This is a genomic window from Bradyrhizobium sp. URHD0069 (assembly GCF_000701345.1).
In the GTDB taxonomy this organism is placed as follows: Bacteria; Pseudomonadota; Alphaproteobacteria; order Rhizobiales; family Xanthobacteraceae; genus Bradyrhizobium.
On record NZ_KL370776.1, the window covers coordinates 175,526 to 290,868 of the forward strand.

The following is a 115,343-nucleotide window of genomic DNA, read 5'->3' on the forward strand; positions in this document are numbered from 1 at the left end:
AGTGCCAATCGCGCCCGCAATTTCGGAAAAACGGCGGCGGTGCCGACAATCGCGGCGCCGGCGAGAGAGAGAATCGGAAGAGGCGAATCCATGTCCACAAGCGCTAACCAGTCCCGCTGACAGATTCATGACAATTCGAGGCCTCATCGCGGTCCTGTCGCAACAGGAAGACCTGAACTTTTTGCTGACCAACCGCATCCCGCGCGCAGCCGTGACGCGCTTCATGGGGTGGTTCAGCAAGATCGAACAACCCCTGATCCGCGATCTCTCGATCGCCTGCTGGCGGCTGTTTTCCGATCTCGATCTTTCTGAGGCGCGCAAGACGAGCTTCAAGAGCCTGCACGATTGCTTCACGCGCGAACTCCGCCCCGGCCTGCGCCCGCCCGATCCGGACTCGTCGATCGTGGTCAGTCCGTGCGATGCCATCGTCGGCGCATTCGGCGCGATCCGCGATGCCGAACTGTTTCAGATCAAGGGCGCCGCCTATTCGCTTTTTGACCTGCTCGGCGACCCCGCGCTGGTCGATGCGCACCGCAACGGACGGTTCATCACGCTGCGGCTGACCTCAAGCATGTATCACCGCTTTCACGCTCCGCAGGATGGCCGGATCGAGCAGGTCACGTTCATCAGTGGCGACACCTGGAACGTCAATCCGATCGCGCTGAAGCGAATCGAACGGCTGTTTTGCAAGAACGAGCGCGCCGTTATCCGCACCCGGCTGGAAAGCGGCGAAATCCTTACCCTGGTGCCGGTCGCAGCCATTCTGGTTGCAAGTATCCGGCTGCATTTTCTCGATATCGTCCTCAATGCCCAAAGCCGCGGGCCGGCCGTCTTCCCTTGCGATGTCAGCGTGCGCAAAGGCGATGAGCTTGGCTGGTTCGAGCACGGATCGACGATTATCGTACTGGCGCCGGACCATTTCGAATTTGGCGACAACGTGCAGGAATCCGCACGGATTTATGCCGGCCAGCCGTTGATGCGAAAACCCGCCTCTGCAAACGCGGTGTAACCGCGTTAGCGAGCGAGCCCGCGCCAATCTCGATTTCGCCACGGCACGTCTTTAGGGTGCGGTCGAACGGGATTCAAATCGACGGGACGTGAGATGGTGCGAGTGCCTGTTCTGGCGGCAGGAGGTATTGTGCTGCGGGGGGAAGAAACTCCCCTGATCGCGGTGGTGCGGCTGCGCAAGCGCAGCGAATGGGTTCTTCCCAAGGGCAAGCTCGATGACGGCGAAACGCCGCGCGACGCCGCCGTGCGCGAGGTGTGCGAAGAAACGGGGCATGACGTTTCCGTGCACGAATTTTTGGGAACGCTGGTCTATGAGTCCGGCGGACGGTCCAAAGTCGTTCACTACTGGCGCATGGAGGCCGGTGGCGAACAGATTTACCAGCTGATGCATGACGCGAAGGCCGTCGAATGGCTGCCGCTCGATGTCGCCGTCGAGCAGCTCTCTCGCGCATACGAGCGCGCGTTTCTGGCTGTTGTGGGTCCGCTCGCGCTCGAGGCGGCTGCGCTCGCGACCCGGCGGCAAAAGGCGACGCTGCCTCCGCCCGCGATACCGGTTTCCGCGCCGCCGCAAGCCGATTTGCCTTCCGCGCCGACCGCAGAGCATGAGCGCCCATTTGCCGCGAGCGATGTCGTTGGGGCCGAGATGTCCGCGGGTGCAACGGAGTTCGGGACGGCGCCGCAATTTGTGGAAGCAGACGCCGCGGCGGCGGCGGCGCAGCCCGAAGCTAACCATACCGCGGCAGCGGCGCGAAGCCGGCGCAGAAACCTGATGCAGAAGATGCGGGACTGGCTACGGCGCGCCGCCTGATCCGGCGTTCTGCTCTGGTATTTGCCGATTACCTTGCGTCAGCGAAGCTCGCCCTAGCGCAAATTCCAGGTGGACTGGATCGCGGATCGAATGGCGTCGTGGTTCGGGAGGCGCGGCGTTGCCGCGCTCCTCAGCATGAAGGTTTAGAACCTCATCCTGATGAGGAGGCGCCAGCGGGTCCGCGCGAAGCGCGGCCCGATGATAAACTCCGCGCCGTCTCGAAGGATGAGGCCACCGCACTGGAAAGGGGTCCAGCAACCCGATTGAATGATGAACCACTGTTGTTGTGGAAAGGCCCCGCGGATCTCCGCGGGGCCTTTCCGAAAGCCGCGATTGGCGCATTCCTTAGCTGATGCGGTTCCAGGTTTGCCCGCCGCAGAACATTCCGCCGAAGGCGCAGCCCTGAACCCGCAGGGTATTCGGCCCCTTCATCGCGATCGTGGAGTCGTAGTCGCGGCCGCTGTCGGGATCATGAATGCGACCGGTCCATTTTTTGTCCGACGCCTTCATGTTGATGAGAATTTTCTCGCCGGTCTTCGCGGCGTATCCGCAGAGGTTTTGCCCGCACTGCTCGATGTGAACCTGGCCCTTGTTTCCTTCGGTGGCCCAGATGCCGAGCGGCGTGGTCGACGCAGCAACGGGCGCGGCAATGGGGGCCTGGGTCGGCGCCTCGGGCGCGGCCGCAGGCGGCGCCGGTGACGCAACGTTGTCGACGGCGATTGGCGCAGACGAAGTCGATGCCATCGTCGTCGAGGTTGACGGGGTGCCGCCGGCCGCAGGTGTAGTCGGCTGGGGCGCCGCTGCCGGATTGACGGGGGCGGTCACGGATGCTGGCGCGGACGGTTCTGTGCGGACCGCGACATCGCCGTCGTCGTCGGACTTGAGGCTCTTGAAGCCGAAGCCGGAGCCGGAGCCGGAAAGGCTGGGAGCCGATATCTGGATGCACGACAGCGAGTCGCAATTTTTCGGCGCCACGATGCGGATCTTGTGTCCCTCGATCTCGAAGGAAACCGAGTTGCCGGCGTGGGCGGCGGTGCTGACCATCAACAATGCGGCGAGAACGATGAGCTTTTTCATGTGAGCCTCCTTTGAATGGGCTGGTGAACTCGCGGCCACCCTAGGCCCGGCCAACGCCTGCTTCTGTGATGCGGGTCACAAGGAAAGGCCCGGTCGATCCGGGTTGGTTGAGGCCGTCATTCCGGCATCGCGCCAGCGGGCCTGCGCCAACCGGTCGCGCGAATGTGCGCCCGATGACTGGCTCCGCGCGGCCCTGGCGAGGACGCATAGAAAGACCCGGCGTTTGGAATTCCAAAACCGCCGAGCGTTGAAAGATTTCCAGGTTGTGATGCTGAGGCGCTACATCAAGCCGAGCACGATCGCTCCGACAAAGGCGAGGGCGAGATACGCGGCAACAATGCTCAGTCTGCTGACCAACGTCACGGCAATCCTCCCTAGATTACGTTGCTGCCCGCTGTAACGCCAAAGGCTAGCAAACCGTTCCCCGGCGAAAAAGTCAGCGCCACTGTCTATCCCTGACCTCGACAGCGCGCCGGCGCCGGCAACGTGGTTAAAGAATACCCAAATCAATCCGTTGAAGAGTCTTTAAATAAATTCGCCGAACGTGCGCGGATGACACGTGGAGTTCGTTTGTATCTCGTCGGCTCCTTCGTCCTTGTCTCGTTGGCGGGCTGCGGCCGCGGATTTTTTTCCGCCGAGCGCGAACCGTGGCGCGCTGAGGCCGAACTGGCATGCCTGAAGTCCGGCGCCGTCAAGGAGAACGCCGAGCTGGTCCGGATCAACCCGATTTCCGGCCCCGGGGTTTGCGGCGCGGAGTATCCGCTCAAGGTCGCCGCACTCGGCGAAAGCAGCGGCACGTTCGGCTTTGCCGACGATAGCCTGCGCCCGCCCGCAAGCATCGGCAGACAGCCGCGCTGGCCGATCTCGCAGCCGCCGCAGACCTTGCCGCAAGCACCGTCCTATCCCGATACTGCCATGCGCCAGCCGGGTTATGGCGCTGCGCCGAACGGCCCGATTTCCTTGACCGCGCCCGGCGTCGCGCCGCAAGACGATGAAATCGATCTGCCGCCCGAGGGCACGCCGGGGTTGAGCGAGCCTGCCGGCCGCAGGCCGCCTATGGGCTCACAGGCCTATCCGCCGCGCGAGCGCTATTCGGCGCCCTATTCAGAACGCCCCGGCGCCGCACCCGGCTTGCCGCAACCGGAACGGGCGCCGCGGCTCGGGCCGGCGCAAGGCAATTCCGTCGGCGGGTTTGGAGCGGTTGCGATGAAGCCCGCGGCGACGCTGGCGTGTCCGATCGTCTCGGCGCTCGATCGCTGGCTCGCCGAGTCCGTGCAGCCCGCCGCGATGCGCTGGTTCGGCGCGCGCGTCGTCGAGATCAAGCAGATCTCCGCCTATTCCTGCCGCGGCATGAACGGTAATTCGCGCGCGCATATTTCCGAACACGCCTTCGGCAATGCGCTGGATATCTCGGGCTTCACCCTCGCCGACGGGCGGCACGTTACGGTCAAGGGCGGCTGGAGGGGTATGCCGGAAGAGCAGGGCTTTCTGCGCGACGTGCAGGCCGCGGCCTGCCAGCAGTTCACCACCGTGCTGGCGCCGGGCTCCAACGTCTATCACTACGATCACATCCACGTCGATTTGATGCGGCGCGCCAGCCAGCGCGTCATCTGCCAGCCCGCCGCCGGCTCGGGCGAGGAGATCGCCGCACGCGCGTCGCGGCGCAACCCTTACGCTTCCCGCGAACCGTTCGTGACGGGATCGCTGGGCGGCCGGAAAGCCCTGCCGTATCGGCACAAGCCAAACGATCGGGTCAACGAGGAAGACGAGTTCATCGACGAGTAGGGCGCAGCGGACCGAAGCATCCGCAAGGCAAGGAGTGAAGGGTGTCGGCGAAGTGCCGCTCGTCCTTGTCATGGCCCCCGCCGCCAACGCCGTCCACAACACCCGCGGCAAACGCTTCTACAGCCTGCCGATGTCGCCGTCCCTGATTTTTGCTTCCACTTCACCGGGGATGGAGCGGATTCTACTCAAACTGAGAGCGTTTAAGGGCACGCGGGTCACTCTGTGTGTCGTGCGTGCCACACTTGGGTATTCAAGCGCGAGAATGCGGAAAAATAATGCGGGAATGCGGAAAATATCCACCGATTGGATGACTTCCGGAGAGTGCGATTCTTGTAATTTTAAAAAGGCTAGGTGCTGCCGATCGGCAGCGCTTGAGGCCGGGGGATGATTTCCGGAATTGCGTCGAACGCGCCACACCATCCGGCTGAACGGGCCGGGACGGATAGCAATTAGTGCGTGTGTTGCTATTCAGAGACACGCTGCCTGAGATTCGGGTGCTACTTGTTCGCCCAAGAGTTGAAGATACCTCTAACGTTTATTGGAACGGGACATGAAAAACCTCGCACTTGTACTCGCAGCCTTGGGGCTCGGCACCGTTGCTGCTTCTGCTGCCGACATGTCGATACCGGCGCCGCGCTATACCAAGGCGCCCGTCGCGGTCGCGCCTGTCGCGACCTGGACCGGCTGCTATATCGGCGCGAACGTGGGCTATTCCTGGGGGGACGGCAGCTCGGGCTTGGCGCTTCTGCCGTCGCCGGCAGCTTTCGGCGCCTTTGATGGCAGATACACTGGCTCGCCTTCGGGCGCTCTCGGTGGCGGTCAGGTCGGATGCAACTATCAGTCCGGTATCTTCGTGGTCGGTATTGAAGCGGACATCGATTATCTGGGAGCCAGCAAGACCGCCAGTCGCACCGGAGTTATAGACGCCCCCGTGCTCGGGATCGTTAGCCAGAAGCTTGATTGGCTTGGCTCGGTCCGCGGTCGGGTCGGCATTTCACCTGGTTCCAACTGGCTGCTCTATGCGACCGGCGGTCTGGCCTATGGCAACACCAGCTTTTCTCACCACTTTTCTTTCGGCGACCCCAACCGTGGGTGGGCCGGCGTTCTCAACAATGACTTCCGGACTGGCTGGATTGCCGGTGCGGGTGTCGAATACATGGTCACCCCGAACTGGACGGTGAAGGGAGAGTATTTGTATTACGATCTCGGGAGCACCAGGGTCGTAGGCCTTCCGTTCAATGCGCCTTTGGCCGGATTCGGGGCGGATGGTCTCTATACGACCAGAGGAAGCATTGCGCGCGTAGGCTTCAACTATAAGTTTGGCGGCCCGGTCGTCGCCAGGTACTGATCGCTCGGGTACTGATCGCTCTGAAAATTCAAAACCCCGGCATCGTCCGGGGTTTTTGTGTCCGCCTTGACGATGATCTGACCGGGAATGTCGCCTTTCTGACATTTAGCGCCAGCCTGTTGCTTTTCAGAGACACGTTGCCCGAGATTCGGTGCTACATGTTCCCCTCAGAGTTGAAGATATTTCCAGTATTTATAGCAACGGACATGAAAAACCTCGCACTCGTACTTGCCGCCTTGGGGCTCGGCACCGTTGCTGCTTCTGCTGCCGACATGCCGCCGCGCTATACCAAGGCGCCCGTCGTGGTCGCGCCTGTCGCGACCTGGACTGGCTGCTATATCGGCGTGAACGCGGGTTATTCCTGGGGGGATGGCAGCTCGAGCCTGGCGCTTCAGCCGTCGTTGGCAGCTTGGACCGCCCTTGACCCCGGCTTTGCCGTCTTTGATGGCAGATACGCTGGCTCACCTTCGGGCGCTCTCGGTGGCGGTCAGGCCGGATGCAACTACCAGTCCGGCATGTTCGTGGTCGGTATTGAAGCGGACATCGATTATCTGGGAGCCAGCAAGACCACCAGTCGTGCCGGAATTGTACAGGGTGACCCCTACGCCGGGACCGTTAGCCAGAAGCTTGATTGGCTTGGCTCGGTCCGCGGTCGGGTCGGCATTTCACCTGAATCCAACTGGCTGCTTTATGCGACCGGCGGTCTGGCCTATGGCAACACCAGCTTTTCTCACCAACATGTTCGCACCGACACCAACCAAGGGTTTGCTGGCGCTCTCGATAATGACTTCCGGACGGGCTGGATTGTCGGCGCGGGGGCCGAATACATGGTCACCCCGAACTGGACGGTGAAGGGAGAATATTTGTATTACGATCTCGGGAGCACCAGGGTCGTGGGCCTTCTGTTCAACCAGCTTGCGAACGGATTCGGGGCGGATGGTCTCTATACGACCAGAGGAAGCATTGCACGCGCAGGCCTCAACTATAAGTTTGGCTGGGGCGGCGCGGTCGGCGCCAAGTACTGATCGCTCAAGTACTGATCGCTGCTGAACCAGCAGCTCATAACCCCGGCATCGTCCGGGTTTTTTTGTCCGCTTTGACGATGATCTGACCGGGAATGTCGCTTTGACAGCGTCGCGCCGTATTGGCAGCGCTTGAGGCCGGGGGATGATTTCCGTAACCGCGACGAACGCGCCACGCAACCTCCGCTGAACGGGTCGAAATGGCTAATATTAGTGCGTGTGTTGCTGTTCAGAGACACGCTGCCTGAGATTCGGGTGCTACATGTTCCTCTCAGAGTTGAAGGCAGCTTCAACGTTTATTGGAACGGGACATGAAAAACCTCGCACTCGCACTTGCCGCCTTAGGGCTCGGCACCGTTGCTGCCTCTGCTGCCGACATGCCGGGGCGCTATGCCAAGGCGCCCGTCGCGGTCGCGCCTGTCGCGACCTGGACCGGCTGCTATATCGGCGTGAACGCGGGTTATTCCTGGGGGGATGGCAGCTCGAGCTTGGCGCTTCAGCCGTCGGTGGCAGCTTTCGGCGCACTTGACCCCGCCGCCTTCGCCGCCCTTGGTGGTAGATACACTGGCTCACCTTCGGGCGCTCTCGGTGGCGGTCAGGTCGGATGCAACTATCAGTCCGGCATCGTCGTGGTCGGTATTGAAGCCGACATCGATTATCTGGGAGCCAGCGAGACCGCCAGTCGCGCCGGAGGTGTAGCTGTCCCGTTCGCCGGGACTATCCCGTTGGCCGGGACCGTTAGCCAGAAGCTTGATTGGCTTGGCTCGGTCCGCGGCCGGGTCGGCATTTCACCTGGGTCCAACTGGCTGCTCTATGCGACCGGCGGGCTGGCCTATGGCAACACCAGCTTTTCTCACCAATTTGTTCAAGGCGCCGTTGTGCCCAGCGGGTGGGCTGGCGCTCTCAACAATGACTTCCGGACGGGCTGGATTGCCGGTGCGGGGGTCGAATACATGGTCGCCCCGAACTGGACGGTGAAGGGTGAGTATTTGTATTATGATCTCGGGAGCACCAGGGTCGTCGGCCTTCCGTTCAATCGGCTCGCGGACCAATTTGGGGCGGATGGTCTCTATACGACCAAAGGAAGCATTGCGCGCGTAGGCTTCAACTATAAGTTTGGCTGGGGCGGCCCGGTCGTCGCCAGGTACTGATCGCCGAAGTACTGATCGCTCTGAACCGGCAACTCAAAACCCCGGAATCGTCCGGGGTTTTTTGTGTCCGCCTTTTGCCGATATCCGCCAAGGGCGACGGTTCATCGGATCGCCGGAAAAGGCAGACCTCAAAACTTGCCTTTTGACGCATCCTTCGCAGATGACATGATGTCGCTGGTGATCTGTTGCATATGCTGCGCAGCATTTGTGAACTGGCTCTTCAAAAATTCCGATTGGATTTGCATTGCTTTTTGAAGGTCTCTTGCCTGAACCAGTTGCCGCGCATGGTCGAACCCAGCCTTCATATTCTGTTCGGTGAGCGACAGCGCGTGCCTGGAAATTTCCGCGCCGGGACTTCGGAACGACGCCATCGATTTCTTTGCGGCGTCAAAAAACATACCCATTGCCTTTTCCGCCTGATCGATCGTTTGTGCTGCCAAATCACGCACCGCGTCGGGTACTTGCATCGTCATCTTCAGGCCTACAGCGGTCTTCTCCATCGGGCTGGTGAACGGCGTTTCGCCTGCCGATAATTCAACGCTCTTCGAAGACTCCTCCATTTTCGAAGGCTGCTCTATTTTCGAAGGCTGCTCTATTTCGCGTGGCGGTACGACCTCCTTCGAAGTTTTTTTGCTTGTGGTTTTCGTTGCGGAACGCGCTGGCTGCTTGTTTTCGCGCATTGGAAAAGCCTCATGGTTGGAAACCGATATTCTAGCCGCACGGCGGCTATGCCGGCTCAATAGGCTGCGGACGATGAGACGACGCAGTGCATAGCGGCACTGGTCGCCGAACTAGAGCAAAGCTGCACGAGATAGACGAACGCGCCCCCAGTCGTCTTATCCACGGCCGGAATAAATTGAGTTGGGGGCAAATTTGAGACTAAGAATTGGAAAGATAGGACAGCCGTAGTGCCATACCGGGTAATGGGCCAGGGTAGTGATGCGCGACGACTGATGCTGCCAAGCGTCTCCCGCATATAGCGCTTTCTCCGCCGCGCTGGGGGCCTGCGTAGCCGAGGTCATTTGAACGGTCGCGCAAACCGCGCTATTAGTCCGGCGTGGATCGGTGTTGTTCTTCATATTGCCGGAAGCAGCTTATGACATCAGTCACCCGTCGTTTGTTCCTGTCGCTGGCGGCTGCCTTTGCTCCGGGCGCGGCGATCGCCCATCACGGCTGGGGCGGATACGACACGTCCAAGTCGTTCACCGTCACCGGCAAGATCCTGAAATCGACCTACGAGAATCCGCACTGCGAGATCGAGATGGAGGTCGCCGGCAAGCACTGGCACTTCGTCCTGGCGCCGCCTTCGCGCATGGAGCGACGCGGCATCACGCCGGACCTCATCGCGGCTGGCAAGACCTGCACCGTGTTCGGCTATCCCCATACCAGCAATCCGGACGAGGCGCGGATCGAATACGTCATTCTCGACGGCAAACGCATCGAACTGCGGTAGACCGGAGTGGAACCTCAGCCGGTTGCGCCGATCTTCCTGGCCTTGCAGGAAAGCGCGCTGGGTCATGTGATGCGCAGCTCACCCGCGCTTTATCCCGCGGTCGAGATCCTGCACATCCTCGGCTTTGTTGTGCTGGTGGGATCGATCCTGGCGCTCGATTTGAGGTTGCTCGGATTGGGGCGCGCGATTCCGATCCAGCCGATGGCGCAATTGCTGCTGCCTTTGTCGCGCTTCGGTTTTCTGCTCGCGATCAGCATGGGATTGCTGTTGTTCAGCGCCGATGCGGCGCATGTCGTGCGTAATCCTGCGTTCCAGACCAAGCTGCTGCTGATCGCGGCGGCGCTGGTCAACATCGTGATCGCGCATGCCGGCCCGTGGCGGGGTGTTGCGCTCTGGCGCGCCGAAGCGTCCGGCGGCGCGAAAGTCACGGCGCTGGTGTCGCTTCTGCTGTGGCCCGGCGCCGTCTGCGCCGGGCGCCTGATCGCGTATTTTTAACCGGGTCCGCCGCCATGTGCCGCATCCGCTTCGCCATCTTCGCAATCCTCCTCGGCTTCTGCACCGCGGCGGACATCGCCGGCGCCGGCGAGGCCGAGGCCTGGACCGCGCTGCACGCAGGCCGGCATGTCGCCCTGATGCGCCATGCCGATGCGCCGGGTGGCGCCGGCGACCCGCCGGGCTTCCGGGTCGATGACTGCGCCACTCAGCGCAATCTCAGCGCCAAGGGACGCGCGGACGCCGCAAAGGTCGGCGCGCGGCTCAGGTCGGAAGGGATTGCGGTCGAAAGAATTCTTAGCTCGCCGTGGTGCCGCTGCATGGACACGGCAACGCTGTTGGAGCTGGGACCGGTCGAAGCCGAGCCGACATTTGGCAATGTGGTCGTGCTGAGGGATCAACGAGAGTCCCTGATCGCCGGCGCACGCGCGGTCATCGACAAATGGACCGGGCGCGGAATCCTTCTTGTCGTGACGCACGGTGCAAACATTGGGGCTCTCACGGGCATCTCGCCGGCGAGCGGCGAGATCGTCGTGGTCCGCAAGGGAAGCGGCGGCAGCAGCGAACCTGTCGGTCGCCTGCTTCTTGATTGACGCGTAACGCCAGTCTGTCCCGGCGTAATCCGCCACATGCGGCGTCTAGCGGCGCAGGTGCAAAGGGGCGGTGTCATTCGATTGTACGCAGCACGGCTGTTGCATGGCGCGATGCTCATAAAATCGATTTGAAGATTAGTGGAGCGACGCTCCCCGAGCTTAGATGATCGCGGGGTAGCGAACCTCGGTCATCATGCCGGTCATCATGTGGTAGAGGTTGTGGCAGTGAAACGCCCACCGGCCCGGATTGTCGGCATCAAAGGCGATGGTGACGCTGCCCATCGGGGGCACCAGAACGGTATCTCGCACGGCACCTGCGAGCGAGGCGCCATTTATCGCGACTACCTGGAAAGCATGGCCATGAAGGTGCATCGGATGCGCCATCATCGAGTGGTTCACCATCTCGATCGCCACGCGCTGACCGTGGGCGATCATCAGCGGCTTCACGTTGGGCCAATATTCTCCGTTCATCGACCAGGCGTACGGTGCCATGGAGCCCGCGAGGATCACGCGGTGTGTCACATCTGGCACGCGCGGCGCCAGGGGAGTGACTGCCGCAAGACGACGTTCAAGCGAAAGATCGACAGGCGGCGCAATTTCCCCCGCCTCTCCGCCAAGGCGTGAGACCGGTGCACCGGGCGCGGCGAGCACAATTCCAGTGCGCGCCCCCTTGCCTTCGACCTGGGCAACAATCGGATAGCTCCCGTTCCCCGGAATATTGATCAGCACGTCGAGCCGCTGGGCCATGGCGAGCGGGAGACGGGCGCCGCGCACCGGGCGAACAGGGTGGCCGTCGACGGCGACCACGGTGCCGCTGAGCGCACCGAGATCGATCCAGAACTGTGTCGACGACGCGCCGTTGATCAACCGCAGCCGGACCCGCCCGCCCGGTTCTATGCGGATGACCGCCGGATCGGCGAGCGTGCGATCGTTGGCGAGGAATGCGTCGAAGTCGACGTCGTTCAGGTCCATCGCCGTGCCAAAGCCCATGTTCATGGCGCCCATGTTCCCTGAACTCATGGCACCCATGCTCGCAGAGCCCATTTTCATTTCGCTCATGCCGGCTTTCGGCATCGCGCTCTGACCGCCATTGGATTTGGTCAGTCCAGCGAGCAACTCCTCCGGCGTTTGGAAGCTGAAATCATGCAGCATCAGCACCACTTCTTGCCGGTCGGCGCGCGTATCCTCGGCGTTGTGCACGATCAGCGGCGCGGTCATCAGGCTCTGTTCCTGCATGCCCACATGGGAATGCATCCAGTAGGTGCCGGCGATCGGCGCATAGTCGTAGGAGCGAGTTTCACCCGCCGGGAGTGGCGGCGTTTGCGGCCATGGAAAGCCATCCTGCTTCCAGGGCGGCAACTGACCGTGCCAGTGCACGAGGGTGGATGTGCCCGCCTGATTGACTAGATCGACGTGAAAGCGCTCGCCGGGCGAGAGTGCGATGCCAGGTTTTCCGTTCGGCCCGATGAGGCCGAATACTCTCGCCGGTTTGCCGTTGACGGCGAGGGTTCTGGTGCCGGCAATCAGGCGAAGCTTCGCGGTGCGCCTTTCGGGCGCGGCAGTCGCCGGCGTTGTCGGCAGGAAGGGGATCGTGCCGGCCAAGGCAACGCCCGACGCAAGGATCTGCCGGCGGGTGAGGAGTGCAGGCCTATCATTTTCCCTCATTGCAGGGCACCCCATTCCGCGGAGACCAGCCACCAGTTCAACTCGATGCTGGTACGGAGCTGCTGCTTGTTTTGCGTTTCGCTGCCGGACCTATCGGACAGCGGCGGCCGAGACCGCACCTCACACCTATAAATGGATGCTGTCGGATCAATTAAAATCATCTTTAGGGTCGCCCTTCGCATCCGGCGCGTCGGAAGAAATCGCAACCGCCGTCACGCCGCGTTTGGCGAACTCGGGCAGCTTGACCTCTAGCTCGCGCAGTTACGTGCGACGGATCGGGCAGTGAAGGCTGCGGTCGAAGACGATAAACGTGAAACGCTCCGGCCGTTCGGTCATGAAGCCGAAACGACCTCCGGCTACGAGCGAAAGGTGAGCGGCGGAACGGGCCGGCGCGGAACCAGTGGCGTTATGTCTATGATGATTAGGTCCAGTGGCTCACATCCGTACGACGCATTGGAGATGGTGAGGACAGCCGCGGGTTTGAATGCAGATTGCTTCACTGCCGGGTGAGCGTCGTGGTGACACAATCACCGCGCCTTAGAGAACCGGTATGCCGGATAACTGTTTGGCCTTCTCTTCCGGTTCCACATGAATGTTGATTGCGGCATGCTCAATGGCTTTGTGCAAGGCAGCTTCGAGCCGATCGCAGAGCGCGTGACATTCTGAGACGCTCATTGAACCGGGAACAACCAAATGGAAATCGACGAAGGTCACCCGTCCGGCTTGGCGTGTGCGAAGGTCATGAGCCTCAAGAGCCCCTTCAGCATGCGCGGAGATCAGTTTGCGGACTCGATCCAAAATTTCTGGGGGAGCCGCCTCGTCCATGAGGCCACCAATGGACTCACGCACTAACTTCCAGCCGGACCACAGGATGTTTATCGCGACGAATGCGGCGAGCGCCGAATCAAGCTGTAGCCAGCCGGTCACTGCCACGAGACCGACGCCGATAAGAACGCCGCCCGAAGTAACGACGTCAGTCCAGAGATGGCTCGCGTCAGCAACGAGTGCGGGAGAGCGCCAGCGGCGTCCGTAACGAAACAGAACGATGCACCACACAGCATTGATGGCGCTTGCGGCAGCGTTGATCATCAATCCCTCGAATGGCGCATCAAGTGGCTTCGGTGCGAGAAACCCGTAATAGGCTTCGCGCAGGATGGCGAAAGCGGCCACGACAATGAGGACGCCTTCCAGTACGGCCGAGAGATATTCGGCCTTGTGATGCCCATATGGATGATTAGCATCCGGCGGAATCGCGCTGAGGCGAACAGCGAAAAAGGCCGCGACAGCTGTCGCAACATTGATGATGCTCTCCAGCGCATCGGAATAGAGCGCGATGCTGCCCGTCAGAACGTACGCAAGATACTTGAGACCAAGGACCAGGACGCCGACAGCAATACTTCCAAGTGCGAGCCTAAGCGTCCTATCCATAAATCTTCCGCGGTACTTCAAAAAAAGCCAATGACGAGCGCCGATGCTTGCTGTCGAAACGGGAGATAGCGAACACAAATCGATGCAGCAACCGCCATGTTTGCTATTGAAACCCACTCGCATCTGGTGGCCCAGATCCACGGCTACGCCGAATTGCGAGGTTATCGCTCCATCAATGGCGCACGGTGCAAACATTGGGGCTCTCACGGGCATCTCGCCGGCGAGCGGCGAGATCGTCGTGGTCCGAAAGGGAAGCGGCGGCGGCAGCGAACCTGTCGGTCGCCTGCTTCTTGATTGACGCGCAACGCCAGTCTGTCCCCCTTCTTCAAATCCGAACACGCATTGGACTCATTGAGTACCGGCGACAGCACGATCGCCTCGATGTCTTGCCGGCCGCGATCACGTCGTGCGCACAATTGGCAATGTTCACGCCGGACATCATCAAGAGCGGGAATAGGCCGCGTAACGATGCCCCCACAGCACCTACATGTTTCGAGGCTGGCGTAGCGACCCCGATAGGGACAGTCTCGGAGACCGACGACCACAACGTCCGCAAATAAAATAAGTAATGGTTAGCGGTCATTCCGTTTGCCGCACAGCCCACAATGACCCAGCTGCGAGCGTGGTGGCGCCCAGCAGGGGGTGCGCCGGGTGAACGTGAAGCGTGCATTCATGACGTCCTCCTGTTCGCATCAGTGCGGCCCTCGATCTCACGGGCCGCATTCGCGGGAGGGGTGACGAGCGGCCGGCCCGAAAGTCCGGGTGGTTATCTCATCGCAGAGTTTTGGGCCTGAGCCTCGAGGGAGAGTTCCAGGAAGACGCTTGCCGTGTCGAGGGTCCAAGCAAGGCCAACTTCATTGCCTGGCAATGAACGCCGATCGGTCGTCCGATCGTTTTCGCCAAAGCTCTCAAATCTCGATTTCGGTGCCAAATTCCACCACTTGTTTCGCGGGCACCCCGAAGAAGGTTGCGGAGCCTTTGGCGTTGTGTTGCAGAAATACGAAGAGAGTCTCGCGCCATACTGCCATGCCCACGACCTCATCACTCGGGATGATCGTCTCGCGGCCGACGTAGTAAGTGATATTTGCGGGATCAATGCCGCATAATTTTCCTTGATTGCAGGCGGCTTGCAATCCTGCTGCGATCGTAGGGTTTTCCATAAAGCCGAAGTGGAGAATGACGCGTGTAATACCCCTCATCACTTCAATCACATCCACCCGACCCTCGTCGGTGATACGCGGCGTCTCCTCGATAACGACAGTGAGGAGTATAATACGCTCGTGCATCACGTGATTGTGCCGGATGAATTGCGTCAGCGCGAGTGGCACGCCCTTGGGCGCGGATGCAAGGAACACAGCGGTACCGGGTAGGCGCGCCTGGCATCCGCTGGTAGCGGTCTCGATCAGGTCTTCTTCCGGCTGACGCAACTTGCGGCGGGCTCCCTCGACCAGCTTGGCACCGCTCCGCCAGGTCAGCATCACGAATGCAACCGCGCCCGCGAGCACAAGCGGAAACCAGCCGCCCTCAAGCAGTTTGGTCGAATTCGCGGCGAAGAAGATGCAGTCGATGATAAAGAAGAAACCGTTGACCGGGATGACGACGATCGGATGGTAGCCCCATTGCAGCGCGACCAATGCCGCGAGCAGTGTTGTGATCGCCATCAAAAGCGACACCGCGATGCCATAGGCGCCCGCGAGCGCATCGGATGTGCCGAAACCGATCACGGCTCCCAAGGTTGTCACCGCAAGCAGCCAGTTCACAACTGGCACATAGATCTGGCCGATCGTGTGACTGGTCGTGTGCCAAATCTGCATGCGCGGCAGGAAGCCGAGCTGGATCGCCTGCTGCGTCAGTGAAAACACGCCTGAGATAATCGCCTGCGAGGCGATCACGGTGGCCACGGTCGCAAACGCGACGAGCGGGTAGTGCAGCCAATCGGGCGCGAGCTGATAGAACGGATTGTCGAGCGCGCTGGCATCAGTAACAAGCAGCGCAGCCTGTCCGAAATAGTTGAGGACGAGGGCGGGAAGTGCCACCGCGAACCATGCGAGCCGGATCGGCACCCGGCCGAAATGGCCCATGTCGGCATACATCGCTTCGCCGCCGGTCACCGCGAGAAAGGCGGCGCCCAGGACGGCGAAACTGATGTGGAAATCCCCGTGGATCAGAAAATCGAAAGCGTAAAGCGGGCTCACGGCAACGAGCACCCCGGGCGCCTGCACTATACCGTGGATGCCGAGCAGTGCGAGCACCAGGAACCAGGCGAGCATCACCGGCCCGAAGATATTGCCGATGAAGCCCGTGCCTTTCCGTTGCATGACGAAAAGCCCGATCAGGATGATGACGGTGAGTGGCACTACGGCGGGCGCCAGCGACGGCGCATCGACCTTCAGGCCTTCAAGGGCGCTGAGCACGGAGATGGCCGGCGTGATGGCGCCGTCGCCATAGAGCAGCGCCGCGCCGACAAGGCCGACGATCAGGAGTTGCGCACGCCATGTTCCGGGCCGCGCATTCCTGGCAGAGAGCAGCGCCAGCAACGCAACGATCCCGCCTTCACCGCGGTTGTTGGCGCGCATAATAAGCAGCGCATATTTGACTGAAATAATCAGGATCAGCGCCCAGAGGATCAGCGACACCACCCCGAGGATCGCCTCAGGGACGAGCGGCCCGCCATGGGCGGCCGCCTTGGCCGCTTCCTTCAGGGCATAAAGAGGACTTGTGCCGATGTCGCCATAGACGACGCCGAACGCGCCCAGTGTGGCGACAATCGGAAGACCTTTGGTGTGTGCCGCTTCAGCTGGGTGAGGAACAGTCATTGTTTCCCCCGATCAGCATTTTCGCTGCACAGTCTGCATCCGGCCGACGCGAATTGCTAGCGGCGATGTCGGGTGATCTGCGGGTTGACCATCATTACGTCCGGGTCTGGCGAACTGGATTGGACTGCTGGTCGTTGTGCAAAATGTCTTCACCTCGCTGTTCAATTCGCATCTGTTCGATTTTCACGAAGGCTGGATGTATGTGCTGGGAGTGGGCGTCGCCGGCGGCATGACGCTGCGAAGGCGGCATGATGCTCCGCTTCAAGGCGTTGCTGCGGAAGATCGGATACGCTGATCGACCGCTAAGCGACCATGGTTTTCTGCCCGCGCGTGCGCGTGCTGATCGCCACCGTCGCGACCACGGCTGCGGCGAATAGCAGGATCTGCAGCGTAATCGTCTCATCGTTGAACAAGGCTGCGAGCGCGAATGTAACGAACGGCTGCAGCAGAAGCACCTGCGAGACGCGCGCGATGCCGCCGATTGCCATGCCGGCATTCCAGGCGAAGAATGCGATCCATTGCGAAAACAGCGCGACATAAAGCACCGCGAGCCACGGCTTCAAGGCGATCTGCGTCAGGTCTGCCGGCATGGTCAGCGCGGCCGCGGGCAGCGAGATCGGCAATGCCATCACCAGCACCCAACTGATGACTTCCCATCCCGGCATCTGCGCGGTGAGCCGTCCGGAGAAAGTATAGCCGACCGCAGATGCGGTGATGGCTCCAAACAGAAGCAGGTCGCCGGCCGAGAGCGCACCGCCGCCCTGACGCAGCGCGAATATAATGACCAGCGCCGCGCCGGCGACGGACGCGATCCAGAACAGCGGTTTCGGCCGTTCATGGGTAATGACGACAGCGACCAGCGCGGTCGCGATGGGCAGGATCCCCAGCACCACGCCGCCATGCGACGCGTCGACGGTCTGCACCGCGAGCGCCATCAGGAACGGAAACAGGATGGTCACGCATATCATCGCGATCGCCAGGTGCGGCCACAGCCGGCGCGGCGGAAGCGGCCGGCGCAAGGCGATCAGGAGCACCAGCGCACAGAGCCCGGGGATCGCCCCGCGCAGCGCGGTCAGCGCCAGCGGATCGATCGCCGACACCGCGATGCGCGTCGCCGGCAGCGTGCCGCCGAAGATGACCATGCCGATGAAGCCCAGCAACAGACCGAGATGTTCGCGTGCAAATGTGGGGGAGGACATGATGCGAGACGTAGCGAGTTTGCCCGCTCGCGTACAGCGTTCGCGAGTTCCGCATGGCGGCCATGCGTGTTTTCGTCCGACCGGAATGACTGCCACAAATTGGCGAGGGGTCCGGCGCGTTACGCCGAACCCCTCGTTTCTAGTAAGACGCGTTTTCTTTATGCGAACTGGAACACCACTTCGCTTGAAAACGCTTTCGCGCAAAGATATCAGCCAGCCTGTAAGCCGGGTTCTGTAGGGCACCGCCTGCTTGCGGCAAGCGGTACGTGACGGCCATTCCTCTGGGACAACGTTTGCACGTTGCCTCGAGCAACCTACCCGGACGGCGAGCCTGACATCGCCCTGCGGTGCTATCGCCTTTCAGCGAACGCCCCGCGTTGCCGTCCCTATTCGGTCTTGCTCCCGGTGTGGTTTGCCATGCCGGCTCCGTTGCCGGACCCGCGGTGCGCTCTTACCGCACCTTTTCACCCTTGCCGCCCCTCCTTAGTGCCTTCCCGCAAGCGGGGAGGGTAGGGTGGGGAGGCGGTTCGTTCTCTGTGGCACTGTCCCTGGGGTCGCCCCCGCCGGACGTTATCCGGCACCGTATGTCGATGGAGCCCGGACTTTCCTCTCCAGCCACCTTTCGGTGATTGCCGGAGCGGCCGTCCGGCCGACTGACAGCCCTGTGATGGGGACTTAAGGCCGTCGCGTCAAGCCGACACAACGTTTTTCCGCGAAGTGGTTAGCGGTTCGCCTGAAGAAAACCCGTCAAAACAAAAGTTGGAGCCTTGATTCTGATCATCAGGACCGGGGTTCTGGAACCGACTCCAGCCCGGCAAAATAAACTATCCTGAAGGTGTCGTTTTGCGGTTGGCCCGTTCGACTGGATGCCGGCGATTAAGCCGATCAAACAGGAGTTATCGAGATGCAATATTTGCTGATGATCTATCTGAACGAAGCCGAGTTCGGCAAAATGGACGCCGCGACGAGCAAAAGGCTGACGGAGGAATACGGCGCGTTCACCCAGTCCATCATCCAGAGCGGCAATTTCAAGGCCGGCGACGCATTGCAGCCGACAACGACCGCGACCACCGTGCGCGTTCGCGACGGCAAGACCTTGACGACGGATGGTCCGTTCGCTGAGACGCGCGAGCAACTCGCCGGCTACTATCTGGTCGAAGCCAGGGATCTCGACGCCGCACTCGCCATAGCCGCGCGCATTCCCGGCGCGAGGACGGGTTCGATCGAGATCAGGGCGATCAAGGTTTATGATTGACAGCCATTGCCGTCATTCCGGGTTCGACGCTTTGCGTCGTCCCGGAATGACAATCGATGAATGACCGCATGACACCTGTCGAAATCGAAAAGCTGTTCCGTGACGAGGCGGGCCGGGCGCTGGCCACGCTGATCCGCCTCGTCGGCGATTTCGATCTCGCGGAGGACGCGTTGCAGGACGCGTTTGCGGTGGCGCTGGAACGTTGGCCCGCTGCCGTGCCGCCAGGCAATCCGCGGGCGTGGCTGGTCAATGTCGGCCGCAACAAGGCGATCGACCGGGTGCGCCGGCAAATCGCCTTTCGCGGCAAGCAAGCCGAATTGACGCATGCGCTGCTGCTCGACGCACCGGCCGCTTGCGAGCCCGTCGATAACATGGCGCTCGACGACGACATGCTGCGGCTGATTTTCATCTGCTGCCATCCGTCCTTCGCCGCCGAGGTTCAGGTCGCGCTGACGCTGCGCACGGTCTGCGGGCTCTCCACCGCGCAGGTCGCGCGCGCCTTTCTGGTCGGCGAGGAAGCGATGGCGCAGCGCCTGGTCCGCGCCAAGCAGAAGATCCGGCTCGCCGGAATCCCTTACGAGGTGCCGGAACGCGAAGCCTTGGCGCCGCGGCTGCGCGGCGTACTCGCGGTGATCTATCTCGTCTTCACCGAAGGCTACGCGGCAACCGCCGGCGAGGAACTGATGCGGCCGGACCTCGCGCGCGAGGCGATCCGGCTTGGCCGTCTGCTCGACGCGCTGATGCCCGGGCGCGGCGAGGTCAAGGGACTGCTGGCCCTGATGCTGCTGCACGACGCGCGCCGCGCCGGGCGCGAGACCGCGGGCGGGGACATCGTGCTGCTGGAAGAGCAGGATCGCGCGCAGTGGGACCATGGCCAGATATCGGAAGGTCTGAAACTGGTCGAAGAGAGCTTGCGGTTGCCGGGCCGGCCGCAATCCTACACGGTGCAGGCGGCGATCGCCGCCCTGCACGCGCGAGCGCCGAGTTACCGCGATACCGATTGGCCACAGATCGCCGGGCTCTATGAAGTGCTGCTGCGGATCGGCCCATCGCCAGTGATCGAACTCAATCACGCCGCTGTTGTATCGATGGTGGACGGACCGGCCCGCGCGCTCGATCTGATCGACGCGCTGGAAGCCCGCGGCGGCCTTGATGGTTACGAGTTGATGCCGGCAGTGCGCGCCGATCTGCTGCGCAGGCTCGGCCGGCGCGAGGCGGCGCGCGAAGCCTATCTCGCCGCGACCGCTGCCACACAATTGCAGCCGCTGCGCCGGCTTTACGCCCGACGATTGGCGGAGATGGATGGGGAGTGACCTGCATCGGCTCTTTCGTCATTGCGAGCGCAGCGAAGCAATCCAACTTCCGCAACAGGCAAAGATGGATTGCTTCGCTTCGCTCGCAATGACGGCTGAATAGCTGCTACTTCGCCGCAACCATGGCCTCGGCCGGAAGCGCGGCCAGCAGTGACTGCAGAGTGGTCAGCGTCGAATGATCGGCGATGCCGTCGACGCGCGCCGGGCGGAAGTGGCGCTGGAACGCGGTGACGGCATCCATGGTCGGCCCGTCATATTTCCCGTTGACCAGGACGCCGTAGCCGTATTTCGCCAGCGCCTGCTGCAGGTCGCGAACCTCGTCGCTGATGATGCCGAGCTTGAGGCTTTGGCCGCGCACGATCGGCGCCGGCTGCACCCAATGGCCGACGCCGGAATTGGCCAACGAATGCCACGGGAATTTCTCGCCGGGGTCTTTCTTGCGCGATGGCGCGACGTCCGAATGCCCGAGCACGCGATGGGGCGGCACCTTGCGGCGGAGCATGATGCCCCGGCACAGCGCAATCACGGCGGCGATCTGGCGCAGCGGAAAGTCCGGATAGCCCCAGTCATGGCCGCGGTTGGCGATCTCGACGCCGATCGAGCAGGAATTGATGTCTTCTTCGCCGGCCCAGGACGCTACCCCGGCATGCCAGGCGCGCTTGGTTTCCGGGACGCACTGCACGATGCGGCCGTCTTCCAGCACGATGTAGTGCGCGGAAACGTCGGTGCCCGCGGTGCATAGCTGTGCGATCGCGCCTTCCACATCCGGCATGCCGGTGTAGTGCAGCACGATCATATCCGGCAAACGGCCCTTGTTCCGATCGCCGTAATTCGCCGACGGGATGACATCGGATGCAATCGATGAATCAGGGATGAATGTCTGCATATCCGCGTTTGCCCTGGGGAGCGGGATGGCGCGCCGCTTCGAATCATACCCAACAAATGCGAACGGACCGAACGGCATAGGACGGCTCAAACCGGGCAGGAGAACGGCAACACTGCGTTGGCAACACGAAGCTCGTTTACTATTCCTTTACGATACCCTCGGCGCAATGCGAGAGCCGGCCGCGGCCTCGCATTTTCACCGATTGTGGGCGGGGAGCATCACTTGCCAATCGATTTGATGTGCCTGAACCTAGCCGGGAGGGCACGGGGGCCCCGGAACTCGGCGCAGCTTCCCCCAAAGCCAATGTATTAATTCCATCAACGCTTTCTTAACGCTAACTGCCGTTACTAAGTGGTGAAGAGCCGAACCGGTTTGAGGGACGGCCAACGCCCTCTTTCACGCTCGAAATCCCATGGCAGCCCAGCAAATTCCATCGGGAAATCAGGGTTTGCGAGTTGGGGGCGCGGGATCGGCAATCGTGCCTCGCCAAGGCTTTGTGACCGGAACAGGCTTTTCGAGGCGAAAAGCCCGGCGAAGCGCAGATATTTGAGGCGCAATGGGCCCGCTCTCCTCCAATTTCCGTTTCCCTCGCCGGATCCTGCCCGGAGCCGGGGCATGAATTCGGCCGCCCAACGCCATGTTCCCGTCCTGGGCCGCCAGGCCATCGAGATGCTTAAGCCGCGCGACGGCGGCAGCTATATCGACGCCACCTTTGGGGGCGGCGGCTACAGCCGGGCCATCCTGGAGACCGCCGGAACCCGCGTCGTCGGCATCGACCGCGACCGATCGGCGATAATGGCCGGGTTCGATCTCGTCGATCGGTCGGGCGGCCGGCTGATTCTGGTGGAGGACCGGTTTTCGAATCTCGCCGAGATTTGCGCGGCCCAAGGCATCTCCGCGGCCGACGGCGTCGTGATGGACGTCGGTGTGTCCTCGATGCAACTCGACCAGGCCGACCGTGGCTTCTCGTTTCGCCTCGGCGGTCCGCTCGACATGCGGATGGGCCATGACGGCCCGACCGCGGCGGATGTGATCGCGAAGGCGTCCGAGGCCGATCTCGCCAACATCATCTACATTTTCGGCGAGGAGCGTCATTCGCGAGCCGTCGCCCGCGCCATCGTCGCCGCGCGCAAGGAAGCGCCAATCGCGACCACGCGGGCGCTGGCCGATATTGTCGCCAAAGTGGTGCGCTCGAAGCCCGGTGAAATTCACCCGGCGACGCGGACGTTTCAGGCGTTGCGGATCTTCGTCAACGAAGAACTCGATGAACTGCATCTGGCGCTGTCCGCCGCCGAGCGCGTGTTGAAGCCGGGCGGCCGGCTGGTGGCGGTGTCGTTTCATTCGCTGGAAGACCGCATCGTCAAGAATTTCCTGGTCGAACGCAGCAAGGCCGGCGGCGGATCGCGGCATCTGCCAGAGGTCGCACAGGCGGCGCCAAGCTTTCACATTTTGACCAAGCGTCCGGTCACGCCTGATGACGCCGAGACAACGGCCAATCCGCGCGCGCGCTCGGCGAAGCTGCGTGCGGCCGAGCGCACGGAAGCGCCTGCGCACCGCGCTGCGGCCTTGCCGGCATGGCCGACGCTCGCTGACGTGATGAGGGGAGGCTGATCATGCGGATCATCCATCTCCTCGTGATCGGTGCCTTGGTGTTCGCGGCCGCCTACGTCTATCGGATCAAGATGGAATCCACTTCCCGCACCGAGAGGGTGCTGCGGCTGCATGCGGAAATTCGCGAGCAGCGCGATGCCATCGCGGTGCTGCGGGCGGAATGGGCAAAACTCGATGCGCCGCTGCGGCTGCAGGGTCTCGCCGACCGCCATCTGGCCCTCAAACCGCTCAACGCCACGCAATATGATTCCTTGAAGAACCTGCCCGAACGGCCGCCGAGCTTGGTCAAATCGGGCGATCCCGACCCGATCGGGGCAATGATCGAGGCCATCGATTCCGTTGCCGGTTCCGCGACAGTCACCGGTTCGGTGCCGGCGCCGGAGGATCAGCCATGAGCGGTCAGGCGCCTAAGGCTGTCAGGCCTGCGGAACCATGGCGGCAGCGGCTGATCCGCAGCCTGCTGTATGGGCGCAATGTCGATCGTGCCGCGAAAGCGCGCGCCCGCGTCGGTTTTGCGATCCTGGCATTTGCGGCGATCTATGCGGTGATCGCCGGGCGGCTGGTCATGTTTGGCATTGGCGCCGACAGTCACGCCGCGCGCCGGACCGCGGTGCAGGACGCCATCGCTACCTCCCGGCCGGATATCGTCGACCGCAATGGCGAAGTGCTTGCCACCGACGTCAAGTCGCCCAGCCTGTTCGGCGAGCCGCGCCGGATCATCGACAAGGATGAAGCGATCGAGCTTTTGACCGCAACGCTGCCGGACTTCGATACCGCCGAAGTGCGCGAACGGCTGTCGTCGAAGAAAGGCTTCGTCTGGCTGAAGCGCGAAATCACGCCGAAGCAGCAACAGGAAATTCACCGCCTCGGCATTCCCGGCATCGGCTTCCTGCGCGAGAACAGGCGCGTTTATCCGACCGGCAACGAGGTCGCCCATCTGATCGGCCTGGTCAACATCGACAACCAGGGCATCGCCGGGATGGAGAAATGGCTCGACAATAACGGCCTCGCCGATCTGCACCGCGCCGGCTTTGCAACCGATCGTCTGCAGCGGCCGGTGGAATTGTCGATCGACCTGCGCGTCGAGCACGCGCTGCGCGACGAACTGCTCAAGGCCAAGGAAAAATACAAGGCTAAGGCGGCCTCCGGCCTCGTCTCCAACGTCAAGACCGGCGAGATCGTCGCGATGGTATCGCTGCCCGACTTCGATCCGAATAATCCGAAAGAGGCGCACGATCCCGATCGCATCAATCGGCTGACCACCGGCGTTTACGAAATGGGCTCGACATTCAAGGCGCTGACGCTGGCGATGGCGCTTGATTCCGGCAAGGCCAATCTCGGCACCATGTACGACGCCCGTGGCGCGCTGCGTCACGGAAAATTTGCCATTCACGACACCCATCCGCTGGGCCGGTCTATCTCACTGTCGGAAGTATTTACGTTCTCCTCGAATGTCGGCGCGGCGCGCATCGCCTTGGCGCAGGGCGTCGAAGCGCACAAGGCGTTCCTGCGCAAGTTGGGTCAGCTCGATCGGCTGCGCACCGAATTGCCGGAAAGCACTTCGCCGATCGTGCCGAAGCGCTGGAGCGAACTCAACACCATCACCATTGCGTTCGGCCACGGTCTTTCGGTCGCGCCGCTGCAGGCGGTGATGGGCATCAACGCGGTCATCAACGGCGGCTATCTGATCCCGCCGACATTCCTCAAGCGGTCCGAAGGGGAAGCCAAAGCGCTGGCAAAGAAAGTGCTCAAGTCAGAAACCAGCGAGAAGATGCGCTATCTGATGCGGCTCAACGCCGAGATCGGAACCGCCAAGCAGGCTGACGTGAAGGGCTATTATATCGGCGGCAAAACCGGCACCTCGGAGAAGGTGGTCAATGGCCGCTATTCCAAGAAGCAGGTGCTGAACTCGTTTACCGCGATCGTTCCGGCCGACAATCCGCAATTCCAGCTCCTGGTGATGCTGGACGAGCCGAAGGCGCTGCCCGAAACCCACGGCTATATCACTTCAGGCTGGAATGCGGTCCCGACCGGCGGCAAGGTGATCGCTCGAATCGCGCCGCTGCTGGGCATCGAGCCGCGCTTCGATCTGCCGCCGTCCGAGCGCCTTATTCTTGCGGCATCGAAGACAACCCAGTAAGGCGTAAACATCACGCGCCGGCCGAACTGGAAGACAATGAAACTTCGCGAACTGTTCAGCGATGACGCCACGATCGACCCGCAGGCGGAAGCGGTTGTGATCACTGGCCTTGCCGCGGACAGTCGGATGGTCAAGCCGGGCCACCTGTTCTTTGCGCTCGCCGGCAGCAAGACCGATGGCGCGCGCTTCATCGATTCGGCGATTTCCACCGGCGCTGCCGCAATCGCGGGCGATCATCCGCCGCAAGGCAATTCGCGCGTGCCGTTCGTCGTCACGCCCAATCCACGCCGCGCGCTGGCGCTCGCCGCGGCGAAATTTTATTCGCGGCAACCTCAAACCATCGCCGCCGTGACCGGCACCAGCGGCAAGACCTCGGTCGCCGCCTTCACGCGGCAGATCTGGCAGCGGCTCGGTCACGCGTCGGCCAGTATCGGCACCATTGGGCTGGTGTCGCAGAAGCGCAACGTCTACGGCTCACTGACGACGCCGGATCCGATTGAGCTGCATCGGCAGCTCGACGAGATTGCGCGCGATGGCGTTACGCACCTGGCATTCGAGGCGTCGTCGCACGGGCTCGATCAGTATCGGCTGGACGGCGTGCGCATCGCGGCCGGCGGCTTCACCAATCTCTCGCGCGACCACATGGACTACCATCCTGATGTCGCGCACTACTTTGGCGCCAAGCTGCGGCTGTTCCGCGATCTGGTCGCAGCCGATGGCGCGGCGATCATTTCAGCCGATCATGATTGCTCGCAGGCCGTGATCGAGGCTGCGCGCGCGCGGGGCTTGCGGATCCTCGCGGTCGGCGGCAAGGGCGATGGTGCAGGCGAGGGGATTCGCCTGATCGCGGCCGACATCGACGGCTTTGCGCAAAAACTGAACCTCGAACATCGCGGGCACCAGCACGCAATCCGGCTGCCGCTGGTCGGCGAATTCCAGATCGAGAATGCGCTGGTAGCCGCCGGCCTCGCGATCGGCACCGGCAGTGAGTCGAAAGCCGTTTTTGCGGCCCTCGAACATCTCGAAGGCGCGAAGGGCCGGCTGGAGCGGGTTGCGGAGCGCAACGGCGCGCCGATTTTCGTCGACTACGCACACAAGCCTGACGCACTGGCGAAGGCGCTGCAGGCGCTGCGGCCTTACGCCAGGGGCAAGCTCGTCGTGGTGTTCGGCGCCGGCGGCGACCGCGATGCCGGAAAGCGTGCTTTGATGGGGGCGATTGCCAGCGAAAATGCCGACAGCGTCATCGTCACCGACGACAATCCGCGCAGCGAAAATCCCGACCTGATTCGCGCCGCGATCCTGAGCGCTGCGAAGGGCGCAAAGGACATCGGCGATCGCGCCGACGCCATCCGCACTGCGATTGCCGGTCTGCAGCCCGGCGATGCGCTGCTGATTGCCGGCAAGGGCCACGAGACCGGACAGATTGTCGGTGACCGCGTGCTGCCGTTCAGCGATCACGACGCGGTTGCCGCCGCACTTGCGCCGAGGGTCGCATGAGTGCGGCCCCGCTGTGGACCCTTCACGCGATGGCGGAAGCCATGCGCGCGTCGATCCAGGGCGCGTTGCCGGAAGCGGTTACCGGTCTTTCCATCGACAGCCGCACCATTGCGCCGGGAGAGGCTTACTTTGCGATCAAGGGCGATGTTCACGATGGGCATGATTTCGTCGACGCGGCGTTGAAGGCCGGCGCCGCGCTGGCGGTGGTTGAGGCCCCGCAGCGCGAGAAGTTCGCATCCGACGCGCCGTTGTTGATTGTGGACGACGTGCTCGCCGGTCTGGTCGAACTCGCGCGCGCCGCCCGCGCGCGTCTGAGCGCGCAGGTGATCGCGGTGACCGGTTCGGTCGGCAAGACATCAACCAAAGAGGCGTTGCGGCGCGTGTTGGGCGCACAGGGCGAGACCCATGCTTCTGCCGCGTCCTTCAACAATCACTGGGGCGTGCCGCTGTCGCTGGCGCGATGCCCGGCGACGGCGCGTTTTGCGATCTTCGAGATCGGCATGAATCACGCGGGCGAAATCGAGCCGCTGGTCAAGATGGTGCGGCCGCACGCGGCTATCATCACCACGATCGAACCCGTGCATCTGGAGTTCTTTGCCGGCATCGAGGCGATTGCCGACGCCAAAGCGGAGATTTTTGCAGGCATCGAGCCCGGCGGCGCGGTGGTGCTCAACCGCGACAATTCGCAATTTGACCGTTTAACAGAACGCGCCAAAAATCTCGGCATCTCCCGTATCGTCTCGTTCGGCTCGGACAAGAAATCCGATGCGCGGCTGCTCGATATCTCACTGCACGCCACCTGCTCGGCCGTGCACGCCAATATCCTCGGCAACGATGTTACTTATAAACTCGGCATGCCCGGCCGTCACATGGCGATGAACTCGCTGGCGGTATTGGCCGCCGCATCGCTGGTCGGTGCCGACCTTGCGCGGGCGGCGCTGTCGCTGTCGCAGATCGAATCGACGGCAGGTCGCGGTGCCCGCCGTGCGCTGGAGGTCGCCAACGGCGAGGCCACATTGATCGATGAAAGCTATAACGCCAATCCGGCCTCGATGGCGGCGGCTCTCAACGTGCTCGGCCAGGCCGCAGTCGGCCCGCGCGGCCGCCGCATCGCGATACTCGGCGACATGCTCGAACTCGGCCCAACGGCCCCCGCACTGCATCGCGGGCTGATCGACGCCATCAGGTCCAACCACATCGATCTCGTTTATTGTTGTGGTCCGCTGATGCGTAACTTGTGGGACGCTCTTTCCACGGGTAAACGGGGCGGGTATGCGGAGAGCGCGGCGGCTCTCGAAGCGCAGGCGGTTGCTGCCATACGTGCCGGCGACGCGATCATGATCAAGGGATCGCTCGGCTCGAAGATGAAAACGATTGTCAATGCGCTCGAAAAGCGCTTTCCCGGCGGGACCGCGCTCGACGAAGCCGCGGTATAGGGCGGATTGAATGTTTTATTGGCTGATTGATCTTTCCAACACCGTTCCCGGCATGGGCGTGTTCCGCACGTTTTTGAACGTGTTTCGCTACATCACCTTTCGCACCGGCGGCGCGATGGTGACCGGTGCATTGTTCGTTTTCCTGTTCGGCCCCTGGATTATCGATCACCTCCGGCTTCGCCAGGGCAAGGGTCAGCCGATCCGCACCGACGGCCCGCAATCGCATCTCCTCACCAAAAAGGGTACGCCGACCATGGGCGGCCTGATGATCCTTTCAGGATTGGTGGTCGCGACGGTGCTGTGGGCCAATCCGCTCAATCCCTACGTCTGGATCGTGCTCGCGGTGACACTGGGCTTTGGCTTCGTCGGCTTCTACGACGACTACCTGAAGGTGACCAAGCAGACCCATAGCGGCTTCGCGGGAAAAATCCGGCTCGCTATCGAGGCCGTTATCGCGCTCGCCGCGTGCTACGCGCTGGTACGGCTCGGACGCGACCCGTTCTCAACCTCTTTGGTGATTCCGTTTTTCAAGGACGTGGCGCTGAATTTCGGCTGGTTCTTCGTGTTCTTCGGCGCGTTTATCATTGTCGGCGCCGGCAACGCCGTAAATCTGACCGACGGTCTCGATGGTCTCGCCATCGTGCCTGTCATGATCGCGGCGGCGAGTTTTGGCATGATCTCCTATCTTGCCGGCAACGCTGTATTCTCGGACTACTTGCAGCTCAACTACGTCGCCGGCACTGGCGAGCTCGCGGTATTATGCGGCGCAGTGCTGGGTGCGGGACTGGGATTCCTCTGGTTCAATGCGCCGCCGGCGTCGATCTTCATGGGCGATACCGGCTCGCTCGCACTCGGCGGCATGCTGGGTTCGATCGCGGTCGCGGTCAAACATGAGATCGTGCTCGCCGTGATTGGCGGACTGTTCGTGCTGGAAGCGGTCTCGGTGATCGTCCAGGTCGCGTCCTTCAAGCTCACCGGCAAGCGCATCTTCCGGATGGCGCCGATCCATCATCATTTCGAGCAACTGGGCTGGACTGAGCCGCAAATCGTGATCCGGTTCTGGATCATCTCGGTGATGCTGGCGCTGGCCGGCCTCTCCACGCTGAAGCTGCGGTGAGTGTTTTGTATCCTCTCAGTCGTCATTCCGGAGGCCGCGAAGCGGCAATACGGAATCTCGAGATTCCGGGTTCGTGCTTCGCACGCCCCGGAATGACGTGCTGAATCATGATCCCCGTCACCTCGTTTGCGGGCAAGACGGTTGCGGTGTTTGGGCTCGGCGGCTCGGGCCTTGCGAGCTGTCACGCCCTGAAGGCGGGCGGGGCGGAAGTGATCGCCAGCGACGACGGCCTCGACAAGCTTGCCGAAGCCGCGCAAGCCGGGTTCATCACGGCAGATTTGCGAACGGTGTCTTGGGCGAATTTCGCGGCGCTGGTGCTCACGCCCGGCGCGCCGCTCACCCATCCGGCTCCGCACTGGAGCGTGCTGGCCGCACGCGAGGCCGGTATTGAGGTGATCGGCGATATCGAATTGTTTTGCCGGGAGCGGCGGCGTCATGCGCCGGACGCGCCATTCGTCGCCATCACCGGCACCAACGGCAAATCGACCACGACCGCCCTGATCGCGCATATGATGCGCGTCGCCGGTTACGACACCCAGATGGGCGGCAACATCGGCACCGCGATCCTGTCGCTGGAGCCGCCGCGGATGGGGCGGGTCCACGTCATCGAGATGTCGTCGTATCAAATTGACTTATCTCCCTCGCTCGATCCTTCCGTCGGCATCCTGCTCAACGTCAGCGAAGACCACATCGATCGCCATGGCACGCTCGAACATTATGCCGCCGTAAAGGAGCGGCTGGTCGCCGGCGTGCAGCCGCAGGGCACTGCGATCGTCGGCGTCGATGACGGCTGGAGCCGGAACACCGCCGACCGGATCGAGCAGGCGGGCCGACGCGTGGTCAGAGTCTCGGTGAAAAATCCGCTGCCGGCCGGCATTTATGTCGAGCGTGAAATCATCTGGCGCGCCTCCGGCGGCGCGCGCAGCGAGATTGCGCGGATCGGCGGCATCGGTTCGCTGCGCGGTCTGCACAACGCGCAGAATGCCGCCTGCGCTGCGGCGTGTGCGCTGGCGCTCGGGATATCCTCTGAAACTTTGCAGAACGGCCTGCGCAGCTTTCCTGGGCTGGCGCATCGCATGGAACAGGTCGGCCGCCGCGGTAATGTGCTGTTCGTCAACGATTCCAAGGGAACCAATGCGGATGCGGCCGCGCATGCGCTGTCGTCTTTCGCCGATATTTTCTGGATTGCCGGCGGCAAGCCGAAACTCGGCGGCATCACGGGCCTGTCAGAATATTTCCCGCGCATCCGCAAGGCCTATCTGATCGGCGAGGCCGCGCAGGAATTTTCGGGCACGCTCGGCGACCGCGTGCCGCACGAGATCTCGGAAACGCTCGAGGTTGCCGTGACCAATGCAGCGCGCGACGCGGAAGCCTCGGGGTTGGCCGATCCGGTGGTGCTGCTGTCGCCGGCTTGCGCCTCGTTCGACCAGTACCGCAATTTTGAAATCCGCGGCGCCCGCTTTCGCGACCTCGTCACCGCGCTATCAGGCGTCAAGCCAGTGGTGTGACGGCGCACGGCCGCCTCACTTGCAGCCTCCTCACTTACAGCCGCCTCACTTACAACTGTCGTCGCCCGCGAAGGCGGGCGATCCAGTATTCCAGAGCCAGCGCGGCTCGATCGGTAGGCTGCGGCATACTGGATACCCGCTTTCGCGGGTATGACGACTTTTTATGCTGCAACGCGCTGTGCAGCATCCGCGGAACGAAGCCGCTGCCCACCTCGCTCAAAACATTTCCAATTCGTTAACCCTTCGGAAACCATCATGGGCGACCAATGGGCAAACCTCCGCCTTTGGGGACGCCCATGATCTCCCGTGAAGAACGCACCCCCTTGAGCGAGTGGTGGTGGACGGTTGACCGTCCACTGCTCGCGGCGATCATCGCGCTGATGGTGGGCGGCATCATTTTTTCGCTGGCGGCCAGTCCGCCGGTGGCGACGCGGATCGGGCTCGATCCGTTCCACTTCTTCAATCGCCACCTGTTGTTTCTGTTGCCCTCCTTCATCGTGCTGATCGGCGTGTCGTTCCTCTCGCCCCGGCAGATTCGCCGCAGCGCGTTGATCGTGTTCGCGCTCAGCATCGCGCTGATCGTGGCGACGCTCTTGATCGGTCCCGAGGTCAAGGGCGCGCGGCGCTGGATCACCCTGATCGGCATCAACATCCAGGCGTCGGAATCCGCCAAGCCCGCCTTCGTGGTGATCGCGGCGTGGCTGTTCGCGGAATCGGCGCGGCGGCCGGAAATGCCGGCGACGTCGATGGCGCTGGTGCTGTTGATGCTGCTGGTAACACTCCTGGTGATGGAACCTGATTTCGGCCAGACCATGCTGATCCTGATGGTATGGGGGGCCTTGTTCTTTATCGCCGGGATGCGGATGATCTGGGTGTTGGGGCTCGCGGGCGCCGCCGGCGCCGGGCTGTTCGGGGCTTATCTTTTGGTTCCACATGTCGCAGGCCGTATCAGGCGGTTTATGAATCCGGCCTCGGGAGATACCTTCCAGGTCGATACCGCCATGGAGGCATTCTTCAATGGCGGCTGGTTCGGACTTGGGCCCGGCGAAGGCATCGCCAAGCGCAGCCTGCCGGACAGCCACACGGACTTTGTGTTCGCGGTCGCTGCTGAGGAATTCGGAATCATTCTTTGCCTGGCGCTGCTCGCGCTGTTCGCCTTCGTCGTGATCCGCTCGCTGGCGCGCGCCTATTCCACCGAGGATATGTTCACGCGCTTTGCCGCGTCGGGTTTGGCGATCTTGTTCGGCGTGCAGGCAGCGATCAACATGTCGGTCAATCTGCAGCTGATACCGGCCAAGGGCATGACGCTGCCGTTCATCTCCTACGGCGGCTCGTCGATGATTTCTCTGGCCTATAGCGTCGGTATGATGCTGGCGCTGACGCGGCAGCGGCCGCGCACTGAGATGGAATCGATCGGCGACGCCAACGCCGTGCGCAGCTATGCTTGATCCTGGCTAGCTTGACCTTGGCTAGGCTTGACCTCGCGGCAAAGACGCGCTTTTCGTCGTTGCGAGGAACGAAGTGACGAAGCAACCCAGATTGCGCCAATGACCATTGCGCCTTTAGTTTTTTTGGCCGCGGGCGGTACCGGCGGTCATCTGTTTCCCGCCGAGGCGCTCGGCGTTGAATTGATCAAGCGTGGCTTGCGCGTGCGTCTCGCCACCGATTCCCGGGCGCTCCGCTATAGCGGATTGTTCTCCGGGGGAACGATCGACGTGGTGCCGAGCGCCACCGTGCACAGCCGCATGCCGTGGTCGCTGGCCTACACCGGCGCGATGCTCGCCGCCGGCGCCGCCGTTTCGTTCAACCTGCTGCGAAAATTGCGGCCCGCTGCGGTGGTCGGTTTCGGCGGCTATCCGACGCTGCCGCCGCTGGTGGCCGCGCGGTTGTTCCGGATACCCGGCGTCATTCACGAAGCCAACGCGGTGCTCGGCCGCGCCAACCGTTTTCTTTCAAGTCACGTCAGCGCGATCGCCACATCGCTGCCGGGCGCGCTTGATCGCGATCCGAAGCTGGCCGGGAAAACAACCACCGTCGGCACGCCGCTGCGGCCGGCGATCCTTGCAGCCGCCGCGGTGAAGTTTGTGTCCCCCGAACCGACCGGGCCGCTTCGGTTGCTGGTGGTCGGCGGCAGCCAGGGCGCGCGCGTGATGGCCGATATCGTGCCCGGCGCGATCGAGCGGCTGGAGCCGGCGCTGTGGAGCAGGCTGGTCCTTACCCAGCAAGTGCGTGAAGAAGACATGATGCGCGTCCGCATGGTCTATGACCGGCTTAAGGTCACCGCCGAGCTGGCGCCGTTCTTCAGCGATTTGCCGGCGCGACTGGCGTCGAGCCATCTGGTTATTTCGCGATCTGGCGCAGGCACGGTGGCCGAGCTCGGTGCGATCGGCCGCCCATCGATCCTGGTGCCGCTGCCCGGCTCGATCGACCAGGATCAGTTCGTCAATGCCGGCGTATTGGTGCAGGCCAAGGGCGCGCTTCGGATTCCGCAGGCGGATTTCACGCCCGACCGGCTGGCCGCCGAAATCTCCGCACTCGCCGCCGAGCCCGCGCGATTGACCGCGATGGCCGCGGGCGCCCGTACTATCGGCCGCCTCGATGCCGCTGAACGGCTGGCCGATCTGGTGATGAAAGTGGCCGGAATCTAGGCGGTTGCGAACAAAATTGCCCTTGTCATGTCCCGCGAAAGCGGGGCATCCAGTACAGCGCACGGCTGATTTGAATAGCTAGCTACGCGAAATACTGGATCGTCCGCTTTCGTGGGCGATATCGCCCCGGGGAACCAACCATGAGATTGCCGCGCGAGATCGGACCCATCCACTTCGTCGGGATCGGCGGCATCGGCATGAGCGGCATCGCCGAGGTGCTGTGCAATCTCGGATATACCGTGCAGGGGTCCGATGCTTCCGAGGGCGCCAATGTCAACCGCCTGCGCGAAAAGGGCATCGCCATTACCGTCGGCCACAAGGCCGAGAACGTCGCCGGCGCCGATGTGCTGGTGGTATCGACCGCGATCAAGCGCGACAATCCCGAGCTGATGGCGGCACGGGCGCAGCGCATCCCCGTGGTCCGGCGTGCCGAAATGTTGGCCGAACTGATGCGGCTGAAAAGCTGCGTCGCTATCGCCGGCACCCATGGCAAGACCACCACGACCTCGATGGTCGCGGCTTTGCTTGACGCCGGCGATCTCGATCCGACCGTAATCAATGGCGGCATCATCAATGCCTACGGCACCAACGCCCGGCTCGGCGCCGGCGAGTGGATGGTGGTGGAAGCCGACGAGAGCGACGGCACGTTCTTAAAACTGCCGGCCGATGTCGCTATCGTCACCAACGTCGATCCCGAACATCTCGATCACTTCAACACATTCGACGCGGTGCAGGACGCGTTCCGAAGTTTTGTCGAGAACGTGCCGTTCTACGGCTTCGCGGTGATGTGCATCGACCATCCGGTGGTGCAGACCATCGTCGGCAAGATCGAGGATCGCCGCATTGTCACCTACGGCGAAAATCCGCAGGCTGATGCGCGGCTGCTCGACCTCCATCCGAACGGCGGCGGGTCCACCTTCAAGGTGGTGTTTCGCGATCGCAAGACCGATGCGGCGCATGAGATCGCCGATCTCGTGCTGCCAATGCCGGGACGGCACAACGCGCTCAATGCCACGGCGGCCATTGCAGTCGCCCACGAACTCGGCCTGTCCGATGAAACGATCCGCAAGGCCCTCGCCGGTTTCGGCGGCGTGCGGCGGCGCTTTACCAAAACCGGCGAATGGAACGGCGTCACCATCATCGACGATTACGGCCATCACCCGGTCGAGATCGCGGCGGTGCTGAAGGCGGCGCGCGAATCCACCAACGGCAAGATCATCGCCGTGGTGCAGCCACATCGTTTCACCCGGCTGCAATCGCTGTTCGAGGAATTTTGTACCTGCTTCAATGACGCCGATACGGTCGTCGTCGCCGAGGTTTATCCGGCCGGCGAAGCGCCGATTGCCGGCATCGACCGCGATCATTTTGTGTTGGGTCTGCGCGCGCACGGGCATCGCGAAGTGATTCCGCTGACAAATTCGGCTGCGCTTGCGGGTGTGGTTCACGACGTCGCCGGCCGCGGCGATTTTGTCGTCTGTCTTGGCGCCGGCAACATCACGCAATGGGCCTACGCGCTGCCGGGCGAATTGAAGGTGCTGGGGTGATGGGTCCGCTGCTTCCGAGTTCGTCATGGCCGGCTTGTCCCGGCCATGACGAAATTAATTGCCTTGATGAATTCGCATGACTTTCCCCGACATCACACCCGATCTCAAAGCCGCGATGCCGGAATTGCGCGGCCGGCTGTTGGCAAACCAGTCGCTCGCCGAGCTGACATGGTTTCGGGTCGGCGGTCCGGCGCAGGTGCTGTTCACGCCGTCGGATGAAGACGACCTGGCTTATTTTCTCGCGCATCTGCCGCGCGAGCTTCCGGTCTATGTCGTCGGCGTCGGCTCCAACCTGATCGTGCGCGATGGCGGCATGCCCGGCGTGGTGATCAGACTCAGTCCGCGCGGGTTCGGCGCGACCAGCGCCGAAGGCGACATCGTTACCGCCGGCGCGGCTGCGCTCGACAAGCGGGTGGCCGAAACGGCCGCTGCGGCCAATATCAGCGGACTGGAATTTTTCTTTGGCATTCCCGGCACCATCGGCGGCGCGTTGCGCATGAACGCCGGCGCCAATGGCGACGAGACCAAGGAGGTCTTGATCGAGGCCAGCGGCATCGGCCGCGACGGCAAAAGACATACGTTCACCAACGCGGATATGAAGTTCGTCTATCGCAACAGCGGCGTCGACACTTCCATCATTTTTACTTCCGCGCGCTTTTGCGGCGCCGTGGCCGCGTCAGATGCCATTCGCGTGCGGATGAACGAGGTGCAAAACCACCGCGAAACCGCGCAGCCGATTCGCGAAAAGACCGGCGGCTCGACCTTCAAGAATCCGCCGGACCATAGCGCCTGGAAGCTGATCGATGCTGCCGGCTGTCGGGGTCTGCGTGTCGGCGGCGCGCAGGTCTCGGAAATGCACTGCAATTTCCTGATCAATACCGGTAGCGCCACCGGCCATGATATCGAAACCCTAGGCGAGACGGTTCGCGCGCGGGTGAAAGAGAATTCCGGAATTGAGCTACACTGGGAAATCAAGCGGATCGGGCTTCCCTAATTGTCATTCCGGGGCGATGCGAAGCATCGAACCCGGAATCTCGAGATTCCGGGTCTGTGCTTGCGCACCATCCCGGAATGACGAAAGAGATAGATCGGCGGAATGAGCTAATGCGAAACACCATTCTTTTCGGGGGCACGAACAAGGAGCGCCTGGTGTCGGTGGCCAGCGCTCAGGCCGTGCATTCGGCTTTACACGAAGCTGATCTGTGGTTCTGGGATCTCGATGACAGCGTATATGAAATCCGGTCTGAAGCGCTTCTGAAGCATTCGCGGCCGTTCGAAGAGCCGTTCAAGCCGGCTGATCAAAGGATCGGCGGCATCGAACAGGCGCTTGATCGGGCAAAGGCCGAGAACCGCCTGCTGGTGCTCGGCTTGCACGGCGGCACGGCCGAAAATGGCGAGCTTCAGGCGATGTGCGAAATCCGCGGGATTCCATTCACCGGTTCCGGCTCCGCTTCGTCGCATCTCGCGTTCGACAAAATAGCTGCCAAGCGCTTTGCTGCCATTGCGGGGGTGAGGGCGCCAATCGGCGTGGCGCTGGAAGATGCCGAGACGGCTCTCGCCGAGTACGGCAAGCTGATTGCCAAGCCGACACGCGACGGATCGAGCTACGGCTTGATATTCGTCAATTCGAAACAGGACCTCGCCGCCGTCCGCAACGCCGCCAAGACCGAAGACTATCTGATTGAACCGTTCATCGCAGGCGTGGAAGCGACTTGTGGCGTGCTGGAGCAGTTGGACGGTTCGCTTACGCCATTGCCGCCGGTGGAGATCATCCCGGCGGAGGGTGAGTTCGACTACAGGGCGAAGTATTTGGCCAAAGCGACGCAGGAAATCTGCCCCGGGCGTTTTGCACCTGAAGTCAGCGCACAACTCATGGACCAAGCGCTCAAAGCGCACCAAGCGCTGTCGTGCAGCGGCTATTCCCGTTCAGACTTCATTGTTTCGGACAAGGGACCGATTTATCTCGAAACCAACACCTTGCCGGGACTGACCAAGGCCTCGCTTTATCCGAAGGCACTCCAGGCCCAGGGAATCGAATTCGTCGATTTCCTGAGAGACCAGATTGCACTGGCGGTAAAGCGCACGCACAAGTAGGTCACGACGGAACTCTGCGGCGCGACGGTCGAAGGCCAGCCGAGCGGGGTGAGCCAGACCGTTCCCCCGGTAAAAATTTACGATTACCGGGCAAAGTACTCAGAAGATGGATCAAAATACCTCCAACCTTCACCTCGTTTACCCTTTGTTTACCAGGAAGTCCGAAGGTTAACGCTGGCGGCGCATGTGGCGCTTGGCTGCCGGGGCGTGAGCCGTGCGGATTTCCGCTTCGACGACCGCATCGAGGGAACACTTGGCCTCTTCTACCAGAGGCCAGCACCCAGCCGGCATGACCGAGACGTCACAGGTGCCAGGACTCGCAGTGTTTGCGGGCACAACATGTGACGAGCTCGTGCAATGGATGGTGGAGGACGCCTCGCTCGATCGCTGAGATCGCCGAGGCCCCAAGCTGATCTGAAAGCGGCCGCCATTGGCGCGGTCGTGCTGTTGCGCGAGTGGCTGGGCTCGAGGCGCGCAGCCGTCAAACCGCTGGAACGCGAACAACCGCACCGCCTGATCGCGCTTCTCGAGCGTTACGTTCCGCGCCGCGCCGGCATCGCCGCGACCGTCTTGATACTGCTGGGCAGCGCCGGCCTCGGGATCGTCAAGGGCGGCCACGTCGAGGAATTGACCTCGGGCTTGAGCGATATCCGCAATGCAATCGCCAACTCCGCCGGATTCCGGATCACGGCGGTCGCCATCAATGGCCGCAGGCAACTGAGCCAGGACGAGGTGCTCGCGGCCGGCGGCGTCAACGGCCGCTCGTCGCTGTTGTTCCTTGATGCGGCTATCGTGCGCGACAAGCTGAAAGCCAATCCGTGGATCGCCGATGCGACGGTGCTGAAGCTTTATCCCGGCCAGCTCCAGATCGATATTGTCGAACGTTCGGCGTTCGCGCTGTGGCAGCAGGATGGGCGGCTGTCGGTGATTTCGGATGACGGCGCGGTGCTTCAGCCCTATGCGTCGCGCCGCTTTATCTCGCTGCCGCTGGTCGTCGGCAAGGGCGCCGAAACCCGCGCCCGCGATTTCCTCGCGCTGCTTGCGCGCTATCCGCAGGTGCAGGCAGCGACCAAGGCCGCGATTTTCGTCGGCGAGCGGCGCTGGAACCTACGGCTCAAGGACGGCCTCGACATCCGGTTGCCGGAAAATGACGTCGGCAACGCGCTGGCGGCGTTGAGCAAGCTCGACAAGGAAGACCGGCTGTTTTCCCGCGATATCGTCGCCGTCGACATGCGTCTGCCGGGCCGGCTGACGGTGCAGCTGTCGGAAGACGCAGCCAAGGCCCGTGAAGAATTGTTCAAGGACAAGAAGCTGAAGAAGAAAGCCGGTGACGCATGACCGGCCTTGATCGCACCCAAACGCCGAAGACGCGCCCGATGGCGCAGAAGCGCACCGCGCTGGTGGCATGCCTCGATATCGGTACCAGCAAGATTGCCTGCATGATCGCGCGGTTGAAGCCGTGCCCGCCGAGCGACGCTCTGCGCGGACGCAGCCATGCCGTCGAACTGATCGGGTACAGCCAGATTCAGTCGCGCGGCGTAAAGGCCGGCGCGGTCGTCGATCTCGCCGAATGCGAACAGGCGGTGCGTCAGGCGGTGGCGCTGGCCGAACGCATGGCCAAGGTCCGGGTCGAGTCCGTGCTGCTCTCTGTATCCGGCGGCCGGCTGCATGGCCAGTTGATCGAAGCCGCGTCGGATATTCGCGGTGGCGCGGTTAGCGTCGCCGACGTCAACCGCATCACCTCTACCGGGATGCGCCATGCCACCGGGCAGGGCCGCACCGTGCTGCATGCGCTGCCGGTGGGCTACGCGCTCGATGGCGTCAAGGGCATTCGCGATCCGCGCGGCATGGTGGCGCGGCAATTCGGCGTCGACATGAACGTGGTCACGCTAGATGCGACGGTCGCCAAGAATCTGATGCTGGTGGTCGAGCGCTGTCATCTCAACGTCGAAGCCATGGCGGCGAGCCCCTATGTGGCAGGCCTGTCGGTACTGACCGACGATGAAGCCGATCTTGGCGCTGCCGTGGTGGAGATGGGCGCCGGCACCACGACGATCGCGACCTATTCCGGCGGGCGCTTCGTGCATGCCAGCGGGTTTGCGCTCGGCGGGCAACACATCACCATGGATCTTGCGCGCGGCATCAGCGCATGCATTGCCGATGCCGAACGAATCAAGACGTTATATGGCACCGTACTGACCGGCGGGTCCGATGCGCGCGAGTTGATGTCCGTGCCGACGGCCGGCGACAACGAACGCGATGTTCCGCAGATCGTGTCCCGCGCCACGATCGCGAACATTGTCCGGCACCGCGCCGAGGAAATTTTTGAAATGGTCAGGGACCGGCTCGCGGATTCCCCCTTTGCTTCGGAGCCGAGGGCGCGAGTTGTGTTGAGCGGTGGCGCTTCGCAGCTCACCGGCATTCCCGAACTCGCAACCCAGATTCTCGGCCGGCCGGTGCGTATCGGCCGTCCGCTCGGCTTCGGCCGGCTACCCAGTGAGGCGAAGAGCGCATCGTTCGCGGTTCCCTCGGGTCTGCTGGTCTACCCGCAATACGCTCATCTTGAACACGTCGAACCGCGGCATACGCGGCAGCTCAGGACAGGGACTGACGGCTATTTCGGAAAGGTCGGACGATGGCTTCGCGAGGGCTTCTGATGAATCTTTTCCGCCCCATTCGGCTTTCACCAACCCCCGCGGCCGTCGGCCGGGGCGAACCAACGCGCGCGTAATCGAGAGGCAACCATGGCACTCAATCTTACCCCCCCTGACATCAGCGAGCTGAAACCGCGGATCACCGTCTTCGGCGTTGGCGGAGCTGGCGGCAATGCCGTCAACAACATGATCACTGCCGGATTGCAGGGTGTCGATTTCGTCGTCGCCAACACCGACGCGCAGGCGCTCACCATGTCCAAGGCGCAACGCATCGTGCAGATGGGCACCCAGGTCACGCAAGGCCTCGGCGCCGGCTCGCAGCCGGATGTCGGCGCGGCCGCGGCCCAGGAAGTCATCGACGAACTCCGCGACCATCTCTCCGGCGCCAATATGGTGTTTGTCACCGCCGGCATGGGCGGCGGCACCGGCACAGGTGCCGCGCCCGTCATCGCCAAGACCGCGCGCGACATGGGCATCCTCACCGTCGGCGTCGTCACCAAGCCGTTCCACTTCGAAGGTCAGCGCCGTATGCGCACCGCCGAGTCCGGCATCGCCGAGCTCCACAAGGTGGTCGATACGCTCCTGATCATCCCGAACCAGAACCTGTTCCGGGTCGCCAACGAAAAGACCACCTTCGCCGACGCCTTCGCGATGGCCGACCAGGTGCTCTATTCGGGCGTCGCCTGCATCACCGACCTGATGGTCAAGGAAGGCCTGATCAATCTCGACTTTGCCGACGTTCGCGCGGTGATGCGCGAGATGGGCAAGGCGATGATGGGTACCGGCGAAGCCACCGGCGAGAAGCGCGCCTTGACCGCGGCCGAAGCCGCCATTGCCAATCCGCTGATTGACGATTCCTCGATGAAGGGCGCGCGCGGCCTGTTGATCTCGATCACCGGCGGCAAGGACCTGACGTTGTTCGAGGTCGACGAAGCCGCAACCCGGATTCGCGAAGAGGTCGATCAGGACGCCAACATCATCGTCGGCGCCACCTTCGACGAGACCCTCGATGGCGTAATCCGCGTCTCCGTCGTTGCTACCGGCATCGAACAGGCGCTGATCTCGCGCAATGCAGCCGCGCCGGCTGCAACGGTGAACAATGCAGTGCCTTCAAACGCCCCGGACAGCCGTCTGGCCGATCTGACCGCGCGGCTGCGCGCCGATAATGCGCGCCTTTCCGAGCGCGCCGGGAAACAGGATACGTCGAATGCGGCGCCGACGGCTCCCGCTGCGCAGCGCAACTCGAACAGCGTCGAGCGTGCGGCGCTGGCGGCGATCGCCGCAGCGGTGGCGCCCGAGACGCAGCAGCAGGTTGCACTCCAGCCCGCATCCTACGGCGACGTCATGGTTCGCCCTATTGCGCAGAAGCCGACCTTGTTCCCGGATCACGACGCGGCACGCGTCGAGGCCCATGAGCCCGCGACGCCCGAGACCTTCATCCCACAACCGGCCGAACGCGCGCCGGTTCGCGCCCCGCGGATGCCGAAGTTCGAAGACCTGCCGATGCCGGCGCAGAATGAAATTCGGCATGCCCGCGGCGAAGTTGAGGAGGAGCATCCGCAAAAGACCCGGATGTCGCTGCTGCAGCGCCTTGCCAATGTCGGTTTGGGGCGTCGCGACGAAGAGACCGAGCCGCCGATCGCGGCCCGCGGCTCGGGTCCGGCAATGGCCCCAATGCCGGCGCTGCCGGAGCGGAGGCCGCAGCGCTCGGTCGCGCAGCAAATCGCGGCTAACGAGCCGGTATCGGAATATGCCCGCCGGCCCGCTCCCCAGGGGTTGGACGCTCACGGACGCCCGGCACCTGTTGCCCCGACGCCACAGGGCGACGATCATTTGGATATCCCCGCCTTCCTGCGTCGCCAGGCCACCTGAAGTTCGTTACAATTCGGCGACGAAAAAGGTCCCGGCTGTTGCAGCCGGGACCTTTGTTTTTGGGCGCTGACGGGGCGCAGCGACTTTCTCAAGCTACTGATATTAAACGGTTATTTATGTATTGGTGGTGGGATGGTGTCGCCAGACCTGTTCCAAACAGCGGCCTAATTTGGTTAACCTTTGTCATGAATACGGCAGAGATGGGGTAACAATTCGTAAAAAAGCGTGAGTTGGCGGTGTTTGGAGCAATGACTATGGTCTCGCGTGACTTGGGGAAACTTAAAGACGAATCGGCGCGGCAATCGCGTCATTCTAAACTTTAGGTAAGTCAGTGGTGGGCAATTTGAATGAAGTTTAGCCGGCAAACAACGCTTCGGTCGCAAGCCACCGTGACGGGCGTTGGCGTTCATTCTGGTCTACCGGTAAATTTGACCTTGGGACCTGCACCTGTGGATGCGGGTTTTATTTTTGTCCGTACGGGCCTGGACGGTTGCGACCGCGAGATTCGGGCCAATGCCGAATCCGTGATCTCTACCGAATTTGCAACCGTCTTGGGCGACCGCGAAGGTCCGCTGGTTTCAACCGCCGAGCATGTGCTTGCTGCCCTGCGCGGCATGGGCGTCGATAACGCCACCATCGAGATCGATGGTCCGGAAGTCCCGATCATGGATGGCAGCGCAGCCGCCTTCGTCGCCGCCATCGATCAGGCCGGTATGTTCACACAGTCGGCGTCGCGCCGCTTCATCCAGGTGCTGAAGCCGGTGCAGGTCGCGATGGGTGATTCGTTCGGCGAGTTGCGCCCCTATGGGGCCGGCTTCCGCGCCGAGCTCGAAATTGACTTCACTAATCCGGCAATCGGTCGCCAGAGCTATGTGCTCGATCTCAGCTCCGAACGGTTCCGCCGCGAGATTTGTCGCGCCCGGACCTTTGGATGCGTGAGCGATGTCGCTCGGCTTTGGAACGCCGGCTTCGCCCTTGGCGCGTCGTTTGAGAATTCGGTGGTGTTCGACGAAACCAGTCTGCTCAACACCGAAGGGCTGCGCTACAGCGACGAGTGCGTGCGCCACAAGGTTCTCGATGTTATCGGCGACCTCGCGCTCGCCGGCCTGCCTCTGCTTGGCGCTTATCGTTCGGTGCGCGGCGGCCACAAGCTCAATTACGCGGTACTGACGGCCCTGATGGCTGATCGCAGTGCCTGGCGGGTGATCGAGGGCGAAACCGCCCGTCGTTCGCGCACGCACGCCGAAGCCGGCAGCGGTATGGTGGGCGGCATGATCGCCCCGGCTTACAGCCCGGATGTGTCCTAACCATCTCGGAAAGGTCTGAGCGTCTCCTGCGCACCGCCGACCCGACCCTGATTTGCCGCAATAACCATGATTGCCACGATCAGCCCAACCGCCTTAATCCGGGCGAAATGCCTACGTATCCGGTTGGTTAACGGACTTTTTTCGGCTACACAGGCTCGCAGTTGCATGGCACGGCGCCAGCGGCATGACACTCATGGCGTGCACGATCCGTTCAGGGCGCGCGGCGGGCACCGCATCACAGGCGTCGGGTCTTAAATTCATGTCGGCACAGCGTATGACGCTCGAACCACGCAAGTTATCGGCTGGCGCTGGCCGAAGCCGGAGTGCTGCTCGCAACCGAGTTGCGGCGGGCAACTGGATTGGGCGGCAGTTGCGGCTGGCTGCGGGTCTGGTTGTGCTTGCGGTCCCCTTGAGCGGATGCGGCACCGGCTCGCTGTGGGACAAGTTTTTGGCCAAGGACGACACCTTCGTCGAGGAGCCCGCGGACAAGCTCTACAATGAGGGCTTGTACCTGATGAATCAGAGGAAGGATCCGAAGGCGGCGTCGAAGAAATTCGAGGAGGTCGACCGCCAGCATCCTTATTCCGACTGGGCGCGCAAATCGCTGCTGATGTCGGCCTATTCCTTTTACAATGCCGGCGACTACGACAGCTGCATCGGCGCCGCGACGCGTTACGTCACCTTGCACCCGGGAAGCTCCGACGCGGCCTACGCGCAATACCTGATCGCCGCCTCGCACTACGATCAGATTCCGGACATTACCCGCGACCAGGGCCGCACCGAGAAGGCGATCGCAGCGCTGGAAGAGGTGATTCGCAAGTATCCGACCTCCGAATATGCCGTCAGCGCCAAGGCCAAGCTCGAAGGCGCGCGCGATCAGCTCGCCGGCCGCGAAATGAATGTCGGCCGCTATTACATCGAAAAGCGCGACTACACGGCCGCCATCAACCGCTTCAAAACCGTGGTCACCCAGTATCAGACCACGCGGCATGTCGAGGAGGCGCTGGCCCGGCTGACCGAAGCCTATATGGCGATCGGTATCGTGGGCGAGGCGCAAACCGCAGCCGCCGTGCTCGGGCACAATTTTCCTGACAGCCGCTGGTACAAAGATGCTTATAATCTTGTAAAGTCCGGTGGCGTCGAGCCGAGCGAGAACAAGGGTTCCTACATCTCCAAGGCCTTCAAGAAGCTGGGTCTCGGCTAACAGCGTCCTCTGTCCGAAATTCCTGACAGATTGGCGATAACCACCTCACCAGGATCTGACCTCGCATGCTGGCGCGTCTTTCGATCCGTGACATCGTCCTGATCGAACGGCTCGATATCGAGTTTGCCCGTGGTCTTGCGGTGCTGACCGGCGAAACCGGCGCGGGCAAATCCATCCTGCTTGATGCCTTCGCGCTGGCGCTCGGCGGCCGTGGCGACGCCGGCCTTGTCCGTCACGGCGTCGAACAAGGGCAGGTCACCGCGGTGTTCGATGTCCCGAAGGGTCATCCGGCCTCGGCGATCCTGAGCGACAACGGGCTCGATGATACCGGTGAGATGATCCTGCGCCGCGTGCAGCTTGCCGACGGCCGCACCCGTGCCTTCATCAACGATCAGGCGATCAGCGTGCAGACCCTGAAAGCGGTCGGCTCCGCGCTGGTTGAAATTCACGGCCAGCACGACGAGCGCGCGCTGGTCGATGCCTCGACCCACCGGCAGCTGCTCGATGCCTTTGCCGGCCTGGAGAGGGACGTCGCGGCGCTGGAGGCGCTGTGGGACGCAAGGCGCGCCGCCAATACCGTGCTCGACGAGCATCGTGCCGGGATGGAGCGTGCCGCCCGTGAAGCGGACTATCTGCGCCATGCCTCCGACGAACTCAAGAAGCTGGCGCCCAAGGACGGCGAGGAGACCGCGCTCGCCGAACGCCGCACCACGATGATGCAGGGCGAGAAGATCGCAACCGACCTGCGCGAGGCGCAGGACGCCGTCAGCGGCAATCATTCGCCGGTGGCGGCGCTGTCAGCGGCCGTGCGCCGGCTGGAGCGCCGCGCCGGAAATTTGCCGGCGCTGGTCGAGCCCGCGGTGAAAGCGATCGATGCGGCGATCAACGCGCTGGAAGAGGCCGACCAGCACCTTAACGCGGCGCTGGTCGCAGCCGACTTCGATCCCGCAGAACTTGAACGCATCGAGGAGCGGTTGTTCGCGCTACGCGCGGCATCCCGCAAATATTCGACGCCGGTCGACGGTCTTGCGGCGCTGGCCGCGAAATATGCCGCCGACGTGGCGCTGATCGATGCCGGCGCCGATCAGTTGAAGAAGCTGGAGGCGGCGGCGGCCGAGGCCGACAAGCGCTACAACGCGGCCGCGACCAAACTCTCCGCTGCGCGGGCGAAGTCGGCGGAGAAGCTCAACAAGGCGGTCAATGCCGAACTCCCGCCGCTGAAGCTCGAGCGCGCAACGTTTACGACGCAGATCGAATCCGATCCGAAATCCCCGGGACCGCAGGGTTTCGATCGTATCGAGTTCTGGGTGCAGACCAATCCAGGCACGCGGCCGGGGCCCTTGATGAAGGTCGCTTCCGGCGGCGAACTGTCGCGGTTTCTGCTGGCATTGAAGGTGGTGCTATCCGATCGCGGTTCGGCGCCGACTTTGGTGTTCGATGAAATCGACACCGGTGTCGGCGGCGCGGTGGCGGATGCGATCGGCGCCCGGCTGGCGCGGCTTGCCGGCAAGGTGCAGGTGATGGCGGTGACCCACGCGCCGCAGGTCGCCGCGCGCGCCAATCAACATCTGCTGATTTCAAAGGACGCACTCGACAGAGGCAAGCGGGTCGCTACCCGCGTCAATGCCCTCGCCGCCGATCACCGCCGCGAGGAAATTGCCCGCATGCTGGCGGGGGCGGAGATCACCGCCGAAGCCCGCGCGGCGGCGGAACGGCTGCTCAGGGCAGCCACGGCGTGATTTTTAAGGTCATTCCGGGGCGCCGCAGGCGAACCCGGAATCTCGAGATTCCCCCGATGTGCAATTGCACATCTGAGGTCTGGTCCTTCGGACCATCCCGGAATGACGGACCAGAACATTAGTCATGATGGCAAAACCCAGAACAAAAACCCGTCCCGCAATCGACACCCTCACCAAGGCCCAGGCCAAGGTCGAGCTGAAACGGTTGGCGCTCGAAATCGAGAACCACGACAAATACTATTACCAGGAGGATGCGCCGAAGATTTCGGACGCCGAATACGATGCGCTGCGTCAGCGTCTCAACTCGATCGAAGCCAGGTTTCCTGAATTCGTCACCAGCGACTCGCCGTCGCAGAAAGTCGGCGTGCAGCCGTCCGGGCGTTTTGCCAAAGTTCGCCACGCGGTGCCGATGCTGTCGCTTGAAAACGCTTTGGCGGAGCAGGACGTGCTCGATTTCATCGGCCGTATTCGCCGCTTCCTGAAACTCGGCGACGACGACAACATCGCCTTCAGCGCCGAACCGAAGATCGATGGGCTCTCGATGTCGCTGCGTTATCAAGGCGGCGAGCTCGTTACCGCCGCCACGCGCGGCGACGGCGCCGTGGGCGAAGACGTCACCGCCAACATCCGCACGCTCGAGGACGTGCCGAAAAGACTGAAAGGTCGCAACGTGCCCGATATCTGCGAGGTGCGCGGCGAAGTCTACATGACCAAACAGGCGTTCCTCGCGCTGAACGAGCGGCAAAAGGCGGCCGGCGAGACCATCTTTGCCAATCCGCGCAATTCGGCAGCGGGCTCGTTGCGCCAGAAGGATCCATCCATCACCGCCTCGCGTCCGCTCGGCTTCTTTGCTTACGCTTGGGGCCAGATGAGCGACATGCCTGAGAACACCCAGTCCGGCATGATCAAATGGTTCGAGCGTTGCGGCTTCAAGACCAACCCGCTCACCAGGCTTTGCCACTCGGTCGAGCAATTGCTCGCCTTCCATCGCCAGATCGAAACCCAGCGATCGCATCTCGACTACGACATCGACGGCGTGGTCTACAAGATCGATCGCATCGACTGGCAGGAGCGCCTCGGGTTTGTGTCGCGCACGCCGCGTTGGGCGATCGCGCACAAGTTCCCGGCCGAGCGCGCCATGACCGTGCTGCGGGATATCGAAATCCAGGTCGGACGCACCGGCTCCTTCACGCCGGTCGGCAAGCTCGAGCCGATCGGCGTCGGCGGCGTCATCGTGCAGAACGTCACGCTGCACAACGAGGATTACATCAGGGGTATCGGCGGCAACGGCGAGCAATTGCGCGAGGGCCGCGACATCCGGATCGGCGACACCGTCATCGTCCAGCGCGCAGGCGACGTCATCCCGCAGGTGGTGGACGTGGTGCTCGACAAACGTCCCAAAGATGCCAAGCCATATCACTTTCCGAAGAAGTGTCCGTGCCCGCTGCATACCGACGTGGTGCGCGAGGAGACCGCAACCGGCGAGGAGGGCGCGCGCGCCCGCTGCACCGGCGAATTCGCCTGTCCCTACCAGACCATCGAGCACCTGAAGCTGTTCGCCTCGCGCCGCGCCTTTGACATCGACGGACTGGGCGAGAAGCAGATCGAATTCTTTTTCGAGAAGGGATGGGTAAGAGAGCCGGCCGACATCGTCACGCTGGAAGCGCGCAACGCGAAGCTCAAGCTTGAGGAGATCGAAGGCTATGGCCAAACCTCAGTGCGCAATCTTTTCGAGGCGATCAGGCGGCGGCGCGAGATTCCACTCGAACGTTTCATCTACGCGCTTGGCATGCGCCATGTCGGCGAGACCACCGCGCTGGCCCTGGCGCGCGGCTATGGCTCATGGGAAGCTTTCCATGATGCCTGCCTCAGGGTCGCCAAGGGCGATGAGGAGACCATCGCCGAGATGGACGCGCTCGACCAGATCGGCGACACCGTGATCAAGAGCGTCGCCGCCTATTTCGGCGAGAGCCATAACCGGGGCATCGTCGAGCGGCTGACCAGGGAAGTCACCATCCTCGATGCCGAAAAGCCGAAAAGCAATTCGGCGGTCGCCGGCAAGACCGTGGTCTTTACCGGCGCGCTGGAGAAGATGACGCGCGACGAAGCCAAAGCCATGGCCGAGCGGCTCGGCGCCAAGGTGTCCGGGTCGGTGTCGAAGAAGACCGATTATGTGGTCGCCGGTCCCGGCGCCGGCTCAAAACTTGCCGAGGCCAAGAAGCACGACGTCGCCGTGCTGACCGAAGACGAGTGGCTGAAGCTGGTCGGGGCATGAGGCGCGGTCGCTTCGCTGCGCACTGGGTTGTCATCACGCACCCGGTTGTCGTCACCCGCGAAGGCGCCTGACCCAGTACGCCGCGGCGGTTGCGATGAACAGCTACTTCACGGAGTACTGGGTCGCCCGGTCAAGCCGGGCGATGACTGCGTGTCTCCCAATTTACAATAATCCCGACTCTTCCTCTTCGGCCTGCTCGATCAATTTCTCGCTGACCACGACGTTGCGGCGGGGAACCAGGAAAATCATGGTCGATGCGCAGGCGATCGATAAAACGACGATGGCGATATTGAGCGGCACCGGGGTCGCGAAGTGGCCGCCGAGATAGGCGCCGAATTGCGAAACCAATGAGCCGATCCCCATCTGCAGAAATCCCATCGCGCCCGACGCGGTGCCCGCCGCCTCGGGGCGGACGCTGATGGCGCCGGCCGCCGAGTTCGACATCACGAAGGCGTTGGCGAACATCACCAGCATCTGGGTGCCGAACAGCCATGACGGCGCCTGATTGAGCCCGGTGACGCCCCACAGCAGGTTCAGCAGGCTGCCTGCGAATTGCAGCGCCAGCCCGAACCAGATCAGTTTTTCCAGCGAATGACGCGGCGCGAAGCGCACGCAGAACAGGTTTCCGATCAGATAGGCGAATCCTGAGGTCGCAAACCATGCGCCGTATTCGGCGCTGGAGCGGCCCATCTGGGTGACCACGATATAGGGGCCGCCGCCGGCGAAGGTGAAGATGATCTGCGAGGCCAGCACCTGACACAGCACATAGCCGATGAAGGCGCGGCTAGTGAGCAGGTTGCCGACATCGCCGCGAAATCCGCCGGCTTCGGTACGCTCGCGGCGGGTTTCCGGCAGCGCCACCGCAATGGCCACCGCGATCAAAAGAGAAGCGCCTGTGATGACGTAGAAGATCGCGCGCCAGCCGAAGGCGATCTCCAACAGACCGCCGGTCAGCGGACTCAGCATCTGCGCGATCATCATGACCGCGATGACCAGGCTGATCATGGAACTGATGCGGTCGCGGCTGTAGAGATCGCGGATGATGGCGCGGCTCACCACCATGCCGCTGGCGCCGCCCAGCGCCTGCAGAAAACGCGCCGCGATCAGTTGCGGCAACGTTTCTGCGAAGATGCAAGCAGCGCTCGCCGCCACCATCAGGCCGAGACCCGCCAGCAGCACGGGGCGGCGGCCGAAGCGATCCGACAGCGGGCCCATGATGATTTGCGAACAGGCGATGCCGACCATGAAGAGCGACACGGTCATCTGCGCGACCGAGATATCGCGCCCGAATGTGGTGGCCAGCACGGGCAGCGCCGGTACCAGCATATAGAGCGAAATCGGCGCGACGCCCGTCATCGCGACAAGCAGCAGCAGAACGGTCCGGGATGTCGCGACGGTAGTGTTATTTTTCGCCGCTTCAGGCGGCTTGCCCATCACTCCATGCATGCAAATCTGATCCACTCCCTGAATCAGACTGTAGCGTTATCCCTCAGGGGGAATACGGCCGTTTCGGAATGCGGCTATTCCGTTTTCGGGACGCGCAACGCACACAGCAACACACACAATTGTCGTCACCCGCGGAGGCGGGTGACCCAGTATTCCAGAGGCGTCAGCGATAGAGCCGAGAAGCCGCAGCGTACTGGGTACCCCGCTTTCGCGGGGTATGACGAGTTTATTGTGGAGCGGCACCGTGCGTAACGCGCGCGCCCTGCAACAACGCGGCCCTTTTCCTACAGCGAGAGCGGCGCGGTCGCGGCGTCGAGCCACACTTTGGTGGGCTCGTCGACATGCGGGCGGACCGCGTGGCGTACCCGGGCATGATACTCGTTGAGCCAGCTTAGCTCTTCTCCGCTCAGCATGTTCAGATCGATCAAACGGCGGTCGATCGGCGCCAGCGTCAGCGTTTCGAATGCGTTCACTGGCTTCTCGGCGCCGGCAATGTCGGTGCCGACGACCAATTCCAGGTTCTCGATCCGGATTCCGTAGGCGTCGGTCTTGTAGTAGCCGGGCTCATTGGAGAGGATCATGCCGCGCTTCAGCGGCGTGGTGCCGAGCTTGGAAATTCGCGCCGGGCCTTCATGCACCGAGAGATAACTGCCGACGCCGTGGCCGGTGCCGTGCTCGAAATCGACGCCGGCCTGCCACAGAAATTGCCGCGCCAGCGGATCGATCTGCGCGCCGGTGGTACCATCGGGAAAAACCGCGCGCGCGATTGCTATATGGCCGCGCAGCACGCGGGTAAAGCGATCGCGCATTTCAGCCGTCGGCTCGCCGATGGCGATGGTTCGTGTGACGTCGGTGGTGCCGTCTTCATACTGCGCGCCGGAATCGACCAGCAGCAGGTCGCCTGGCGAGATCCGCCGATTGGTCTTGCGGGTGACGCGGTAGTGGACGATGGCGCCGTTCGGCCCGGCTCCGGCGATGGTCGGGAACGAGACGTCCTTTAGCGCGCCGGTGTCGCGGCGGAATGTCTCCAGCGCCTCGACGGTGTCGATCTCGGTCAGCGCACCCGAGGGGGCTTCGCGGTCGAGCCAGGCGAGAAACCGCGTCAGCGCCACCGCATCGCGCCGGTGTGCCGCGCGTGTGCCCTCGATCTCGGTGCTGTTCTTGACGGCCTTGAGCAGGCTGACGGGATCGTTGCCGCGCACCGCCTTGCCGCCCTGAGCGCCGATCAGGCGGCTGAGGGCGTCGGCAGCGGTCGCGCTATCCAGTGCAATCGTCGCGCTCCGCTGGGCAAGCTCGGCAAGCTTTGGCGCCAGTGCGTCCGGCTCCTCGACATCGGCGGACTGCTCGAGATGATCGCGTGCGCTGTTCGACAGTTTTCGGTGGTCGATGAACACGGTGGGACGGCCGTCCTTGGGTACCAGCGCGTAGGACAGCGGCAGCGGGGTATGGGAGACGTCGGCGCCGCGGATGTTGAAGGTCCACGCCACCGCGTGCGAATCCGACAGCACCAGCGCATCGACGCCGAGCTTGATGATCTCGAGGCGGATACGCCTGAGCTTTTCTGCCTCCGCTTCGCCCGAGAATGGCGTACCGTGAATGGTGACGGGCGCAACCGGCGGCGGCGGCCGCTCGGTCCACACCGCATCGACCGGGTTTGTGTCGACCGCGATCAATTCCGCGCCGGCCTTGGCGCAGGCCGCGGCCAGCCGCTCGGCTGCCGCCGAAGTGTGCAGCCAGGGATCAAATCCGAGGCGGTCGCCGGGGATGAGATGCTTCTCCAGCCATCGTTCGGGCGGCGGCTCGACCAGCGGCTCGATGCCCCAGGCGTTGCGGTCGACCTGCTTTGCCGCCTGCAGCGTGTAGCGGCCATCGACGAACACCGCGGCCTGCTGGGTCAGCACGATGGCGAGGCCGGCGGACCCGGTGAAACCGGTCAGCCAGGCCAGCCGCTCTTCGGATGGCGGGACATATTCGTTTTGTTGCGCATCGGCGCGCGGAATCACGAATCCGGTCAGTTTTCGCCGCGCCAATTCCTCGCGGAACGCGGCCAGCCGCGCGGTCAGCGCCACGCCGCTTTCGGGCTCCTCGAATGTCTGGAAACGAGCTTCGAACATTGCCTGCCTAGCATAAGATCGCGGGGAGAAGTCCGCAATGCGAGGCCCCTTGCCATATTTTGGCATAAGTTATGCTTGAATTGTTTCACCTGCATTAGACCGGATGGAACGGTTCGGTGTCACAGGCCGTCCCGTCCGGCTGTATCCAGGAGAATTATCCAGGGAGAGCTCCAGGAATATTCACAACGACGAGGGGGACACACAATGCCTGCTTTCACGTTTGAGAAGATTTCGCCGCCGATCCGCCGCGGCCCGATTCCTCTGATCGCCAGGAAGCAACGCGGCGTCATCGTTCTGATCCTGGATCGTTTCGTCGAGGCACGCGTGAAGCGGTCAAGACGTGACAAGGAGGGCCTCACCGCCCGCCGCCAAGAGAAACCAGCGGATTGAGCTTCACCGCGCGGAGCGCATCAGCAGGCTGCTCCAGCCCTCGATCCTGAGATGCCGAAGCAAGACCAGCCCGCGCGCGCGGTAGGCTGCGATGACCGCGCCGGCCTGATGCGGCAGCAGCCCCGATAGGATGACCAACCCCGATGGTGCAAGATGCCGCGCCATCGGCGTTGCCATTTGCCTCAAGGGATTGGCGAGAATATTCGCCAGCACCAGATCGAATGGCCCGTGCTTTCCGAATTCCGGCGCTGAAAACCCGGTGGCACGGATCGTCTGCACCCGATTTCCCGTGCCATTGAGCCGGGCGTTATCCCGTGCCACCCGAACCGAGAGCGGATCGATGTCGCTCGCCAGCACCGCGCTATGCAAGGCGTTGGCCGCCGCGATCGCAAGTACGCCGGTACCTGTTCCCAGGTCGAGCACGCGCTTCGGCCGGCGCGCCTTCAGCACGTGATCGAGCAGCAACAGGCAGCCGCGCGTGGTGCCGTGGTGCCCGGTGCCGAACGCCAGCGCCGCCTCGATTTCGATGCCGAGCTTGTTGGGCGACACCCTGGAGCGGTCATGGTGGCCGTGCACGACGAATCGTCCCGCGCGAACCGGGACCAGTTCTTCGAGCGTGGCCTTCACCCAGTCTCTGGCTCCCACTGTATCGAAGGTGAGGTCCTGTGCCGCGTCGCCGCCGGCGGCAATGCCGACGCGTTCGCGGATCGAGGTTTGATCGGGCGCCTCCGCAAAATGCACGGTGATGTGCCAGCGCCCGTCCGGCCCCTCGAACGCCGCGGTCACAGCCTGGCCTTCAAAAAAACTCTCGGTGAGGAGATCGACCACGCGCCGCGCGGTTTGCTCGCTGCCGATGGCAAAGGTGGCGCGGTGGGTGCTCGGGGAAGTCATCAATGTTCCGGGGGGAATAGGTGCAGGCGGCAGGCGTGGCAAACGCGGGTGAAGCCCATACCAAAATGAGGACAACACCCGCCTGTCCTGCGGAAGAATTTTCAGTCCGCAAACCGAGACCCTAGCGTGTGTTCACAGCCTGTCTACAACCCCTGCAAGGCTTCTTCACAGGGCTATACACCGAAGTTCAAGCCGATTGTTCACAGCCTCATCCCAGGATTTGCACAACAAATCCACCGGCTTTTCCACTGGTCATCCCACGGGTTATCCACAATTTATCCACCGTGGGCGCGGATGAATTCTCCCGCGCTCGCCAGCGCGAGTCGTCCGTCCTCCAGCTTGGCGTTCCACAGCGGCCATGCGTGAATCATGTGCGGCCAGATTTCCAGCCTCACATCGACGTCGGCAGATCCGAGCGCGGCGGCGAACCGGGTGGCATCCGCGAGCAGCGTCTCTGCCGATCCGACCTGAATCAGCGTTGGCGGCAAGCCGCGCAAGTCCGCAAACAGCGGCGAAATCAGCGGGTCCTTGCGATCGACGGACGTCGGCACATAGGCATCCGCCAATTCGGCGAGATAGGCTTTGTGAATAATCGGGTCGACAGCATCCTTGGTGTCGAGCGTGGCGCCCGACATGGTGAGGTCGGTCCATGGCGAGATCAGCCACGCGCAGGCAGGCAAGGCCTCACCGGCTGCGCGCAGCCTGCTGATGAGTGTAATCGTGAGATTGCCGCCCGCACTGTCGCCGCCGACCGCGACGCGATCAGCCGAGATGCCTTGCCGGCGCAGGAAGCGCCATGCCGTCATCGCATCCTCGTGGGCCGCCGGGTAGGGGTGTTCGGGCGCGAGGCGATAGCCGATCGCCAGCGTGCGCACGCCTGCCGCGCGGCCGGCTTCCGTTACCAACCGGCGGTGACTCAGGATCGAACCGGAGCAATAGCCGCCGCCGTGGAAGAACATCAAAATTCGGGAAGGGTCGCTGCCGGGTGCAAGCGACCACTCGCCGGGGACGCCATCGCAGTCGACCGTTTCCAGCGTCACATCGTCGGCCACCGGCCAAACCGATCCCACCTCGTCTAAGCGCTGGCGCCGTTCGGACCATCCGACGGGCCGCGGCTTTGCGCCCAGCAACGCGCGGATCGCGTCAATTTCTTTCTGAGCCAAGGGTTTCTTTCCCCGCCGGGAAGCCGAGCGCGTTCGAGCGCGCTCTTATGAATCCGCGCCCTTGCCTGGGTGTCAACCGGCCTTGTCCCCTCAGCCAAACAGCGCCCGGTGATCGCCCAGGATCACGCGCGCGGCGTTGTGGCCGGGGGCGCCGGTGACGCCGCCGCCGGGGTGGGCGCCGCTTCCGCAATGGTAGAGACCCTTTAGCGGCCCGCGATAATCGGCGTGGCCGAGCATCGGCCGCGCCGAGAACAGCTGGTTCAGCGTCAGCGCGCCGTGGAAGATATCGCCGCCGAGCAGGCCGAACTGGCGCTCCAGATCGAGCGGCGACAGAATCTGCCGGCCGATCACGCTTGCCGCGAAGCCCGGCGCGTATTGATCCACCGTCGCGATCATGAGATCGGCGACTTCGTCGCGATGGTCGTCCCACGATCGGCCATCTGATAGTTGCGGCGCGACGTGCTGACAGAACAGGCTGGCGACGTGCTGGCCCGGTGGGCAGAGCGTATCGTCCAGCGTCGAGGGGATCAGGACCTCGATCACCGGCTCGCGGCTCCAGCCGCGGCTTCGGGCGTCCTGCCAGGCGCGATCCATATACCCAAGGCTCGGGCCGATGATGATGCCGGCGGTCAGATGATCGCCTTCGCCCGGCAACGCCGTGAACGAGGGCAGGGCGTTCAGCGCAACATTCATCCGGAAGGTTCCGGAGCCGTTGCGCCAATTCCTGATGCGGTTGAGAAACGCCGGCGGCAGCGCGTCCGCCGCTACCAGCCGCGTATACAGCAGCTTCGGGTTGACGCTGGAGGCGACGTATTTGGCGCGAACGGTTTCGCCGTTGTCGAGGATCACGCCCACCGCGCGGTCGAGTTCGACGATCACCTCGCGCACGCCGGCATCGAGCTCGATCTCGGCGCCATGGCCGCGCGCGGCGCGCGCCATCGCTTGCGTGATCGCCCCCATGCCGCCAATGGCGTGGCCCCAGATCCCCTTTTTGCCGTTCACCTCGCCGAACGCATGATGCAGCATCACATAGGCCGAGCCGGCGGCGTAGGGGCTGGCATAATTGCCGACGATGGCGTCGAACCCGAAGAGCGCCTTGACCAGATCGTTCTCGAAGGTGTCGTCCAGCATCTCGCCGGCAGAGCGCGTGAACAGATCGAGCAGCGAGCGCTGCTGCTCGAGCCTCAGCCGGCGCAGGATGTTGGCGGTACCGATCGCATTCACGGCTTCGCGGATCGTGCCGATGCCAACCCCCTCGACGATGTTCGGGGGCGCGCGCAATATGAACAGACGCAGTACATCGGCGATGGCTTCAAGGTCGCGGCTGAACGCATCGATCCGGTCAGCATCGCGCTCGCTAAGCCTGGCAATCGATTCCTGAGTGCGGCCTTCGCCGGTCAGCAAATAGCTGCCATCCAGGGCGGGGAGGAAATTCTGCGCGCGGCGTTCGACGATCCGCAAGCCGTGATCGTGCAGTCTTAAATCCGAAACGATCTGCGGGTTGAGCAGGCTGACGGTGTAGGCCGCGACCGAATTGCGAAAGCCCGGATGGAATTCCTCCGTTACCGCAGCGCCGCCGACTACCTTGCGGCGCTCGACCACCTTCACGCGCAGGCCGGCCCTCGCCAGGTAGGCGGCGCAAGTGAGGCCATTATGCCCCGCGCCGATGATGATGACGTCGGTTTCTGTCATGTCTGTTTCAAGAAGGTTTGATTGGTCCTCGTGATTCGCCGATGTGCAATAGCACATCGTGAAATCTGGAGGTCCCGGGTTCGATGCTCCGCATCGCCCCGGAATTTCATCAATCATTAGCGAAGATGGCAATGAGAGCACAGCGCCAAGTGACGATTTTGGGTCCCGCATTGCCCGTCGCGGCACCCTATGCTCCATTGCCCGCTCCGGCGGGCGCCTTGCCGGAATCCCGCCGGCGGCGCCCGCCGGGTTCAAGCCGGAGTTTTTATGACGTTACCTGATCCGTTCGCTGTCACGGACAAGCCTTCCGCGGGCAGAAACCGGCTGATGCTGATTGTCTATACTGCCGCGATCTTTGTCAGCGCGCTGCTCTTGTTTTCGGTGCAGCCCCTTTTCACCAAGATGGTGCTGCCGCGGCTCGGCGGTTCGCCGGCCGTGTGGTCGGTCGCGATGGTGTTCTTCCAGTCGCTGCTGCTCGCCGGCTATGCCTATGCGCACTATCTGATGCAAATCCGCAACCGCGTGATTCCGGTGGCAATCCATCTGGTGCTGCAGGCGGTCGCGCTGCTGACGCTGCCGCTATCGATTGCGAGCGGCTGGGGCGAGCCGCCGACATCGGGCTATGCATTCTGGCTATTGGGGCTGTTCGCGGTCTCGATCGGGCTGCCGTTCTTTGCGCTGGCGGCCAACAATCCGCTGCTGCAGGCCTGGTTTGTGCGCACCGGTCACCCCAACGGGCCGGATCCTTACTTCCTCTATGCTTCCTCGAATGTCGGCAGTTTTCTGGCGCTGCTGTCTTATCCGGTGCTGCTCGAGCCGATGTTCTCGCTGCGCACGCAAAACCTGATCTGGACCGGCGGCTATGGCCTGCTGATCGTGCTGATCGCGGCTTGCGGCGTGCTGCTGGTACGCTCGCCTGTCACCGCTGATGCCGGCATGCAGGTCGATGATACCGACGCACCGGCGCCGCCGTGGATCTTGCGGGCACGCTGGATCTTCCTTGCCGCGGTGCCGTCGGGTCTCCTGATCGCGGTGACCGCGCATATTTCCGCCGATGTCGCCGCCGCGCCGCTGCTTTGGGTGCTGCCGCTCTCGCTCTATCTGCTGACCTGGGTGCTGGTATTCCAGTCGCGTCCGCTGCTGCCGCACAAATGGATATTGATGGTGCAGCCGCTGGCGATCATGGGCGTGATCGGGCTGCTCGCGATCGGCGGCGAACGGAATTTGCTGCTGACGCTCGGCGGCCACCAGCTTTGTTTTTTTGTCATTGCGATGGCCTGCCATGGTGAGCTGGCCCGTACCCGCCCGGCCGCGAAATATCTTACCGGCTTCTATGTCGCGCTGTCGTTCGGCGGCATGGTCGGCGGATTGTTCGCGGGGCTTATCGCGCCGTACACCTTTTCATGGGTCGCGGAATATCCGATTCTGGTGGCGTTGGCGGTGCTGTGCCGGCCTGCGGTGGAAGAGCGGTCCCCCCGCTGGAGCCGTTGGTACTGGCCGTTTCTCGCCGCTGTTGCGGTGGTGTTGATCGCGCCATCCTACACCGGCGGCAAAGTTTTTGCGTGGCTGGACAATAATCGGGTCTATCTGGTCGGCGCGGTCGCGGTTGTCGCGATGATCCTGGCAATCCTGGCCAAGGTGGATCGCTGGAAGCTCGCTGCTACCGTTACGCTGGCGCTGGTACTGATCCGCGTCTATCCGGCCGACGAGGGGCGGGTGGAAACCGTTCGCAGCTTTTTCGGCGTCCACAAGATCGTGGTGACGCCGGCCGGCCAGTACCACGTGCTGATGCACGGCACCACGATCCACGGCGCCGAAAAATTCCAGAACGACGACGGCACGCCGGTGACCGGGCGGCCCGAGCCGATCACCTACTACCACAAGGACGGCGGCATAGGTCAGGCGATCGCGGCCGTGCGCGAGCGCAAGGGCGGACCGCTGCGCGTCGCAGTGATCGGGCTCGGCGCCGGCACGCTCACTTGCGCCTCCGAGCCGGGTGAGACCTGGAAGTTCTTCGAGATCGATCAGTCGATGGTCGATACCGCGCGCGACCCGAAATATTTCACCTACATCCAAAACTGTGAGCCGGATCTGAAGCCGGTGATCGGCGACGCGCGGCTGACCTTCGCCAAGGAGCCAGACGGCATTTACGACCTGATCATCGTCGATGCCTATTCGTCGGACTCGATTCCGATCCATCTCGCCACCGAAGAGGCGATGGAGATCTACAAGAACAAGCTGGCGCCGCAGGGCGCGGTGGTGATGCACGTCTCGAACCGGCATCTGGAACTGTCGAGCGTCGTGGTCGGCATCGCCGAGGCCAACGATCTCAAAAGCTGGGTCTACAACGAGGATTCCGGCCGCGACGACGAATACATTTTCTCGACGTCGGTCGTGGTCTGCGCACGCGAGGAGGCAGACGTCGGCAAGCTGGCGTCGTCAAAGGATTGGACGCCGGAGGAAGCCGACGAGAAACAGCGGGTCTGGACCGACGATTATTCCAACGTGCTCGGCGCGCTATTGCGGCGGCTGAAGGACGGCGAAGAGTAGAGCCTCAGCAACTGCGCGGGGGAATTCGATGCATGATAAGGTCGATGCCCTGATTAACGGCTCCGGAGCATCGGGCGCGGCGGTGGCGTGGAATCTCGCCGATACCAGGATGCGGATTCTTTGTCCCGGGCAGGGCGACTGGTCGCTGCTCGATGCGGTCCGCGCGCGGCCACCGATGTACCGCGTAATTCACTGAACGTCCGCGCTAATAGGTGAGCAGGCCACGCGGCTGAGACGGCCGTGGCGCGTAGACCTGCGGCGCGTATTGGGGCGCAGAGCCGCGGTAATATTGCTGCTGTTGATAGACCTGCGCGTCGTAGAGTTGCCGGCTGCGCGGCGCCGGATAGCGCGCGGCGTCCGAACTGCCGTCCGCCGGATAAATGTAATTGGGGTCAGCCTGCGCCTGCGGTGCGACCCGGCCGGGCGCGACCTGCTGCGGCGTCAGCATGACGGGATCGCCGGCGGCGGTATTGGAGCGGGTCCGCGGATTGCGCGCCAGCGCGATCTGGGAGGAGCCGGTGAGTGTCACGGTGGTGTTGAGTACGCCTTCCCTTTGCACCAGCGCATACAGCGTCGAGGCGTTGGCGCGCGACAACCGCACGCAGCCGTGCGACGCGGGGGTACCGAGGCGGCTTTGGTAATCGGTGCCGTGAATGGCATGACCGATCTTGGTGAAAAAGATCGAATGCGGCATCGGCGCGTCGTCGAATTCCTTGGAGTAGTGGTCTTCCTCCATGCGGAAGGTGCGGAAGCTGCCGTTGGGCGTCTCGTAGGACGGGATGCCGGTGGAGACCGGCCACTGGTAGCGTTCGATGCCGTCCACCGCGACGGTCATCATCTGCGCATTCTTGTCGATGGTGATGAAGACCGTGGCCTGCGCGGCGCCGGTGGCGAACAGCATCAGACCAGCAACAGCAACGAAAAAGTAACGCATTTTACCCTTGGCCTCCGGGCCTGATTCAGCGCCGCTCACGCCGTTGCCTCCATCAATATGCCCGGAATTAATATGCCCGGAATTCGGTTTTGGTTCCAGCGGCCGGTCGGGCCATCGTTCATGTACCCCACGGCGCAAACAAGGCGGAGGCGGGGTTTTATCTGGTTGCAAACGTCGGGATGGTCCAAAGGACCAGAGCCCAGATGTGCAATAGCACGCCGGGGAATTCCGAGATTTCAGTTCGCTCGCCCTGCTTGAGCTCCGGACCTGCTTCCGCCCGATTTGAATTCGTCGCGGTCGCGCAACCATTTACCCGGATCTGCGTTGAAGTTTAGCGGCGGCGTATTCGCGGCCGAGCATCGGGGAATTGGAATGAGAAAGATCAGGGTCAAGGCAGCGACGCTGCCGACCGGTTTGCCCGCAAGACTCTATCTTGCGGCCGCGGCCATCATCGCATTGTTGGCGATCCCTCACCTCGCGCATGCGCAGGGCCTCGTCCGAGGCGCGCAGCAAGGGACGTATGAAGGCAATCGAATTGCCGGCCCGGTGGGCGGCGTGGTTGGCGGCGCGGTCGGGGCCGGCGTCGGCGGCGCGATGGGAGCTGTCAAGGGCGTGTTCGGAATTCCGGATCGCGGCTGGCGGCGCGGCTGCCGCGGTTACTATGACCGCCACAACCGTTTCCGTTGCTATCGGTAAATTCTTAAGCAGTCATTCCGGGGCGCGTTAGCGCGAACCTCAGATGCGCAATCGCGGATCGGGGAATCGCGAGATTCCAGGTTCGACGCTCGAGCCGCCCCGGAATGACCTGTTAGTTGTCGCGCGCCAACGTCAATTTTTCAGCCGATAGCCGGTCTTGAAGATCCACCATATTGTGACCATGCAGATCGCCAGGAACGTCAGCGTCATGCCGAGGCTCAGGGTCACGCTGACGTCGGCGATTTCGTAAAAACTCCAGCGGAAGCCGCTGATCAGATAGACCACGGGATTCATCAGCGTGATGGTGCGCCAGCCCGACGGCAGCATGTTCACCGAATAAAAGCTGCCGCCGAGGAAGGTCAGCGGCGTCACCACCAGCAACGGGATCATCTGCAGCTTTTCGAAGCCGTCGGCCCAGATGCCGATGATGAAGCCGAACAGGCTGAAGGTCACGGCTGTCAGCACCAGGAATAGCAGCATCCACCAGGGATGCTGAATCTCCAACGGCACAAACAGCCCGGCCGTGGCCAGAATGATCAGGCCGAGGATGATCGACTTGGTCGCGGCCGCGCCGACATAGCCCAATACGATTTCGAAGTACGACACCGGTGCCGACAATATCTCGTAGATGGTCCCGACGAATTTGGGAAAATAGATGCCGAACGAGGCGTTGGCGATGCTTTGCGTCAGCACCGACAGCATCACCAGCCCCGGCACAATGAAGGTGCCGTAGCTGACACCTTCGACCGAGGTAATGCGGGAGCCGATCGCCGCGCCAAATACCACGAAATACAGCGACGTCGAAACAACGGGCGAAACGATGCTTTGCAGCAGCGTGCGCCAGGTGCGCGCCATTTCGAACAGATAGATCGCGCGGACAGCCGTGAAATTCATGGCGCCCTCACCAGGCTGACGAAGATGTCTTCCAGCGAACTTTGGCTGGTGTCGAGATCGTTGAAGCGGATGCCGGCGTCCCTGAGGTCGCCGAGCAGGCTGGTGATGCCGGTGCGCTCGCCTTGGGTGTCATAATTGTAGATCAATTGGCGGCCCTGATCTGACAGTTCGAGGTTGTAGGGCGCGAGCGCCGCAGGGATCGCATCGATCTTGCTTTGCAGATGCAGCTTCAGCTGCTTCTTGCCGAGTTTTTGCATCAGGCCGGCCTTGTCCTCAACCAGGACAATCTCGCCCTTGTTGATGACGCCGATCCGGTCGGCCATTTCCTCGGCCTCTTCGATGTAGTGCGTGGTGAGGATGATGGTGACGCCCGAGGCCTGCAGCGTCCGCATCACTTCCCACATGCCCTTGCGCAACTCGACATCGACGCCCGCGGTCGGCTCGTCGAGAAACAGGATCTGCGGCTCGTGCGACAGCGCCTTCGCGATCATCACGCGGCGCTTCATGCCGCCGGACAAGGTGACGATCTTGGCGTCCTTCTTGTCCCACAGCGACAAATCCTTCAGCACCTTTTCGATATGCGCAGGATTTTTCGGCTTGCCGAACAGGCCGCGGCTGAAGCTGACCGTCGCCCACACCGATTCGAAGGCGTCGGTGTGCAGTTCCTGCGGCACCAGGCCGATCAACGAGCGCGCGCCGCGATAGTCTTTGTTGATATCGTAACCGCCGACGGTCACGCTGCCTCTGCTGAGATTTGCGATGCCGCAGATGATGCTGATCAGCGTCGTCTTGCCGGCGCCATTCGGCCCGAGCAGTGCAAATATCTCGCCGCGGCGGATTTCAAGGTTGATGTTGTCAAGCGCCTTGAAACCGGAGCCATAGGTCTTCGACAGATTGGAAACGGATATGATGGGGGGCATGGGGTTTGATAGTCTAATCAGCAAATGCGGCAAAATGCGGCACAGTAGAAAGCGGCGCTTCGGCCGGCTCGGGGGCGAACATCGACAGATAGGCACGCTTTCGCCACTGCGCAAGCGCCGCACTCATAACGAAGGTCAATCGAGGAGGAGGAGGGAGTGATTCGCCCTCAAACGAAGCTACAGCGAAACCCAGACCGCACTGTTTTCACCTGAAATAGTTGAGGATGATGTGCAAGTCGGATGCGGTGGCGGGCGTCCCGTTCAGTTGCGCGTCAATGACCCGTCGACAAATTTCGACGGTGGCCTGATCCCCGAGGTCGTTTGCGGCTTCGAGAACGATCCACGCTGCATCTATCGATTTGTCGGGCGTCGGCTCATCGGAAACGATGCCGAGGCGTTCACGCGTGACGCTGCCGAATGAGAATGCGTTCATTGCCTGCTTCCGCCGATTTCAGGTAGGTCGTCTCAATGCATGTGAAGGGCGGGTTGCGGCTTCGGGTCGGACTCGGCACCCTCGGCATTCTTGCGAGACTTGTAAAATTCCAGAACGCTCCGGGACGTCTCGACGTTGAGGCCGCCAAATTCCTTTTCCAGGTCATACAAGTCCTTGGCGGTGATGCGGTGATCCTTTGCGCCAAGAAAAAGCAACGACATTGTGGTCGCCCACGAAAAGTCGAGCGCCTTGGTCACAACCAGCAGCATTTCCCTGTTCTTGTCTACCAACGCACGTTCGATCACGTCGCCGGGTAATGAGCACAACAAGGATAGTCCGATGGTAACCTCATCGAGCTTATGGGATCGGGCGTATCCCGATATGCTGTTCTCATTCAGGTTGCCCTGCCGATGCTGGGCCGTCACGACCCGCTTTGCGACAAAATAGCTCCTCGATACCGGACCGAACTTGGACTGCAGCGCGCCCGCGACATCGGTCACCGAGGTCTGAATCTGATCGACCATGTCGGGACGCTCGTGTTCGAGGCGCTTTTTCACGTCCTCCGATGCCTTGGCGATCAGTTGCTGGAAAATATGCCTCGGGATGTCCTTACGCAGACCGAGTTGCTCGGCGAGAATGGAATCGCCCTCGGCCCGTTGGATCAAGTGCAAAAAGCCGAAATCCGAGAAACGCGCCCCATTGTTTTTTGCGACGGAGTTCACGACCTCCTGATTGCCGCGGGTCACGAGCACGTCTGTGATCGTCTCGTCGAGCGATTTTCGCTTCGAGATCGCGAGCAAATGCGGCTGGCTTTTGGTGCAGACGTTGGCGACCAGGGCGTAATCCTCGAGTCGATCGGACTCCCCGAGCACGGGGCCGGCGACTTCGATCGAATCATCGAAGGCGAGTTTATGAAGGATATTGACGGGGGCACGGTCGAAGTCGGCGAGCCGCTTTGCAAGCGCGGCGCGGGCCGCAACTTCAATCTCGTCCGCGATCCGTCCTATCACCTCGCCGAAAGTCCATATCTCCTCGTCGCTGTACCGGCCGGCTATCATTAAATCGGTCGTATACCACAACGCCCGCGTGCGGCTTTCGGCCGTTCCCCGCAAAATTGCGTCGTCGAGGCCCTGCAGAAACGACTTTACCTTACTCATTTTTGGCAAACCCTAAACCGCAACAAATGCGCACAAGCGATGTCCGCGTCGAATCATACGCCCAGAGACGCAAGTTTTCGGTAAAAATGGCGGATAAGTATTGCTTCTAAAAATTCGTTAAAATGCGGAGGATTTTGTTAACCTTTGGCCGTGAGATCGGCGCAAGCAACGCCATTTCCTTGGTTTTTGCGGCTCAAACCCGCTCCACGAAACTATCGACCACCTTTTTCTCGCCGGCTTTTTCGAAGGCGATGGTGAGCTTGTTGCCGTCGACCTTCACCACCAGGCCGTAGCCGAATTTCTGGTGAAATACGCGGTCGTCCAGCGAGAATTCCGAAGTCGTACCGGTGGATTTCGCGATCAGTTCGCCCTCGATGGTCAGCGGCGCGCGCTTGCTACGCGAGGAGCCGCCCGGGCCGTCGCCGCGCGACCTTGAAAACGGCGACTGGCTTTCGTTGAAGCCGCCGCCGGCCTGGCCGTTGCGGCCGCCCTGGTTGCGCGCACGATTGGCCTGCGCCCGCTGCCAGCCCGGCGTCGCATAGCTCGAGCCGAACGATTCCACATTGTCGAAGCGCGAGGGGCCGTAGCCGCTGCTGCCGCCCCAGCCCGATCCGCCCTTGGATTCCGTGATCTCGACATTCGGCGCCGGCAATTCATCGAGAAAGCGCGACGGCATCGTGGTCGACCAGGTGCCGTGAATCCGCCGGTTGGTGGCGAAGTAGAGCTTGGCGCGGCGGCGCGCGCGGGTCAGCCCGACATGGGCGAGGCGGCGCTCTTCTTCCAGTCCGGCGCGGCCCTGTTCGTCGAGCGTGCGCTGGCTCGGAAACAGACCTTCCTCCCAACCGGGCAGGAACACGTTGTCGAATTCAAGCCCCTTCGCCGAATGCAGCGTCATCAGCGACACCGCATCGTCCTCGGCGCCGCCCTCGCGGTCCATCACCAGCGAGATGTGTTCAAGAAAACCTTGCAGGTTCTCGAATTCCTCCATCGAGCGCACCAGCTCCTTGAGGTTTTCGAGGCGACCGGCGGCGTCGGCCGAACGATCCTTCTGCCACATCTCGGTGTAGCCGCTTTCGTCGAGCACGATCTCGGCCAGCTCGGTATGCAAAGTGACCTCGCTTTGCGCGCGCCAGCGATCGAAACTGACGATGAGATCGCGCAACGAGCCGCGCGCTTTCGGCTTCAGCTCATCGGTCTCGACCACGGCGCGGGCGGCCTCGGACAGGGGAATGCGGCGCTTGCGGGCATGGTCGTGCAGCATCTGCAGCGTGGCGTCGCCTAGACCGCGCTTCGGCACATTGACGATGCGCTCGAAGGCGAGATCGTCGGCTGGCGAGTTGATCACGCGCAGATATGCCAGCGCGTCGCGGATTTCCGCGCGCTCGTAGAAACGCGGGCCGCCGATCACGCGATAGGGCAGGCCGAGGGTGACGAAGCGATCTTCGAATTCGCGCATCTGGAACGAGGCCCGCACCAGAATCGCGATATCGTTGAGCTTGTTGCCGGCGCGCTGCAGCTCTTCGATCTCCTCGCCAATGGCGCGGGCTTCTTCTTCGGAGTCCCAGGAGCCGGTAACGGTGACCTTTTCGCCGTCGACGTCCTCGGTGCGTAGTGTCTTGCCGAGCCGACCTTCATTATGCGCGATCAGATGCGAGGCGGCAGCGAGGATATGGCCGGTGGAGCGGTAATTGCGCTCCAGGCGAATGACCTTGGCGCCGGGAAAATCGTGCTCGAAGCGCAGGATGTTGTCGACCTCCGCGCCGCGCCAGCCATAGATCGACTGGTCGTCGTCGCCGACGCAGCAGATGTTTTTGGGCGGCGCGGAGGGCGCCGCCACGGGATGCGCCGAAGGCGCAGACCCGGAATCTCGAGCTGATTGCTCGCCATCTCCAGGTTCCGGGCTCACGCCTTCGGCGTGCCCCGGAATGACAGGGGATGAGGGAACGACGGCAGCACCGGTGTGCCCCGGAATGATCGTGGACAGCGCCACGCCCGGCTTGCTCGGCGCCTGCGCCAACAGCCGCAACCACAAATACTGCGCGACGTTGGTGTCCTGATATTCGTCCACCAGGATGAATTTGAAGCGGTTCTGGTATTGCCGGAGCACGTCGGGGTGTTCACGGAACAGCCGGATGTTTTCCAACAACAAGTCGCCAAAATCGGCGGCGTTGAGGATCTTCAGCCGTTCCTGATAACTCGCGTAGAGTTTTCCGCCCTTGCCGTTGCCGAACACCGCAGCTTCGCCCGGTGGTACCTGCGACGGCATCAAACCGCGGTTCTTCCAGCCGTCGATTAATCCGGCGAGCATGCGCGCCGGCCAGCGTTTGTCGTCAATGTTCTCGGCCTGCAATAGCTGCTTCAAGAGACGGATCTGATCGTCGACATCGAGCACGGTGAAATTGGATTTCAACTGCACCAGTTCGGCATGGGTGCGCAGGATGCGGCCGCCGATCGAGTGAAACGTGCCGAGCCACGGCATGCCTTCGACGGCCTGGCCGAGCATCTGGCCGAGCCGCAGCTTCATTTCGCGCGCCGCCTTGTTGGTGAACGTCACCGACAGGATTTCGGCCGGGCGGGCGCGGCCCGTGCTGAGAATGTGGGCGATGCGGCAGGTCAGCACGCGGGTCTTGCCGGTGCCGGCTCCCGCCAGCACGAGCACCGGCCCGTCGAGCGTTTCCACCGCCTCGCGCTGCTCGAGATTGAGGCCGGCTAGATATTGCGGGGTTGCGGCCGCACGCGCGCGCGCGGCGATGCCACCGGCCGCAGGCTGGTGGTCGGGGAGGCCATGATGGGTCAGCTTGTTCGGCTCAGTCATATGCGAATCGTCTTCCGCCCACGATGGCACCGCGGGGCCGTGAAGGGGAGCCTTCATAGCAGGATTAGAGCGCATATAGGGCGCTGGCGGGGGATTTGACAGTTTTATCGTGGTGCCGCGGCGCCCGCATCAGCGTCCCCTGAGGCTCACTTGGTTCCTTCGAACTCGAGATTTTTGTGCTTTCCGCGCTGGGAACTGCAGGGAACTTCGGTTCTCAGGCTGAATTAATTCTTAGCCGATGCGCGAGGAGGAACGCTGTGCCGGTACTCGAAGCAGAAAGCGGAAAATGGAGGTTCTTGTCATGCTGAGTTGGGTCGTTACGTTTCTGATCATCGCCCTGATTGCAGGCGTTCTGGGCTTCGGCGGAATCGCCGGAGCATCGGTCGAAATCGCCAAGATCATCTTCTTTATTGCAGTCGTGCTGTTCCTGGTCTCGGCCGTGGTCGGCGTGGCCCGCGGACGAAACCGCGTTTAGCCGAACACGCGCGAGATGATGGCGAGATGATGGAAGGATGCGTTAAAGCGCGTCTGCCGGTGCCGGGTTGAGATCAGCGTGCACGAAATGGCGCGCAATCATTTCAGCCAGCTGCTCGGCGTGTGTCGTGATCATGAAATGGGCCGCGCCTGGAAGCGCGGTCGCCGCGGCATCCGGTATGAACTGCCCCAATAGTTGGTTCGCGCGTTTGGCTGCCGGGTGACTGGATTCACCCCACACGACCAGAGTTGGGGTCGCGACCGTCGCCAGTAAAGCAGGCGTCAGGCGAAAGCCATAGGCGCAGGTCCAATCCAGCAGATTAGTCGGCGTTGTTTCCACGGCGTAGTTGCGAACACGCTCGGGCCACGCAGCGAACGTGCCTGCGCCGCCATAGAAATCGACCATCTGTTCGATCGCATTGGCTTTGCCGCCATGGAAGGCGCTGAAATAAGCGTCGGACATCTTTCGAAATGAATCATAATGCCGGGCTTCGCCGGCTTCCCGCAAAATTTCCGGCGCGGGGGCCTCGATGATAGTCAGACTGAGCAAAGACACCTGCTTTCGCAGCGCGACGGCAAGGGCCGTCATCCCGCCGAAGGAATGGCCGACGAGATGCACCGGGCAAGAAGCCCTTCTGATCACCGCTTCAACGACCTCCGCCTCGTGAGCGATATCGGCATTCCCTTTGCTGCGGCGATCGACCGTGCGGCCATATCCCAGAAGGCTGGTCGTCACGCATCGAAATCGATTCTGCCAATATGCCGTCATCGGTCGCCAGGCGGCGCCGGTGCTGCATGACCCCGGCACCAGCACGATGGTCGGACCTTCACCCGTCTCATCGTAGTCGATGCGTCCAAGCGCGTCGTCGATCATCAAAACTCCATGGGAGGATTTGCGATGTGCTCGTCGCCGGCCGCCGCGAAGGCCTCCGGCGGCCCGGCGTCACTGCCGTGATATCAGCGCTTGAGGATCACGATCTCTAGATATTCGCCTGGCACTACCATAGTGCCGTCTTGCGCGCGGCTAATCAAGCCGATCAGCGCCACCAAATCCTTCCTCAGCGCGTGTTGGTTCGTCTCGTCAAGCGCCGTGCAACGAGGCATGCCGCCGCTGCCGCCGAGCTATTCCAACCTGGTTCTTGAAGCCTTGTCCGAGGTGGGGACTGCCGGTTCAGGCACGCAATGTTATTTCGAGGGTATCGCGACCTTCCTGCCGATCCCCTCCGGGCGAGGGAGCGACCTGTGGGCGTCCGCCAAGGCCTGGATCTTGGCGCGAATATCGGCCGGAAACGGCGCGGTCTTGCGCGCGGTCATGTCGATGTGAATAGTCATGTTCTCCGAGGTGGCGGACAGCCAGCCCTCGCTAGCGTGGCGCAACTCCTCGAAGGTATGCAGCCGCTTCTCGTCCGCACCGACCAGCAGGACCGAAATCTGCACGGGATCGCCGAGATGAATCTCGCGGAGATATCGCACATGGCATTCGGCGGTGAAGGTCGACCCCTGGCGCTCCTTCATGTACGCGGGCCCGATCCCGAGCTTGAGCCATAATTCGTCGATGGTGCGGTCGAACATCACACTGTAGTAGGCCATGTTGAGATGGCCATTGTAGTCGATCCATTGCGGCTCGATCTGCATCACCGACGACAGGAACGGCACGGGCCGGAACAGCACATCGTCGCCGGCAGTAATAATCGTCATCAGCGATCCTCTTTAATTTAGTTCGATAACGGTGCCTTGACCCGTTATATATCCTTTGCCACGGTCGGCCTTACGCCGGGAGGATATCGTGGGCATAACCATAACCAACAATCTGAAGCGTCCGGAACCGCAGGCGCTGGCGAGCGCCGTTGAAGCGTTGGCCGCGCGGTTCGGCAACCGGCTGATCACCTCCCAGGCGGTGCGCGACCAGCACGCCCATACCACAACCTGGCTCGCGCCGCAGCCGCCGGATGCGGTGGTGATGGCGCAAGAGACCTCGGATATTCAGGACGTGGTGCGGATTTGCGCGAAACACGGCGTTCCCGTGATCGCGTTCGGCACTGGCACCTCACTGGAAGGCCAGGTCAACGCGCCGGCAGGGGGCGTCTGCATCGACCTGCGCGACATGAACCGGGTGCTGGAAGTTCACGCCGAGGATCTCGACTGCGTCATCCAGCCCGGCGTTACCCGCAAGGCGCTGAACGAGCATTTGCGCGACCAGGGACTGTTCTTTCCGATCGATCCCGGCGCCGATGCTTCGCTGGGCGGCATGGCGTCGACGCGGGCATCCGGCACCAATGCGGTGCGCTACGGCACCATGCGCGATAACGTGCTGGCGCTGAAGGTGGTGCGCGGGGACGGCGAGATCATCACGACGGGTACGCGGGCGAAGAAGTCCTCGGCTGGTTACGACCTGACGCATCTGTTTGTCGGCGCCGAAGGTACGCTCGGCATCATTGCCGAACTCACCGTCAAGCTGCGCGGCATTCCCGAAACCATCGCGGCGGCCGCCTGTTCATTCGAGAGCGTGCGCGGCGCCTGCCAGGCGACGATACTGGCAATTCAAACCGGCATTCCCGTCGCGCGCATTGAGCTGCTCAACGCGGCGCAGGTGCGTGCCTGCAATTCCTATTCGAAATTGTCCTTGCCCGAGACGCCGCTGCTGCTGCTTGAATTTCACGGCAGCGAAAACGAAGTGGCCGAGCAATCGAATAACTTCAGCGAGATCGCCAAGGAGTGCGGCGGCGGCGATTTCACCTGGACCACCAGGCCCGAGGATCGCAGCAAACTCTGGCAGGCACGCCACGACGCCTATTGGTCGGTGAAGGCGCTGCGTCCCGGTTCAGGCGTGGTCGCGACCGATGTCTGCGTGCCGATTTCGCGGCTGGCGGATTGCGTGACCGAAACCGAGGAGGACCTCAAGCGCCTCAATCTGCTGTCGCCGATCGTTGGCCATGTCGGTGACGGCAATTTCCACTGCTCGGTGGTGTGTGACGTGGACGATCATGACGAAATGGCGCGCGGCGAGGATTTCATGCATCGCCTGGTGGAGCGTGCCCAGGCGATGGGCGGGACTTGCACCGGCGAGCACGGCATCGGGCAGGGCAAGCAGAAATACCTCAAGGCCGAACTCGGCCCCGAGGCGATCGAGGCCATGCGCGCGCTGAAGCAGGCGCTCGATCCGCAGAATATTTTCAATCCCGGAAAGATATTGCCGGCGGTCTAGGACCGGTACTCACAAGGCATCCAGGAGCGACAGCGAGGTCGGCGCCTGGGATGCCTCATAAGCCGCAATGTCACGTCGTCCGGTATAGCACCCGAAATTGCGGTGGCGTCGGATTGGCCATTGCCTGTGCCTCGACGGCTAGAATCGCAATCACTTGATTGGCGGAGATGCCCCGCTCGATCAATTTGGTGTTGAGCGCGTCGATTCTCGCCTCGGTGAATATCTCATCCACGACGTTGGCGCGATTGGAGGAGAGGGCACGCTCGGGTGCGGTCATGATCAACTTCCTTTCAAATTGGAGTTGCTTGCGGCAAACTCATTCCGCCGCTTGCGCGGCGGGGAGATCACTGGCGCTAAGTCCCATGCGGGTGGCGACGCCGATGCCGTAGTCCGGATCGGCGCGGTAGAAGTGCCCCACCTGGCGCTTGACGATCTCGACCGGCACGCCATCCATCGCGGCCTTGATGTTGTCGAACAGTTGCTCTTTCTGATTGGCGCTCATCAACCGGAACAGGTCGCCAGCCTGACGATAATCGTCGTTGCCGTCGCGATGGTTGTAGCGGTCGGCATTGCCCATGATCGCCAGCGGCGGCTCCTTGACGCTGATGTCTTCCACCGGGCCGCCCATCGAGTTCGGCTCGTAATAGGCGTCCGGATTGGGATGGCCCGCGAGCCGCATGGTGCCATCGGCATGGTAGGTGTGCACGGGGCAGCGTGGCTTGTTGACCGAAAGCTGTTCGGCGTTGACGCCGACACGATAGCGATGCGCGTCCGCATAGGAGAAGATCCGGGCCTGCAGCATCTTGTCCGGCGAATGGCCGACACCGGGGACCACATTTGCGGGCGATAGCGCGGCCTGCTCGACTTCGGCGAAATAGTTCTCCGGATTGCGGTTCAATTCGAGCACGCCGACCTCGATCAGCGGATAGTCCTTGTGCGGCCATACCTTCGTGAGGTCGAACGGGTTGTACCAGTGCTTGCCGACATCGCTCTCCGGCATGATCTGCACGGAGAATTTCCACTTCGGGAAATCGCCTCTCTCGATCGACTCGAACAGGTCGCGTTGATGGGTCTCGCGGTCATGGGCGATCTTCTGGGCGGCCTCGGCATTGGTCCAGTTCTTGATGCCCTGCATGGTCTTGAAATGGAACTTGACCCAGTGGCGTTCATTGTTGGCGTTGATGAACGCGTAGGTGTGCGAGCCGAAGCCGTCGACATTGCGATAGCTTTGCGGCAGGCCGCGATCCGACATCAGGATGGTGACCTGGTGCAGGCTTTCCGGCGACAGCGACCAGAAGTCCCACATCGCGGTTGGCGAGCGCATGTTGGTCTTGGGATGACGCTTCTGGGTGTGGATGAAGTCCGGAAACTTCAGCGGATCGCGCACGAAGAACACCGGCGTGTTGTTGCCGACGATGTCCCAGTTGCCTTCCTCGGTATAGAAGCGCAGCGCGAAGCCGCGCACGTCGCGCTCGGCGTCGGCGGCACCACGCTCGCCGGCGACGGTAGAAAATCGCAGGAAAGCCTCGGTCTTCTTGCCGACCTTCGAGAGCGCCGCGGCCGTGGTGTATTTCGAAATATCGTTGGTGACGGTCAGCGTGCCGTAAGCAGCCGAGCCCTTGGCATGAACGGTGCGCTCCGGTATGCGCTCGCGATTCTGGTGCGCCAGTTTCTCCAAAAGGTGGAAGTCCTGCATCAGCACCGGGCCGCGCGGCCCCGCCGTGATGGAATTCTGGTTGTCAGCCACTGGGGCGCCTGAGGAAGTCGTCAAGATCGGTTTTTGGCTCATCGGCTCTCTCCTCTGGGGGAAATTCGAGCGAAACCTAGAAATGCTTGCCGATCAGGTCCAATCGTATTAAAAACGGCTTTAGATAAGAAAAACTGATCGATATGATCTCCCTCAAGCAACTGAGATATTTTGAAGCCGTCGCCCGAACCAGGCATTTTGGTAAGGCCGCACAGCGATGCGCCGTGACCCAGCCGGCGCTCTCCATGCAGATACAAGAACTGGAAAACACGCTCGGCGTTCAGTTGATCGAGCGCAGCCGCAACGGTGTCATGCTGACCGAGGCCGGGCGGGAGATCGCCGGCCGCGCCACCCGCATCCTGGCCGAGACGCGCGACATCGTCGATTTTGCCCGCCGGCAGGGCAACATTCTGGCTGGACCACTGCACTTCGGCGTCATCCCGTCGGTGGCGCCCTATGTGCTGCCGGCGCTGCTGCCGTTGATCCGCGACAAATTTCCCGATCTCGATCTGCATTTGCGGGAAACTCAGACCGATCATCTCGTGCAGGAGCTGCTCGACGGCGGGCTCGACCTGCTGCTGCTTGCCTTGCCGGTCGAGCATCCGGAAATCGAAACGATCAAGCTGTTTACCGATCGCTTCCTGCTGGCCATGCCGAAGTCGCGGCGTATCGCAAATCGCATTCGGGCGACGCCCGATCTTCTTCAGCAGGATCGTCTGCTGTTGCTTGAAGAAGGTCATTGCCTGCGCGATCAGGCGCTGGCGTTCTGTAGCCTGCGGCGCGTCGACAACATCGATACGTTCGGCGCTTCCAACCTCTCGACCATCGTTCAGATGGTGGCCAACGGCCTTGGCTTGACGCTATTGCCGGAATTGAGCATCAAGCTGGAGTGCCGCCATGACGATATCACGTTGATGCGCTTCACCGATCCGCAACCGCGCCGCGTCGTAGGGCTTGCCTGGCGCCGCAGCTCGCCGCGCAAACGGCATTTTGTCGAACTCGGCAAGCTGATTACATCTGCGACATCGGTACAGATGCAGGACTCGGAATTAGTTTAAGGGTCTCATTTTCGGCAGCCGCGCTGGCGCGGGGACCGGCTCATCGTCTGACCCAACAGCCTCGCCTGGAAGGGAGCGTGGCCGACATAGGAAGCCGAATAGTTTCAGAGCGCGCGGCTGAATCAACGGGTTTCAGTGGATTGATTAGTTGCACCACGGCCATCTATGCTTGCGGCCTTTTGGGGCATGCCGATGGGGTGGTTCAGCAAAAGCAAGCGCAAGGAAATCTGGGACGAAGACATCCAGTGGCCGCTTGGTGACATTGAAGCGGCGCATAAGATACGCGACATCTGCCGTTCGGCTGCCGACAGTGCCGGAAAAGTAGCTGACCTTACTCAGCGCCCGGGGAGCGAGAAGAACAAATATGAGACCGAGCGGTACCAACGCGCCGCCAAGACCGCGATGGAAGTCGCGATCAAGATTTCCGATGACCTGTTGCGCGATTCCTCGGTACGCCAGATCGTGAGCTTGTGCATGACAGCCAACGATTTGAGGATCGCGCGGGTCCTGTTCCGCGCGATCCAGGCGGTATCAATCAGGGAAGATGTGCTCAACGAGCATCCGGGGCTTCGGCAGTGAAGCTGCTCGCGCTCTTCTCAGATGCCGGCCCTTACGGCTTTTCGATCGCGCCGCCGCTTTCGGCCCAATCCTTGAAGGCGCCGACATTGTACACTTGGTCATAGCCCATATCCTTGAGCACCTTGGCGGCAAGCGCCGAGCGCCCGCCCGAAGCGCAGTAAAGGATGACGGTCTTGTCCTTGGAAAAGGACTTGTCGTGGTAGGGCGATTCGGGGTCGGCGCGAAATTCCAGCATGCCGCGCGAGACATGCACAGCGCCGGCAACCTTGCCGCTTTTCTCAACCTCCGGCGCGTCGCGCACATCGACCACCAGCGTGTTGCCCTTCTCGATCATCTCGCGTGCCTGAGCCGCCGTGATCTTCGGCACCGCGGCGTTCGCGGCCTCCATCATCTGCTTGACGCTTAGCGCCATGTTGAACTCCCGGTCGTTATACGAGCCTCGTGATGCTCGATCACTCGCACGATATAGGCTTCCGCGGCGGATACCAAGTGGCGACGGCGATGCCCTTGGCCAGCAGCATGTCGCTAGACATCCGCAGCGACGCGGCGAACACGATATTGAGCGGGCATGCACGGTGGTGGGGGTTCACCGAACAGCGGAATGTTCAGCGGTTCCCTGAACCGACCACACGAAAAGGCCTTGACCGGGTCATCCCCTGATGGTCCGAAGGACCGGTCCCGGGATCTCCCTCGATGAGGCGGAGATTGAAGGGGTCGCGCTGAAACGAAGAGACACGCCATACGATGCGGCTTCCCTTCTTTTACGGCTGGGTCATCGTCGTCGTGACGTTCGTCACGATGGCGATCGGCGTCAACGCCCGCACCGCGTTTTCGCTGTTTTTTCCGCCGATCATCGATGAGTTCGGATGGGAGCGTGGCGTCACCGCGGGCGCTTTCTCGTTCGGCTTTCTGGTATCCGGCGCCGTCAGCCCGCTGATCGGCCGATTGATGGATCGCGCCGGCCCGCGCGCGGTGATGGAGTTCGGGGTCGCGCTGATGGCCGGAGGCCTGTTGCTGGCGCCGCTGACGACTCAGCCGTGGCATCTGTATCTGACGATCGGCGTCCTGGTGGGAGCGGGAAGCGTCTGTCTCGGCTACTCCGGGCAATCATTGTTTCTGCCCAATTGGTTCAATCGCCGCCGCGGCCTGGCCATCGGACTTGCCTTCGCTGGCGTCGGAATCGGCTCCGTTACGCTGTTGCCCTGGGTGCAGATTATGATCGAGCAGACCGGCTGGCGAACCGCCTGCACGGCGATGGGCATCATGATCCTGGTCGTGCTCGCGCCGATCAACCTGTTGCTGCGAAAGCGCCCCGAAGACATCGGGCTTGAGCCGGACGGGGACGCCGCGCCCTCGGCATCCTCGGCGAAACCGATATCGAACATCGTCGATGCCGCATGGGCCGGAACCGACTGGACGTTGAAACGCGCCGTTCGCACCGCTCGGTTCTGGTGGATATCGCTCGGTTATTTCTGCGGGTTGTACATCTGGTACGCGGTGCAGGTTCACCAGACCAAATATCTTCTCGACATCGGTTTCAGCCCTGGTGTTGCGGTGTGGGCGTTAGGCGTGGTCAGCCTGCTCGGTATCCCCGGCCAGATCCTGCTCGGACACCTCTCCGACCGGCTGGGGCGCGAATGGATATGGGCGGCAGGCTGCATGGGCTTTGCGATCTGCTTCGCAGCCCTGATCGCGCTTAAATTCCTTCCGACATTGATGCTGGTCTACGTCATGGTGCTGGCGCAGGGCGCGCTCGGCTACGGCCTGACCTCAATCATGGGTGCGGTGGTGCTGGAGATATTCCAGGGCAAGCATTACGGCAGCATTTTCGGAACCATCATGCTGGCAGCGCTCGCGGGAGGTGCCGCGGGGCCCTGGGTCACCGGCTTTCTGCACGACCTTTCAGGGAGTTATACCATTGCGTTTGCGATCGGTATTGGCGTGAGCGGATTGTCCGCTGTGGCGATCTGGCTGGCATCGCCCGGCAAAGTCCGAGCGGTCGCGGGCCAGTTGCACCGGATCGAAGCCCGACTACCGCCGACTAACGCGTGATCCGCCAAAGCGCGTCCGCCAAGCGCGTCTCGGGCTTGACCCCGAGGCGGTGAGCGGCTTGCCGAGCAGATCATGTGCTCTTTACCCGGCGTGACCACATGCGTCTTGCCGATGTCAGCGGGTTGTGGGCTAATCTCCCGGCATGAAGCCAACCGTGCGGAGGCGCCCATGAACGAACATGTTCAGACCGCGAAGACCGAGCTGCTTTTCAATCCGCTCGCGCCGGAATTCATTCGCGATCCCTATCCGTCCTACGAGCGGCTGCGCACCACCGATCCGATGCATATCACGCCGTTCGGTGCGTTCGTCGCGAGCCGGCATGCGGAAGCCAGTCTGGTTTTGCGCGACAAGCGCTTTGGCAAGGATTTCGTCGATCGAACCGTGCGGCGGTATGGACCGCAGGCGATGGACGAGCCGATCTTTCGCCACATGAGCCACTGGATGCTGCAGCAGGATCCACCGGACCATACACGGTTGCGCGGTCTGGTCGTGAAAGCGTTTACGGCGCGGCGGGTCGAGGATATGCGTCCGCGCATCCAGCATATCGTCGACCAGTCGCTCGACCGTGTTGCAGATCGCGGTCACATGGACCTGATTGAGGATTTTGCGTTTCGGCTCCCGGTCACGATCATCTGCGACATGCTCGGGATACCCGAGGAGCACCGCGAGACGTTTTTCCAAAATTCGCGCGAAGGCGGACGTTTGCTCGATCCGGTGCCGTTGTCGCGCGCCGAAATCGACCAAGCCAACGCCGGCAACGCGATGGCCCAGATGTATTTTCAGCAGCTGTTCGAATTGCGGCGGCGCAGCCCGGGCGATGACCTGACGACGAAGCTGGTGCAGGCTGAGGAAGATGGCAGCAAGCTCTCCAATGAGGAACTAACCGCCAATATCATGCTGCTGTTTGGCGCCGGGCATGAGACGACAGTCAATCTGATCGGAAACGGTCTGCTGGCGCTGCACCGCAATCCCGATCAACTGGCGCTGCTCAAGGCCAATCCCGCGCTGATCACCAACGCCATCGAGGAATTCCTGCGCTACGATTCCTCGGTGCAGTTGACCGGCCGGGTGGCGCTGGAAGACATCGACGATCTCGGCGGCAAGAAAATCCCGAAAGGCGAACCCGTGCTCTGCCTGTTGGGTTCGGCCAACCGCGATCCGGCTGTCTATCCCGACCGGCCGGACCGTCTCGATATCACCCGCCCCAATGTGCGCCCGCTGTCCTTTGGCGGGGGCATTCACTTCTGCCTCGGCGCCCAGCTTGCGCGCATCGAGGCAGAGATCGCGATCGAGACGCTTCTGCGTCGCCTGCCGGACCTGCGGTTGGACGACGGGCAGAATCCGGAATGGCGGCCGACCTTTGTCCTGCGCGGCCTTAAAAGGCTGCCTGCAAGCTGGTAATGGCATCTCGCAAGAGGCCGCCGCACGACTGGCTGCGACTTCGCCACAGTTGACTCTATATATAGCCTTGTTCCAGCGTTGATTTCAGCGCGGCGGGTGGCTGGCTCAGGGATCACCATTGCGATGGCGCACATTGTCCTGGCGGATGACCGCGTCGTGTCGCGTTAGGGCCAACGCGCGGGAACGCGCTCAAGAGGAGAACCCGTGCAGACCACGCTGCTCGGATTGGCGATTGCCTTCATCATCGCGCTCGTTGCCGCGCTGATCGGGCCGTACTTCATCGACTGGAATCAATTCCGGCCGCAGTTCGAGACCGAGGCAACGCGGGTGATCGGCGCGCCGGTACGCGTCGGGGGTGAACTGGATGCGCGCCTGTTGCCGACGCCATCGCTGCGGCTGCGTTCTGTCGTGGTCGGTGGCGCCAACGATCTCGGCAAGGTTCGCGCCGACAAGCTCGATGTCGAGTTCAGCCTGGGCTCGCTGATGCGCGGCGAATGGCGCGCCAACGAACTGACCATCAACGGCATGGCGCTTGATCTTGGCCTGGATTCCCAGGGCCGGATCGACTGGCCGGCATCGACCGGAAAGTTCAGTCTGGGATCGCTGTCGATCGACCGCCTGAATCTCACCGGCCGCATCGCGCTGCATGACGCTGCAAGCCAAGGGACGCTCGAGCTCAAGGATATCGCCTTCAGCGGAGACGTGCGCTCGCTGGCAGGTTCAGTCCGGGGCGACGGCAACTTCATGGTGTCAGGCGTGCGCTACCCGTTTCGCGTGTCATCCGGCCAGAGCGCTGACGGAAATGGCACCCGGGTCCATCTTAACGTCGATCCCGGCGCGCGCGCGCTGTCCGTCGATCTCGACGGCGTGCTCAGCTTCGAGGCGCGTGCGCCGCGCTTTGAGGGTGCGGTGGTGCTGGCCGTTCCCCCCGGCCTCAAAGCGGCGGGCGATCTGCCGATAACGCCGTGGCGGATAGCGGCGAGGGTCAAGGCCGATCCGGCCGCCGCCCGGCTCGAACAGGTTGAGGCCAGCTACGGCACCGAAGAGACCGCGCTGAAATTCGCAGGGATAGGGGACATGCGCTTTGGCGCGTCGCCGCTGCTTCGCGCCGCGCTGTCGGCGCGGCAGCTCGATGCCGACAGGTTTGCCGCCAAAGGCAGTAACCCCACTGAGCCGATCCGATTGCTTCCGGGCTTACAGGCGCTCATGGCGGCAATCCCGCAAGTTCCGATTCCGACGCAGATCGAGCTCAGCTCCGAGCAGATCATGCTGGGCGGGCGTCCGTTGCAAAATCTGGCTGTCGACCTGCGTGTCGACGCCAAATCCTTCACCATCGACCGGCTGGATTTCCGCGCGCCTGGCGCCACCCGAGTGGGCTTGAGCAGCACGAAGGCGCAAGCAGGTCCGTCCGGAGGTTTCACCGGGGCGCTTAGCGTCGAATCGTCGGACCCGGATGCACTGGTGACGTGGTTGCAGGGTCGTAACGAGATCACCTATCGCAGCCAAAAACCGCTGCGCCTGGCCGGCAATGTCAGTGTGGCTGCCGATCGCATCGCCATCGAAGCGATGAAGGCCGAGATCGATGGCGGTGCCGTGGAAGGGCGCGTTGCGGTCTCCAATTTGCCGGCCAGCGGCGCCTCCCGGATCGAAGCGGAGCTGAAGGCGGAACGTCTCGATCTCGATGCCGCTGGCGCGTTGGTGCGCTCGCTGGCCGGCCCGCAAGCCGAGTGGCCGGCCGAAGTGCGACTGTCGCTGAATATCGATCGTGCCATATCGGCTGGCCAGGAACTGCGTCCGTTCATCGCGAAGCTGGGCTACGGTCCGAAGACGATCTCGCTGGAGCAACTGGAAGTCGGCGAGGCCGGCGGCGTGATGATGGGAGCGGCGGGAAGTTTCGATCGCGTCAATGCAACCGGACGACTGGTGCTGAATTCAAGCGCGGCGTCGCTTGATCAAATCACCGGGCTGATTGCACCCCTTGCGCCGACACTGGCGTCACGGATTAAGTCGATGCAGGTAAGTCCGGGGCTCGCGCACCTCAAGCTGGCGATCGATCTCGACAAGAATTCCGAACACCCCGATCGCGCCAACGCGCGCGCCGTGCTCGACTTCGACGCGCCGCAGCTCAAGGGCGTCGCCACGATCACCGCAAAGCCCGAGATCGCGGCGATGCGCGGGCTTGATCTCGATGCGCTCCGACGCAGCGAATTTGGCATCGAATCCAAACTGTCTTCGGACAGCGGCCGTTCATTGGTTGTCCTGCTGGGGCTCGATCGCGCAATCGCTGTGGGCGATGGCCCGGCGCAATTCGAAGGATCGGTCACGGGCGCGTGGCGGGCGCCGCTGCGGCTGAAAGCCAAGCTGTCGGGAGCTGGACTGGATGCCGAAGCGCAGGGTAGCGCTGAACCGTGGGCCTCGGAACCCAAGGCTAGCGTCAATCTTGGCGCGCGCAGCATAAATCTCGCGCCGCTGTTCGATCTCTCCGATGCGCTTGCGCAAAACATCAGTCTGTCGGCGCGGGTGTCGCTGATGGGCAGCAAGTTGATTTTCGACGACCTGGACAGCGCGATGTCAGGTTCGCGGCTACGCGGGCGCATCGCGTTGACCCTTGACGGCGAAAAGACCATCGAGGGCGAAGTAGGCCTCGACGCACTTGTCCTCGCGCCGGCATTTGCGCTCGCCATCGGCGCGGCGGGGCAAGACGCGTCGGCACCGCTCGGTTTGGGTTTGTCGAATGGCTGGCGCGGCCGCATCGTCTTTCAAGCGCTGCGCGGCGCGCTTCCGGGCGGCGGCGAGTTGCGCCCCGTGAGCGGTACCGTCAGAAGCGACGGTCAATCGCTGACCTTCGAGGCCATCAAGGGCGGAATCGGAGGCGGCGAGGCGACCGCCAATATCGACGCCAAACAGAGCGCGACCGGTATTGCGCTGAATGCGCGTGTTGAGCTCAGGGGTGTCGATGGCGCGGCGCTTCGTTATCGCAGTCTGACGATGCCCGCCGGTCGCACCTCGATGCAGATGACGCTGGCGAGCCAGGGCCGCAGCGCATCGGCGCTGACCGGCGCGTTGTCCGGCAGCGGAACACTCACGCTGGAATCCGCCGGAATCCCCGGGCTCAATCCGCGCGCCTTCGACGCTGCGATCCGTGCCAGCGACACCGGACAGGCGACCGACGACACGCGGCTGCGGCAGATCATCGAGCCGGTGCTGTCGGCCGGCGCGCTATCGGTCGCATCGGCGCAAATTCCATTCAGTATCAGGGATGGCCGGCTTCGCATCAGTGCGACCACGCTGAACGCCGAAGGGGCGCGCGCCATCATATCGGGTGGCTACGATATTCCTGCCGACCAGGCCGACATTCGCGCCAGTCTTGCTTCGACGGTTGCGGGATCCGCGACCAGCCGTCCGGAAATTCAGCTGTTCGCGGTGGGTTCGCCTGACGCGCTCGATCGCACCGTCGACGTTGCGCCGCTGTCGTCATGGCTGGCGGTGAGGGCGATCGATCGCGAGACCCGCCGGCTGGATTCTCTGGAGCGCGGAGATCCGCCGCCAGACCTGCCCGCAGCGATATCGCCGCCGCTTCCGGGCCGCGATCCGCGCCGGCCTCCGTCGAAACCCAAGGTCAGCGCTCCGCATCCACTGCCCGATCCGTCGCCAAGTCCCAACGCGCCTGTAGTTAGCCAGCAGGTTCCACCGCTGCCGCCGCCAATAGAAGTCCACCCCGCTCCCGGTACGGCGCGGGCGCCGAAAGCACGGCCGCCTCTCGTGCTGACGCCGCCAACTGCGAGCCCACCGCGACCGGCGTTCTGAGGACCGGCGTCGCCCGAGACATTCCCCCGGGAATTTCAGTGCCGAAGAATAACCGCGATCGCATAATCGCGGTTTCAACTTGAGTTGATACGTTCATCACCTGATTGCCGACGCGCTCTGCGAGGATCTATGACCGCAACGATTATGCTATGCGGTAAGCGCGCCTTGATGGTCGTGGCCCGCCAACGATCCTGTTCTGCTCATCTCCGGACCAGTCAACACGATCCATGCATAAGCGGCCTGGCGGTTAGCCCTGCGGTTTTGAATCCGATGATGCGGCTGTCGCGGCGCGGGTCCGAAAATAATCCAGCACGAACAGGCGAATGGCGGAAGACAGATTGCCTTGCTGGCGATTGCTGTCGATCTCACCGACCAGCTCGGACAGCGTCATGTCACGCATGCCCGAAATTTCCTTCATGCCGTTCCAGAATGCCTCTTCGAGGCTGACGCTGGTCTTGTGGCCCCCAACCACGATCGAGCGCTTCACGACAGGCGATTTCATGACGCGTCCTCGCCATCGATGCGATGCTGGTCCAGCAAGTCGTTCCCACGCTTCGAGCGTTTTTCGTCGAGAACGCGCTCGCTTTTAGTCCGGCCGAACCGCGCCCGGTTGGCATCGGCCTGTTTCGCCGACTGCTCCCGCTCGGTACGTTTCCTAAACCGTTTCAGGTTGACCACGTCCCCCATGCTTGCCTCCATCATCCAACCAATGGAGGGCATGCGATATTTTTTCGGAGGGGTGAGTGGTCGCCCGTGGCAAGCTCGCTCATCATCCAGAAGTCCCCGTCATCGTCCTCTGTAGCATCAAAAAACATGCTCCGCTCTGCGAAAGCAAAATATTTGTGCTCTACCGCGCCGCGGCGCAACGCCGATAGCTGAGCGGCCTCAATCTTTAGGCGCTATGGCCTATAATTATTTTCTGCCCGCATAATTTCCCGGTTTCGTGGTGCTGTGATCAGCCGGGACGGGTCATTTTGTCCGGCTGCACCAGCCGGTCGAATTCATTAGCGGAAACGAAGCCCAGCCGCACCGCTTCTTCCTTTAACGTCGTGCCGCGGGAGTGAGCCGACTTGGCAACCTTTGCGGCGTTGTCGTAGCCGATCCGGGGAGCCAGCGCAGTCACCAGCATCAGTGAGCGCTCCATCAGGCTCCGGATCCGTTTCTCGTCCGCGCGTATTCCCTCGACGCAATGCTCAGTGAATGAGCGTGCCACGTCGGCAAGCAACTGTATGGAATGCATCATACAATATGCCAGCACCGGCTTGTAGACGTTCAGCTCGAAGTGGCCCTGGCTGCCCGCGACCGTGACGGTGGTATGGTTGCCGAACACCTGACAGCAAACCATGGTCAACGCTTCGCACTGCGTCGGGTTGACCTTGCCCGGCATGATCGACGAGCCCGGTTCGTTTTCCGGCAGGATCAGCTCGCCCAATCCGGAACGTGGCCCTGAGCCCAGCAGACGGATATCGTTTGCAATCTTGAACAGTCCGGTGGCCACCGAATTGATAGCGCCGTGCGCGAACACATAAGCGTCGTTGGAGGCCAGCGCCTCGAACTTGTTGGCGGCGCTCGTGAAGGGCAGTTTGGTAATCTTGGCGACGTGCTTGGCAAACAGGCGGGCAAATCTCGGCTTGGAATTGAGTCCGGTGCCGACGGCGGTGCCGCCTTGCGCCAGCGGAAAAAGATCTCTTACAGCCACGCGCAGCCGCGCGATGCCGCTCTCGACCTGCGCGGCGTAGCCGGAGAATTCCTGACCTAGCGTCAGAGGCGTCGCATCCTGGGTGTGGGTCCGGCCGATCTTGACGATATGAGCGAAAACCTTTTCTTTGTTGCGCAGTGCGCGGTGAAGCTCGCTGAGCGCGGGAATGAGATCGGTCGTAATGCGCATTGCGGCTGCGATATGCATGGCGGTGGGGAACGAGTCGTTCGACGACTGACTCATATTGACGTGATCGTTGGGATGGACCGGTTGCCTGGCGCCGAGCTTGCCGCCCAGCAGCTCGTTGGCGCGGTTGGCGATCACCTCGTTGAGGTTCATGTTGGTTTGCGTTCCGGAGCCGGTCTGCCAGACAACGAGGGGAAAATGATCGTCGAGCTTGCCGTCGATCACCTCGCGCGCGGCGCGCACGATGGCGCGGGTGCGGCGCTGGTCGAGCAGCCCCAGCTCGCGATTGGTTTCCGCGGAAGCTAGTTTGACCATGCCGAGCGCACGAACGATTTCGATCGGCATCCGGTCCTGGCCGATGCGGAAATTCTGCCTGGAACGTTCGGTCTGCGCGCCCCAGTAGCGGTCGGCGGGAACATCGATCGGACCGAAGCTGTCGGTCTCAGAGCGCGTGGAATTGGATCGCGATGTCGTTGTCGATCGAACCATCATCATGTCCGTTGCGCGAGACCGTTCGTTCGGAGCCAGCTCACGGCTGGTTCCGCGCGACGGGACGTTCATTCTACAAGGATCACTTGCGCGGACTATTTCTTGCGGAAGCGATCCAGCCGCACGACTTCTGCGCCCTCGCTCGGTTTCGCCGGTTCATCCGGAGTTTCGGCGGCGGGTGCGGGAACCGTGTCGGCTGATGGGGCGGGGACAGCTGGAAGGCTTGCCGCCGGGGCCTCGATCGCGGCGTCGGACGGCTCGAACTGCAACCCGAATTGTACCGAGGGGTCGAAGAAGCTCTTGATGGCATTGAACGGAACCACCAGGCGCTCGGGAATGCCGCCGAATGACAGGCCGACTTCAAAACGATCCTCGGTCACCACCAGATCCCAGAACTGGTGCTGCAGGATGACCGTCATTTCTTCCGGGTATTGCGCCAGTAGCCGCGGGGAAAGCTTCACGCCCTCCGCGTTCGACAGAAAGGTGATGAAGAAATGATGCTCCCCGGGCAGGCCGTGCTCGGCGGCATCGGCAAGGACGCGGCGCAGCACTCCGCGCAGGGCGTCGCGCGCCAGCAGGTCGTATCGGATATGATCGGTCGCCATTATCGGTCCTGTCGCGTTCAAATGCTGCCGGCGCATCGCGGCGGCGTCGGTCCCCCGACTCGCTCATTTTCCCTATGCTACTCCGGCGACGCGCCGAGGTCAGCAGGCGTTCCCGTTGGTGGCGGAAATTCCGGCAAAGGCTGGCTATAAGGAAAATCTGGCTATAAGGAAAATGAAGTGGAGGCTTCTGTTGCCAGGTGCCTCCGAACCCCGCCTAGCGGAGCTTAACCCACTAGGACTTTAGACTTGGTCTTTCAAACCGCTTACGCGGCCTGAGCAACCGGAGCATAGTTGTCGTTTGCAACTATTGCATAGCCCGATAACGGCGGAACAATACCGGGAAAAAACACGCCCTTTACGCCCTCGTCGATCCTGTTTCGCCCCCGCCGAAACCCGCGCATCTTGCGGCGGGCTTGGGTGGAGGCGCCGGGTGCTGCCCCCGGGTCCGAATGGTTTATTGCGACGGCACTTTATTTCCATAGCCGGCGAACCGGCACTCCTAATATAGGGTGCAAAATTTGAGAAAAATAGAGCCCCTGCGGGGGCTTCCGCCGCAAAAACGCTGGCGGCGTCGGTTTCAAACAAGGGCGGGACGTGCCGAGTTGGGTGGCCCTGATGATGCCAGCTGATTCGCTGACGGCTGCCATTGCGCCGCCGGGGATTGTTTGGGTTTTGCTGGCCTTATTTGACGAAAATCGCTAGCAAGTTTGACGAAAACCGCTAGCAAGGTCCTTCGGGGGGACTGCATCAGCCGCTATCCAAACAGAATGGGCGAAAAGCCCTGTGCGTGGGAGAGAAATCGATGAGTGATACGCCGAGCCATCGGCCGGTCGAATCCATGTTGCCGAAATGGGTCCGCGGTCCGCAGGATTTTGTCGGCGGAGTAGCGCTTATTGCCATCGCGCTATTCGCCTTGTGGGCATCGAGCGACCTTCAGGGTACGCGTGGATTTTCGTTCGGGGCTGGAACAGCGCCTCGCATGTTTGCGTTTTTGTTGCTTGGGCTTGGCATAGCGGTGATGCTGGTCGGTGTTTTGACCGAAGGCGCTCACCTGGCGACCTACGCGTGGCGAGGTCCGCTTTTCGTTTCGCTCGGCATTCTTTCGTTTGCCCTCACGATCCGCCCGCTGGGTCTGGTGATTTCGGCATTCGCCAGCTTTCTGATCTCAGCGCTTGGCACCCCGGAAACCAGGTGGAAGGAAACCATCATCGTCGGAATTTGCCTGACCGCCGGCTGCAGTCTGCTTTTCCCTTATGCGCTGGGGCTGCCGCTGCAGCTCTTCCCGCGTTTCCTGCTTCAGTGAGGGCGTAATGGCCGATCTTTTTTCCAATCTCGGGCTCGGCTTCAGTGTCGTGTTCCAGTTCGTGTCGTGGTCGCCGTCGTGGCTCGGCGGCTTCGCCATTCCGATCCCGGTTAACATATTGCTGTGTCTGCTGGGTGCGCTGGTCGGAACGCTGGTCGGCGTGCTGCCGGGCATCGGCACGATCGCCACCGTCGCCATGCTGCTGCCGATAACCTTCGGTCTGCCGCCGATCGGTGCGCTGATCATGCTCGCGGGCATTTACTACGGCGCGCAATATGGTGGTTCGACCACGTCGATCCTGGTCAATATTCCCGGTGAAGCGGGTTCGGTGGTCACCACGCTCGATGGCTTTCAGATGGCGAAGCAGGGTCGTGCCGGTCCGGCGCTCGCCATCGCCGCGATCGGATCGTTCTTCGCCGGCTGTGTCGCGACCGTGCTGATCGCGGTGCTCGGCGCGCCGCTGACCAAGCTCGCGCTGGCGTTTGGTCCCGCCGAGTATTTCTCGCTGATGGTGCTCGGTTTGATATTCGCGGTCGTTCTCGCGAAAGGATCGATATTGAAGGCGATCGCGATGATCGTTTTCGGTCTGCTGCTGTCGATGGTCGGGTCTGATATCGAGACCGGCGCATCCCGTATGGCATTCAACATTCCCGAACTGGCCGATGGTCTCGGTTTCGCGACCGTGGCGATGGGCGTGTTCGGGTTTGCCGAAATCATCCGCAACCTCGACGCCGGCGCGGAAATGGACCGCCAGCTCGTACAGGAAAAAGTCACCGGATTGATGCCGACCAAAAAGGACATGATCGACTCCGCGCCGGCCATCGCCCGCGGCACGATCCTGGGATCGATCCTCGGCATTCTGCCGGGAGGCGGCGCGGTCATCGCGTCGTTTGCGGCCTATACTCTCGAGAAAAAGGTGTCCAAGAATCCATCGCGCTTCGGCCGCGGTGCGATCGAAGGCGTCGCCGCACCGGAAAGCGCCAATAACGCAGCGGCGCAGACCTCGTTCATCCCGCTCCTGACGCTGGGCATTCCGCCCAATGCGGTGATGGCGCTGATGGTCGGCGCAATGACCATTCACGGCATCGTGCCGGGACCGCAGGTGATGCAGAAACAGCCCGAGTTGGTGTGGGGCATGATCGCATCGATGTGGGTCGGCAATCTGATGCTGATCATCATCAATCTGCCAATGGTCGGCATCTGGGTGCGGCTGCTGCGGGTGCCGTATCGACTGCTGTTTCCGTCGATCGTGGTTTTTTGCGCCATCGGGATCTATTCCCTCAACAATGCTCCGACCGATGTCATGCTCGCCGGTGCGTTCGGTCTGGTAGGCTATTGGCTGATCAAGCATGATTTTGAACCGGCACCGCTGCTGCTCGGCATGGTGCTCGGCCCGCTGATGGAAGAGAATCTAAGGCGCGCGCTGCTGATTTCGCGCGGCGATTGGTCGGTCTTTGTTACCCGTCCGCTGTCAGCGGCGTTGATGGCTGTTGCGGCGGCCCTTCTGGTGCTCGCGGTGCTGCCGGCGCTGCGCAAAAAACGCGACGAGGTGTTCGTGGAGTCCGAGAACTAACCTGCGTCGGTGCGCCGCATCCCGAAGTCGAATCGACTTCGGGAACTGACGTGTATTGTGTATGACGCAAATGTCGGCCGGTTGTGGCGGCGTTTGCACAACGGGCCTGGGAGAAATCTGATGAAATTGTACAGTCGCATGCTTGTGGGCGGCGCTTTGGCGGCCGCGGTCGGTCTCAGTGCGATTGCCGCGCACGCCCAGGCTGAAACCTATCCGACACGCACCATCACGATGATCGTGCCGTTTGCGGCGGGCGGTCCGACCGACGTCATCTCGCGCATTGTCACCGGACATATGGCGCAGACGCTTGGACAGACCATTGTCATCGAGAACGTGGTCGGCGCTGGCGGCACCACCGCCAGCGCTCGCGCCGCGCGTGCCGCCAATGACGGATATACGCTGATCACGGGGCATATGGGTACCCACGCGGCATCGGTTCCGCTTTACCCCAGCCTTGCCTACCATCCGCAAAAGGATTTCGAGCCGGTCTCTCTTCTGGCCGGCACGCCGATCCTGATCCTGGCGCGCAAGGATTTTCCGCCGAAAGATTTGAAGGAATTCGTCACTTACGTGAAAGCCAATGTCGAGAAGGTCAACGCGGCGCATGCCGGAGTCGGCTCGGTCTCGCATGTCTCGTGCCAATTGCTGAATTCGATTCTCGATATCAAACCGACCGGCGTTCCGTTTAATGGAACCGGGCCCGCCATGAATGCGCTGGTCGGCGGTCAGGTCGACTATATGTGCGACCAGATCGTCAACGCCGTTCCGCAAATCAACGGCGGCACCATCAAGGCCTACGCCATCGCAACGCCCGAGCGCAATCCATCCTTGCCTGGCGTCCCGACTACCGCGGAGGCCGGCCTGCCGGCTTTCCAAGCCCAGGCATGGAACGCGATTTTCGCGCCGAAGGGAACACCGGCGCCCATCATCGCCAAGCTTAATGCCGCAGCCGTCAAGGCGCTGGACGATGAAGGTGTTCGCAAACGCCTGCTTGATCTCGGCAGCGTGATCCCGGCGGCGGGGCAGCGCACCCCGGAGGCGCTGGCAGCGCTCGTCAAAGGTGAAATCGAAAAGTGGACGCCGGTTCTCAAGCCTGCGACGAATTGATTTCGTTAGGCGAAACCGGTTGAGGAAGGGCAGAACACGCCCTTCCTCCCTTGCCGTTTGTGAGCCGGATGCTCATTTTTCCGGGTATAGTCGATAGGTCTGGCCGAATCGCCGCTATCGAACGGCTGTCGCGGCCGCTAAAATTCGCCTTCTCGCAGGGCTCATAACTTAACGCCATGAATCAGTATCACGATCTGCTCGAACGGATCCTCGCTGACGGCGCGGAGAAGCACGACCGCACCGGCACCGGCACGTTGTCGATCTTCGGCCATCAGATGCGCTTCAATCTGGCCGCCGGCTTCCCGATGTTGACCACCAAGAAGCTGCCGCTGAAATCGATCGTGCATGAATTGCTGTGGTTTCTGGCCGGCGATACCAACGTCAAATATCTCAGGGAGCACGGCGTTTCGATCTGGGACGAATGGGCCGACGCCAACGGCGATCTCGGTCCGGTCTATGGATCGCAGTGGCGATCCTGGCCGGCGCCGGATGGACGCAGCATCGACCAGATCTCCAACGTCATCGACATGATCCGGCGCAATCCGGATTCGCGACGCCTGATCGTGAGCGCGTGGAATCCGGCCGACGTCGACAAGATGGCGCTGCCGCCGTGTCATTGCCTGTTTCAGTTCTATGTCGCAGGCGGCAAATTGTCGTGCCAGCTCTACCAGCGTTCGGCCGACGTGTTTCTCGGCGTACCCTTCAACATTGCCTCGTACGCGTTGCTGACGATGATGGTGGCGCAGGTGACGGGCCTGAAGCCCGGCGACTTCGTTCACTCGCTTGGCGATGCCCACCTTTATTCAAACCATCTCGATCAGGCCCGGCTGCAACTGACGCGCCCGACGCGGCCGCTGCCGACCATGACGATCAATCCGGATGTGAAGGATATCTTCAAGTTCCGCTATGAAGACTTCGTGCTCAAAGGCTACGACCCGCACCCGCACATCAAGGCCGAGGTCGCGGTGTGACCGCGACTGATAGGGTTCCTCCTGAAATCAAGGCTCGTCCGCAAATCGTCCTTGTCGTCGCGGTCGCCGACAACGGCGTGATCGGCTTTCGCGGCACGATTCCCTGGCGGCTGAAATCCGACATGCAGCGCTTCAAGGCGATCACGATCGGCAAGCCGGTGGTGATGGGACGCAAAACGTTCGCCTCGATCGGCAGGCCGCTTCCCGGACGGACCAATATCGTCGTCACGCGCGACGCAAACTTTCGCGCTGGGGGAGCGGTGATCGCGACTTCGTTCGCTGCTGTCCGCGCGATCGCCTTGGGCGATGCACTGCGGCGTTTCGCCACTGACATCGCCGTGATCGGCGGCGCGGAAATCTACGCGCAATGGATGGGGGTTGCCGACCGTCTGGAGATTACCGAAGTTCACATTCGGCCCGAGGGCGATACGTATTTCGCCCCAATTGATCCTGCAGAGTGGGAAGAAGTTGCCCGCGTCCGGAATTCGGCCGGTGCGGATGATAGCGCGGACTTCTGCTATGTAACATATCGCCGGCGAAAGTCGCATTAACGCCATTCGTCAAGGTTTGCATTGACAATTATGGGCTCAAGCATAGCTGTTCGAGCCAACAAGCCGCGTTGTAAGGGCCGGGGTGGTCCCCTATAAGGCCCTGCAGTATTGCGAGGCTGGCCGTCATGGCCCTTAGGCCCTCGCGGAGGAGACATTCGATGCCGTGGAAGAATCAAGGCGGTGGCCCGTGGGGCTCGGGTCCGAAGGGGCCGTGGGGATCCGGCCCGCAGTCGACCGGGCCAAGGCCGCCCGATCTCGAAGATCTTCTGCGCCGCGGCCAGGACCGGCTGCAACAGCTGTTGCCGGGCGGTTATTTCAGCGGCATGGGCATCGCGATTATCCTGCTCGTGGCCCTCGTGATCTGGGGACTGTCCGGATTCTTCCGCGTCCAGTCCGAAGAACTTGGCGTCGTGCTGCGCTTCGGCAAGCATGTGCGAACCGTGCAGCCGGGCCTGAACTATCATCTGCCATATCCGATCGAGACCGTGCTGCTGCCGAAGGCGCTGCGCGTCTCCACCATCAGCATCGGTATGTCGCTGATCGAGGACCCGGCGCGGCGCGGCAGGACGATGCGCGACGTACCGGAAGAAAGCCTGATGCTGACCGGCGATGAAAATATCGTCGACGTGGATTTTACCGTGCTGTGGCGGATCAAGCCGGACGGCGTCGGCAATTACCTGTTCAACATCCAGAATCCCGAGGGCACGGTGAAGGCGGTTGCCGAAAGCGCGATGCGCGAAGTGATCGGCCGCTCCAACATCCAGCCGATTCTCACCGGCGCCCGAACCACTACCGAGCAGGGCGTACAGGAACTGATGCAGAGGACGCTGGACAGTTATGGGTCGGGCGTCCAGGTGACGCAGGTGCAGATGCAGAAGGTCGATCCGCCGGCGCAGGTGATCGACGCCTTCCGCGACGTGCAGGCGGCGCGCGCCGACCTCGAGCGCTTGCAGAACGAAGCCCAGACCTATGCCAACCGCGTCGTTCCGGACGCCCGCGGCCGCGCCGCGCAAATCGTGCAGGTCGCCGAAGGCTACAAGGAGCAGGCGGTCGCCGAGGCCAAGGGCCAGAGCTCGCGCTTCCTGCAGGTCTACGACGAATACAGGAAGGCGCCCGATGTTACCCGGCAGCGCATCTATCTGGAGACGATGGAGCGCATTCTCGGCAGTTCCGAGAAGCTGGTCTATGACGGCGGCTCGTCGTCCTCACAAAGCATCGTGCCCTATCTGCCCCTGAGCGAACTGTCGCCGCGGCGTCAGCCTCAGACAACAACGGGCCAGCAACAGCAGAGCGGGAGCAACCGATGAAGTCCCCAGTTGGCGGAATTGCCGCGCTGCTTGTGCTGTTTGTCGTCGTTATCATCGGCTATAGCTCGGTATTCACCGTGGCGCAGACCGAACAGGTGCTGGTGGTGCGGCTCGGCGAGCCCGTGCGGGTCGTCACCCAGCCCGGCCTGAACTTCAAGGCGCCGTTCATCGACAACGTGATCTCAATCGACAAGCGCATCCTTGATCTGGAAAATCCGTCGCAGGAAGTCATCGCGTCGGACCAGAAGCGGCTGGTGGTCGATGCCTTCGCCCGCTATCGCATCAAGAACGCGCTGCGGTTCTATCAGAGCATCGGCTCGATCCAGGCCGCCAACATCCAGCTGACGACGCTGCTGAACGCGTCGCTGCGGCGGGTGCTCGGCGAAGTGAATTTTATTACGGTCGTGCGCGACGAGCGCGAAGCCCTGATGTTGCGGATTCGCGAACAGCTTGACAAGGAAGCGGATGGCTACGGTATCCAGGTGGTCGATGTGCGGATCAGGCGCGCCGATTTGCCGGAGCAGAACAGCCAGGCGGTCTACCAGCGGATGCAGACCGAGCGGCAGCGCGAAGCCGCCGAGTTCCGCGCGCAGGGTGGCCAGAAGGCGCAGGAGATCAGGTCCAAGGCCGATCGCGAAGCCACCGTCATCGTCGCCGAAGCCAATTCGACCGCCGAGCAGGTGCGCGGCGCGGGCGACGGCGAGCGCAACCGGCTGTTCGCCGAAGCCTATGGCAAGGATCCCGATTTCTTCGCGTTCTATCGCTCGATGGCGGCGTACGAAAACGGCCTGAAGAGCAACGACACCCGCTTCCTGCTGAAGCCGGACACGGACTTCTTCAAGTTCTTCAGCAACTCCTCGGGCAAGCCGCCAGCGGCAGCCACGCCGCCGGCAGCCGCTGCGGCCGCGACGAGGCCGTAAGGCAAACAAAGGGGGGCGAAGCGGAACCTCGCCTCGGCCTTCAAAACTCACGGGGGAGGTTGCAGTCCGATGAGGTCCATAGCGTTCGCCGACTTCCTCATCGGTGTGGGCATTTTGTTTGTGCTTGAAGGTTTGATATTCGCGGCAAGCCCGGCCTGGATGCGCCGGGCCATGAAGAGCGCGCTGGCGACGCCGGACAACATTCTGCGCGCAGTCGGCATCGGATCGGCGGTCGTGGGCCTGATCCTGATATGGGTGGTCCGGCGCTAGCTGCCGCGGCCAACAGGATTGGCCTTATTATCGTCATCGCGAGGAGCAGAGCGAGGAGCAATCCAGTTCTTTCCCGCAGCTCTGGATTGCTTCGCGGAGCCTGCCATCGGGCGCGCATTCGCCCGACCCGTTGGCTGGGAAATGGCGGGACCCCTAATAAGACTTAGGGAGCAACGTCATCGTGAGTGGCGGCATCCCGTTTTTCGTCGTATTGAGAGGAACTTATGAACGAAATGCTCAACGCGAATGCTTGCGCCGAAACCCTGTTCGGGCGCACTGTGGGCCTCAAATTTCCGATCCGTTTAGGAGAGAGATCGAACATGACCGGCGCAATCCCAGCCTTGAGTCATCGCCTGCGCCCCTTACTGGCCGCGATCTGCCTTGGCGCCACCAGCGCTTTGGCGTCCGCGCCGGCCCTGGCGCGAGGCCCCGACGGCATCGCCGACGTCGCCGAGAAGGTGATCGATGCGGTGGTGAACATCTCGACCTCGCAAACCGTCGAAGCCAAGGTTGGCGGGGATGGCCGAGGCGCGATGCCGCAATTGCCGCCGGGCTCGCCGTTCGAGGAATTCTTCGACGACTTTTTCAAGAACCGCCGGGGTCCGGGCGGTGGTTCCAAAGGCGGTGACAAGAACAGCGACCTGCAGCCGCGCAAGACCAATTCGCTCGGCTCCGGGTTCATCGTCGACACCTCCGGCATTGCCGTGACCAACAATCACGTCATTGCCGATGCGGACGAGATCAACCTCATCATGAACGACGGCACCAAGATCAGGGCCGAGTTGGTCGGTGTCGACAAGAAGACCGATCTCGCCGTGCTGAAATTCAAGCCGCCGGCGAAGCCACTGGTCGCGGTGAAGTTCGGCGATTCCGACAAGCTACGTCTCGGCGAATGGGTGATCGCGATCGGCAATCCGTTCAGCCTTGGCGGCACGGTCACGGCGGGCATCGTCTCGGCACGCAACCGCGACATCAATTCCGGCCCCTATGACAGCTATATCCAGACCGACGCCGCCATCAACCGTGGCAATTCCGGCGGTCCGCTGTTTAACCTCGAGGGCGAAGTGGTCGGCGTCAACACGCTGATTATCTCGCCGTCCGGTGGCTCGATCGGCATCGGCTTTGCGGTGCCCTCGAAGACCGTGGTCGGCGTGGTCGATCAGCTCAGGCAGTTCGGCGAGCTGCGCCGCGGCTGGCTCGGCGTTCGCATCCAGCAGGTCACCGACGAGATCGCCGAAAGCCTCAACATCAAGCCGGCGCGCGGCGCCTTGATCGCCGGCGTTGAGGACAAGGGCCCGGCGAAACCGGCGGGCATCGAGCCCGGCGATGTCGTGGTCAAGTTCGACAACAAGGACATCAAGGAGCCGAAGGACCTGTCGCGCGTCGTCGCCGATACTGCTGTCGGCAAGGAGGTCGAGGTCGTCATCATTCGCAAAGGCGTGGAGCAAACCAGGAAGGTCACGCTCGGCCGCCTCGAGGACGGCGAAAAGGCGGTGCAGGCCGCAGCCAAGACGCAAGCCGAGCCTGCGGAGAAGCCGGTCACGCAAAAGGCGCTCGGGCTCGATCTCGCAGCCCTGAGCAAGGACCTGCGCACCCGCTACAAGATCAAGGACAGCGTCAAGGGTGTCGTTATCACCAACGTCGACGGCGGCTCCGACGCCGCAGACAAACGCCTCAGCGCCGGCGAGGTGATCGTCGAGGTGGCGCAGGAGGCCGTGAGCAACGCTGCCGACATCAAAAAGCGCGTCGATCAGTTGAAAAAGGACGGCAAGAAATCCGTCCTGCTGCTGATAGCCAACGCCGACGGCGACCTGCGGTTTGTGGCGCTCGGCGTGCAGTAAATGGCTGTGATACTCCTCCGCGAAAGTGGAGTATCCACCATGCTGCAGCCATCGGACTCCATCGGTGACGCTTCGAATACTGGTTCACCCGCTTCTTGCGGGTGATGACACCGAGGGACTAAATCCCGACAAACTCCTCGCGCCGATACCCCTGCGCATAGAGCAATGCCGAGAGATCGCCGTGATCGATCCGCGCTGCCGCCACCGCTGCGACTGCCGGTTTGGCGTGGTAGGCGACGCCGAGGCCGGCGGCCTGGATCATGCCGAGATCGTTGGCGCCGTCGCCGACCACCAGCGTGTCGATCTCGTCGAGATCGAAGGATTCGCGCAGCTCGACCAGCGTTGCGAGTTTGGCCGCGCGGCCCAGGATCGGCTCGGCGACCTCGCCAATCAGTTTGCCGTCCTGCACCAGCAGTTCATTGGCCCGGTTTTCCTGAAACCCGATCATGGCCGCGACCGCGTTGGTGAAGAGCGTAAAACCGCCCGAGATCAGGCAGGTCCAGGCGCCGTGGGCGCGCATGGTCGCCACCAGTTCGCGGCCGCCCGGCGTTGCCGTGATGCGTTTCTTTAAGACTTCATCGACCACGCCGACCGGCAGGCCCTTCAACAGCGCGACGCGCTCGCGGAGCGCCGGCTCGAACTCGATTTCACCGCGCATCGCACGTTCGGTAATCGCGGCGACGTGCGCTTTCAGCCCGGCAAAGTCGGCCAGCTCGTCGACGCACTCCTGGCCGATCATGGTGGAATCCATGTCGGCCAGAAAAAGCTTCTTGCGCCTGACAGCCTGAGGCTGCACGACAATATCGATCGGCAAATCGCCGCGCGCCTCGCGCAGTCGTTTTTCGACGCCGCGGATATCGTCGCTGCCGGCGAAGGGAATGTCGACCGCCACCCCGTTGAATAGCCATTGTGCCGGACCGGGCGAGGGGAGAATGGCGCGCGCGCCATCCACGACCGTGCTATCGAGCGCGGGGGCGGCGGGATTGCAGATGAGGGTGGCGACGAGAGACATGCCGGTGAATTCGCCAGAGGTGAGCAGCAAGGCCGTGCTTATCGCAGGGCCGACCGCCAGCGGCAAGTCGGCGCTGGCGCTTGAGCTGGCGCAGAAAACCGGCGGCGTCATCGTCAACGCCGATTCGATGCAGGTGTATCGCGATCTTCGCGTCATCACGGCGCGGCCGACGCCGCAAGAAGAGGCCGCGGTGCCGCACCGGCTCTATGGCCATGTCGATGCCGCGGTGAATTTTTCGGCGGGCGCATGGGAGGCCGATGCGGGCAAAGTGCTTGCGGAAGCATGGGCGCAAAACCGCCTGCCGATTTTCGTGGGCGGCTCCGGGCTGTACTTCAAGGCGCTGACGCGGGGATTGTCGGCGGTGCCGCCGATTCCGCCGGAGATCCGCGAAAGCGTGCGCGCGCGGCTGGAACGCGACGGCGTCGAGGCGCTGCATGCCGAGCTTGCGGGACGCGATCCGGCATCCGCCGAACGGCTGAAGCCGCGCGACCGCACCCGCATCGCGCGCGCGCTCGAGGTGGTGGAGGCGACGGGGCGTTCGCTGCCCGACTGGCATCGCGAGGGATTACCGCCGCTATTGCCACCGGGCCAATTCAACGCGCTGTTTCTGGCGCCCGATCGCGACGAGCTCTATGCCCGGATCGATGTGCGTTTTAGTGCGATGCTGGAGAGCGGCGCGCTGGAGGAGATCACTCGCCTGGCGGCGCGGCGCCTCGATCCGCTCTTGCCGGCAATGAAGGCCCATGGCGTGCCGGCGCTGATCCGGCATATCCGCGGCGAGATCACGCTGGACGAGGCGACCGTGATCGGCCGCGCCGATACGCGTCACTACGCCAAGCGGCAGTTCACGTGGTTTCGGCATCAACTGCCGGAATTCGAGTGGGTGAAGCTGGAGGAGGCGGGGGGATGGATCTCCACTGTCATTCCGGGGCGCGACCGAAGCAAACGAGCCCCGAATCCATAGCCACGATCGGGAGTATGGACCCCGCGGCCTGTGTGCCTCAGGTCGGCATTGCCGGCCGAAGGCGCATCTTCGATATGCAATTGCACATCGAAGAATGACGCTGAAAACGCTCGCCGATCGCCTGGAACCCCGCTAAGCTCCGCAAATCGCGCTTCCTGCGCCCTGCCCTTGACTTCTGGGGTCGGGCGGCTATAAGTCGCGCAACCTTTGGGAAGTTCGAGCGGTCATATGCGTAATAAAATTACCAAACTGCTTATCGTCGTCGTACCCAGGCGCACCGCCGGGGATGGCTAGGCCATCCCAAATTCGGGCGGTGTGCATGGGGCCTCTTGGGCCCCTTTTTATTTTCCAACCTCAACTGAAGAAAGCCGCTGACAACAGCGCATCCGGAGCAAGCCATGAGCGACAAGAGCCACGATCCGAACCAGATGACCGGCGCAGCGATGATCGTGCGGGCGCTGATCGATCATGGCGTCAAGCACATCTTCGGTTATCCCGGCGGCGCGGTGCTTCCGATCTATGACGAGCTTTTCCAGCAGAGCGACATCGAGCACATCCTGGTGCGGCACGAGCAGGGCGCCGGCCACGCTGCCGAGGGCTATGCGCGCTCCACTGGAAAGCCGGGCGTGGTGCTGGTGACGTCGGGGCCGGGCGCCACCAATATGGTGACGCCGCTGACGGACGCGCTGATGGATTCGATACCGCTGGTGTGCATCACAGGCCAAGTGCCGACGCACCTGATCGGCAACGACGCGTTCCAGGAATGCGACACCGTCGGCATCACCCGTCCCTGCACCAAGCACAATTGGCTGGTGCGCGACGTCAACGATCTCGCCAAGGTGCTGCACGAGGCGTTCTACGTCGCGAGCACGGGTCGTCCCGGCCCCGTGGTGGTCGATGTGCCGAAGGATGTGCAGTTCGCGATGGGCACCTATCACCCGCCGCGCAAGTCCGACGTGCACGTGTCGTATACGCCGCGCATCAAGGGCGATGCGGCGCAGATCCGCAAGGCCGTGGCGCTATTGGCCACCGCCAAGCGTCCGGTGATCTACAGCGGCGGCGGCGTCATCAATTCCGGACGCGAAGCCTCAAAGCTGTTGCGCGAGCTGGTCGAGGCTACCGGGTTTCCGATCACCTCCACCTTGATGGGTCTTGGCGCTTATCCGGCGTCGGGCAAGAACTGGCTCGGCATGCTCGGCATGCACGGCACTTACGAAGCCAACATGGCGATGCACGGCTGCGACGCAATGCTGTGCGTCGGCGCGCGCTTCGACGACCGCATCACCGGACGCACCGATGCGTTTTCGCCGGACTCGAAGAAAATCCATATCGACATCGATCCGTCCTCGATCAACAAGAACATCCGCGTCGATATTCCGATCATCGGCGATGCCGCCAGTGTGCTCGGCGATCTCCTGCAGGTGTTCAAGGCGGAGGCGAAAAAGCAGGATATCCGGCCGTGGTGGCAGGAGATCGCGAAATGGCGCGCGCGCAATTCGCTGTCGTACAAAAAGAACAACGATATCATCTTGCCGCAATTCGCCATTCAACGGCTGTTCGAGGCGACGCGCGGCCGCGACGTCTACATCACCACTGAAGTCGGCCAGCACCAGATGTGGGCGGCGCAATTCTTCGGCTTCGAGGAGCCGCATCGCTGGATGACCTCGGGCGGTTTGGGCACCATGGGCTATGGCCTGCCGGCGGCGGTCGGCGTCCAGGTCGCGCATCCGGATAGCCTCGTGATCGACATCGCCGGCGACGCCTCGGTGCAGATGACGATGCAGGAGATGGCGACGGCGATACAATACGAATTGCCGATCAAGATCTTCATCCTCAACAACCAGTATATGGGCATGGTGCGGCAGTGGCAGCAGTTGCTGCATGGCAACCGGCTGTCGCACAGCTACTCCGAATCGCTGCCGGATTTCGTCAAGCTCGCCGACGCCTTCGGCTGCGTCGGGCTGCAGGCCATCAAGCCCGGCGACCTCGACGGCGCCATCAAGGAGATGATCAACGTCAAGCGCCCGGTGCTGTTCGATTGCCGGGTGGCGGCGCTGGAAAACTGCTTCCCGATGATCCCGTCCGGCAAAGCCCACAATGAAATGCTGCTGCCGGCGGAAGCCAACGACGAAGCCACCGCCACGGCGTTTGCCGGCGGCAAGGCGCTGGTGTGAGCGATGACTGAGGGTCCCGCGAACCGTCGGCCGCAAATTCCACTGTCATCGTCCGGCTTGACCGGACGATCCAGTACGCCGCGGCGGCGCGGATCTAGCATAGGCGCCGGCGATTACTGGATCCCCGCCTTCGCGGGGATGACGGGCGGAAATGACACGACGAACAAGAGAGCGACAGGGAATTAAGATGAACCAGCCCGCCTCCGCCTACTTCATGGAAGACCGCCATGATCCGATCGAGTTTCATACGCTCTCGGTGCTCGTGCAGAACGAACCGGGCGTGCTCGCGCGCGTGATCGGGCTGTTCTCCGGCCGCGGCTACAACATCGAAAGTCTCACCGTCTCCGAGACCGAGAACCAGAAGCATCTCTCCCGCATCACCATTGTCACCACGGGCACGCCGATGGTGATCGAGCAAATAAAACACCAGCTCGATCGGATGATCCCGGTGTATCGCGTCGTCGACATGACGCTGAGCGGCCGCTCGATTGAACGCGAACTGGCGATGGTGAAACTGCGCGGCACCGGCGATCACCGTGTCGAGGCGCTGCGCCTGGCGGAGGCGTTTCGCGCCCGGGTGATCGACGCCACCACCGAAAGCTTCGTGTTCGAGATCACCGGCAACTCCGCCAAGATCAACCAGTTCATCGACCTGATGCGCCCTCTCGGTCTGGTCGAGGTCTCGCGCACAGGCGTCGCCGCCATCGGCCGCGGGCCGGAGGGGATGTGAGCCATGCTGGCGCGCGACTGGTACTACAATGAACGGCGGCAGATCGGGCTCGATTCCGCTGTCGCTTCGATCTATGACCGCCACGACGACAGCGACCTCCGCGCCCGCGCGGCGCTAACGATGTTGGGGGTGCAGCGCGGCTGGCGGATGGCCGATATCGGTTGCGGCAACGGCGTTTTGGCCTGCGAGGCGGCGCTGATGGGCGCCGAGGTCGACGCGATCGATATCTCCCCGGCGATGCTGGCGCTCGCGGAAATCCAGGCGCGCGACCGGAAAGTGGCGATCCGGACCCAGTCGGCGGGACTATTGAGTTTCGCCTACCAGCCGAACTCCTACGACCTGATCGTCAGCGAGTTCACGCTGCATCATCTGCCGGATTTCTGGAAGGCCGTCGCGCTGTCGCGGATCTGTTGTGCGCTGAAGCCCGGCGCATGCTTCTATTTGCGCGATATCGTGTTCGCCAGCATGCCCGACGGGCCCGAGCGCGACGTCGAGCAGTGGGCCGACTTCAACATCGGGAATCACGACTTCTCGCGCGGCAGCGTCGTCACCCATATGCGGGATGAATATTCGACGTTCGGCTGGGTGATCGAGCGGATGCTGACCGACGTCGGCTTCACGCTGGTGTCAGCCGATTATCACGCGCCGCTGCACGGCACTTATCTCCTGCGAAAACCAAAATCCGGCGAGCAGAGCTAGGGACGTCGATGAAGCCTTACGACGTCTGTCTCGCGGTCGCGGTGGCGGTGATCTGGGGCCTTGGCTTTGTTGCAAGCCGGCTGGCGCTGGATGAGTTCTCGCCGGAACTGATGACAACGCTGCGGTTTGCTATCGCCGCCGTGCCATGCCTGTTTGTGCGCAAGCCAAAAGTATCCTGGCCGCTGCTGATCGCGATCAGCTTCACGCTGTTTCTTGGCCAATTCCTGGCGCAGGCCTATGGCATCGCGCTCGGCGTTCCCGTCGGTCTCTCCAGCGTGATCGTGCAAAGTCAGGCGTTATTCACGATCGGCTTTGCGGCGATCGCATTTCGCGAGCTGCCGACCCCCTCGCAAGCCCTCGGCATCGGCGTCGCCACGGCAGGCCTGCTGATGATTTGCGGCACCGTCGGTTATGATTTCAGCGTCGGCGCGTTCGCGGTGCTTATGATTTGCCCGGTTAGCTTCGCCATCGGCAACCTGCTGCTGCGCCGCGCGCAGCATGTACGGATGTTCGACCTGTTTGCGTGGCTGTGTCTCACCGCCGCGATACCGCTATTGGCGCTGACGCTGCTCACCAATGGCCCTCAGCCAACCTGGCACGCCCTGTCGCACATATCGCTGACGGGTCTCGTCTGCGTGCTCGCGCTCGGCGGCATATCCACCAGCGTCGCCTATTGGCTGTGGGGCCGGCTGTTGCGGGATTACTCCGCGGCGCAAGTGGTGCCGTTCGGGCTGCTGGTGCCGTTTGTCGGCTCCGCGGCATCCAGCGTCGTGTTTGGCGAAACGTTTGGACCGCTGCGGCTGGCCGGCATGGCCACCGTGGTCGGCGGCATCGCGATCATGGTGCTGTCGAAGCGGCCGCAAGTCCTGCCGAAGATCGCTTGAACGCCATATGTCGCAGCCTCTTTTCATCGCCTTTGTCATGTTCGCCCTCGTGATGTTCTTCACGCCGGGGCCGAACAACATCATGCTGCTGTCGTCGGGCCTGACCTATGGCTTCCGCCGCACATTGCCGCACATGGCGGGCATTACGATCGGTTTCGCCTTCATGGTCGCGGCGGTGGGCCTCGGTCTAGGGACGATCTTCATCGCCTATCCGATGCTGCAGACGGTCCTGAAATATGCCGGCGCCGCATACCTGATCTATCTCGCCGCTGTCATCGCGATGGCCGGGCCGGCGGCATCGGGGCAGGACAACCAGCGCGGTCCGATGACGTTCTGGGGCGCGGCGATGTTCCAGTGGGTCAATGCCAAGGGGTGGGTGATGGTGATCGGCACCATCACCGCCTACGCGGCGATTGCGGCCTTTCCCTGGAATATCATGATACAGACGGGGGTGAGCCTCGTCATGGGCACGGTGTCGACCGTGGCCTGGGCTCTGTTCGGCAGCGCGCTGCGGCCGCTACTGACATCCGAGAGGGCCGTGCGGGCGTTCAACATCGTCATGGCCGTGCTGCTGCTGGCGTCGCTCTATCCCGTCTTCATGGACGCATGATGCGGCATTGCGGCATGCAGAAACGGGTTTCCCCTGGGGTTCAAAATGCTCTAGACAACGCCCGAAATCGCCCGCCGGCCCCACCGAGACTTCAGAACACATGACGATCCGGGCAGTCCGCCCGGCCAGCCAAGAGGAACGACCATGCGTGTTTATTATGATCGCGACGCCGACCTGAACCTGATCAAGGGCAAGAAAGTCGTCATCGTCGGCTACGGCAGCCAGGGCCATGCCCATGCGCTGAACCTGAAGGATTCCGGGGTCAAGGACGTTGCCATCGCGCTGCGCAAGGGCTCCTCATCGGCCAAGAAGGCCGAAACCGCCGGCTTCAAGGTGATGGAAGTCGCCGAAGCCGCGAAGTGGGCCGATCTCGTGATGATGCTGACCCCCGACGAATTGCAGGGCGACATCTACCGCGAGCATCTGCACGACAACATGAAGAAGGGCGCCGCTCTGGTGTTCGCCCACGGCCTCAACGTGCACTTCAATCTGCTCGACCCGCGCGCCGATCTCGACGTGCTGATGATCGCGCCGAAAGGCCCCGGCCATACCGTGCGCTCGGAGTATCAGCGCGGCGGCGGCGTGCCCTGCCTGATCGCGATCTCCAAGGATGTTTCGGGCAACGCCCACGACCTCGGCCTGAGCTACGCCTCCGCCATCGGCGGTGGCCGTGCCGGCATCATCGAGACCTCGTTCAAGGAAGAGTGCGAGACCGACCTGTTCGGCGAGCAGGTGGTGCTGTGCGGCGGCCTGGTCGAACTGATCAAGGGCGGTTACGAGACGCTGGTGGAAGCCGGCTACGCGCCGGAGATGGCGTATTTCGAATGCCTGCACGAAGTGAAGCTGATCGTCGACCTGATCTATGAAGGCGGCATCGCCAACATGAACTACTCAATCTCCAACACCGCCGAATATGGCGAATACGTCACCGGCCCGCGCATCGTCACCGCCGAGACCAAGGCCGAGATGAAGCGCGTTCTCGCCGACATCCAGGGCGGCAAGTTCGCCCGCGACTGGATGCTGGAGAACAAGGTCAACCAGACCTCGTTCAAGGCCACCCGCGCCAAGCTCGCGCAGCACCCGATCGAGGAAGTCGGCGCAAAACTCCGCGACATGATGCCGTGGATCAAGAAGGGCGCCTTGGTCGACAAGACGAAGAATTAAATTTGCGCTCTCCTCCTGGCGAGGAGCGCGGCACGCGCGTCTCGCACCATGAGGCCCCGTAAACGCACCTCATCCTTCGAGACGGCGCGGAGTATATCATCGGGCCGCGCTTCGCGCGGACCCGTTGGCGCCTTCTCAGAGTATGACCGAGAATGCACGCAACAAAATAGCGGATTTTGAGACCGTCATTGCGAGCGCAGCGAAGCAATCCAGAGGATTTAATAGGGCTGTTTACTGGATTGCTTCGTCGCTTCGCTCCTCGCAATGACGAGAAGTGGCCTATTCTACTGGCCGCTCTTGAGTCAGACTCTCAGGATGAGGGGCCCTCCAGCTTTGTTTTCATAGGAGACCAGCGTGCCGACGGTGGACTCCCAGGTGGTGGCGACGCCCAACTCAAAATTGGCCTACAGCATCCTGAGGCCAAATCAGCGCCGAGTCCGTTTAACCCCTGACAAGCGTTTGACGTAGGCAACCAGGCAACGCCATCGTGTTTGAACTCGGCAACCTGCCGCATTGCGAGGTCTGGATGTGCCGAAAGCGACCGGACATTGTCGCGGCCGAATGGATGAAGAAGTGCTATGCTCGTCATTGCGAGGAGCGAGGCGACGAAGCAATCCAGCCTCCTTGCTTTGGATTGCTTCGCGGAGCCTGGTCAATGGGCGGCGCTAAGCGCCGACCTGTTGACCGCAATGACGTGAGGGGCCCATCATGCGATCTGTTGTCATCACCGGGGCGTCCACCGGCATCGGCTGGGCCACCGCAAAATTGCTGCTCGATCGCGGATTTCTCGTGTTCGGCAGCGTGCGCAAGCAGGTCGACGCCGACCGGCTGAGGCGCGAATTCGGTACGAATTTCACGCCGTTGCTGTTCGATGTCACTGATGAGGCTGCGGTGCTGGCCGCCGCGCGCGAGGTCCGCGCAGCGCTGGGCGACGAGACGCTCACCGGACTTGTCAACAATGCCGGCATTGGGGTCGCAGGCCCGGTGCTCGAGCTCGCGGCCGACGAATTCCGCCGCCAGATGGAAGTCAACGTGATCGGGCCGATCATCGCCACGCAAGCCTTCGGCCCGCTGCTCGGATCCGATCCATCACTGAAAGGGCCGCGCGGGCGGATCGTGATGATCAGCTCGGTGGCCGGCAAGAGCGGCAACCCGCTGATGGCGGGCTATTCGGCATCAAAGCACGCGGTCGAGGGACTGTCCGAAAGCCTGCGCCGCGAGATGATGCTGTTCGGTATCGATGTCGTCATCGTCGCGCCCGGCGCGGTGAAGACGCCGATCTGGAGCAAGGCCGAGGAAGTCGATATTTGCTCCTACAAGAATTCGCCATTTTTTCCGCCGCTGCAACGAATCCGCAAATTCATGCTGCAGCTCGGCGAAAGCGGATTGCCGCCGGAGAAGATTGCCGAAGTGATCGCCCACGCCCTGACGTCGGCCAGCCCAAAGGTGCGTTACCAGATCACGCCGGATCCGATGCGGCACCTGATGACGACAGTGCTGCCGAAACGGATGGTCGACAGGATCATCGGCAAGCGCCTGGGCTTGATGCCGCCGGCATGAGCTGAGATGCAGCGCTTTCATCCCGTCGGTACGGTACGCGGAGTGCGCGCTGACGCCATGACGATCAGCCGCAGCGCCATGACAGCCAGCAGGGGGACCAGGAAGAGAGCGTAAAGCGGCATATCGGGAACGCGCTTGCCGAAGCTCACCATGAACTGAAACCACAGATAATAACCGCCGGATAAATGCAGGATGCGCCAGGCACGCGGACCGATCGCACCCGCAGTGCGGTCGAACGACGTCGCGGCCATCGCGACGATGAAAGCATAACCGACGCCGCCGAAGATGAAGGAAACGGCTGATGTCGCGGACATGAAGTCGGTGGGTGCCATCGCTGCAAAGCAGACAATCGCAACGGCGTGAATGCCGTGCGACGCCGCGAAAGTCACGCCGAGATAGCGGCGGTTGCGGCGCTGCCATCGCGTCCAGGCATTGGGCCACAGCCGCGCCAGCGCCGCGGCGCTGAAGGCGAGACAGAAGAACAAAAGCGACGTTCGCGCGGTGAAGCGGATCACCATGCGCACACCGTCAACCTCGAACTGCCGCATGCCCGCGATCCAGAGCGATAGGACGATCAGGGCCAACGAGAGCACGGCGAACAGCCGCCAGCTCTCAAACCAGTTTTGCCGACGCGCAAGCATGATGTGCTCCTACAGTGATGTAATCGGCAGTTACATGTTGCAGTTTAATTTTGTCAATCGTGTAATCATTGCTTACATTCACGATCGGGTGATGCTAGAACGGACCATGCCCAAGTCAGCCAAGTCGAAACGTCGGCCCACCGGCCGCCCGTCGCCGAAGCCGAAGCCGTATCATCATGGCGATCTCAGGCGCGTATTGATTGATGCGGCGCTTCAACTGGTCGAGGAGGGCGGGCCCGAGACGTTAAGCGTGCGCGAGGCGGCACGCCGCGCCGGCGTGTCGCCGGGCGCGCCGTTCCGGCATTTCCCGAGCCGCGATGCCTTGATGACGGCGGTGGCCGAGGAAGCGCAGCGGCGTTTCCGGGCCGAGATCAATGCCGCACTCGCAGACGACCCGGCCGGCGATCCCTTGGCGCGGTTTCGAGCTCTTGGCCTCGCCTACCTGCGCTGGGCGATGCGCAACCCTGCCCATTTCGAGGTCATCTCGACCGGCAGGTATTTCGATCACGACAAGGCGGCCGGCTTGTCACGCGATAACGCCGAGCTGATCGGCCTGACCGAGCGCACGATGGCGGACGCCTTCGCGCAGGGCCAGCTCCGTTCCTCGGACCTGAAACGGGTCCAGATTGCCGGCCGCGCCTTGGTTTATGGCTTCGCGCGGATGAACATCGACGGTCACTTTCCGCGCTGGGGCATCGCCGACACCGAAGCCGAACGCACCGCCGAGGCGATCATCGATCTCTTCATCGAGGGCATCGCCAAGCCTCAAGGGCGGGCCTAAGCCTAAGTGCGGAAAGGTGTTGCGGCTCAAGATCTACCCAATTTCACGCCGCGGCGCCAAATTCATTGCGTGTTCATGATGGTTCCACTACATTTTTATGACATGGCGCACGTTCCGGCTGCGTCGTCCGTCTCCTGGTCATCGCCAGCCAAGGCCCCAAGGCAGCGCCGGGTGTAGTTGCGTCTTAGCCCATGGCGCCCGCGCCAAATTCAGGTCCATCCGCGACCGTCGCCACCGGCGGGCTCGCTTCAATCGGCATTTGGCGGCTACTGGCGGTTGCCGCGCCACATCTGGCGGCGCTGGCGGTTATGCTGCAGACCGAAACCGACTTCGGTTCGCGCGCCGGCTTTCTGCTGTCGTGGGCCATCCTGAACTTCTTCTGGATCGCGCTGTTGCGGCGGCCCGCGCTGTCGGGCGCGCTGTCGCTCACCCTGGTCGTGGTGTTGATCCTGCTGTCGCGGCTCAAGCACGACGTCGTGCAGATGACCGCGAACTTCGTCGACCTGATGGTGATCGACCGCGATACCGCGGCATTTCTTTTTACGATCTTCCCCAATCTGCGCTGGTCCGTGATCGGTGCAGCGTTGCTCATTATCCCTTTGATGTACGCGCTGTGGTGGCTCGATCCGTTCCGTATCCGTCGCCTGCCGGCTCTGGCCTGCATGCTGTCATGTCTTGCCGCGCTGGTCGGATATTCCGTCGCGTGGCCGGACGACGTCTGGCGCGGCTATTACGACGATGGCTACCTGTCGAAATTTTCCCGCTCCGGCGTCACTGCCGTCGCGGATTTCATCAACTACGGCTTCATGGAATCGGACGCGGTCGCCGCCGAGCGTCTCAAGCTGCCGCTGGAGGATTCCTGCCATCCCACGGGCCGCCGGCCGCACATCATCATGATTCATGATGAGTCCAGTTTCGACATTCGTCAGGCGGAGGGCATCAAGGTGCCGCCGGGCTACGGCAGCCATTTCAAGTCGTTCGACGGCAAGGAGCGCAAATTCCTGGCCGAAAGCAACGGCGGGCCGAGCTGGTTCACCGAATACAATGTCCTCGCCGGGCTCTCGTCGCGCTCGTTCGGCCGGTTTTCCTATTTTGTGACGCGCATCGCCTCAGGGCGTGTCGAGCGCGGCTTGCCGCTGGCACTGCGCCGCTGCGGCTACAGCACGATCTCGCTCTATCCGGCCTATGGCGCGTTCATGAGCGCGCGCAGCTTCCAGACCACCACCGGCATCCAGCATTTCTACGATGCCCGCGATCTCGGCGCCAAGGCCGTGGAGCCCGACAGCTTCTTTTACGATAAGGCCTTGAAGCTGATGTCGGAGAGCGCGCCGAACACGCCGCTGTTCATGTTCGTCTATCTCGCCGCCAATCACTTTCCCTGGGAAACCCGGTTTCGCCCCGACCTGATGCCGTTCTGGCCCAAGCCCGGCAACACACCGGTGATCGATGAGTATCTGCGCCGGCAGGCGATGAGCGCCGACGATTACGCCGCGTTCGTCGTCGGGTTGAAAAAGAAATTTCCGGCGCAGCCGTTCTTGATCGTGCGCTATGGCGATCATCAGCCGGAATTCTCGCCGAAGATTCTCGATCCCGGTCTCGATGCAGCCGGTGTCGGCAAGAAACTGATGAATTACGACCCGCGCTATTACGCGACCTACTACGCCATCGACGCGATCAACTTCGAGCCGGTCAAGACTGCCGCGGTGATGGATACGATCGACGGGCCCTATCTGCCGCTGGTGATCCAGGAAGCCGCCGGCATCCCGCTCGATCCATCGTTCGAAGAGCAGAAGAAGATCATGCTGCGCTGCAAGGGCCTGCTCTATGCCTGCAAGGGCGGCGCGGAAGCCCGACGCTTCAACCGGCTCCTGATCGACGCCGGTTTCGTAAAAAACCTCTAGCCGCAACGGGAACGCCAAAATACCAGCCTCCGTCGAACCAGGAACCAACCGGACCGGCGGTGCAGTATCGCGCGGCGTCCCGTTCTATGCCGGTGTTGGCGTGGTTGCCACGTTGCATCTTGCGGCGTTGGCTGTCCTGCTCACCACGGAATACGGACCCTTTGCGATCACGCTGTCCTTGCTGGCCTGGGTCTTTGCGAATTGCCTTTTCCTGCTCGTGCTGCCGCGGCCCGGCGTGTCCGCGGCGCTTGCGCTGAGCCTGGTGGCGTTGTTGATCGCGCTGTCGCGCGTCAAGTTCGAAATTTTGCAGCTATCGTTGACATTCCTTGATTTCCTGATCATCGACCGCGACACGTTTTCGTTCCTGCTCTCGGTGTTTCCGCGGTTGCGGACGCAGTTGATCGTGGCGGGCGTCCTTGCAGTTCCGGTGTTGTGGGTGATCTGGCGCGCCGATCCGTTTCGCGCAGGTCGCCGCCTTGCGTTGGCGATTCTTGCCGCAACAACCGTGTTGATGTCGGCGATGTCGGTCGCGGCGCCCGAGCAGCCGTGGGAGCCGTTCCAGGGCGTCAATCATATTTCCAATCTCGCGCGCTCGGGTGTGGTGGCGGTGTCGCGGCTGGCTTCGCAAGGATGGATCGAGGCCGATTCACCTGCGAGCGGCCCGCTTCACCTGGCCTCGGGAGCGCACGCCGCCGGCCGGCCGGCGCTGCCGCCCGGCGAAGAATGCGACACCACCGCGAGGCGGCCGCATATCATCATGCTGCTCGACGAGTCGAGCTTCGACATCACCGCCGCGCCTGGCGTCAAGGTGCCGCCGGGGTACTCCGACTATTTCAAATCCATTGACGGCGCGCAGCGGACCCTGATCGCGGAGGCGACCGGCGGCCCGACATGGTACACCGAATTCAATGTGCTGACCGGCATGTCGGCGCGATCGTTCGGTGATCTGAAGTTTTACGTCACAAGAATTACCGCGGGCCGGGTCGCGCGCGGACTGCCGCAAGCGCTGCAGCGCTGCGGATACAAGACCTTCTCGCTTTATCCGACCTATGGGGACTTCCTCGGTGCGCGCACTTTCCAGAAGGGTACCGGCGTCGGCCGGTTCATCGACATGGCGGATATGGGCGTCGATCAGGACATGCAGCCCGACAAGTTCTACTTCGATCAGGCCTTGAAGGTGTTCGCGGGCCAGCAGCCGTCGCAGTCTCCGATCTTCATGTTCGTGTACCTCACGGCCAATCATTTTCCCTGGACCAGCGTCTATCGGCCCGATCTGACGCCGGGATGGACGCCGCCGGGAAATACGGCGGAGACGGACGAATACATTCGTCGCCAAACCATGACGGCGAAGGACTACCGCGATTTCACCACACGGCTGGCGCGCGACTATCCGGATCAATCCTTTCTGGTCTTGCGTTTCGGCGATCATCAACCGGCCATATCGCAGAAGTTGCTCGAGCCTGGCATCGACCGGAAATTGCTGACGCAACGCCTGATGACCGCAGATCCGCGTTACTTCTCGACTTACTATGCGCTCGATGGGATCAACTTTCGACCGCCCGACCTATCGTCGGCGCTCGAAACACTCGATGCCGCTTATATCCCGATCGTGATCCAGGAAGCCGCAGGGGTCCCGCTCGATCCCTCGTTCGAGGAGCAGAAGAAGATCATGCTGCGTTGCAAGGGCGTGTTTTATGCCTGCAAGGACGGCGCGGAAGCCCGGCGGTTCAACCGGCTACTGATCGATGCCGGCCTGGTGCGCGGAATGTAGCCTACCGGACGAAACCTTTCGGCGAAGCAGGGCGGCTCGCCGATCGCGTGCGGCCGCAGCCTGCCTCGGCATCTGAAGTTTTCCTTTGCGAGGGCTTGACCCCTGGCGCCTATTTCATGCGAAATGGATCCATGAACCCGATCCGATCGATGATGTTTGTTCTTCCCATTGCCGCCTGGTCCCCGGCCTGGGCGGAGACGATGAGATTTGAAGACGCAACAGGGATACTGGGCACTAGCTGTGCCAATGACATCGCTTCGAATTGCCGCGGCGTCAATCTCGACCCGAGCCGTATGAAGGACTGTCTTGTTCGGAATCAGGATAGTACGTCAGCGCAGTGCAGGGCTGACTATGTCCGAGCCTTCGACGCGATCCAGAAACGTGTGGCCGCTCGTGCCGTCATTCGTAAGGTCTGCGAGCGCGACGTAGCCAAGCTGTGCGCCGGCGTTCACAAGGACGACAGCAGCAGCGGTCTCGGGTGCATCCTGACGGCGCCGCGCGGAGTGAGCGCCAAATGCAACCAGGCCATTGGTGAGGCGGGGTATCGCACTATAGCTGCTGCGGCTCAAGCTCAAGCTCAAGCTCAAGCTCAAGCTCAAGCTCAAGCTCAAGCGGGTGTGACGACGGGAAGCTGGACCAATGAGCTCGTCGGCCTTGAAATTCCGCCGGATCTGGATGTTGCCGCCTTGCGGCAACAGGCACTTGAGAGGGTCAAGTCGAAAGCAGATGGAGCGGCGCTAAAGCGACCGCCAGTCGCGACTTCGCTGCTTAAGCTGCCAAAACTCATTGTCGACATCCAATTTGATGAGGACTCTCCGATCATCCGGCCGCAATCCTACCAGGCGCTCGGACGCATCGCCGATACGCTCTACGAGCCTGCACTGCTGCCGTACAAATTCCTGATTGTCGGCCATAGCGCGGCGACCGGTAGGCGCGATAGTAATCTGACGCTAAGCCAGAGGAGGGCCGACGCGGTTCGCGACGTGCTGGTGAGCACCTTCAAGGTTTCGCCAAAACGCCTTCAGGCGCTCGGTCTGGGCGAGGAACAGTTGCTCGATGCCGCCCATCCGGCCGCGGCGAACAACCACCGGATCCAGATCGCGACGGTCGGAAAGCTGCTGTAGTGCAGGCTCTCTTGTTCGAGAAATCACGCCGAGGGCACAGGATTCCAATCGAGAAAGCGAAGGTCTACCGCTTCTCGATTTTTTCCCATAGCCAGCGCGCCACTGTATCGGGTGATGACGCGCCGTCGCCGCCGGCCGCGCGCAAATTCGCCTCGCGCATCGCCGATATCTCGATGTTGCTGAGCAGCGGCTGCAGGGCGGTCCGCAACGCCTGATCGGAAGCGCGCTTCGGCGCGAGCAGCACGATCGCGTCGTAAGGCGGAATAGCGTGTTTGGGATCGTCCAGCACCACCAGATCGTATTTGGCGATCAGCCCGTCGCTGGTATAGCCCGCGATCACGTCGACCTCGCCCGAGGCGACCGCGGCATACATGAAGTCGGGCTGCATCTGCCGTTCCGCGCGAAATGCGAGCCCATAGGCTTTTTGCAGCCGGGCCCATTCCGGCCGCGAGAAAAATTCATAGTCGGCGGCCATCGACAACCTTCCGGCATGCGATGCGAGATCGGCAATGGAATGAATTCCAAGCGCATCGGCCCGCTTTCGCGGCATCACCAGCGCGTAGGCATTCTCGAACCCCAGTTCGCCAAGCAGCGTCACTTTCTGCGCGGCGAGCATCGTCTTCAATTCGGCGAGCAATTCCTCGCGCGGCTTGATATCGGCGTGGTGAAACTGGTTGGCCCACAGGGTGCCGGAATAGTCGACGTAGACGTCGATATCATCCGAGACCAGCGCATCAAAAATAACATTTGAGCCGAGGCCCTCGCGCGAACTTGCTGAAAATCCCGCCGCCCGCAGCCGCTGCGCGATCAGCGCCGACAACACATATTGCTCGGCGAAAGTTTTGGCGCCGACGATGTAGCTCGATTGCGAGCGCGCCATCGTAGGTAGCAGCGTTGCAGCAACGAGCGCCGCAATCCCGATCCCGCCGAACGTCACGCGCACGCGGCTCCGTTCGCGAAGCCCTGTCTCGATCAATGCCAACAATTGATCGACCACGAGCGCCAGCACAGCCGCGGCAAGGCAGCCGAACAGCACGAAAACCCAGTTCTGGGTCTGCAATCCCGCAAAGATGTAATTGCCGAGGCTGGTTTGCCCGATCGGCGTCGACAGCGTCGCGGTGCCGATCACCCAGACCGCCGCGGTACGGATGCCCGCCATCATGACGGGAAGCGCCAGCGGCAGCTCCACCGTGAATAGCGACTGGCGCGGCGTCATGCCGACGCCTTGCGCAGCCTCGAGGAGCGCGGCATCGACACCTTGCAGGCCGGTGATGGTATTGCGCAGCACCGGCAGCATCGAATACAGCGCCAGCGCCAGTACCGCCGGCAGGAATCCAAACGCGGAAAAGCCGAAATTGAACCAGGTCAGCGACACGGCCGCCAGCGCCAGCAGCAGCGGATAGAACAGTGCCAACAGCGCCAGGCCCGGCACTGTCTGCACGATGCTGGCCAGTCCGAGCAGCGCGCCGCGCATCACCGGGCGGTCGCGGGCCACAATCGCCAAGGGCAGGCTGACCAGCAGTCCCAGCGCCAGCGCCGCGACGCTGACGCGCACATGATTGCCGAGATAATCCGGCAGATGGGCCAGCGCCTCGCTCCAGCGTGGATCGGAGAAAAAGCTCATGCCGCGCCGTTCCGCGGCAGCAGCACGTTCAGCCGCTCGGCTTGCCGCCGCGGCGTGCGCAGGAGCTCGCCGACGTAAGGGTCGTCGCTATCAGAAAGCTCCGATGGCTTGCCCTGTGCCAGCAGAATTCCGGCGCGCATCACCGCGACGCGGTCGGCGAGCAATATGGCTTCGGTCATGTCGTGAGTGATCATGACCGTGGTCAGCCCGAGCGTGTTGTGCAAGGCGCGGTAGTCGTCGCCGAGTGCATCGCGGGTGAGCGGGTCAAGCGCGCCGAAGGGTTCGTCCATCAGGACGATACGCGGCCGCGCCGCCAGCGCGCGGGCAACGCCAACACGCTGGCGCTGGCCGCCGGACAGCTCATGCGGAAGCCGATCGCGAAATTGTGCACGCTCGAGCCGCACCAGGTCGAGCAGTTCATCCACCCGGGAAGAAATCTCCGCCGCCGATGTGCCGATCAGCGTCGGCGTGATCCCGACATTGTCGGCGACGCTCATATGCGGAAACAGTCCGCCGCTCTGAAACACATAGCCGATGCGGCGGCGTAACGAAACAGGATCGACTGCGCGCACGTCCTCGCCCGCGATTGCGATGCTGCCGCTGTCGGCGTCGATCAGCCGGTTGGCCAGCCGCAGCAGCGTGGTCTTGCCGGAGCCGGAGCCGCCGACGATGGCGAGGAATTCGCCCTCGGCGACGTCGAGCGTGACGTCGTCCACGGCCCTGACGCGGCCGCCGTCGAAGCTCTTGCCGACGTGCGCAAATGCTATCAGCGGCGCCTCCTGCATTTCAATTCGGCTCACGGCCACGTTCCTTTACTTTCCCCTGAAAGGGGAGGGGGTGAGGTACCAGTTTGTACCACTTCGTTGAACTTGTCCTGTCAAGGCGTTATTGCATCGTCCCAACTTGGAGGGAATGCGGGTGGAAAAGACAAAGCCGACGGCGGTGGCGCTTGACGACGCGACCGTGGCGTTTCGTCTCGCCGATGCGCGGGTATATACCGCGGTCGAGAAGGCGCGGCTCAGCATCGAGCATGGCGAGTTCGTCGCCATCGTCGGGCCCACGGGGTGTGGAAAATCCACGCTGTTGAATGTCGCGGCCGGCCTGCTGAGGCCGGCGTCGGGGAAGGTGCGGATTTTCGACCAGCCGCTGACAGACCTGAACCGTCAGGCCGGGTATCTCTTTCAGGCCGACGCGCTGTTTCCCTGGAAGACCGCGATCGATAACGTCGCCGTTGGGCTGGAGATCACAGGCGTGCCGCGCAAACAGGCGCTTGAACGGGCCCAGGTCTGGCTCACTTCGGTCGGTCTCGGGGCGTTCGGCAATCGCTATCCGCATATGCTGTCAGGCGGCCAGCGCAAGCGGGTTGGCCTCGCGCAGGTGTTGATCCGCGATCCCAAGATCCTGCTGATGGACGAGCCGTTCGGGCCGCTGGATGCCCAAACGAGACAGATCATGGGCAACCTCCTGCTCGATCTTTGGAACGCCGACCGCAAGGCGGTACTGTTCGTCACCCACGATCTAGAAGAGGCGATCGCGCTGGCGGACCGCGTCGTGATCATGTCGGCGGGGCCGAGTGCGCGCATTATCGGCGACTGGCGGGTGCCGCTGGCGCGGCCGCGCGACATTTCGGAAGTGCGCATGGAGAAGGATTTTCACGCGCTGCATCGGGAAATATGGAGCGTGCTGAAGGACGAGGTGATGAAGGGCTACGCGCAATCGTCGCAAGCGCCGGCGGGAGCAGCATGATGAGCAGACCCGTGTTGCTTCTCTGCCAGTTGCTCGTCGCCGTCGTCGTGCTGGGACTGTGGCAACTGCTCGCCACCGTGCCGATCTTCGGTCGCATGCTGCTGCCGCCGTTCTTCTTTTCAAATCCGGTCGACGTGGGAAGCCAGATCGTTGCCTGGTTCTCAAGCGGGGTGATCTGGAAGCATCTGCTGATCACCCTATGGGAGTCGATTCTGGCCTTCACGATCGGCTCGCTTGGCGGGGTGATGGTCGGCTTCTGGTTCGCGCGTCAGCCAAGGGTCGCGGCGATATTCGATCCCTATGTGAAGATGGTCAATGCGCTGCCGCGCGTCGTTCTGGCGCCGATCTTCACGCTGTGGCTCGGGCTCGGCATCTGGTCGAAGGTCGCGCTTGGCGTGACGCTGGTATTCTTCATCGTATTCTTCAACGTCTATCAGGGCGTCAAGGAGGTCAGCACCACCGTGCTTGCCAATGGCCGCATGCTCGGCATGACCGAGCGGCAGCTGATGCGGCACGTTTACTGGCCGTCGGCGCTGTCCTGGATGTTCTCCTCGCTGCATACTTCGGTCGGCTTCGCGGTGGTTGGCGCCGTGGTCGGCGAATATCTCGGCTCCGCGGCGGGGCTCGGCTATCTGATCCAGCAGGCCGAAGGCGTGTTCGACGTCGCCGGCGTGTTCGCCGGCATGTTCGTGTTATCGGCGTTCGTCCTCTTGATTGACTTCGCGGTGACATTAGTCGAGCGGCGCCTTCTGGTTTGGCGGCCGGACGCCGTCGAGGGCCGCGGCTAATTTCGTCCGTCATTGCGAGGGCAGAGCAACGAAGCAATCCACTTCTTTGCTCGCTGGATTGCTTCGCGGAGCCCGTCATCGGGCGCGCATTCGCGCGACCCGTTGGCTCACCAAGGACGGCACGGTATCACAAGCACCTTCTCAAGAGACGCATGCTCCTCTATCGTGTGACCAACTGAGAGCATGGAGGAACCATGAGAACGATTTTTGGCAGGTTGGCCGCGACGCTTTTGGCACTGGTGCTGATGTCCGATCTTGCGGCAGCGCAGAGCAAGATCACCATCGCCATCGGTGGCGGGGCCTGCCTGTGTTATCTGCCGACCGTGCTGGCAAAGCAGCTTGGCGAGTACGACAAGGCGGGTCTTGCCGTCGAACTGGTCGATCTGAAGGGCGGCTCGGACGCCCTCAAGGCCGTGCTCGGCGGCAGCGCCGACGTGGTCTCCGGCTACTTCGACCACTGCGTCAATCTTGCCGCCAAGAAGCAGGAGCTGCAGGCCTTTGTCGTTTATGACCGGTATCCGGGCTTCGTGTTGGTGGTCTCCCCCTCGCATAATAGCGAAATCAAATCGATCAAGGATCTGGCCGGCAAGAAGGTCGGCGTCAGCGCGCCCGGCTCCTCGACCGATTTCTTTCTCAAATACCTGCTGAAGAAAAACGGCCTTGATCCCACCAGCGCCTCGGTGATCGGTGTTGGCCTTGGCGCGAGCGCAGTCGCGGCAATGCAGCAGGGGCAGATCGACGCGGCGGTGATGCTCGATCCGGCAGTTACGGTCCTGCAAGGCAGCTATCCGGACCTGCGCATCCTCAGCGATACGCGCACGCAGAAAGACACGCTTTCGGTGTTCGGCGGCGAATATCCTGGCGGCGCGCTCTACAGCACAACGGCGTGGGTTGGCTCGCATGAGAAGGACGTGCAGGCTTTGACTAATGCGATCGTGAATACACTGGCATGGATACACTCGCATTCGCCGGAAGATATCATGGCGAAAATGCCACCGGAGATCGTCGGCAAGAATAAGGAGCTCTATCTCGCGGCGCTCAAGAACACGATCCCGATGTATTCGGAAACCGGCAAGATGGACCCCAAGGGCGCTGACGCGGTGCTCGCCGTGTTCAGCGAAGGCTCGCCGGAAGTCGCCAAGGCGAATATCGACGTCAGCAAGACCTACACCAACAGATTCGTCGATCAGGCCAAAAAGACGGCAGGGACGATTGCGAAGTAACGTTCGATGACGGCGGAGACATCCCCGGTCATTCATCGCATCACGACGCTTGATCTGAGCTACCAGCCATCGCAGTGGCGGTTCGCGGAGGAGCGGCGCGCCGATATCGACGCGCATTTCGCCCTCAAAAAGATCGAGAAGCCGAAGATCTGGAATGGACGAATTCTGTTGGGGCGCAATCCTGATTTTACCGGGGACCGCTTCAGCGCCGTTTACTTCGACGCCGATTTCGCGAGCTTCCTGGCGTGGCGCGACTGGGGCTTTCCGCACCGGGACGTGTTCAACGGTTTCGGAATGGGGGCGCTGCGCTGCTCCGATAGCGCGTTTGTACTCGGCGAAATGGGCCACCATACCGCGAATGCCGGGCGCATCTACTTCCCGTCGGGAACACCCGACCTCGACGACATCAGCGATGGCGCGGTCGATATATCGGGCAGCGTCGCCCGCGAAGTCGAAGAGGAAACCGGCCTGACAGCTGCCGACTATCGGGCCGCCGCACATTGGGACTGTGTTGTCTCCGGCGCGGCGATCGCCATGATCAGGATATTGAATGTCGATACTCCAGGCGAAGCGCTGCGCGCCAGGATCGAAGCTAATCTAGCCCGACAACATCAGCCGGAATTGTCGGCGATTCATCTGGTGCGCGATGGGTCCGATTTCACCGCGGCTATGCCGCGCTTTGTCACCGCGTTTTTGGAGAAACAGTTCTCTGCATGATGCTGATATGCCTGCCATGTCATTGCGAGGGGCGTAAGCGACGAA

At 62.4% G+C, this 115,343-nt stretch carries 101 protein-coding genes, 2 other RNA genes and 2 pseudogenes (1 of these 105 cut by a window edge); 68 read left to right on the forward strand and 37 right to left on the reverse strand.

Going from position 1 to position 115,343, the window contains the following annotated elements; all coding sequences use genetic code 11:
* Window positions 1-92, reverse strand: partial view of an aminotransferase class III-fold pyridoxal phosphate-dependent enzyme gene (locus tag N554_RS0133135; protein WP_029587367.1) — the start only. The gene continues 1,573 nt to the left of window position 1, outside the view; 92 of the gene's 1,665 nt are visible here — the first part of the coding sequence; its start codon is at window positions 90-92; its stop codon lies off the left edge, out of view.
* A gap of 35 nt (window positions 93-127) precedes the next feature.
* On the opposite strand from N554_RS0133135, the gene asd reads away from it, so the two are divergent.
* On the forward strand, window positions 128-1,009 hold the full coding sequence (gene asd / locus N554_RS0133140) for an archaetidylserine decarboxylase (protein ID WP_029587368.1): 882 nt from the start codon (window positions 128-130) through the stop codon (window positions 1,007-1,009).
* A gap of 93 nt (window positions 1,010-1,102) precedes the next feature.
* On the forward strand, window positions 1,103-1,816 hold the full coding sequence (locus N554_RS0133145) for an NUDIX hydrolase (RefSeq protein WP_029587369.1): 714 nt from the start codon (window positions 1,103-1,105) through the stop codon (window positions 1,814-1,816).
* 345 nt (window positions 1,817-2,161) lie between these two features.
* Here the strand turns inward: N554_RS0133145 and N554_RS0133150 are convergent, their stop codons facing one another.
* The gene (locus N554_RS0133150; RefSeq protein WP_029587370.1) at window positions 2,162-2,893 is read right to left on the reverse strand and encodes a DUF2147 domain-containing protein; all 732 of its coding nucleotides are present in this window, start codon (window positions 2,891-2,893) and stop codon (window positions 2,162-2,164) included.
* A gap of 552 nt (window positions 2,894-3,445) precedes the next feature.
* Here N554_RS0133150 and N554_RS0133160 point away from each other — a divergent pair.
* The 4 genes from N554_RS0133160 to N554_RS0133175 all read left to right on the forward strand — a co-directional run bounded on the left by N554_RS0133160 (window position 3,446) and on the right by N554_RS0133175 (window position 8,199).
* Window positions 3,446-4,678, forward strand: a complete 1,233-nt coding sequence (locus N554_RS0133160; protein WP_029587372.1) for an extensin-like domain-containing protein — start codon at window positions 3,446-3,448, stop codon at window positions 4,676-4,678.
* Window positions 4,679-5,228: 550 nt separating this feature from the next.
* Complete coding sequence (locus N554_RS0133165) at window positions 5,229-6,026, forward strand: outer membrane protein (RefSeq protein WP_029587373.1); 798 nt, start codon at window positions 5,229-5,231, stop codon at window positions 6,024-6,026.
* A gap of 137 nt (window positions 6,027-6,163) precedes the next feature.
* Window positions 6,164-7,051 (forward strand): outer membrane protein, encoded by an 888-nt coding sequence (locus N554_RS0133170; RefSeq protein ID WP_156042245.1) that lies wholly within the window; start codon window positions 6,164-6,166, stop codon window positions 7,049-7,051.
* Between the two features lie 308 nt (window positions 7,052-7,359).
* Window positions 7,360-8,199: an outer membrane protein gene (locus N554_RS0133175; protein ID WP_029587375.1), complete on the forward strand. Its 840-nt coding sequence runs from the start codon at window positions 7,360-7,362 to the stop codon at window positions 8,197-8,199.
* Between the two features lie 128 nt (window positions 8,200-8,327).
* On the opposite strand, the gene N554_RS0133180 is transcribed toward N554_RS0133175, so the two are convergent.
* Window positions 8,328-8,672, reverse strand: a complete 345-nt coding sequence (locus N554_RS0133180) for a phasin family protein (RefSeq protein WP_029587376.1) — start codon at window positions 8,670-8,672, stop codon at window positions 8,328-8,330.
* Between the two features lie 623 nt (window positions 8,673-9,295).
* On the opposite strand from N554_RS0133180, the gene N554_RS0133185 reads away from it, so the two are divergent.
* Genes N554_RS0133185 through N554_RS0133195 form a run of 3 tightly spaced genes read left to right on the forward strand, consistent with a single transcriptional unit; the run spans window position 9,296 to window position 10,737 of the window.
* Entirely contained in the window at window positions 9,296-9,652 is a 357-nt protein-coding gene (locus N554_RS0133185) for a DUF6152 family protein (RefSeq protein WP_029587377.1), read from the forward strand.
* 6 nt (window positions 9,653-9,658) lie between these two features.
* Window positions 9,659-10,147, forward strand: a complete 489-nt coding sequence (locus N554_RS0133190) for a hypothetical protein (protein ID WP_197033828.1) — start codon at window positions 9,659-9,661, stop codon at window positions 10,145-10,147.
* 14 nt (window positions 10,148-10,161) lie between these two features.
* Complete coding sequence (locus N554_RS0133195; protein WP_029587379.1) at window positions 10,162-10,737, forward strand: histidine phosphatase family protein; 576 nt, start codon at window positions 10,162-10,164, stop codon at window positions 10,735-10,737.
* A 159-nt stretch (window positions 10,738-10,896) separates the two neighbouring features.
* On the opposite strand, the gene N554_RS0133200 is transcribed toward N554_RS0133195, so the two are convergent.
* The 3 genes from N554_RS0133200 to N554_RS0133220 all read right to left on the reverse strand — a co-directional run bounded on the left by N554_RS0133200 (window position 10,897) and on the right by N554_RS0133220 (window position 16,646).
* The gene (locus tag N554_RS0133200) at window positions 10,897-12,417 is read right to left on the reverse strand and encodes a multicopper oxidase family protein (RefSeq protein WP_371259550.1); all 1,521 of its coding nucleotides are present in this window, start codon (window positions 12,415-12,417) and stop codon (window positions 10,897-10,899) included.
* Between the two features lie 522 nt (window positions 12,418-12,939).
* On the reverse strand, window positions 12,940-13,830 hold the full coding sequence (locus N554_RS0133210; RefSeq protein ID WP_029587382.1) for a cation diffusion facilitator family transporter: 891 nt from the start codon (window positions 13,828-13,830) through the stop codon (window positions 12,940-12,942).
* Window positions 13,831-14,738: 908 nt separating this feature from the next.
* Complete coding sequence (locus tag N554_RS0133220; RefSeq protein WP_036054942.1) at window positions 14,739-16,646, reverse strand: potassium transporter Kup; 1,908 nt, start codon at window positions 16,644-16,646, stop codon at window positions 14,739-14,741.
* Window positions 16,647-16,749: 103 nt separating this feature from the next.
* Here N554_RS0133220 and N554_RS39320 point away from each other — a divergent pair.
* Window positions 16,750-16,941 (forward strand): annotated as a pseudogene (locus N554_RS39320) (ligase); the annotation flags it as partial.
* Window positions 16,942-16,948: 7 nt separating this feature from the next.
* Here the strand turns inward: N554_RS39320 and N554_RS0133230 are convergent.
* Both N554_RS0133230 and rnpB read right to left on the reverse strand, forming a co-directional pair.
* The gene (locus N554_RS0133230; RefSeq protein WP_029587384.1) at window positions 16,949-17,845 is read right to left on the reverse strand and encodes a DMT family transporter; all 897 of its coding nucleotides are present in this window, start codon (window positions 17,843-17,845) and stop codon (window positions 16,949-16,951) included.
* 205 nt (window positions 17,846-18,050) lie between these two features.
* Window positions 18,051-18,502: RNase P RNA component class A (gene rnpB / locus N554_RS37700), an RNA gene on the reverse strand.
* Between the two features lie 247 nt (window positions 18,503-18,749).
* On the opposite strand from rnpB, the gene N554_RS0133235 reads away from it, so the two are divergent.
* The gene (locus tag N554_RS0133235) at window positions 18,750-19,100 is read left to right on the forward strand and encodes a YciI family protein (protein ID WP_029587385.1); all 351 of its coding nucleotides are present in this window, start codon (window positions 18,750-18,752) and stop codon (window positions 19,098-19,100) included.
* A 68-nt stretch (window positions 19,101-19,168) separates the two neighbouring features.
* A complete protein-coding gene (locus tag N554_RS0133240; protein ID WP_029587386.1) occupies window positions 19,169-20,413 on the forward strand; it encodes an RNA polymerase sigma factor in 1,245 nt (414 codons plus the stop codon).
* Between the two features lie 106 nt (window positions 20,414-20,519).
* On the opposite strand, the gene N554_RS0133245 is transcribed toward N554_RS0133240, so the two are convergent.
* Window positions 20,520-21,299, reverse strand: a complete 780-nt coding sequence (locus N554_RS0133245; protein ID WP_036054982.1) for an N-acetylmuramoyl-L-alanine amidase — start codon at window positions 21,297-21,299, stop codon at window positions 20,520-20,522.
* 347 nt (window positions 21,300-21,646) lie between these two features.
* On the reverse strand, window positions 21,647-21,856 hold the full coding sequence (locus tag N554_RS40670; RefSeq protein ID WP_156042246.1) for a hypothetical protein: 210 nt from the start codon (window positions 21,854-21,856) through the stop codon (window positions 21,647-21,649).
* A 58-nt stretch (window positions 21,857-21,914) separates the two neighbouring features.
* On the opposite strand from N554_RS40670, the gene rsmH reads away from it, so the two are divergent.
* From rsmH to ligA, 20 genes and pseudogenes are all read left to right on the forward strand, one after another.
* Complete coding sequence (rsmH, locus tag N554_RS0133250) at window positions 21,915-22,910, forward strand: 16S rRNA (cytosine(1402)-N(4))-methyltransferase RsmH (RefSeq protein ID WP_029587388.1); 996 nt, start codon at window positions 21,915-21,917, stop codon at window positions 22,908-22,910.
* A 2-nt stretch (window positions 22,911-22,912) separates the two neighbouring features.
* The gene (locus N554_RS0133255; protein WP_029587389.1) at window positions 22,913-23,305 is read left to right on the forward strand and encodes a cell division protein FtsL; all 393 of its coding nucleotides are present in this window, start codon (window positions 22,913-22,915) and stop codon (window positions 23,303-23,305) included.
* Entirely contained in the window at window positions 23,302-25,050 is a 1,749-nt protein-coding gene (locus N554_RS0133260; protein WP_029587390.1) for a peptidoglycan D,D-transpeptidase FtsI family protein, read from the forward strand. Before N554_RS0133255 ends, N554_RS0133260 begins: the two co-directional genes overlap by 4 nt.
* 36 nt (window positions 25,051-25,086) lie before the next feature.
* Window positions 25,087-26,547, forward strand: coding sequence for a UDP-N-acetylmuramoyl-L-alanyl-D-glutamate--2,6-diaminopimelate ligase (locus N554_RS0133265; RefSeq protein WP_029587391.1), 1,461 nt, complete (start codon window positions 25,087-25,089; stop codon window positions 26,545-26,547).
* Window positions 26,544-27,983, forward strand: coding sequence for a UDP-N-acetylmuramoylalanyl-D-glutamyl-2,6-diaminopimelate--D-alanyl-D-alanine ligase (locus N554_RS0133270; protein ID WP_029587392.1), 1,440 nt, complete (start codon window positions 26,544-26,546; stop codon window positions 27,981-27,983). Before N554_RS0133265 ends, N554_RS0133270 begins: the two co-directional genes overlap by 4 nt.
* 10 nt (window positions 27,984-27,993) lie before the next feature.
* A complete protein-coding gene (gene mraY, locus N554_RS0133275; protein WP_029587393.1) occupies window positions 27,994-29,100 on the forward strand; it encodes a phospho-N-acetylmuramoyl-pentapeptide-transferase in 1,107 nt (368 codons plus the stop codon).
* Window positions 29,101-29,207: 107 nt separating this feature from the next.
* The gene (gene murD / locus N554_RS0133280; protein ID WP_029587394.1) at window positions 29,208-30,608 is read left to right on the forward strand and encodes a UDP-N-acetylmuramoyl-L-alanine--D-glutamate ligase; all 1,401 of its coding nucleotides are present in this window, start codon (window positions 29,208-29,210) and stop codon (window positions 30,606-30,608) included.
* Window positions 30,609-30,904: 296 nt separating this feature from the next.
* The gene (ftsW, locus tag N554_RS0133285) at window positions 30,905-32,056 is read left to right on the forward strand and encodes a putative lipid II flippase FtsW (RefSeq protein WP_029587395.1); all 1,152 of its coding nucleotides are present in this window, start codon (window positions 30,905-30,907) and stop codon (window positions 32,054-32,056) included.
* Window positions 32,057-32,155: 99 nt separating this feature from the next.
* Window positions 32,156-33,256, forward strand: coding sequence for an undecaprenyldiphospho-muramoylpentapeptide beta-N-acetylglucosaminyltransferase (gene murG / locus N554_RS0133290; protein ID WP_029587396.1), 1,101 nt, complete (start codon window positions 32,156-32,158; stop codon window positions 33,254-33,256).
* Window positions 33,257-33,396: 140 nt separating this feature from the next.
* On the forward strand, window positions 33,397-34,800 hold the full coding sequence (murC, locus tag N554_RS0133295; RefSeq protein ID WP_029587397.1) for a UDP-N-acetylmuramate--L-alanine ligase: 1,404 nt from the start codon (window positions 33,397-33,399) through the stop codon (window positions 34,798-34,800).
* Between the two features lie 76 nt (window positions 34,801-34,876).
* Window positions 34,877-35,794, forward strand: a complete 918-nt coding sequence (gene murB / locus N554_RS0133300) for a UDP-N-acetylmuramate dehydrogenase (protein ID WP_029587398.1) — start codon at window positions 34,877-34,879, stop codon at window positions 35,792-35,794.
* A 110-nt stretch (window positions 35,795-35,904) separates the two neighbouring features.
* Window positions 35,905-36,894, forward strand: a complete 990-nt coding sequence (locus N554_RS0133305; RefSeq protein ID WP_029587399.1) for a D-alanine--D-alanine ligase family protein — start codon at window positions 35,905-35,907, stop codon at window positions 36,892-36,894.
* A gap of 9 nt (window positions 36,895-36,903) precedes the next feature.
* Window positions 36,904-37,285: pseudogene (locus N554_RS39325) on the forward strand (D-alanine--D-alanine ligase); the annotation flags it as partial.
* Window positions 37,252-38,232, forward strand: a complete 981-nt coding sequence (locus N554_RS0133310) for a cell division protein FtsQ/DivIB (RefSeq protein WP_029587400.1) — start codon at window positions 37,252-37,254, stop codon at window positions 38,230-38,232. The pseudogene N554_RS39325 and the gene N554_RS0133310, both read left to right, overlap by 34 nt.
* Window positions 38,229-39,551 (forward strand): cell division protein FtsA, encoded by a 1,323-nt coding sequence (ftsA, locus tag N554_RS0133315; protein ID WP_029587401.1) that lies wholly within the window; start codon window positions 38,229-38,231, stop codon window positions 39,549-39,551. Before N554_RS0133310 ends, ftsA begins: the two co-directional genes overlap by 4 nt.
* Window positions 39,552-39,638: 87 nt before the next feature.
* Complete coding sequence (gene ftsZ, locus N554_RS0133320) at window positions 39,639-41,420, forward strand: cell division protein FtsZ (protein ID WP_029587402.1); 1,782 nt, start codon at window positions 39,639-39,641, stop codon at window positions 41,418-41,420.
* Between the two features lie 347 nt (window positions 41,421-41,767).
* Window positions 41,768-42,727, forward strand: coding sequence for a UDP-3-O-acyl-N-acetylglucosamine deacetylase (gene lpxC, locus N554_RS0133325; protein WP_029587403.1), 960 nt, complete (start codon window positions 41,768-41,770; stop codon window positions 42,725-42,727).
* A gap of 259 nt (window positions 42,728-42,986) precedes the next feature.
* A complete protein-coding gene (locus N554_RS0133330) occupies window positions 42,987-43,931 on the forward strand; it encodes an outer membrane protein assembly factor BamD (protein ID WP_029587404.1) in 945 nt (314 codons plus the stop codon).
* Window positions 43,932-43,996: 65 nt separating this feature from the next.
* Entirely contained in the window at window positions 43,997-45,670 is a 1,674-nt protein-coding gene (gene recN, locus N554_RS0133335; RefSeq protein ID WP_029587405.1) for a DNA repair protein RecN, read from the forward strand.
* A gap of 127 nt (window positions 45,671-45,797) precedes the next feature.
* Entirely contained in the window at window positions 45,798-47,945 is a 2,148-nt protein-coding gene (gene ligA, locus N554_RS0133340; protein WP_029587406.1) for an NAD-dependent DNA ligase LigA, read from the forward strand.
* Between the two features lie 162 nt (window positions 47,946-48,107).
* Here the strand turns inward: ligA and N554_RS0133345 are convergent, their stop codons facing one another.
* A complete protein-coding gene (locus tag N554_RS0133345) occupies window positions 48,108-49,391 on the reverse strand; it encodes a multidrug effflux MFS transporter (RefSeq protein WP_029587407.1) in 1,284 nt (427 codons plus the stop codon).
* Window positions 49,392-49,675: 284 nt separating this feature from the next.
* Window positions 49,676-51,505, reverse strand: coding sequence for an aminopeptidase P family protein (locus N554_RS0133350; RefSeq protein ID WP_029587408.1), 1,830 nt, complete (start codon window positions 51,503-51,505; stop codon window positions 49,676-49,678).
* Between the two features lie 204 nt (window positions 51,506-51,709).
* Between N554_RS0133350 and N554_RS0133355 the strand changes: the two genes are divergently transcribed.
* Entirely contained in the window at window positions 51,710-51,895 is a 186-nt protein-coding gene (locus N554_RS0133355; RefSeq protein ID WP_029587409.1) for a hypothetical protein, read from the forward strand.
* 3 nt (window positions 51,896-51,898) lie between these two features.
* Here N554_RS0133355 and N554_RS0133360 read toward each other — a convergent pair whose 3' ends face one another.
* From N554_RS0133360 to N554_RS0133370, 3 genes are all read right to left on the reverse strand, one after another.
* Window positions 51,899-52,786: a 50S ribosomal protein L11 methyltransferase gene (locus N554_RS0133360; protein ID WP_029587410.1), complete on the reverse strand. Its 888-nt coding sequence runs from the start codon at window positions 52,784-52,786 to the stop codon at window positions 51,899-51,901.
* 275 nt (window positions 52,787-53,061) lie between these two features.
* Entirely contained in the window at window positions 53,062-53,949 is an 888-nt protein-coding gene (locus N554_RS0133365) for an alpha/beta hydrolase (RefSeq protein ID WP_029587411.1), read from the reverse strand.
* 90 nt (window positions 53,950-54,039) lie between these two features.
* The gene (locus tag N554_RS0133370) at window positions 54,040-55,641 is read right to left on the reverse strand and encodes a phytoene desaturase family protein (RefSeq protein ID WP_029587412.1); all 1,602 of its coding nucleotides are present in this window, start codon (window positions 55,639-55,641) and stop codon (window positions 54,040-54,042) included.
* Window positions 55,642-55,908: 267 nt separating this feature from the next.
* On the opposite strand from N554_RS0133370, the gene N554_RS0133375 reads away from it, so the two are divergent.
* Window positions 55,909-58,191 (forward strand): fused MFS/spermidine synthase, encoded by a 2,283-nt coding sequence (locus N554_RS0133375; RefSeq protein ID WP_029587413.1) that lies wholly within the window; start codon window positions 55,909-55,911, stop codon window positions 58,189-58,191.
* Window positions 58,192-58,219: 28 nt separating this feature from the next.
* Complete coding sequence (locus tag N554_RS40675) at window positions 58,220-58,387, forward strand: hypothetical protein (RefSeq protein WP_156042248.1); 168 nt, start codon at window positions 58,220-58,222, stop codon at window positions 58,385-58,387.
* 9 nt (window positions 58,388-58,396) lie between these two features.
* Here the strand turns inward: N554_RS40675 and N554_RS0133385 are convergent, their stop codons facing one another.
* The gene (locus tag N554_RS0133385; protein ID WP_029587414.1) at window positions 58,397-59,125 is read right to left on the reverse strand and encodes a L,D-transpeptidase; all 729 of its coding nucleotides are present in this window, start codon (window positions 59,123-59,125) and stop codon (window positions 58,397-58,399) included.
* Between the two features lie 372 nt (window positions 59,126-59,497).
* Between N554_RS0133385 and N554_RS0133390 the strand changes: the two genes are divergently transcribed.
* Window positions 59,498-59,821, forward strand: a complete 324-nt coding sequence (locus N554_RS0133390) for a hypothetical protein (protein WP_029587415.1) — start codon at window positions 59,498-59,500, stop codon at window positions 59,819-59,821.
* Window positions 59,822-59,953: 132 nt separating this feature from the next.
* On the opposite strand, the gene N554_RS0133395 is transcribed toward N554_RS0133390, so the two are convergent.
* The 5 genes from N554_RS0133395 to N554_RS0133420 all read right to left on the reverse strand — a co-directional run bounded on the left by N554_RS0133395 (window position 59,954) and on the right by N554_RS0133420 (window position 66,040).
* A complete protein-coding gene (locus N554_RS0133395) occupies window positions 59,954-60,715 on the reverse strand; it encodes an ABC transporter permease (RefSeq protein WP_029587416.1) in 762 nt (253 codons plus the stop codon).
* A complete protein-coding gene (locus tag N554_RS0133400) occupies window positions 60,712-61,635 on the reverse strand; it encodes an ABC transporter ATP-binding protein (RefSeq protein ID WP_029587417.1) in 924 nt (307 codons plus the stop codon). The genes N554_RS0133395 and N554_RS0133400 overlap by 4 nt, the downstream gene beginning before the upstream one ends.
* Window positions 61,636-61,840: 205 nt before the next feature.
* On the reverse strand, window positions 61,841-62,068 hold the full coding sequence (locus N554_RS0133410; RefSeq protein WP_029587418.1) for a hypothetical protein: 228 nt from the start codon (window positions 62,066-62,068) through the stop codon (window positions 61,841-61,843).
* A 32-nt stretch (window positions 62,069-62,100) separates the two neighbouring features.
* Window positions 62,101-63,225 carry a DUF2336 domain-containing protein gene (locus N554_RS0133415; protein WP_029587419.1) on the reverse strand — a complete coding sequence of 375 codons (1,125 nt, stop codon included), beginning with the start codon at window positions 63,223-63,225 and terminating at the stop codon, window positions 62,101-62,103.
* A gap of 193 nt (window positions 63,226-63,418) precedes the next feature.
* A complete protein-coding gene (locus N554_RS0133420) occupies window positions 63,419-66,040 on the reverse strand; it encodes an ATP-dependent helicase (protein ID WP_029587420.1) in 2,622 nt (873 codons plus the stop codon).
* A gap of 301 nt (window positions 66,041-66,341) precedes the next feature.
* Between N554_RS0133420 and N554_RS0133425 the strand changes: the two genes are divergently transcribed.
* Entirely contained in the window at window positions 66,342-66,515 is a 174-nt protein-coding gene (locus N554_RS0133425) for a DUF1328 domain-containing protein (RefSeq protein ID WP_029587421.1), read from the forward strand.
* A gap of 42 nt (window positions 66,516-66,557) precedes the next feature.
* Here the strand turns inward: N554_RS0133425 and N554_RS0133430 are convergent, their stop codons facing one another.
* The 3 genes from N554_RS0133430 to N554_RS0133440 all read right to left on the reverse strand — a co-directional run bounded on the left by N554_RS0133430 (window position 66,558) and on the right by N554_RS0133440 (window position 68,212).
* A complete protein-coding gene (locus tag N554_RS0133430) occupies window positions 66,558-67,388 on the reverse strand; it encodes an alpha/beta fold hydrolase (protein ID WP_051677845.1) in 831 nt (276 codons plus the stop codon).
* An 83-nt stretch (window positions 67,389-67,471) separates the two neighbouring features.
* On the reverse strand, window positions 67,472-67,618 hold the full coding sequence (locus N554_RS41400) for a hypothetical protein (protein WP_197033829.1): 147 nt from the start codon (window positions 67,616-67,618) through the stop codon (window positions 67,472-67,474).
* An 81-nt stretch (window positions 67,619-67,699) separates the two neighbouring features.
* Window positions 67,700-68,212 carry a thioesterase family protein gene (locus tag N554_RS0133440; RefSeq protein ID WP_051677846.1) on the reverse strand — a complete coding sequence of 171 codons (513 nt, stop codon included), beginning with the start codon at window positions 68,210-68,212 and terminating at the stop codon, window positions 67,700-67,702.
* Window positions 68,213-68,300: 88 nt separating this feature from the next.
* Here N554_RS0133440 and N554_RS0133445 point away from each other — a divergent pair, with 88 nt between their 5' ends.
* Window positions 68,301-69,719, forward strand: coding sequence for an FAD-binding oxidoreductase (locus N554_RS0133445; protein ID WP_029587424.1), 1,419 nt, complete (start codon window positions 68,301-68,303; stop codon window positions 69,717-69,719).
* Window positions 69,720-69,789: 70 nt separating this feature from the next.
* Here N554_RS0133445 and N554_RS0133450 read toward each other — a convergent pair whose 3' ends face one another.
* On the reverse strand, window positions 69,790-69,996 hold the full coding sequence (locus tag N554_RS0133450) for a hypothetical protein (RefSeq protein ID WP_029587425.1): 207 nt from the start codon (window positions 69,994-69,996) through the stop codon (window positions 69,790-69,792).
* Window positions 69,997-70,035: 39 nt separating this feature from the next.
* Window positions 70,036-71,508 (reverse strand): catalase, encoded by a 1,473-nt coding sequence (locus N554_RS0133455; protein WP_029587426.1) that lies wholly within the window; start codon window positions 71,506-71,508, stop codon window positions 70,036-70,038.
* Between the two features lie 101 nt (window positions 71,509-71,609).
* Between N554_RS0133455 and N554_RS0133460 the strand changes: the two genes are divergently transcribed.
* Together N554_RS0133460 and N554_RS0133465 are read left to right on the forward strand one after the other, a co-directional pair.
* Window positions 71,610-72,524 (forward strand): LysR substrate-binding domain-containing protein, encoded by a 915-nt coding sequence (locus tag N554_RS0133460; protein WP_029587427.1) that lies wholly within the window; start codon window positions 71,610-71,612, stop codon window positions 72,522-72,524.
* Window positions 72,525-72,716: 192 nt separating this feature from the next.
* Window positions 72,717-73,103, forward strand: a complete 387-nt coding sequence (locus N554_RS0133465) for a hypothetical protein (protein WP_029587428.1) — start codon at window positions 72,717-72,719, stop codon at window positions 73,101-73,103.
* A gap of 31 nt (window positions 73,104-73,134) precedes the next feature.
* Here N554_RS0133465 and N554_RS0133470 read toward each other — a convergent pair whose 3' ends face one another.
* The gene (locus N554_RS0133470; protein ID WP_029587429.1) at window positions 73,135-73,515 is read right to left on the reverse strand and encodes a rhodanese-like domain-containing protein; all 381 of its coding nucleotides are present in this window, start codon (window positions 73,513-73,515) and stop codon (window positions 73,135-73,137) included.
* A gap of 332 nt (window positions 73,516-73,847) precedes the next feature.
* Between N554_RS0133470 and N554_RS0133480 the strand changes: the two genes are divergently transcribed.
* The 3 genes from N554_RS0133480 (at window position 73,848) to N554_RS0133490 (ending at window position 80,363) form a co-directional block, all read left to right on the forward strand.
* Window positions 73,848-75,155, forward strand: a complete 1,308-nt coding sequence (locus tag N554_RS0133480) for an MFS transporter (protein WP_029587431.1) — start codon at window positions 73,848-73,850, stop codon at window positions 75,153-75,155.
* Window positions 75,156-75,323: 168 nt separating this feature from the next.
* Window positions 75,324-76,556: a cytochrome P450 gene (locus tag N554_RS0133485; RefSeq protein WP_029587432.1), complete on the forward strand. Its 1,233-nt coding sequence runs from the start codon at window positions 75,324-75,326 to the stop codon at window positions 76,554-76,556.
* A gap of 204 nt (window positions 76,557-76,760) precedes the next feature.
* Window positions 76,761-80,363, forward strand: a complete 3,603-nt coding sequence (locus N554_RS0133490) for an AsmA family protein (RefSeq protein WP_029587433.1) — start codon at window positions 76,761-76,763, stop codon at window positions 80,361-80,363.
* Between the two features lie 247 nt (window positions 80,364-80,610).
* Here N554_RS0133490 and N554_RS0133495 read toward each other — a convergent pair whose 3' ends face one another.
* The 5 genes from N554_RS0133495 to ssrA all read right to left on the reverse strand — a co-directional run bounded on the left by N554_RS0133495 (window position 80,611) and on the right by ssrA (window position 83,876).
* Window positions 80,611-80,865, reverse strand: a complete 255-nt coding sequence (locus N554_RS0133495) for a ribbon-helix-helix domain-containing protein (protein WP_029587434.1) — start codon at window positions 80,863-80,865, stop codon at window positions 80,611-80,613.
* Window positions 80,862-81,050 carry a DUF4169 family protein gene (locus N554_RS0133500; protein WP_029587435.1) on the reverse strand — a complete coding sequence of 63 codons (189 nt, stop codon included), beginning with the start codon at window positions 81,048-81,050 and terminating at the stop codon, window positions 80,862-80,864. The genes N554_RS0133495 and N554_RS0133500 overlap by 4 nt, the downstream gene beginning before the upstream one ends.
* A gap of 268 nt (window positions 81,051-81,318) precedes the next feature.
* Window positions 81,319-82,740, reverse strand: a complete 1,422-nt coding sequence (fumC, locus tag N554_RS0133505) for a class II fumarate hydratase (RefSeq protein ID WP_029587436.1) — start codon at window positions 82,738-82,740, stop codon at window positions 81,319-81,321.
* 92 nt (window positions 82,741-82,832) lie between these two features.
* Entirely contained in the window at window positions 82,833-83,342 is a 510-nt protein-coding gene (locus N554_RS0133510) for an SspB family protein (protein WP_029587437.1), read from the reverse strand.
* A gap of 176 nt (window positions 83,343-83,518) precedes the next feature.
* Window positions 83,519-83,876, reverse strand: a transfer-messenger RNA (tmRNA) gene (gene ssrA / locus N554_RS39330).
* 268 nt (window positions 83,877-84,144) lie between these two features.
* Between ssrA and N554_RS0133515 the strand changes: the two genes are divergently transcribed.
* The 9 genes from N554_RS0133515 to N554_RS0133555 all read left to right on the forward strand — a co-directional run bounded on the left by N554_RS0133515 (window position 84,145) and on the right by N554_RS0133555 (window position 93,185).
* The gene (locus tag N554_RS0133515) at window positions 84,145-84,645 is read left to right on the forward strand and encodes a tripartite tricarboxylate transporter TctB family protein (RefSeq protein ID WP_029587438.1); all 501 of its coding nucleotides are present in this window, start codon (window positions 84,145-84,147) and stop codon (window positions 84,643-84,645) included.
* Window positions 84,646-84,652: 7 nt separating this feature from the next.
* Window positions 84,653-86,218, forward strand: coding sequence for a tripartite tricarboxylate transporter permease (locus tag N554_RS0133520; protein ID WP_029587439.1), 1,566 nt, complete (start codon window positions 84,653-84,655; stop codon window positions 86,216-86,218).
* A gap of 120 nt (window positions 86,219-86,338) precedes the next feature.
* Entirely contained in the window at window positions 86,339-87,325 is a 987-nt protein-coding gene (locus N554_RS0133525; RefSeq protein ID WP_029587440.1) for a tripartite tricarboxylate transporter substrate binding protein BugD, read from the forward strand.
* Window positions 87,326-87,501: 176 nt separating this feature from the next.
* Window positions 87,502-88,296 carry a thymidylate synthase gene (locus N554_RS0133530; protein ID WP_029587441.1) on the forward strand — a complete coding sequence of 265 codons (795 nt, stop codon included), beginning with the start codon at window positions 87,502-87,504 and terminating at the stop codon, window positions 88,294-88,296.
* Complete coding sequence (locus tag N554_RS0133535; protein WP_245283794.1) at window positions 88,293-88,847, forward strand: dihydrofolate reductase; 555 nt, start codon at window positions 88,293-88,295, stop codon at window positions 88,845-88,847. The genes N554_RS0133530 and N554_RS0133535 overlap by 4 nt, the downstream gene beginning before the upstream one ends.
* A 158-nt stretch (window positions 88,848-89,005) precedes the next feature.
* Window positions 89,006-90,154 carry an FtsH protease activity modulator HflK gene (gene hflK / locus N554_RS0133540; protein ID WP_029587443.1) on the forward strand — a complete coding sequence of 383 codons (1,149 nt, stop codon included), beginning with the start codon at window positions 89,006-89,008 and terminating at the stop codon, window positions 90,152-90,154.
* The gene (gene hflC / locus N554_RS0133545; protein WP_029587444.1) at window positions 90,151-91,074 is read left to right on the forward strand and encodes a protease modulator HflC; all 924 of its coding nucleotides are present in this window, start codon (window positions 90,151-90,153) and stop codon (window positions 91,072-91,074) included. Before hflK ends, hflC begins: the two co-directional genes overlap by 4 nt.
* Before the next feature lie 69 nt (window positions 91,075-91,143).
* Window positions 91,144-91,344 (forward strand): DUF2065 domain-containing protein, encoded by a 201-nt coding sequence (locus tag N554_RS0133550; protein ID WP_029587445.1) that lies wholly within the window; start codon window positions 91,144-91,146, stop codon window positions 91,342-91,344.
* A gap of 320 nt (window positions 91,345-91,664) precedes the next feature.
* Window positions 91,665-93,185: a Do family serine endopeptidase gene (locus N554_RS0133555; RefSeq protein WP_029587446.1), complete on the forward strand. Its 1,521-nt coding sequence runs from the start codon at window positions 91,665-91,667 to the stop codon at window positions 93,183-93,185.
* Window positions 93,186-93,303: 118 nt separating this feature from the next.
* Here the strand turns inward: N554_RS0133555 and serB are convergent, their stop codons facing one another.
* A complete protein-coding gene (gene serB, locus N554_RS0133560) occupies window positions 93,304-94,197 on the reverse strand; it encodes a phosphoserine phosphatase SerB (RefSeq protein WP_029587447.1) in 894 nt (297 codons plus the stop codon).
* Here serB and miaA point away from each other — a divergent pair.
* From miaA to N554_RS0133610, 8 genes are all read left to right on the forward strand, one after another.
* Entirely contained in the window at window positions 94,196-95,161 is a 966-nt protein-coding gene (miaA, locus tag N554_RS0133565) for a tRNA (adenosine(37)-N6)-dimethylallyltransferase MiaA (RefSeq protein WP_029587448.1), read from the forward strand. The two genes, serB and miaA, sit on opposite strands and share 2 nt — an antisense overlap.
* A gap of 398 nt (window positions 95,162-95,559) precedes the next feature.
* The gene (locus N554_RS0133575) at window positions 95,560-97,335 is read left to right on the forward strand and encodes an acetolactate synthase 3 large subunit (protein WP_029587449.1); all 1,776 of its coding nucleotides are present in this window, start codon (window positions 95,560-95,562) and stop codon (window positions 97,333-97,335) included.
* Between the two features lie 187 nt (window positions 97,336-97,522).
* The gene (gene ilvN, locus N554_RS0133580) at window positions 97,523-98,065 is read left to right on the forward strand and encodes an acetolactate synthase small subunit (RefSeq protein WP_029587450.1); all 543 of its coding nucleotides are present in this window, start codon (window positions 97,523-97,525) and stop codon (window positions 98,063-98,065) included.
* Between the two features lie 3 nt (window positions 98,066-98,068).
* Window positions 98,069-98,764, forward strand: coding sequence for a class I SAM-dependent methyltransferase (locus N554_RS0133585; RefSeq protein ID WP_029587451.1), 696 nt, complete (start codon window positions 98,069-98,071; stop codon window positions 98,762-98,764).
* 8 nt (window positions 98,765-98,772) lie between these two features.
* Entirely contained in the window at window positions 98,773-99,648 is an 876-nt protein-coding gene (locus tag N554_RS0133590) for an EamA family transporter (RefSeq protein WP_029587452.1), read from the forward strand.
* Window positions 99,649-99,655: 7 nt separating this feature from the next.
* Window positions 99,656-100,258 carry a LysE family translocator gene (locus N554_RS0133595; protein WP_029587453.1) on the forward strand — a complete coding sequence of 201 codons (603 nt, stop codon included), beginning with the start codon at window positions 99,656-99,658 and terminating at the stop codon, window positions 100,256-100,258.
* Between the two features lie 144 nt (window positions 100,259-100,402).
* Entirely contained in the window at window positions 100,403-101,422 is a 1,020-nt protein-coding gene (gene ilvC / locus N554_RS0133600; protein WP_029587454.1) for a ketol-acid reductoisomerase, read from the forward strand.
* A 708-nt stretch (window positions 101,423-102,130) separates the two neighbouring features.
* Entirely contained in the window at window positions 102,131-102,982 is an 852-nt protein-coding gene (locus tag N554_RS0133610; RefSeq protein ID WP_029587455.1) for an SDR family oxidoreductase, read from the forward strand.
* Between the two features lie 17 nt (window positions 102,983-102,999).
* Here N554_RS0133610 and N554_RS0133615 read toward each other — a convergent pair whose 3' ends face one another.
* Window positions 103,000-103,623 carry a hypothetical protein gene (locus N554_RS0133615; RefSeq protein ID WP_029587456.1) on the reverse strand — a complete coding sequence of 208 codons (624 nt, stop codon included), beginning with the start codon at window positions 103,621-103,623 and terminating at the stop codon, window positions 103,000-103,002.
* Between the two features lie 196 nt (window positions 103,624-103,819).
* Between N554_RS0133615 and N554_RS0133620 the strand changes: the two genes are divergently transcribed.
* The 3 genes from N554_RS0133620 to N554_RS0133630 all read left to right on the forward strand — a co-directional run bounded on the left by N554_RS0133620 (window position 103,820) and on the right by N554_RS0133630 (window position 108,076).
* Complete coding sequence (locus tag N554_RS0133620) at window positions 103,820-104,404, forward strand: TetR/AcrR family transcriptional regulator (protein WP_245283795.1); 585 nt, start codon at window positions 103,820-103,822, stop codon at window positions 104,402-104,404.
* A 191-nt stretch (window positions 104,405-104,595) separates the two neighbouring features.
* Entirely contained in the window at window positions 104,596-106,305 is a 1,710-nt protein-coding gene (locus N554_RS0133625; RefSeq protein ID WP_029587458.1) for a sulfatase-like hydrolase/transferase, read from the forward strand.
* 100 nt (window positions 106,306-106,405) lie between these two features.
* A complete protein-coding gene (locus N554_RS0133630; protein WP_245283796.1) occupies window positions 106,406-108,076 on the forward strand; it encodes a sulfatase-like hydrolase/transferase in 1,671 nt (556 codons plus the stop codon).
* Between the two features lie 329 nt (window positions 108,077-108,405).
* Here N554_RS0133630 and N554_RS41405 read toward each other — a convergent pair whose 3' ends face one another.
* The gene (locus tag N554_RS41405) at window positions 108,406-108,645 is read right to left on the reverse strand and encodes a hypothetical protein (protein ID WP_197033830.1); all 240 of its coding nucleotides are present in this window, start codon (window positions 108,643-108,645) and stop codon (window positions 108,406-108,408) included.
* 48 nt (window positions 108,646-108,693) lie between these two features.
* Between N554_RS41405 and N554_RS41410 the strand changes: the two genes are divergently transcribed.
* Entirely contained in the window at window positions 108,694-109,200 is a 507-nt protein-coding gene (locus N554_RS41410) for an OmpA family protein (RefSeq protein WP_197033831.1), read from the forward strand.
* A 64-nt stretch (window positions 109,201-109,264) separates the two neighbouring features.
* Here the strand turns inward: N554_RS41410 and N554_RS0133640 are convergent, their stop codons facing one another.
* Window positions 109,265-110,824: an ABC transporter permease/substrate-binding protein gene (locus tag N554_RS0133640; RefSeq protein ID WP_029587461.1), complete on the reverse strand. Its 1,560-nt coding sequence runs from the start codon at window positions 110,822-110,824 to the stop codon at window positions 109,265-109,267.
* Window positions 110,821-111,609, reverse strand: coding sequence for an ATP-binding cassette domain-containing protein (locus N554_RS0133645; RefSeq protein ID WP_029587462.1), 789 nt, complete (start codon window positions 111,607-111,609; stop codon window positions 110,821-110,823). Before N554_RS0133645 ends, N554_RS0133640 begins: the two co-directional genes overlap by 4 nt.
* A gap of 133 nt (window positions 111,610-111,742) precedes the next feature.
* On the opposite strand from N554_RS0133645, the gene N554_RS0133650 reads away from it, so the two are divergent.
* The 4 genes from N554_RS0133650 to N554_RS0133665 all read left to right on the forward strand — a co-directional run bounded on the left by N554_RS0133650 (window position 111,743) and on the right by N554_RS0133665 (window position 115,298).
* Window positions 111,743-112,570 carry an ABC transporter ATP-binding protein gene (locus N554_RS0133650; protein WP_245283797.1) on the forward strand — a complete coding sequence of 276 codons (828 nt, stop codon included), beginning with the start codon at window positions 111,743-111,745 and terminating at the stop codon, window positions 112,568-112,570.
* Window positions 112,570-113,358, forward strand: coding sequence for an ABC transporter permease (locus N554_RS0133655; protein WP_029587464.1), 789 nt, complete (start codon window positions 112,570-112,572; stop codon window positions 113,356-113,358). Before N554_RS0133650 ends, N554_RS0133655 begins: the two co-directional genes overlap by 1 nt.
* Window positions 113,359-113,552: 194 nt before the next feature.
* Window positions 113,553-114,581 (forward strand): ABC transporter substrate-binding protein, encoded by a 1,029-nt coding sequence (locus N554_RS0133660; RefSeq protein WP_029587465.1) that lies wholly within the window; start codon window positions 113,553-113,555, stop codon window positions 114,579-114,581.
* Window positions 114,582-114,587: 6 nt separating this feature from the next.
* On the forward strand, window positions 114,588-115,298 hold the full coding sequence (locus N554_RS0133665) for an NUDIX hydrolase (RefSeq protein WP_029587466.1): 711 nt from the start codon (window positions 114,588-114,590) through the stop codon (window positions 115,296-115,298).
* The last annotated feature ends 45 nt before the right edge of the window (window positions 115,299-115,343 follow it).

Coding starts and splice junctions, on each gene's coding strand:
- N554_RS0133415 (WP_029587419.1), bottom strand. CDS start 63,225: ATGAGTAAGGTAAAGTCGTTTCTGCAGGGCCTCGACGACGCAATTTTG.
- N554_RS0133440 (WP_051677846.1), bottom strand. CDS start 68,212: ATGACGATTATTACTGCCGGCGACGATGTGCTGTTCCGGCCCGTGCCG.
- N554_RS0133530 (WP_029587441.1), top strand. CDS start 87,502: ATGAATCAGTATCACGATCTGCTCGAACGGATCCTCGCTGACGGCGCG.
- N554_RS0133270 (WP_029587392.1), top strand. CDS start 26,544: ATGAGTGCGGCCCCGCTGTGGACCCTTCACGCGATGGCGGAAGCCATG.
- N554_RS0133165 (WP_029587373.1), top strand. CDS start 5,229: ATGAAAAACCTCGCACTTGTACTCGCAGCCTTGGGGCTCGGCACCGTT.
- N554_RS0133425 (WP_029587421.1), top strand. CDS start 66,342: ATGCTGAGTTGGGTCGTTACGTTTCTGATCATCGCCCTGATTGCAGGC.
- N554_RS0133230 (WP_029587384.1), bottom strand. CDS start 17,845: ATGTCCTCCCCCACATTTGCACGCGAACATCTCGGTCTGTTGCTGGGC.
- N554_RS0133610 (WP_029587455.1), top strand. CDS start 102,131: ATGCGATCTGTTGTCATCACCGGGGCGTCCACCGGCATCGGCTGGGCC.
- N554_RS0133385 (WP_029587414.1), bottom strand. CDS start 59,125: ATGCGTTACTTTTTCGTTGCTGTTGCTGGTCTGATGCTGTTCGCCACC.
- N554_RS0133160 (WP_029587372.1), top strand. CDS start 3,446: ATGACACGTGGAGTTCGTTTGTATCTCGTCGGCTCCTTCGTCCTTGTC.
- rsmH (WP_029587388.1), top strand. CDS start 21,915: ATGAATTCGGCCGCCCAACGCCATGTTCCCGTCCTGGGCCGCCAGGCC.
- N554_RS0133485 (WP_029587432.1), top strand. CDS start 75,324: ATGAACGAACATGTTCAGACCGCGAAGACCGAGCTGCTTTTCAATCCG.
- mraY (WP_029587393.1), top strand. CDS start 27,994: ATGTTTTATTGGCTGATTGATCTTTCCAACACCGTTCCCGGCATGGGC.
- N554_RS0133410 (WP_029587418.1), bottom strand. CDS start 62,068: ATGAACGCATTCTCATTCGGCAGCGTCACGCGTGAACGCCTCGGCATC.
- N554_RS0133460 (WP_029587427.1), top strand. CDS start 71,610: ATGATCTCCCTCAAGCAACTGAGATATTTTGAAGCCGTCGCCCGAACC.
- murG (WP_029587396.1), top strand. CDS start 32,156: ATGACCATTGCGCCTTTAGTTTTTTTGGCCGCGGGCGGTACCGGCGGT.
- murD (WP_029587394.1), top strand. CDS start 29,208: ATGATCCCCGTCACCTCGTTTGCGGGCAAGACGGTTGCGGTGTTTGGG.
- N554_RS0133175 (WP_029587375.1), top strand. CDS start 7,360: ATGAAAAACCTCGCACTCGCACTTGCCGCCTTAGGGCTCGGCACCGTT.
- hflC (WP_029587444.1), top strand. CDS start 90,151: ATGAAGTCCCCAGTTGGCGGAATTGCCGCGCTGCTTGTGCTGTTTGTC.
- miaA (WP_029587448.1), top strand. CDS start 94,196: ATGCCGGTGAATTCGCCAGAGGTGAGCAGCAAGGCCGTGCTTATCGCA.
- N554_RS0133470 (WP_029587429.1), bottom strand. CDS start 73,515: ATGGCGCTAAGCGTCAAGCAGATGATGGAGGCCGCGAACGCCGCGGTG.
- N554_RS0133420 (WP_029587420.1), bottom strand. CDS start 66,040: ATGACTGAGCCGAACAAGCTGACCCATCATGGCCTCCCCGACCACCAG.
- N554_RS0133200 (WP_371259550.1), bottom strand. CDS start 12,417: ATGGGGTGCCCTGCAATGAGGGAAAATGATAGGCCTGCACTCCTCACC.
- N554_RS0133305 (WP_029587399.1), top strand. CDS start 35,905: ATGCGAAACACCATTCTTTTCGGGGGCACGAACAAGGAGCGCCTGGTG.
- N554_RS0133395 (WP_029587416.1), bottom strand. CDS start 60,715: ATGAATTTCACGGCTGTCCGCGCGATCTATCTGTTCGAAATGGCGCGC.
- hflK (WP_029587443.1), top strand. CDS start 89,006: ATGCCGTGGAAGAATCAAGGCGGTGGCCCGTGGGGCTCGGGTCCGAAG.
- murB (WP_029587398.1), top strand. CDS start 34,877: ATGACTTTCCCCGACATCACACCCGATCTCAAAGCCGCGATGCCGGAA.
- N554_RS0133590 (WP_029587452.1), top strand. CDS start 98,773: ATGAAGCCTTACGACGTCTGTCTCGCGGTCGCGGTGGCGGTGATCTGG.
- N554_RS0133260 (WP_029587390.1), top strand. CDS start 23,302: ATGAGCGGTCAGGCGCCTAAGGCTGTCAGGCCTGCGGAACCATGGCGG.
- N554_RS0133195 (WP_029587379.1), top strand. CDS start 10,162: ATGTGCCGCATCCGCTTCGCCATCTTCGCAATCCTCCTCGGCTTCTGC.
- ftsZ (WP_029587402.1), top strand. CDS start 39,639: ATGGCACTCAATCTTACCCCCCCTGACATCAGCGAGCTGAAACCGCGG.
- N554_RS0133640 (WP_029587461.1), bottom strand. CDS start 110,824: ATGAGCTTTTTCTCCGATCCACGCTGGAGCGAGGCGCTGGCCCATCTG.
- ilvN (WP_029587450.1), top strand. CDS start 97,523: ATGAACCAGCCCGCCTCCGCCTACTTCATGGAAGACCGCCATGATCCG.
- N554_RS0133265 (WP_029587391.1), top strand. CDS start 25,087: ATGAAACTTCGCGAACTGTTCAGCGATGACGCCACGATCGACCCGCAG.
- N554_RS0133655 (WP_029587464.1), top strand. CDS start 112,570: ATGAGCAGACCCGTGTTGCTTCTCTGCCAGTTGCTCGTCGCCGTCGTC.
- N554_RS0133450 (WP_029587425.1), bottom strand. CDS start 69,996: ATGACCGCACCCGAGCGTGCCCTCTCCTCCAATCGCGCCAACGTCGTG.
- N554_RS0133330 (WP_029587404.1), top strand. CDS start 42,987: ATGTCGGCACAGCGTATGACGCTCGAACCACGCAAGTTATCGGCTGGC.
- N554_RS0133525 (WP_029587440.1), top strand. CDS start 86,339: ATGAAATTGTACAGTCGCATGCTTGTGGGCGGCGCTTTGGCGGCCGCG.
- serB (WP_029587447.1), bottom strand. CDS start 94,197: ATGTCTCTCGTCGCCACCCTCATCTGCAATCCCGCCGCCCCCGCGCTC.
- recN (WP_029587405.1), top strand. CDS start 43,997: ATGCTGGCGCGTCTTTCGATCCGTGACATCGTCCTGATCGAACGGCTC.
- N554_RS0133240 (WP_029587386.1), top strand. CDS start 19,169: ATGACACCTGTCGAAATCGAAAAGCTGTTCCGTGACGAGGCGGGCCGG.
- N554_RS0133375 (WP_029587413.1), top strand. CDS start 55,909: ATGACGTTACCTGATCCGTTCGCTGTCACGGACAAGCCTTCCGCGGGC.
- N554_RS0133550 (WP_029587445.1), top strand. CDS start 91,144: ATGAGGTCCATAGCGTTCGCCGACTTCCTCATCGGTGTGGGCATTTTG.
- N554_RS0133510 (WP_029587437.1), bottom strand. CDS start 83,342: ATGGCGACCGATCATATCCGATACGACCTGCTGGCGCGCGACGCCCTG.
- N554_RS0133180 (WP_029587376.1), bottom strand. CDS start 8,672: ATGACGATGCAAGTACCCGACGCGGTGCGTGATTTGGCAGCACAAACG.
- N554_RS0133345 (WP_029587407.1), bottom strand. CDS start 49,391: ATGCATGGAGTGATGGGCAAGCCGCCTGAAGCGGCGAAAAATAACACT.
- N554_RS0133575 (WP_029587449.1), top strand. CDS start 95,560: ATGAGCGACAAGAGCCACGATCCGAACCAGATGACCGGCGCAGCGATG.
- N554_RS0133220 (WP_036054942.1), bottom strand. CDS start 16,646: ATGACTGTTCCTCACCCAGCTGAAGCGGCACACACCAAAGGTCTTCCG.
- N554_RS0133495 (WP_029587434.1), bottom strand. CDS start 80,865: ATGAAATCGCCTGTCGTGAAGCGCTCGATCGTGGTTGGGGGCCACAAG.
- ftsW (WP_029587395.1), top strand. CDS start 30,905: ATGATCTCCCGTGAAGAACGCACCCCCTTGAGCGAGTGGTGGTGGACG.
- N554_RS0133595 (WP_029587453.1), top strand. CDS start 99,656: ATGTCGCAGCCTCTTTTCATCGCCTTTGTCATGTTCGCCCTCGTGATG.
- N554_RS0133665 (WP_029587466.1), top strand. CDS start 114,588: ATGACGGCGGAGACATCCCCGGTCATTCATCGCATCACGACGCTTGAT.
- N554_RS0133625 (WP_029587458.1), top strand. CDS start 104,596: ATGGCGCCCGCGCCAAATTCAGGTCCATCCGCGACCGTCGCCACCGGC.
- N554_RS0133660 (WP_029587465.1), top strand. CDS start 113,553: ATGAGAACGATTTTTGGCAGGTTGGCCGCGACGCTTTTGGCACTGGTG.
- N554_RS0133615 (WP_029587456.1), bottom strand. CDS start 103,623: ATGCTTGCGCGTCGGCAAAACTGGTTTGAGAGCTGGCGGCTGTTCGCC.
- N554_RS0133645 (WP_029587462.1), bottom strand. CDS start 111,609: ATGCAGGAGGCGCCGCTGATAGCATTTGCGCACGTCGGCAAGAGCTTC.
- N554_RS0133235 (WP_029587385.1), top strand. CDS start 18,750: ATGCAATATTTGCTGATGATCTATCTGAACGAAGCCGAGTTCGGCAAA.
- N554_RS0133185 (WP_029587377.1), top strand. CDS start 9,296: ATGACATCAGTCACCCGTCGTTTGTTCCTGTCGCTGGCGGCTGCCTTT.
- N554_RS40675 (WP_156042248.1), top strand. CDS start 58,220: ATGCATGATAAGGTCGATGCCCTGATTAACGGCTCCGGAGCATCGGGC.
- ilvC (WP_029587454.1), top strand. CDS start 100,403: ATGCGTGTTTATTATGATCGCGACGCCGACCTGAACCTGATCAAGGGC.
- N554_RS0133390 (WP_029587415.1), top strand. CDS start 59,498: ATGAGAAAGATCAGGGTCAAGGCAGCGACGCTGCCGACCGGTTTGCCC.
- N554_RS0133210 (WP_029587382.1), bottom strand. CDS start 13,830: ATGGATAGGACGCTTAGGCTCGCACTTGGAAGTATTGCTGTCGGCGTC.
- N554_RS0133360 (WP_029587410.1), bottom strand. CDS start 52,786: ATGACTTCCCCGAGCACCCACCGCGCCACCTTTGCCATCGGCAGCGAG.
- ligA (WP_029587406.1), top strand. CDS start 45,798: ATGGCAAAACCCAGAACAAAAACCCGTCCCGCAATCGACACCCTCACC.
- N554_RS0133370 (WP_029587412.1), bottom strand. CDS start 55,641: ATGACAGAAACCGACGTCATCATCATCGGCGCGGGGCATAATGGCCTC.
- N554_RS0133400 (WP_029587417.1), bottom strand. CDS start 61,635: ATGCCCCCCATCATATCCGTTTCCAATCTGTCGAAGACCTATGGCTCC.
- N554_RS0133150 (WP_029587370.1), bottom strand. CDS start 2,893: ATGAAAAAGCTCATCGTTCTCGCCGCATTGTTGATGGTCAGCACCGCC.
- N554_RS0133255 (WP_029587389.1), top strand. CDS start 22,913: ATGCGGATCATCCATCTCCTCGTGATCGGTGCCTTGGTGTTCGCGGCC.
- N554_RS0133515 (WP_029587438.1), top strand. CDS start 84,145: ATGAGTGATACGCCGAGCCATCGGCCGGTCGAATCCATGTTGCCGAAA.
- N554_RS0133480 (WP_029587431.1), top strand. CDS start 73,848: ATGCGGCTTCCCTTCTTTTACGGCTGGGTCATCGTCGTCGTGACGTTC.
- lpxC (WP_029587403.1), top strand. CDS start 41,768: ATGAAGTTTAGCCGGCAAACAACGCTTCGGTCGCAAGCCACCGTGACG.
- asd (WP_029587368.1), top strand. CDS start 128: ATGACAATTCGAGGCCTCATCGCGGTCCTGTCGCAACAGGAAGACCTG.
- N554_RS0133245 (WP_036054982.1), bottom strand. CDS start 21,299: ATGCAGACATTCATCCCTGATTCATCGATTGCATCCGATGTCATCCCG.
- fumC (WP_029587436.1), bottom strand. CDS start 82,740: ATGATGGTTCGATCGACAACGACATCGCGATCCAATTCCACGCGCTCT.
- N554_RS0133455 (WP_029587426.1), bottom strand. CDS start 71,508: ATGAGCCAAAAACCGATCTTGACGACTTCCTCAGGCGCCCCAGTGGCT.
- N554_RS0133555 (WP_029587446.1), top strand. CDS start 91,665: ATGACCGGCGCAATCCCAGCCTTGAGTCATCGCCTGCGCCCCTTACTG.
- N554_RS0133500 (WP_029587435.1), bottom strand. CDS start 81,050: ATGGGGGACGTGGTCAACCTGAAACGGTTTAGGAAACGTACCGAGCGG.
- N554_RS41400 (WP_197033829.1), bottom strand. CDS start 67,618: ATGCCTCGTTGCACGGCGCTTGACGAGACGAACCAACACGCGCTGAGG.
- N554_RS0133310 (WP_029587400.1), top strand. CDS start 37,252: ATGGATGGTGGAGGACGCCTCGCTCGATCGCTGAGATCGCCGAGGCCC.
- ftsA (WP_029587401.1), top strand. CDS start 38,229: ATGACCGGCCTTGATCGCACCCAAACGCCGAAGACGCGCCCGATGGCG.
- N554_RS0133430 (WP_051677845.1), bottom strand. CDS start 67,388: ATGATCGACGACGCGCTTGGACGCATCGACTACGATGAGACGGGTGAA.
- murC (WP_029587397.1), top strand. CDS start 33,397: ATGAGATTGCCGCGCGAGATCGGACCCATCCACTTCGTCGGGATCGGC.
- N554_RS0133145 (WP_029587369.1), top strand. CDS start 1,103: ATGGTGCGAGTGCCTGTTCTGGCGGCAGGAGGTATTGTGCTGCGGGGG.
- N554_RS0133355 (WP_029587409.1), top strand. CDS start 51,710: ATGCCTGCTTTCACGTTTGAGAAGATTTCGCCGCCGATCCGCCGCGGC.
- N554_RS0133520 (WP_029587439.1), top strand. CDS start 84,653: ATGGCCGATCTTTTTTCCAATCTCGGGCTCGGCTTCAGTGTCGTGTTC.
- N554_RS0133350 (WP_029587408.1), bottom strand. CDS start 51,505: ATGTTCGAAGCTCGTTTCCAGACATTCGAGGAGCCCGAAAGCGGCGTG.
- N554_RS0133465 (WP_029587428.1), top strand. CDS start 72,717: ATGGGGTGGTTCAGCAAAAGCAAGCGCAAGGAAATCTGGGACGAAGAC.
- N554_RS0133585 (WP_029587451.1), top strand. CDS start 98,069: ATGCTGGCGCGCGACTGGTACTACAATGAACGGCGGCAGATCGGGCTC.